At 57.8% G+C, this 115,010-nt stretch carries 98 protein-coding genes and 1 tRNA gene (1 of these 99 only partly in view); 47 read left to right on the forward strand and 52 right to left on the reverse strand.

Annotated features, from left to right (window positions below; translation table 11 throughout):
* Window positions 1-385: 385 nt before the first annotated feature.
* The 3 genes from VB780_RS16975 to VB780_RS16985 are packed head-to-tail and all read left to right on the forward strand — an operon-like array spanning window position 386 to window position 2,659.
* Window positions 386-1,441: an ABC transporter permease gene (locus VB780_RS16975; RefSeq protein ID WP_323352359.1), complete on the forward strand. Its 1,056-nt coding sequence runs from the start codon at window positions 386-388 to the stop codon at window positions 1,439-1,441.
* 14 nt (window positions 1,442-1,455) lie between these two features.
* A complete protein-coding gene (locus tag VB780_RS16980) occupies window positions 1,456-1,758 on the forward strand; it encodes a hypothetical protein (RefSeq protein WP_323352360.1) in 303 nt (100 codons plus the stop codon).
* A gap of 31 nt (window positions 1,759-1,789) precedes the next feature.
* Window positions 1,790-2,659: a hypothetical protein gene (locus tag VB780_RS16985; RefSeq protein WP_323352361.1), complete on the forward strand. Its 870-nt coding sequence runs from the start codon at window positions 1,790-1,792 to the stop codon at window positions 2,657-2,659.
* Window positions 2,660-2,679: 20 nt separating this feature from the next.
* Here the strand turns inward: VB780_RS16985 and VB780_RS16990 are convergent, their stop codons facing one another.
* The 3 genes from VB780_RS16990 to VB780_RS17000 form a co-directional block, all read right to left on the reverse strand.
* Window positions 2,680-3,867 (reverse strand): bifunctional sterol desaturase/short chain dehydrogenase, encoded by a 1,188-nt coding sequence (locus tag VB780_RS16990; RefSeq protein WP_323352362.1) that lies wholly within the window; start codon window positions 3,865-3,867, stop codon window positions 2,680-2,682.
* Between the two features lie 128 nt (window positions 3,868-3,995).
* Window positions 3,996-5,009, reverse strand: coding sequence for a hypothetical protein (locus VB780_RS16995; protein ID WP_323352363.1), 1,014 nt, complete (start codon window positions 5,007-5,009; stop codon window positions 3,996-3,998).
* A gap of 69 nt (window positions 5,010-5,078) precedes the next feature.
* Window positions 5,079-5,858 carry an RNA polymerase sigma factor SigF gene (locus VB780_RS17000; protein WP_323352364.1) on the reverse strand — a complete coding sequence of 260 codons (780 nt, stop codon included), beginning with the start codon at window positions 5,856-5,858 and terminating at the stop codon, window positions 5,079-5,081.
* Between the two features lie 641 nt (window positions 5,859-6,499).
* Here VB780_RS17000 and msrP point away from each other — a divergent pair.
* Complete coding sequence (gene msrP / locus VB780_RS17005; RefSeq protein WP_323352365.1) at window positions 6,500-7,537, forward strand: protein-methionine-sulfoxide reductase catalytic subunit MsrP; 1,038 nt, start codon at window positions 6,500-6,502, stop codon at window positions 7,535-7,537.
* Window positions 7,538-7,621: 84 nt separating this feature from the next.
* On the opposite strand, the gene cobW is transcribed toward msrP, so the two are convergent.
* The 5 genes from cobW to VB780_RS17030 form a co-directional block, all read right to left on the reverse strand.
* Entirely contained in the window at window positions 7,622-8,686 is a 1,065-nt protein-coding gene (gene cobW / locus VB780_RS17010; protein ID WP_416349243.1) for a cobalamin biosynthesis protein CobW, read from the reverse strand.
* Between the two features lie 94 nt (window positions 8,687-8,780).
* Entirely contained in the window at window positions 8,781-9,215 is a 435-nt protein-coding gene (locus tag VB780_RS17015) for a VOC family protein (protein WP_323352367.1), read from the reverse strand.
* 84 nt (window positions 9,216-9,299) lie between these two features.
* Window positions 9,300-9,923, reverse strand: a complete 624-nt coding sequence (locus VB780_RS17020) for a hypothetical protein (protein WP_323352368.1) — start codon at window positions 9,921-9,923, stop codon at window positions 9,300-9,302.
* Between the two features lie 226 nt (window positions 9,924-10,149).
* A complete protein-coding gene (gene lepB / locus VB780_RS17025) occupies window positions 10,150-10,773 on the reverse strand; it encodes a signal peptidase I (protein WP_323352369.1) in 624 nt (207 codons plus the stop codon).
* Between the two features lie 75 nt (window positions 10,774-10,848).
* Complete coding sequence (locus tag VB780_RS17030; RefSeq protein ID WP_323352370.1) at window positions 10,849-16,311, reverse strand: translocation/assembly module TamB domain-containing protein; 5,463 nt, start codon at window positions 16,309-16,311, stop codon at window positions 10,849-10,851.
* A 197-nt stretch (window positions 16,312-16,508) separates the two neighbouring features.
* Between VB780_RS17030 and VB780_RS17035 the strand changes: the two genes are divergently transcribed.
* From VB780_RS17035 to murQ, 3 genes are read left to right on the forward strand one after another with little or no spacing between them, the layout of a single operon-like run.
* A complete protein-coding gene (locus tag VB780_RS17035) occupies window positions 16,509-16,910 on the forward strand; it encodes a DUF3110 domain-containing protein (RefSeq protein ID WP_323352371.1) in 402 nt (133 codons plus the stop codon).
* Window positions 16,911-16,922: 12 nt separating this feature from the next.
* On the forward strand, window positions 16,923-17,831 hold the full coding sequence (locus VB780_RS17040) for a DUF4870 domain-containing protein (RefSeq protein WP_323352372.1): 909 nt from the start codon (window positions 16,923-16,925) through the stop codon (window positions 17,829-17,831).
* 52 nt (window positions 17,832-17,883) lie between these two features.
* On the forward strand, window positions 17,884-18,828 hold the full coding sequence (gene murQ, locus VB780_RS17045; protein WP_323352373.1) for an N-acetylmuramic acid 6-phosphate etherase: 945 nt from the start codon (window positions 17,884-17,886) through the stop codon (window positions 18,826-18,828).
* Between the two features lie 12 nt (window positions 18,829-18,840).
* Here the strand turns inward: murQ and VB780_RS17050 are convergent, their stop codons facing one another.
* The 3 genes from VB780_RS17050 to VB780_RS17060 form a co-directional block, all read right to left on the reverse strand.
* Window positions 18,841-19,407, reverse strand: a complete 567-nt coding sequence (locus VB780_RS17050; RefSeq protein ID WP_323352374.1) for a pentapeptide repeat-containing protein — start codon at window positions 19,405-19,407, stop codon at window positions 18,841-18,843.
* 276 nt (window positions 19,408-19,683) lie between these two features.
* The gene (locus VB780_RS17055; RefSeq protein ID WP_323352375.1) at window positions 19,684-20,418 is read right to left on the reverse strand and encodes a rhomboid family intramembrane serine protease; all 735 of its coding nucleotides are present in this window, start codon (window positions 20,416-20,418) and stop codon (window positions 19,684-19,686) included.
* Between the two features lie 191 nt (window positions 20,419-20,609).
* Complete coding sequence (locus VB780_RS17060) at window positions 20,610-21,452, reverse strand: PEP-CTERM sorting domain-containing protein (protein WP_323352376.1); 843 nt, start codon at window positions 21,450-21,452, stop codon at window positions 20,610-20,612.
* A 667-nt stretch (window positions 21,453-22,119) separates the two neighbouring features.
* On the opposite strand from VB780_RS17060, the gene VB780_RS17065 reads away from it, so the two are divergent.
* Complete coding sequence (locus VB780_RS17065) at window positions 22,120-23,577, forward strand: hypothetical protein (RefSeq protein WP_323352377.1); 1,458 nt, start codon at window positions 22,120-22,122, stop codon at window positions 23,575-23,577.
* A 16-nt stretch (window positions 23,578-23,593) separates the two neighbouring features.
* On the opposite strand, the gene VB780_RS17070 is transcribed toward VB780_RS17065, so the two are convergent.
* The 3 genes from VB780_RS17070 to mtnA all read right to left on the reverse strand — a co-directional run bounded on the left by VB780_RS17070 (window position 23,594) and on the right by mtnA (window position 26,272).
* Window positions 23,594-24,298: a molybdenum cofactor guanylyltransferase gene (locus VB780_RS17070; RefSeq protein ID WP_323352378.1), complete on the reverse strand. Its 705-nt coding sequence runs from the start codon at window positions 24,296-24,298 to the stop codon at window positions 23,594-23,596.
* Window positions 24,299-24,376: 78 nt separating this feature from the next.
* Entirely contained in the window at window positions 24,377-25,093 is a 717-nt protein-coding gene (locus VB780_RS17075) for a hypothetical protein (protein ID WP_323352379.1), read from the reverse strand.
* Between the two features lie 126 nt (window positions 25,094-25,219).
* A complete protein-coding gene (mtnA, locus tag VB780_RS17080; RefSeq protein WP_323352380.1) occupies window positions 25,220-26,272 on the reverse strand; it encodes an S-methyl-5-thioribose-1-phosphate isomerase in 1,053 nt (350 codons plus the stop codon).
* Between the two features lie 150 nt (window positions 26,273-26,422).
* On the opposite strand from mtnA, the gene VB780_RS17085 reads away from it, so the two are divergent.
* Complete coding sequence (locus VB780_RS17085; RefSeq protein ID WP_323352381.1) at window positions 26,423-27,088, forward strand: SDR family oxidoreductase; 666 nt, start codon at window positions 26,423-26,425, stop codon at window positions 27,086-27,088.
* 46 nt (window positions 27,089-27,134) lie between these two features.
* Here VB780_RS17085 and VB780_RS17090 read toward each other — a convergent pair whose 3' ends face one another.
* The 3 genes from VB780_RS17090 to VB780_RS17100 are packed head-to-tail and all read right to left on the reverse strand — an operon-like array spanning window position 27,135 to window position 29,444.
* Window positions 27,135-28,208, reverse strand: coding sequence for a tocopherol cyclase family protein (locus VB780_RS17090; protein ID WP_323352382.1), 1,074 nt, complete (start codon window positions 28,206-28,208; stop codon window positions 27,135-27,137).
* A gap of 3 nt (window positions 28,209-28,211) precedes the next feature.
* Window positions 28,212-28,970, reverse strand: coding sequence for a SprT family zinc-dependent metalloprotease (locus tag VB780_RS17095; protein ID WP_323352383.1), 759 nt, complete (start codon window positions 28,968-28,970; stop codon window positions 28,212-28,214).
* A 21-nt stretch (window positions 28,971-28,991) separates the two neighbouring features.
* Window positions 28,992-29,444 (reverse strand): NUDIX hydrolase, encoded by a 453-nt coding sequence (locus VB780_RS17100; protein WP_323352384.1) that lies wholly within the window; start codon window positions 29,442-29,444, stop codon window positions 28,992-28,994.
* A 622-nt stretch (window positions 29,445-30,066) separates the two neighbouring features.
* On the opposite strand from VB780_RS17100, the gene psaA reads away from it, so the two are divergent.
* The 4 genes from psaA to VB780_RS17120 all read left to right on the forward strand — a co-directional run bounded on the left by psaA (window position 30,067) and on the right by VB780_RS17120 (window position 35,339).
* Entirely contained in the window at window positions 30,067-32,331 is a 2,265-nt protein-coding gene (gene psaA, locus VB780_RS17105) for a photosystem I core protein PsaA (protein WP_323352385.1), read from the forward strand.
* Window positions 32,332-32,424: 93 nt separating this feature from the next.
* Window positions 32,425-34,626, forward strand: coding sequence for a photosystem I core protein PsaB (psaB, locus tag VB780_RS17110; RefSeq protein WP_323352386.1), 2,202 nt, complete (start codon window positions 32,425-32,427; stop codon window positions 34,624-34,626).
* A 112-nt stretch (window positions 34,627-34,738) separates the two neighbouring features.
* Complete coding sequence (locus VB780_RS17115) at window positions 34,739-34,981, forward strand: DUF4160 domain-containing protein (RefSeq protein WP_323352387.1); 243 nt, start codon at window positions 34,739-34,741, stop codon at window positions 34,979-34,981.
* Window positions 34,974-35,339, forward strand: coding sequence for a DUF2442 domain-containing protein (locus VB780_RS17120; protein ID WP_323352388.1), 366 nt, complete (start codon window positions 34,974-34,976; stop codon window positions 35,337-35,339). Before VB780_RS17115 ends, VB780_RS17120 begins: the two co-directional genes overlap by 8 nt.
* 216 nt (window positions 35,340-35,555) lie before the next feature.
* On the opposite strand, the gene VB780_RS17125 is transcribed toward VB780_RS17120, so the two are convergent.
* From VB780_RS17125 to VB780_RS17140, 4 genes are all read right to left on the reverse strand, one after another.
* Complete coding sequence (locus tag VB780_RS17125; RefSeq protein WP_323352389.1) at window positions 35,556-35,753, reverse strand: cyclic electron transport protein PGR5; 198 nt, start codon at window positions 35,751-35,753, stop codon at window positions 35,556-35,558.
* Window positions 35,754-35,804: 51 nt separating this feature from the next.
* Window positions 35,805-35,978 (reverse strand): photosystem II assembly protein Psb34, encoded by a 174-nt coding sequence (psb34, locus tag VB780_RS17130; protein WP_275331337.1) that lies wholly within the window; start codon window positions 35,976-35,978, stop codon window positions 35,805-35,807.
* A 384-nt stretch (window positions 35,979-36,362) separates the two neighbouring features.
* Window positions 36,363-37,502: a trans-sulfuration enzyme family protein gene (locus VB780_RS17135; RefSeq protein ID WP_323352390.1), complete on the reverse strand. Its 1,140-nt coding sequence runs from the start codon at window positions 37,500-37,502 to the stop codon at window positions 36,363-36,365.
* 565 nt (window positions 37,503-38,067) lie between these two features.
* Window positions 38,068-39,525 (reverse strand): DASH family cryptochrome, encoded by a 1,458-nt coding sequence (locus VB780_RS17140; RefSeq protein WP_323352391.1) that lies wholly within the window; start codon window positions 39,523-39,525, stop codon window positions 38,068-38,070.
* Window positions 39,526-39,839: 314 nt separating this feature from the next.
* Between VB780_RS17140 and VB780_RS17145 the strand changes: the two genes are divergently transcribed.
* Window positions 39,840-40,253 carry a nuclease A inhibitor family protein gene (locus VB780_RS17145; protein WP_323352392.1) on the forward strand — a complete coding sequence of 138 codons (414 nt, stop codon included), beginning with the start codon at window positions 39,840-39,842 and terminating at the stop codon, window positions 40,251-40,253.
* A 143-nt stretch (window positions 40,254-40,396) separates the two neighbouring features.
* Complete coding sequence (locus tag VB780_RS17150; RefSeq protein ID WP_323352393.1) at window positions 40,397-41,851, forward strand: glycoside hydrolase family 13 protein; 1,455 nt, start codon at window positions 40,397-40,399, stop codon at window positions 41,849-41,851.
* A gap of 71 nt (window positions 41,852-41,922) precedes the next feature.
* Here the strand turns inward: VB780_RS17150 and VB780_RS17155 are convergent, their stop codons facing one another.
* The gene (locus VB780_RS17155; RefSeq protein ID WP_323352394.1) at window positions 41,923-42,894 is read right to left on the reverse strand and encodes an ABC transporter ATP-binding protein; all 972 of its coding nucleotides are present in this window, start codon (window positions 42,892-42,894) and stop codon (window positions 41,923-41,925) included.
* Between the two features lie 176 nt (window positions 42,895-43,070).
* On the opposite strand from VB780_RS17155, the gene VB780_RS17160 reads away from it, so the two are divergent.
* From VB780_RS17160 to folE, 6 genes are all read left to right on the forward strand, one after another.
* Entirely contained in the window at window positions 43,071-43,253 is a 183-nt protein-coding gene (locus VB780_RS17160) for a hypothetical protein (protein WP_323352395.1), read from the forward strand.
* Between the two features lie 393 nt (window positions 43,254-43,646).
* Entirely contained in the window at window positions 43,647-44,348 is a 702-nt protein-coding gene (locus VB780_RS17165; protein ID WP_323352396.1) for an aldehyde oxygenase (deformylating), read from the forward strand.
* A gap of 171 nt (window positions 44,349-44,519) precedes the next feature.
* On the forward strand, window positions 44,520-45,572 hold the full coding sequence (locus VB780_RS17170; RefSeq protein ID WP_323352397.1) for a long-chain acyl-[acyl-carrier-protein] reductase: 1,053 nt from the start codon (window positions 44,520-44,522) through the stop codon (window positions 45,570-45,572).
* A 156-nt stretch (window positions 45,573-45,728) separates the two neighbouring features.
* Window positions 45,729-46,709 (forward strand): acetyl-CoA carboxylase carboxyl transferase subunit alpha, encoded by a 981-nt coding sequence (accA, locus tag VB780_RS17175; RefSeq protein WP_323352398.1) that lies wholly within the window; start codon window positions 45,729-45,731, stop codon window positions 46,707-46,709.
* A 303-nt stretch (window positions 46,710-47,012) separates the two neighbouring features.
* Window positions 47,013-47,750, forward strand: coding sequence for an SDR family oxidoreductase (locus VB780_RS17180; protein ID WP_323352399.1), 738 nt, complete (start codon window positions 47,013-47,015; stop codon window positions 47,748-47,750).
* A gap of 82 nt (window positions 47,751-47,832) precedes the next feature.
* Entirely contained in the window at window positions 47,833-48,540 is a 708-nt protein-coding gene (gene folE, locus VB780_RS17185; protein WP_323352400.1) for a GTP cyclohydrolase I FolE, read from the forward strand.
* 79 nt (window positions 48,541-48,619) lie between these two features.
* On the opposite strand, the gene VB780_RS17190 is transcribed toward folE, so the two are convergent.
* On the reverse strand, window positions 48,620-51,031 hold the full coding sequence (locus VB780_RS17190; RefSeq protein ID WP_323352401.1) for a glycoside hydrolase family 9 protein: 2,412 nt from the start codon (window positions 51,029-51,031) through the stop codon (window positions 48,620-48,622).
* 349 nt (window positions 51,032-51,380) lie between these two features.
* On the opposite strand from VB780_RS17190, the gene VB780_RS17195 reads away from it, so the two are divergent.
* Window positions 51,381-52,928 (forward strand): N-acetylmuramoyl-L-alanine amidase, encoded by a 1,548-nt coding sequence (locus VB780_RS17195; protein WP_323352402.1) that lies wholly within the window; start codon window positions 51,381-51,383, stop codon window positions 52,926-52,928.
* Between the two features lie 181 nt (window positions 52,929-53,109).
* Here the strand turns inward: VB780_RS17195 and VB780_RS17200 are convergent, their stop codons facing one another.
* Window positions 53,110-55,212, reverse strand: a complete 2,103-nt coding sequence (locus tag VB780_RS17200) for a cation:proton antiporter (protein WP_323352403.1) — start codon at window positions 55,210-55,212, stop codon at window positions 53,110-53,112.
* Window positions 55,213-55,438: 226 nt separating this feature from the next.
* Here VB780_RS17200 and VB780_RS17205 point away from each other — a divergent pair, with 226 nt between their 5' ends.
* The gene (locus tag VB780_RS17205) at window positions 55,439-56,626 is read left to right on the forward strand and encodes a DUF1517 domain-containing protein (protein ID WP_323352404.1); all 1,188 of its coding nucleotides are present in this window, start codon (window positions 55,439-55,441) and stop codon (window positions 56,624-56,626) included.
* Here the strand turns inward: VB780_RS17205 and VB780_RS17210 are convergent.
* The 7 genes from VB780_RS17210 to VB780_RS17240 all read right to left on the reverse strand — a co-directional run bounded on the left by VB780_RS17210 (window position 56,619) and on the right by VB780_RS17240 (window position 65,352).
* On the reverse strand, window positions 56,619-58,001 hold the full coding sequence (locus tag VB780_RS17210; protein ID WP_323352405.1) for a cytochrome c biogenesis protein: 1,383 nt from the start codon (window positions 57,999-58,001) through the stop codon (window positions 56,619-56,621). The two genes, VB780_RS17205 and VB780_RS17210, sit on opposite strands and share 8 nt — an antisense overlap.
* 40 nt (window positions 58,002-58,041) lie before the next feature.
* Window positions 58,042-58,785: a cytochrome c biogenesis protein CcdA gene (locus VB780_RS17215; RefSeq protein WP_323352406.1), complete on the reverse strand. Its 744-nt coding sequence runs from the start codon at window positions 58,783-58,785 to the stop codon at window positions 58,042-58,044.
* A gap of 70 nt (window positions 58,786-58,855) precedes the next feature.
* The gene (locus VB780_RS17220; protein ID WP_323352407.1) at window positions 58,856-60,076 is read right to left on the reverse strand and encodes an FtsW/RodA/SpoVE family cell cycle protein; all 1,221 of its coding nucleotides are present in this window, start codon (window positions 60,074-60,076) and stop codon (window positions 58,856-58,858) included.
* Between the two features lie 231 nt (window positions 60,077-60,307).
* On the reverse strand, window positions 60,308-60,511 hold the full coding sequence (locus VB780_RS17225; RefSeq protein ID WP_194021637.1) for a phycobilisome linker polypeptide: 204 nt from the start codon (window positions 60,509-60,511) through the stop codon (window positions 60,308-60,310).
* 181 nt (window positions 60,512-60,692) lie between these two features.
* Window positions 60,693-61,178, reverse strand: a complete 486-nt coding sequence (apcB, locus tag VB780_RS17230; RefSeq protein WP_323352408.1) for an allophycocyanin subunit beta — start codon at window positions 61,176-61,178, stop codon at window positions 60,693-60,695.
* Window positions 61,179-61,242: 64 nt separating this feature from the next.
* Window positions 61,243-61,728, reverse strand: a complete 486-nt coding sequence (apcA, locus tag VB780_RS17235) for an allophycocyanin subunit alpha (protein ID WP_190754630.1) — start codon at window positions 61,726-61,728, stop codon at window positions 61,243-61,245.
* A 405-nt stretch (window positions 61,729-62,133) separates the two neighbouring features.
* Window positions 62,134-65,352: a phycobilisome rod-core linker polypeptide gene (locus VB780_RS17240; RefSeq protein WP_323352409.1), complete on the reverse strand. Its 3,219-nt coding sequence runs from the start codon at window positions 65,350-65,352 to the stop codon at window positions 62,134-62,136.
* 555 nt (window positions 65,353-65,907) lie between these two features.
* Here VB780_RS17240 and VB780_RS17245 point away from each other — a divergent pair.
* The 8 genes from VB780_RS17245 to VB780_RS17280 all read left to right on the forward strand — a co-directional run bounded on the left by VB780_RS17245 (window position 65,908) and on the right by VB780_RS17280 (window position 73,337).
* Window positions 65,908-67,134, forward strand: coding sequence for a class I SAM-dependent methyltransferase (locus VB780_RS17245; protein ID WP_323352410.1), 1,227 nt, complete (start codon window positions 65,908-65,910; stop codon window positions 67,132-67,134).
* A gap of 684 nt (window positions 67,135-67,818) precedes the next feature.
* Complete coding sequence (atpB, locus tag VB780_RS17250; protein ID WP_323352411.1) at window positions 67,819-68,568, forward strand: F0F1 ATP synthase subunit A; 750 nt, start codon at window positions 67,819-67,821, stop codon at window positions 68,566-68,568.
* A 159-nt stretch (window positions 68,569-68,727) separates the two neighbouring features.
* Window positions 68,728-68,973: an ATP synthase F0 subunit C gene (atpE, locus tag VB780_RS17255; protein WP_073606645.1), complete on the forward strand. Its 246-nt coding sequence runs from the start codon at window positions 68,728-68,730 to the stop codon at window positions 68,971-68,973.
* Window positions 68,974-69,084: 111 nt separating this feature from the next.
* On the forward strand, window positions 69,085-69,576 hold the full coding sequence (locus VB780_RS17260) for a F0F1 ATP synthase subunit B' (RefSeq protein ID WP_323352412.1): 492 nt from the start codon (window positions 69,085-69,087) through the stop codon (window positions 69,574-69,576).
* A gap of 66 nt (window positions 69,577-69,642) precedes the next feature.
* A complete protein-coding gene (locus VB780_RS17265) occupies window positions 69,643-70,164 on the forward strand; it encodes a F0F1 ATP synthase subunit B (protein WP_323352413.1) in 522 nt (173 codons plus the stop codon).
* A gap of 2 nt (window positions 70,165-70,166) precedes the next feature.
* Window positions 70,167-70,724 (forward strand): ATP synthase F1 subunit delta, encoded by a 558-nt coding sequence (gene atpH, locus VB780_RS17270; protein WP_323352414.1) that lies wholly within the window; start codon window positions 70,167-70,169, stop codon window positions 70,722-70,724.
* Between the two features lie 75 nt (window positions 70,725-70,799).
* Complete coding sequence (gene atpA, locus VB780_RS17275) at window positions 70,800-72,317, forward strand: F0F1 ATP synthase subunit alpha (protein WP_323352415.1); 1,518 nt, start codon at window positions 70,800-70,802, stop codon at window positions 72,315-72,317.
* A 69-nt stretch (window positions 72,318-72,386) separates the two neighbouring features.
* The gene (locus VB780_RS17280; protein WP_323352416.1) at window positions 72,387-73,337 is read left to right on the forward strand and encodes a F0F1 ATP synthase subunit gamma; all 951 of its coding nucleotides are present in this window, start codon (window positions 72,387-72,389) and stop codon (window positions 73,335-73,337) included.
* Window positions 73,338-73,464: 127 nt separating this feature from the next.
* On the opposite strand, the gene galE is transcribed toward VB780_RS17280, so the two are convergent.
* On the reverse strand, window positions 73,465-74,463 hold the full coding sequence (gene galE / locus VB780_RS17285; protein WP_323352417.1) for a UDP-glucose 4-epimerase GalE: 999 nt from the start codon (window positions 74,461-74,463) through the stop codon (window positions 73,465-73,467).
* Window positions 74,464-74,761: 298 nt separating this feature from the next.
* Here galE and VB780_RS17290 point away from each other — a divergent pair, with 298 nt between their 5' ends.
* The 3 genes from VB780_RS17290 to VB780_RS17300 all read left to right on the forward strand — a co-directional run bounded on the left by VB780_RS17290 (window position 74,762) and on the right by VB780_RS17300 (window position 79,812).
* Window positions 74,762-78,808, forward strand: a complete 4,047-nt coding sequence (locus tag VB780_RS17290) for a choice-of-anchor I family protein (protein ID WP_323352418.1) — start codon at window positions 74,762-74,764, stop codon at window positions 78,806-78,808.
* A gap of 375 nt (window positions 78,809-79,183) precedes the next feature.
* Window positions 79,184-79,256 (forward strand) — tRNA-Glu (locus VB780_RS17295).
* 148 nt (window positions 79,257-79,404) lie between these two features.
* Entirely contained in the window at window positions 79,405-79,812 is a 408-nt protein-coding gene (locus VB780_RS17300; RefSeq protein WP_323352419.1) for a DUF4278 domain-containing protein, read from the forward strand.
* Window positions 79,813-79,847: 35 nt separating this feature from the next.
* On the opposite strand, the gene VB780_RS17305 is transcribed toward VB780_RS17300, so the two are convergent.
* A complete protein-coding gene (locus VB780_RS17305; protein ID WP_323352420.1) occupies window positions 79,848-80,273 on the reverse strand; it encodes a VOC family protein in 426 nt (141 codons plus the stop codon).
* A 4-nt stretch (window positions 80,274-80,277) separates the two neighbouring features.
* On the opposite strand from VB780_RS17305, the gene nagA reads away from it, so the two are divergent.
* On the forward strand, window positions 80,278-81,504 hold the full coding sequence (gene nagA, locus VB780_RS17310) for an N-acetylglucosamine-6-phosphate deacetylase (protein ID WP_323352421.1): 1,227 nt from the start codon (window positions 80,278-80,280) through the stop codon (window positions 81,502-81,504).
* Between the two features lie 16 nt (window positions 81,505-81,520).
* On the opposite strand, the gene VB780_RS17315 is transcribed toward nagA, so the two are convergent.
* Together VB780_RS17315 and VB780_RS17320 are read right to left on the reverse strand one after the other, a co-directional pair.
* Window positions 81,521-81,817, reverse strand: a complete 297-nt coding sequence (locus VB780_RS17315; protein WP_323352422.1) for a hypothetical protein — start codon at window positions 81,815-81,817, stop codon at window positions 81,521-81,523.
* Window positions 81,818-81,919: 102 nt separating this feature from the next.
* Window positions 81,920-82,309 carry a hypothetical protein gene (locus tag VB780_RS17320; protein WP_323352423.1) on the reverse strand — a complete coding sequence of 130 codons (390 nt, stop codon included), beginning with the start codon at window positions 82,307-82,309 and terminating at the stop codon, window positions 81,920-81,922.
* Between the two features lie 377 nt (window positions 82,310-82,686).
* Here VB780_RS17320 and VB780_RS17325 point away from each other — a divergent pair, with 377 nt between their 5' ends.
* Both VB780_RS17325 and nadA read left to right on the forward strand, forming a co-directional pair.
* Complete coding sequence (locus VB780_RS17325; RefSeq protein ID WP_323352424.1) at window positions 82,687-83,436, forward strand: response regulator transcription factor; 750 nt, start codon at window positions 82,687-82,689, stop codon at window positions 83,434-83,436.
* Window positions 83,437-83,852: 416 nt separating this feature from the next.
* Window positions 83,853-84,815: a quinolinate synthase NadA gene (gene nadA, locus VB780_RS17330; protein ID WP_323352425.1), complete on the forward strand. Its 963-nt coding sequence runs from the start codon at window positions 83,853-83,855 to the stop codon at window positions 84,813-84,815.
* Between the two features lie 11 nt (window positions 84,816-84,826).
* On the opposite strand, the gene VB780_RS17335 is transcribed toward nadA, so the two are convergent.
* From VB780_RS17335 to VB780_RS17360, 6 genes are all read right to left on the reverse strand, one after another.
* Window positions 84,827-85,315, reverse strand: coding sequence for a TerB family tellurite resistance protein (locus VB780_RS17335; RefSeq protein WP_323352426.1), 489 nt, complete (start codon window positions 85,313-85,315; stop codon window positions 84,827-84,829).
* 120 nt (window positions 85,316-85,435) lie between these two features.
* Window positions 85,436-86,128, reverse strand: a complete 693-nt coding sequence (locus VB780_RS17340; protein ID WP_323352427.1) for a Crp/Fnr family transcriptional regulator — start codon at window positions 86,126-86,128, stop codon at window positions 85,436-85,438.
* Window positions 86,129-86,228: 100 nt separating this feature from the next.
* Window positions 86,229-87,116, reverse strand: a complete 888-nt coding sequence (locus VB780_RS17345; RefSeq protein ID WP_323352428.1) for a 3'(2'),5'-bisphosphate nucleotidase CysQ family protein — start codon at window positions 87,114-87,116, stop codon at window positions 86,229-86,231.
* A gap of 168 nt (window positions 87,117-87,284) precedes the next feature.
* Entirely contained in the window at window positions 87,285-87,635 is a 351-nt protein-coding gene (locus tag VB780_RS17350; protein WP_073606628.1) for a DUF1257 domain-containing protein, read from the reverse strand.
* Between the two features lie 136 nt (window positions 87,636-87,771).
* Complete coding sequence (locus VB780_RS17355) at window positions 87,772-89,304, reverse strand: AAA family ATPase (protein ID WP_323352429.1); 1,533 nt, start codon at window positions 89,302-89,304, stop codon at window positions 87,772-87,774.
* Between the two features lie 79 nt (window positions 89,305-89,383).
* On the reverse strand, window positions 89,384-89,743 hold the full coding sequence (locus VB780_RS17360) for a hypothetical protein (RefSeq protein WP_323352430.1): 360 nt from the start codon (window positions 89,741-89,743) through the stop codon (window positions 89,384-89,386).
* 438 nt (window positions 89,744-90,181) lie between these two features.
* Here VB780_RS17360 and VB780_RS17365 point away from each other — a divergent pair, with 438 nt between their 5' ends.
* On the forward strand, window positions 90,182-90,559 hold the full coding sequence (locus VB780_RS17365) for a tetratricopeptide repeat protein (protein WP_323352431.1): 378 nt from the start codon (window positions 90,182-90,184) through the stop codon (window positions 90,557-90,559).
* 72 nt (window positions 90,560-90,631) lie between these two features.
* Complete coding sequence (gene recQ, locus VB780_RS17370; RefSeq protein WP_323352432.1) at window positions 90,632-92,848, forward strand: DNA helicase RecQ; 2,217 nt, start codon at window positions 90,632-90,634, stop codon at window positions 92,846-92,848.
* A 6-nt stretch (window positions 92,849-92,854) separates the two neighbouring features.
* Here the strand turns inward: recQ and VB780_RS17375 are convergent, their stop codons facing one another.
* The 3 genes from VB780_RS17375 to carA all read right to left on the reverse strand — a co-directional run bounded on the left by VB780_RS17375 (window position 92,855) and on the right by carA (window position 95,114).
* Complete coding sequence (locus VB780_RS17375; RefSeq protein ID WP_323352433.1) at window positions 92,855-93,313, reverse strand: Mini-ribonuclease 3; 459 nt, start codon at window positions 93,311-93,313, stop codon at window positions 92,855-92,857.
* A 28-nt stretch (window positions 93,314-93,341) separates the two neighbouring features.
* A complete protein-coding gene (locus VB780_RS17380; RefSeq protein ID WP_323352434.1) occupies window positions 93,342-93,821 on the reverse strand; it encodes an STAS domain-containing protein in 480 nt (159 codons plus the stop codon).
* Between the two features lie 129 nt (window positions 93,822-93,950).
* Entirely contained in the window at window positions 93,951-95,114 is a 1,164-nt protein-coding gene (carA, locus tag VB780_RS17385; RefSeq protein WP_323352435.1) for a glutamine-hydrolyzing carbamoyl-phosphate synthase small subunit, read from the reverse strand.
* Window positions 95,115-95,543: 429 nt separating this feature from the next.
* Between carA and VB780_RS17390 the strand changes: the two genes are divergently transcribed.
* From VB780_RS17390 to VB780_RS17405, 4 genes are all read left to right on the forward strand, one after another.
* A complete protein-coding gene (locus VB780_RS17390) occupies window positions 95,544-96,227 on the forward strand; it encodes a retropepsin-like aspartic protease (RefSeq protein WP_323352436.1) in 684 nt (227 codons plus the stop codon).
* Window positions 96,228-96,343: 116 nt separating this feature from the next.
* Window positions 96,344-97,246: an alpha/beta hydrolase gene (locus tag VB780_RS17395; RefSeq protein WP_323352437.1), complete on the forward strand. Its 903-nt coding sequence runs from the start codon at window positions 96,344-96,346 to the stop codon at window positions 97,244-97,246.
* Between the two features lie 131 nt (window positions 97,247-97,377).
* Window positions 97,378-100,329, forward strand: a complete 2,952-nt coding sequence (gcvP, locus tag VB780_RS17400; RefSeq protein ID WP_323352438.1) for an aminomethyl-transferring glycine dehydrogenase — start codon at window positions 97,378-97,380, stop codon at window positions 100,327-100,329.
* A gap of 92 nt (window positions 100,330-100,421) precedes the next feature.
* On the forward strand, window positions 100,422-101,084 hold the full coding sequence (locus VB780_RS17405) for an HAD family hydrolase (RefSeq protein ID WP_323352439.1): 663 nt from the start codon (window positions 100,422-100,424) through the stop codon (window positions 101,082-101,084).
* 40 nt (window positions 101,085-101,124) lie between these two features.
* Here the strand turns inward: VB780_RS17405 and dapF are convergent, their stop codons facing one another.
* Window positions 101,125-101,973, reverse strand: coding sequence for a diaminopimelate epimerase (gene dapF / locus VB780_RS17410; RefSeq protein WP_323352440.1), 849 nt, complete (start codon window positions 101,971-101,973; stop codon window positions 101,125-101,127).
* A gap of 263 nt (window positions 101,974-102,236) precedes the next feature.
* Between dapF and VB780_RS17415 the strand changes: the two genes are divergently transcribed.
* Both VB780_RS17415 and VB780_RS17420 read left to right on the forward strand, forming a co-directional pair.
* Window positions 102,237-102,449 carry an Hfq-related RNA-binding protein gene (locus VB780_RS17415; RefSeq protein ID WP_323352441.1) on the forward strand — a complete coding sequence of 71 codons (213 nt, stop codon included), beginning with the start codon at window positions 102,237-102,239 and terminating at the stop codon, window positions 102,447-102,449.
* Between the two features lie 160 nt (window positions 102,450-102,609).
* Entirely contained in the window at window positions 102,610-103,155 is a 546-nt protein-coding gene (locus tag VB780_RS17420) for a late competence development ComFB family protein (protein WP_323352442.1), read from the forward strand.
* Window positions 103,156-103,255: 100 nt separating this feature from the next.
* On the opposite strand, the gene VB780_RS17425 is transcribed toward VB780_RS17420, so the two are convergent.
* From VB780_RS17425 to VB780_RS17445, 5 genes are all read right to left on the reverse strand, one after another.
* On the reverse strand, window positions 103,256-105,094 hold the full coding sequence (locus tag VB780_RS17425; RefSeq protein ID WP_323352443.1) for an SLC13 family permease: 1,839 nt from the start codon (window positions 105,092-105,094) through the stop codon (window positions 103,256-103,258).
* A gap of 389 nt (window positions 105,095-105,483) precedes the next feature.
* Window positions 105,484-106,908, reverse strand: coding sequence for an amidase (locus VB780_RS17430; RefSeq protein ID WP_323352444.1), 1,425 nt, complete (start codon window positions 106,906-106,908; stop codon window positions 105,484-105,486).
* A gap of 2 nt (window positions 106,909-106,910) precedes the next feature.
* Window positions 106,911-108,221, reverse strand: coding sequence for a dihydrolipoamide acetyltransferase family protein (locus tag VB780_RS17435; protein WP_323352445.1), 1,311 nt, complete (start codon window positions 108,219-108,221; stop codon window positions 106,911-106,913).
* Between the two features lie 120 nt (window positions 108,222-108,341).
* Window positions 108,342-108,791, reverse strand: a complete 450-nt coding sequence (locus tag VB780_RS17440) for a YlqD family protein (protein ID WP_323352446.1) — start codon at window positions 108,789-108,791, stop codon at window positions 108,342-108,344.
* Between the two features lie 113 nt (window positions 108,792-108,904).
* A complete protein-coding gene (locus VB780_RS17445; RefSeq protein ID WP_323352447.1) occupies window positions 108,905-110,875 on the reverse strand; it encodes a long-chain fatty acid--CoA ligase in 1,971 nt (656 codons plus the stop codon).
* A gap of 295 nt (window positions 110,876-111,170) precedes the next feature.
* Between VB780_RS17445 and VB780_RS17450 the strand changes: the two genes are divergently transcribed.
* Window positions 111,171-111,371 carry a hypothetical protein gene (locus VB780_RS17450; protein ID WP_323352448.1) on the forward strand — a complete coding sequence of 67 codons (201 nt, stop codon included), beginning with the start codon at window positions 111,171-111,173 and terminating at the stop codon, window positions 111,369-111,371.
* Here VB780_RS17450 and VB780_RS17455 read toward each other — a convergent pair whose 3' ends face one another.
* Complete coding sequence (locus VB780_RS17455) at window positions 111,372-111,743, reverse strand: cupin domain-containing protein (protein WP_323352449.1); 372 nt, start codon at window positions 111,741-111,743, stop codon at window positions 111,372-111,374.
* Window positions 111,744-111,785: 42 nt separating this feature from the next.
* Entirely contained in the window at window positions 111,786-113,525 is a 1,740-nt protein-coding gene (locus tag VB780_RS17460) for a putative bifunctional diguanylate cyclase/phosphodiesterase (RefSeq protein WP_323352450.1), read from the reverse strand.
* Window positions 113,526-114,066: 541 nt separating this feature from the next.
* Here VB780_RS17460 and VB780_RS17465 point away from each other — a divergent pair.
* A protein-coding gene (locus VB780_RS17465) for a serine/threonine-protein kinase (RefSeq protein ID WP_323352451.1) crosses the window boundary here: on the forward strand, window positions 114,067-115,010 show its 5' portion. Its footprint extends 874 nt past the window's final position; 944 of the gene's 1,818 nt are visible here — the first part of the coding sequence; its start codon is at window positions 114,067-114,069; its stop codon lies off the right edge, out of view.

Genomic DNA, 115,010 nt, shown 5'->3' on the forward strand with positions numbered 1-115,010 from the left:
ATAGCAGAGCTAATGTCGGTGGCACTTGGGGGTAGGCCGAGGCCGCCAATGGTCTCAGGCCAACAACGCTAGCCCCCAGAACAAGGGCCGTTTTGAGTAGCTTACAGTTCATGGAGAATCCTTCGCTCTACCATAGGCTGAAGGGCGCTTACGGGGATATCAATATCAAAGATGATGAGGAACTCAATCAGCTCAATTCAGCAATCTAATGTCGCAAAACTAAAGACTTTGAACTTTCTCCCCTCGCCTGGGGTTCACCATCCCCTGCTCTGAGTTAGGAATGGCCAGACGGATTGAATGGGGCCGGTCTCGGCGGCCAAACCCTATCGCCTGGGCGCGATTGGTTTAGAATCACCACAGATAGCCCTTTATCTTCGATTTGGGAATGGCCCAGTCTTCTACACCTCGCCGCCCGCAGATCAGCCCCTGGGATCGTCTGACGACCTTCGCCACCAGCGAAACCGTTCTCTACGTGCTGAAACGCATTTTGCAGGCGGCCCTGACCCTGCTATTGGCCTCAGCCCTCAGCTTCTTTGTCATTCAGCTAGCTCCGGGTAACTTTCTGGATCAGTATCGCCAGAGCCCGCAGTTTTCGCCTGAGACTCTGGCACAGTTAGAGGCCCAGTTTGGCCTCGACCAACCGGTGTGGCGACAGTACCTCAACTGGCTCTACCAGATGATCTTTCACGGCAACTTTGGTTTGAGCTTTGCCTACCAGCGTCCGGTGGTCGATCTGCTGTGGGAGCGGGTGCCGAATACCCTGCTGCTCGCCTTGGCGGCTTTTTTGGTCACTTGGCTAGTCGCGCTTCCCATGGGCATTGTGAGCGCGGTCAACCAAAATCGCCCGGTCGATAAAGTGTTGCGGGTGCTGAGCTACCTGGGCCAGGGCATGCCCAGTATTGTGACCGGCCTGCTGCTGCTGTTCTTTGCCCAGAGCGTAGCGCCGCTGTTCCCCATTGGCGGGCGCACTAGCATCATCCACGATGACCTCAACTGGTTTGGCAAGATTGTCGATGTGGGCTGGCACCTAATTTTGCCGACCCTGGCCCTCAGCATCACCAGCTTTGCCGGGCTCCAGCGCATTACCCGAGGGCAACTGCTCGATGTGCTGCGCCAAAACTATATTCAAACCGCCCGGGCCAAGGGACTGTCAGAAAATCGGGTGGTCTATGTCCACGCCCTGCGCAACGCGGTGAACCCGCTGATTACTCTCCTGGGCTTTGAGTTTGCTGGCCTGCTGGGCGGCGCATTCATCACCGAAACCTATTTCAACTGGCCTGGTCTGGGAAAACTGACCCTCGAAGCGGTACAGGCCCAGGATTTGTATTTGGTGATGGCGAGCCTGATTATGGGGGCGGTGCTGCTGATTATTGGCAACCTGCTGGCCGATCTGGCGCTGAGCTTTGTCGATCCTCGCATTCGCCTGTCGGATATTAACTGAGGCAGCTAGAACGTATGGTTTCTCAGCTCTACTACTTGCTGCGATCGCGCGCCGACGGCAGCTATCTGGTAGCTCGCCCCCACGGGCTGGGCAGCCCTGACCAGCCGCCGCCTACGGGGTTTCTGCTGGTGTTTACCGCCGACTACGATGCCCTCAGCTATCTCAACGCCCATGCCCCCGAACTGAGCGACAAATTTGCGATCGAAACCATCACTGCCTCAAGCCTCAAACCCTTGATCAACCGCTGGGATTTTCAGGGTTTAGGCATGGTCAATGACCCTCGACTGCCCCAGGTCGAGTTTTTCAACCGCAGCTAAACCCCATTCAACGCCAGCAAGGTAACAAGCCATGGCTGATAGAACCCAGTACCTGCTGGCACTCGTACAACGCAGCGTTAGGCCTTATATCGCCAATCCCAAAACAAAAGCGGTTATGGTCTCAGGCTCAGTGGCCGAGGGGCGATGCGATGAGTATTCAGACTGCGACGTGATGTTGTACTACGATGAGTTGCCCACTGAAGCCGAATTGGAGCAGGCGCGGCAGCAAAATCAGGGTGCAGAACTGATTGAGTTGTTGGGCGATCGCCAGTCGGGTGCGGTTGGCGAAACGTTTAGGCTAAACGGGGTGGAATGCCAGTTTGCCCACACTGCGATCGCCCAGTGGGAAGCAGAAATAGCCTCCGTACTGGAAAAATTCGAGATTCAACCCGGCATCATGAAAATGCTGCACGGCACCTTGATCGGCATACCGCTTTACGGAGAAGCCCTCATTCATCAGTGGAAAGCCAATATTGCCAAGTACCCCGATCCACTCGCCCAAGCCGTGGTGGAGCACCATCTCATTTTTTTTGCCCTGTGGGGCATGCAGCCAAAGCTGGCTCGGCGCGATGCTACCCTCTGGTATCACCAAATTCTGATTGAGTCTGCTCAAAATATTCTCGGTGTACTGGCGGGGTTGAACCGCCTGTATTTCTCAACGTTTCAATTCAAGCGCATGGGCACCTTGATCGAGCAAATGGAGATTGCCCCTCAAAATCTTGCGCTACGGCTGGAAGGTTTATTTCACCAAGAGGCATCTACCGCAGCCCTTCACCTGAAAGCCTTAGTGCAAGAGACTATAGCAGTGGTCGAGACCCACATGCCCCAGGTAAATACCGCGTTCGCCAAACGGCAGCTAGGCTGGAGACAGCAGCCGTGGCAAATTCCTTCAGCAGATTAAAGGCCAGACAGATCCTAGACTCATGACCCCGGATTCTGGCGAGTAAAGAGCCTGAAATAAAGTCCCTGAGCCAGTTCTTTAATCGGAAACAACAGATAGGTCAGCGGGTTAATGGTAACAATGATGTTGCGCACGTTGCGCTTGGCTAGAGCCACCACTGCCCAGGCCACCCAGTCGGCAGACATCACCCCAATCGGGTTGAGGCTGCTCTTAAACGGCCCCAGAACCACCTTGCGCACTACGCAGGGGGCATCGAGCCGTCGCAGACTGACCAGGTCGCCCATCAATCGCTTAGACAGTTCGTACAGGGGGCTAAAGGCCGGGTTGACCTCGGCTTCGGAGGTGTTAACCCAGACTTCCTTGGTAGCCCGTTGGGGTGACGTTTCCACCGTGCCAAAAAAGACTTCCATCAAACGATGGCCTGAAAGGGCGTTAGCCTCCAGCGATGTGTGAATGGCCTCTGGGGTGCGATCGCCGTGCACATTCAGCCCGTGGTTCAGAATGAGAATGTCTACTTTCTTGAAGGCGTCGCGCAGGTCGGCCTCGGCTCCGGGCTGCCACTGCCAACAGGTGACCCCCTCCTCAAAGGTAGCCTCAATGGAGGTCGTGAGGGCAATGGGTCGGGCCTTTTGGCGGATCAATTCTTGCAGCAGCGCCCGGCCCAGGGTGCCCGACGCGCCGGTAACCGCCACGGTCTTGCCCTTAAGGGAAACAGCAGTGCCCATTAGCTTATCTAGAAAAGTAAAGTATCCGGCAAAGTAGGCGTTGGTGTCGTCGAAGTGGTGCCGCCAGTGATAGGTGCGGTTGACCCGCCAGTTGCCAGGGATAGTGGTCAATTCGCCGGGTTCGTGGGTGAGGTCGGTGGTGAGCAACCAGCCCTGGGACCGCGCGATCGCCGCCATCAAAAATCCCAGCCCGTATATTGACCCCAGCCACAGCCCAGAGATGTCGGTAGAAATCGCTAGCCCCGCCAGTACCCCAGTCATGACGATGGCTTCGGGGGTGTCATTGTAGAGCTGAGCCTGGCGATAGAGGTCGGGGCTAACGGGGGTGAAATCTTTTTTGTAGGCCCGGTGGTGCCAGTTGTGGAGGCGCATGAGGGGCGGCCAGTAGTGGCTGACCATATGATAAATATCGCGCACCGCCTCTGCAATTAGGATCGCGATCGCGCCCCACAATCCCTGCAAAACAACCGTTTCAAGCGGCATACAAATTTCCACACCATGTCGAGCAATTCACATTCTGACACGACTTGCTGCGGGGTGCAGACCTCTAAACAGCAGCAGAGCCCCGAGGCTAGCCCCGGAGCTCTGCTGCCTATTACAGATGAACAAGGCTATACCGAAGGTTCAGCCGCTGCAGATGGAGAACCCACCGGGCGAGAAACCTCAATGCCATTTTCTTCGAGCACCACTATTGGGTCGCTGCCTCGCATGTCAATGCGCTTCACTAGCACCTGCCCATTAGACACTCGCTGACCGGCCCTGACGTACTGGCTACCAGCAGAGGTCTCTACCACGGCAAAATTTTCACTGCCAATGGTCATCACCCCGGTGACGAGGACGGCCTCAGCCAGAGTGGGCTGGGGCAGCTGGGGCAAAGGAGCCAAGGGCGGTCGAGTAGCTGGTTGTTGTCCCCCTGCCCCTGAGCTACCGGGGGAGGCACCACCCCCACCGGGGGTGCCAGAGGTGCCAGGGGCCGTGGCTACAGGCGATCCGGTACCACCACCACCGCCGCCCCCGGTCGTAGCGCCAGCTCCTCTGGTCGGTGCCGCAGCAGTAGCCGTACCAGGGGTTGCGCCCCCCGTTGGCGGGGTAGGCGGGGCAACAACCGGCGGCGGCGGGGGCGGAATGGGCACTACAGCGAAGGGATCGATACGGCTGTTATTGATCTGCTGAAGGCGTTCGTTGGGGTCTGTAGACTGAATTAGGTCGGCCCGGGCGATGGGCGACAGCTGAGGCGCAACGGGCACCAATGGCTCCGCAAATTCCTCTTCGGCAACCACCTGCTCGTCAGGTATAGGGATCGACTCTATGGGAACTTCTTCAGCGGGAATGCTCTCTTCGAGGGGGGCACCGGCCTGCTGCGCTCGCTGGGCAATAAACCCACCCAAGAAGGGAATCGATGCCAGCATGGACAACAGCCCCCCTAGGAATATCAGGAAGCTGTTTCGAGCCCACTTGCGGCCTCGAAACTTAATCCAATAGACAAAGAGAGCAAAGGGGATAAACAGCGACAGCAAACCCCAGACAGGGCTGACCTGAAACGCGTCTATAGCGCCAATAAGGCTGCCCACAGTAGCCAGCAAAGCGCCGAGAATAATTAAGACTAAAAACGCGATCGCCCCCATGGCTGAGCCTCCTTGCTTCCTGAGCCGATGTTCCTAAACGATAGCTCAATTCTGACGATGCAGAGCGTTTTAGGCGGTTTCGTCTTCGTTAGACACCATTAGCACCTGAAGATGCTTTAGCCCCTGCTTCACGCGGCGCGATACGGTAACGGCGCTAATCCCCATGCGTTCGGCCGTTTCTTTTTGGGTGAGGTCGTAGAGAAAGACAAATTCCAGCACTTCGCGGGTGCGCTGCTCAAGCTGGTGCAGAGCCTGCTGGAGGCGAAGTTGATCTTCCTGGGCCAGCTGAAAACTTTTGTATTTGAGGTCGGGCAGCAGGTCGCCCAGACAGCCTGACTCTTCATCTTGCACTGGGGCGTCGAGGCTCAGCAGAGAGCGGTTGCGGTTGGCCAGCTTGACTTCTTGCCATTCGGCGGCAGAAATATCGAGGGCAGCGGCCACCTCAGCATCGCTGGGCAAACGACCCATATCGGCTTGCAGCTGGCGAATGACGCGGGCCGACTGGCTTTGCAGCGCCTGCCACCGACGCGGAATGCGCATAGAGGTGCTTTTATCGCGCAGGTAGTGCTGAATTTCGCCGCGAATGTAGGGAATCGCAAAGGAGCTAAAGGCATAGCCCTTGCCCATGTCGAAGCGCTCGATGGCACGAATCAGCCCCAGGCTGCCCACCTGCATGAGGTCGTCGAAGGTCTCGTTAGATTGCTGTAGCCAGCGGTAGGCCTCGCGCCGCACTAGCCCAATGTTGAGCTGCACTAGCTGATTGCGCAGATTGAGGTCAGGATTGCTCTGATAGAGCCGCAGCAGCTCTAGGGTGCTGCCTTTAGCTTGAAATCGAGAAGTGGCGACCATGGCGATCTCAGGAAGTGTTGAATCCAGTCGGGTAAACCGAGAACTATGCTGCCTGACGGAAAAGCCCCGAACAGTAACAGAGGTAGTCATGGGATGCAGCGGCAAATTGTCTCTTGCCGCTGCATCCCTAGGGCTCTCTGTTAACGACAAGGCTGTGCATAACAGGATCGTGTGCTCGTGATATAAGCCTAAGGGCCGACGGAAGGGGCCACAATGGCGTAACTACGGATACCTATGGACTCGCCTCACTAGTATAGAAGCTGGCGATTCTGTTCTAAAGTCTTCTGGCCCTGGCCAGAAGCGCCAGGGTCTCAAGGGGCCGAGCTGGGGTGCCTATCCTCAGATTTCGTTGGGTGCTAAGCCTTGTGCTGCAATGGCTGTAGCCTTGTTTACGTAATTTCTATGGCCCTGTAAATTTTTGACGAAGTCTGCCAATTCCTACGGAGCCGACGGAGTGAATCTTATTCTTTTTGTAATTGCTCCTTTGACTTAGGCTTGGCTAGCTAGATCAAAGACCCGTATTTTCCCTGGAGACGAGTCAGAACCGTTACATAAGTTTGGAGTTGGTGCTCACGTTAGGCACAACAGCGTGTGACCTTTCTCACCCGAAACTCATTTACAGGAAGCAAGGCGGTGACAAAATGGCGTCAGGCTGGCGATCGCCAGCTCGTAATCTAGAGCTTAATCGCATGGTTTTCTTTCAGTCTCGCCCCGGCTGGCAGCTGCCGGAGTCTCGGGTGACAGCCGAGGGGGTATTTTGGCAGCGGCGACGGTTTATGAAGTCGCTGATTGGGGCAGGGGTGGGCTTTGCCGCTGCTTCAGCCGGGGCCTGTCAGCGATCGACGACCATGGATGCAGACCTGGCGAAGACCCTGGGAGAACCGCTGAGTGGGGTGAGGCTCAACAGCGCCTTTGCCGATGCTGGCCGAGAGCCGACGCCGCAAATGTATGCCAGCAGCTACAACAATTTCTACGAGTTTGGCGGGAGTAAAAACATCTGGGCCAGCGCCCAAGCCCTGCCGACCGATCCCTGGCCTCTAGAGGTGACGGGGCTGGTAAAAAATCCTCAAACCTTTAGCTTGGATGACTTAACTCAGCGCTTTGCCCTAGAGGAGCGCATCTACCGGTTTCGCTGTGTAGAAGCCTGGGCGATGGTCGTGCCTTGGATTGGTTTCCCGATGCGCGATCTGATGGCGGCGGTGGAGCCGACTTCAGCAGCTAAGTACGTTCGGTTTACCTCCTTCTATGACTCGGCGGTGTGCCCTGGCCCCAGTCTGGGCTTTGCCCGCGACCTGCCCTGGCCCTACACCGAGGGGCTAACGGTGGAAGAAATGGCCAATGACTTAGCCTTTTTCGCGGTGGGCGTGTACGGGCGTACTCTGCCCAAACAGCACGGTGCCCCAATCCGGATGGTAATGCCCTGGAAGTACGGGTTTAAGGGAGCTAAGTCGATCGTCAAAATTGAGTTTGTGGCTGAGCAGCCCGCCACCTACTGGAATACGCTGGCCCCCAATGAGTACAAGTTTGAGGCCAATGTAGAGCCCGATGTGCCTCATCCTCGCTGGTCGCAGGCTAAGGAGCGGTTGGTGGGGGAAAGCACGGCGCTGTTTACCTGGGAGGAGCAGCCGACGTTGATCTACAACGGCTATGGGGAGTATGTGGCGGCGTTGTATGGGTAGGTGGGTGAGTGAGTAGGTGAGTAAGTGAGCGGGTAGGTGAGTGAGGCAATCCAAAATCGCCTATCCAAAATCCAAAATTGGGACTTAGGCGGCGATCGCAGCCCGAATCACTTCTTTATCCAGATCTTTACCAATGACGACCAGTCGGGTTTGGCGAGGTTCGGCGGCTTGCCAAGGGCGGTCAAAAAAGGAGTCAAACCGCTGGCCAACGCCGTGGACTACCAGGCGCATAGCTTTGTTGGGCACATCCACAAAGCCCTTGATGCGGTAGATTTCGTGGGTGGCGGCCAGGGTTTCTAACCGCTTGACTAGAGCCTTGGGGTCAAAACTTTGATCAAGCACGATGGGAATGGCCACAATGTCGTCGTCGTGGTCATGCTCATGCTCATGGTCATGGTGGCTGGGGCGGCTGTCGAGGTTGTCTTCGACGGCGGCGTTAAAGCCCAGCAGCAAATCAGGGCTGATGGGGCTGCTGCCCTCGCCTCCAGCTAGACCTAGCACTTTGACGGGGCGGGGCAGCTGCTGGGTGAGCCAGGTTTCGATGCGGGTGCGATCGCCCTCACTCACCTTATCTACCTTGGTCAGCAGCACCAGGTCGGCGCAGTTGAGCTGATCCTCAAACAGTTCTTCGAGGGGTGTTTCGTGGTCGAGGCTGTCGTCGGCCTGGCGCTGGGCTTCTAAAGCGGGCAAGTCGCCCACTAGGTCGCCAGCGGCAAGGGCTTCACAATCAACCAGGGTAATGACGCTGTCAACGGTGGCGGCGGTGCGAATTTCGGGCCAGCGAAAGGCTTGCACCAGGGGCTTGGGCAGGGCGAGGCCAGAGGTTTCGATCACAATGCAGTCGATCTGGTCGCGGCGGGTCATGAGCTGCTGCATGGTGGGCAAAAACTCTTCCTGCACAGTGCAGCAGAGACAGCCGTTAGTGAGTTCGAGAATGTTGGTTGCAGCGGGTTCGGTGATCTCATCTTCATCACACACCTGACAGCTGCGCAGCAGGTCGCCGTCGATACCCACTTCGCCAAACTCATTGACCAGCACAGCAATGCGCCGCCCCTCGGGGTTTTGCAGCAGCTGGCGAATCAGGGTAGTTTTGCCCGCCCCCAAAAAGCCGGTAATGATGGTGACTGGAATTTTATGCATAGCCTTCACAATTCGCCGACCCTCAACCTATCACAGCGGCTGCCAGAGAGAGGGGATAACCCCCATCGCGGCGCAGCGGCGCAGTCGTCAGCGCTGGAGTAAATTATTCGGCATCCCCCACCCACGCCTGGTTTACCTCACCAAAGATGGCGCTGGGGTGGCAGTAGTACTTGAACTCCAGCAGGTTAAAAAACGGGTCCTGCAAAAAGAAGGTGCGGTGTTCTAAGGTGCTGCCTGCAAAGCGCCGCTTTTCGCCTTGATAAAAGGTGAGCTGCTGATCTTTGGCCCGGTGCAGCAGCGTTTCCCAATCGGTTTCGGCCAAAAAAACCAGGCCAAAATGGCGGGGGTAAATGCCCTTTTGCGGGGCCAGCTCGTCGGTGGCGTGGGCCACGAGCTGATGGCCGTAGAGATTGAGAATGAGAGAGTTGGCCGTTTCTCGCCCTGGCTCGCAGCCCAGCCCGGCTACGTAAAACTCCTTTGCCGTAGAAACGTCGGCAACAGGAAAAGCCAGGTGAAATAGAACGGTAGAGGATTCCATAAGGATTTGTAGGCAGGATCGGCGAGGGCAAAGGTTCCCCTCACAATAATCTAAGGTTTAGGGGTGGGCGGCGATCGCATGTGTCTAAGCGACGGCTTCGCGATTCGCTCCGGAATCGACGGCGCTGAGCAGAGCTTTGAGGGCGGTGTCTTCAGCCTGACTAATCTGCTGGTCGAGCAGGGCGATGTGAATCGCTTTAGAGAGCACAAAGGCGGCCACTTCGGGCTCCAGTTGCTCAACTAACAGATCCATGGGCATCGGCACCTTCAGGGCTGAGTGAATACCCGTCAGCATCGATTCTTCCATGCCCAGGGCCATTAGTCTGGGACGCAGGGCGGGCCAGTCTGCGAGGGGGTCTTGCCCACTGGCGTGGAGAATGGAGGCCAGCAGCCGCTGCACCTTGCTCTGCTGGGCCGGGGGCATGGCGGTGTAGGTGAGAGCATCCACGGCGGGGGTAGTGTCTACATCCCGATTGAGGTTGTCGAGAATTTTCTGCCATTCGGCTTCGGTGCACTGCTCGGGCTTGCCCACGCAGAGCGATACCTGAATGCGGTCGCCGGTGGTTTGCAGCTGCGTCACCTCGGCGTGAATGCCCAGATAGCCGAGCCACTGCGACACCATACCCACCAGCTTGCCGCTGGCCGACTGGGCCTGGGCCAGCATTTGCACTTGGGTGCGTACCAGGGGGCGAACGAGCTGTACCAGCATAGGGCTTTCCTCAGAACCGTTTTGATCTTACACAACCCCTTAGCCTTCGACAGTAGTGCAGTACCCCATTGGACGGTTAGCCAGAGAGCCGCAGCGTTGTGGTTCAGACCATCGCGCCCTGGGCTTGGGAATAGAGATTTGGTTCAATCCGCGTTTTGCCGATTAGGCATCCTGTGTGACTGTGGACGGCCAAGACGGCTAGCTCACGCGGTTGAATCCTTGATGCTTAGTTGACTGGCCCGAGGCGATCGAGGGGCCAAAACCGAAACCGGGCGCGGCCAATGATGTTTTGCTGGGGCAGCCCACCCCATACGTGGGAGTCGTTGCTGTCGTTGCGGTTGTCGCCCATGACAAACACCTGTCCTGGGGGTACGGTGACGGGTTCTAGGGTGTAAGCGGGGGCTTCGAGGGTGTAGCTCTCTTGCAGCGGTGCGCCGTCCACGATGACCTGCCCTTGGCGCACCGCGATCGTTTGGCCAGGTTCGCCAATCACCCGTTTGATAAAGGCTTGACGCGCTTCATACCCCAGCCGAGCCAGCTGCGGGGGCGGCGCAAATACCACAATGTCGCCTCGGTGGGGCGGCTGCCAGCGGTAGCTAATTTTTTCGACCAGCAGGCGATCGCCGATGTGCAGCGTCGGATCCATAGAGTTGGAGGGAATGTAGCGGGGTTCAGCGATTAGCACCCGTACGGTGAGGGCTACCGCTAGGGCGATCGCCAGCACCCGAATGTTGCTCCACTGCCCTGCCCACAGCGATCGCCAGCGTGCCCAGGCCGAGGCCTCTGCGGGCGGCGCTTTCTCCTCGACGGGGGGATTGGGTGGGGTAGATTTCGGTAGCTTAGGATCCATCGGCTTGTCGTTGTCAAGATATGGGGGCGATTTTCGTCCCTTCCACCTTACAGTCCTGGGGACATGGCCCTGAGCTCAGGGCTGAAATCGGAATTCTACAACGGCCCCGGTGTTTTCATTGAACTGCTCGTAGCTGGTGATACCCCGTACGGTGATTTGGTCGTTGATGCGATAGCGCACGCTAAACAAGGCGGGGGAGACATTCGTAAATACTTTTTGAACAGACACCGAGATACTGGGCGAGAAGTTGAAGCCCACCTCGCCGCCAATGTCGAGGGCACCCCCCTGCTGCCCTCCCGGTGGCGAGGCCGAGAACAGGCGCAGCTCGGTGCGGTCTAGCCCCGATCCGAGAAGACTTTGAAGGTTGTTGAGCAGGGCAGACCCGGCAAAAGCCAGCAGCCCTTGGAACCCATCGCCACCACCTGACACACTGCCCAACGTGGATTCAAGCGCCGCCAGCAGCCCGCCGCTGAGCAGGGCCACAATTTCACCCTCGGAACGGGGTGGGGTGCTGGATAGTTCTACGCCCTGCAAATTCACCACGCGGCTAACGCGGCCGTTGACGCTGGCGCGAATGCGCACGGTCTGTACCCCAGCCTGGGTGAGCCCCAACTGATCGATGCGAGACACGCTGATTTCGTTGCGGGGGAAGGGGGTGGCGACAGCCAGGGCATTGCCCGCCGCTGCGCTGTCGGGGACTGCTGCTGACAGATTGGCGACCAGATAGGGGTCGATGGTTTCATCGAGATCGCTAAACTCCGCATAATTTTCATCCCCTGTGAGGCGAAACTCGGTGGTGAGTAAGTTAATGCGGCCCGAGGGCAGGTTGATGCGGCCATCGGGCTTGACGTTGGGGAGGGTGCCCAACAGATTGAGCGTGCCTTCGGCCCGTACATCCACAATGCCAGGGATGGCCAGGCGCACGTTCTCGGCTAGCACCAGCCTAAAGTCTTCTAACACCGGAGGAATGGGGTCAAAGATGCGGGGTTCTGAGGTTGAGGCAAAGGATGTTGCGGTGCCGCCCCCTACACTCGTGTCAGGCAGGGTAAGCAGCCCGTCTGACAGCTTCACTTCGCCGTAGACCAAGGGCGGCAGTAAAAAGACGCTGCCGTCAACAACGACATTGCCATCGACCCGGCCCCGGTAGGTGCCGGCGGGGTTGCGCAGGTCAAGGGCAATGTTGTCGAGGGTAACGCGGAAGGGGTTGTCGCCCCCAGCCACTGGAGTGCCGTCCTCTTCTAAGGCTGTGCGGTCATTAAATAGGCCTGGCGCTAAATCTTGCACCGAGGGCAGCAGCTTGAGGTTGCCCTCAGCGACTACCTTGCCGTTGCTAAAGTCGCCCTCTAGATTTTGGAAGGCGAGTACTAGGCCGTTGGTGTAAACAGAGCTGCGGCGGATGGTGTCAGAGCCTTCGACCACGTCAATGCGGCCCTGAATGTTGGTGAGGGGCTCGGGCAGGCTACGGGAGCTGATGGTGACGCCTTCAAAGTTGGCATTACCGGTGACGTTGAGGGTGGTAAGGGCCTCCTGAATGGACTGATTGACGGGCCAGCGACCCTGCACCGCCAGGTCGAGGCTGGCCGGGCCTGATTCCCAGGTGATGGCACGGGTGAGCAGGTTGACCAGGGCAAAGCCCTCATCACGCACTCTGAGGCTGATGTCGACAGTGTCGGTGGCGGGCTGCTGACTGAGGCCGGGGAGAGTCAGGGGCACGCTGGCCACCAGGCGCAGCGGGTCGACCTGTTCATCAATGGCAACCCGGCTGATCAGGTTGAGGCGGGCGTCTTCGTACCGGAAGTTGGCGGTGGCTAAATCGATGGCGTTGCGGTTGATAGTAGCCTCGTTTACCGCCAGCTGGCCGCGCACCTGGGGAGCCGCCAGGGTGCCCGTGAGGGTGGCCCCGAGGTTGACTAGACCGTCAAGATTGTCGGGCAGGCGCAGGGGCTGGCGCAGCGCGTTGATGGGGACGTCGCTAACCTCCAGGCGCAGGGTGCGAGCCACGGGGTCGTCGGGACGCAAGCTGAAGTCGCCGTTCAGGGTGGCCAGGGCCACGCCCTGCTGGGTGGTGTCGGAAAAATCTGCGAAGTTGGAGCGCAGGCTGATCGGCTCAAGGCGAATGACGCTGTCTTGGTAGCTGCCTTTGGCAATCACTTCGTCGATGCGGTAGGTGGCACCGTTGCTGCCGTTGGCGTTGCCCCACACCCAATCGGCTCCGGCCAGGTCAAAGGTGATGTTGAGGGTATCGGGCACGGTGCCGCTGGCGGTAACTTTGCCCGAGAAGCGGCCGACAAATTCATCGAGGGGGGGCAGGGTGGCGGCCTCGCCCTGGGCCGCCAGCATATCCTTGAGTTCTTGAACTTCGGCCAGGCGACGGAGCTGATCGAGCAGGCTGGCGTCGCGATCGCCCGCCGGCTGCACTTCCCCTAGCGAAGCTAAATCGGCCTCAGTGGCCGGACGAAACCACTCGGGGGGGCTGAGCAGGTTAAAGCGAAAATCGGCCTGCTCAAAGATCAGAAAGGTTTGGAGAAGGTCTTGAATTTGGCCGTTGTCGACCACCAGCTCGCCGTTGATCTGGGGCTGGTCGCCCAGGGTATAGGTGCCGCTGGCCAGGTAGCGGCTGCTCCCAGAGGCCGACTCCAGCACCACACCGACCAGACCGATGACATTGTTGGCGTAGGTGACGCTGCCCTGTAGGCGACCATAGCGGTTGACCTCGGCTGGGCGCTCGGGGGCGGCGGGGTCAATGGCGACGGTGGTGCTTTCTCGGGGCAAGCGGAGATAGCCAACGCTGGGGTCTTGGATATCGAAGGTGGCCCGCAGGGTGGGCTGGCGCAGGTTGGCGACAATCTCGGCGGAAGTCACCAGGCCGCTGACGGTGCCAATGCCGTTAACGCCCCCCTGGGGCAGTCGAAGGTCGTCTAGGGGCAGGTTTGCGACCGTGGCGTAGAGATTATCCCCTTGGGTATAGCCCTCGGCTAGAGCCTGGCCGCTGCGCACCTCAAAGGCCAGATCGCGATCGCCCCCGGCGGTGGCTACGTAAACGCGATCGCCCCCGCCCGTCAGATCTACGGCCAGCGCGCCGCCCTGGTTGAAGGTGACGGGGCCGCTGAGGGGAGAGGCAAAGGCCAGATCGCCCGCCTGTAGCCCTACCAGCGAGGCGTTGCCGCTGAGGGCCAGCGCCCCAGGCCGCCCGCGCAGCCGCCCGTTAAAGAAGGCGTTCCCCGCCAGGGGAATCACCTGGGGCACGGGCAGGGCCGCCAGGCTAAAGTTATCCACGTTGAGATTGAGATCGAGGTTGGCGATCGCTGGAGCACCGGGGCCGCTGAGCTGCGGCGTAATCAAGCCACTGGCCTGTATCCCAGCGGTGCTAGCCTGCCGCACTAGTACCGACTGCCCATTCCAGGCCAGGTCGGCGGTGAGCGGGCCGCGCACCTGGGCCAGCTGGGGCGATCGGGCCGCCGCCGTTGCCAACCCATCCGAGAGGGATACCTGGCCTTGCCCCCTCACCCCCGCCAGGGTGAGGTTGTCGGTGCTGCCCGTAAGGCGAAAGCTGCCGCCAGCGGTGCCCTGGAGGTCGGGGGCAAAGGCCGCCATTTGCAGATCGCTGCCCCGCACGTTGGCGTTCCACTGGCCACCCGCCAGACTGGCATCGGTGAGTACGGTACCGCCCGCCAGGGCGATCGCGCCATTGCCCTGCCCCCGAATGCCCGCCAGACCGGGATTGTCGAGGGTGCCCGACAGCTGAGCGGTGCCGCTGGCAACCCCATCCACCCCGGATCCCAGACGACTGAGCTGGACTCCCTGGGCTCGCAGGTCGGCGTTCCACTGACCGTTGGCCAGCAGGCCTTCACCGGCTACGGTGCCCCCTGCCACCTGCACAAAGGTATCGGTAAAGCGCACCTGGTTGCCCGCCAGGCTAAGGTTGCCCTGGGCCGGGTAGTCGCCCATCGGGGCGCGCCAGCGGGCGGTGCCCACTAGCTGGTTGACAGGGCCATTGATTTCGGCCTCAAAAAACACCGGCCCCAGGGCCACCTCGTCTGACAGCCCATAGGCCTGGCCAATGCTGTCGGCGGGAATGCGATCGCCCGTCAGCGCCAGGGTCAGCCGCCCCGGCTCACCAAAGGTAAACACACCGCTGCCGGTCAGCGCACCGCCCCCCTCGGGCACCGCCAAGATCTGATCAATTTCCAGGTTGGGCGCTTTGAGAATGCCCGTGGCCCTGACTTCGCTAAAGGCCACCCGGTCGATAGTGATCTGATCCTGGGAGATCAGCTCGGTGGTAATTACCGGTTTGCCCAATGGCCCGGTCATGGTGACATCGGCCCCAAAGGTGCCGCTGGCCGCGATCGGCAGCTCTCTGCCGAACAGATCAGCGGCCTGGGCTACGGTAAACGGGTTGACCTGGCCGCTGAGGTCATAGCCCTCATCTAAATCAATAGTGCCTCCGGCCCGGGCCGTCAGGTCGCCCATACCGGCTGTGACATCCTCAAATTCAAGGGTGCGGCCCCGAAACCGAACATCGCCCTCAAGTTCTTGCAGCGGCTCCGGCATGTTGGGGTGAACAACGGTACCCTCGTCTACCTGCGCCGTGCCCACAAAGCTGGTGCGAACCCCTCTGCCGCTTTCAATATCCACCTGGCCGCTGACCACGCCGGAGGGAAACTGCACCGGCAGAGGATTCTCCAAGAAAGAATCAACCAGGGGCATGATGTCAGTGGCCCTGGCTTTCTGGGTACGCAGATTGAGGTTGGCCTGCAGGCCGGGCCCAGGCACTTCAGTCGGATCGATGGGGGAATCGGCGCTTTCGCTGGGCTCATCTGAGGGCGGAGGCAGTAGCACCGACCCCGTGAGATTGAGGCTGCCCCCCTGGATAGAATCACCGCTGAGGGTTAAATCGAGCTGCTGGGTTTCGAGGGGAGAATCGGGATCTGCCGGCGCCTCAATCAGGGTTTGGCTGAAGTCGACCTGGCCTTGGAGGTTTTCGATCGCCACCTGCACCGGCTCCACTTCCCCCTCTACGTAGGGCACCATGGTCAGCTGGGAGTCTTTGACGTAGAGATTGCCGAGCCTTACCTCAACCAAGGGATCCCGGTCGGGATCGCGATCGGAGAAATCCAGATCCAGGTCCAACCATTGCCGGTCGGCGTTTTGCTCTAGGTACAGCTCCCCCTGCTCTAGGGTGACGCTGAGGGGGAGTTCTCGCCGCCACAAATCCCACAGCCTAAACTGCACCTCTACGGCTTCTAAAGACAGGCTGTCTGGGTCCGTAGGTGTCGCTGGAATAGCAGATGGCCCCAGCCGCACTCCGGATAGACCGACGCGCTCAATCGGCCCTAGCTCCACCGGGCGATCGAGGGACTCCGATAGCTCTCTGGCGAGTAAGGGCACGAGATTATCCCGGCTCCATAGCCAGCCCCCCAAGGCAGCGGCTCCTCCCAACGCCAGCAGCGCACCGAGCAGCAGCCCCGCTGTGAGCCAGCGGCCGCTGCCCCCTGACTCTGGTTCTTGAGAAGGCTCTGGTTCTTGAGAAGGGGTCATACCCGTTTACGCCACCGCAGAACACCCAACAATAGTAATGAACTCCCCGACTTCTGCCTACCACCTCCGGTGAACTTAATGGTTGGCGTTCTACCGAATCAGACCTCAGGGAACGTAGACGACTATGGAGCTGGCTTTGTTCGCGCGGCAGCGGCCCGGTACAGTAAATAAAGTAATGCTGTTAGCGAGATAGGGCCATGGTGGTGTACGTGCTGTTGTTCAATGCCCGCACCGAGAATGAGGGCATTCATGCCGAAACCATGAACGGGCAAAATCTGATTTTGATGTTTGAACATGAGGACGACGCCATCCGCTACGCCCTGATGTTAGAGGCCCAAGATTTTCCGGAGGCCACTGTAGAGGGCTTTGACCAGGCCGAAATCGTAGAATTTTGCGAATCGGCTGGGTATGGCTACCGTCTGGTCCCCGAAGGCACGCTGGCGGTTCCCCCCGATCAAACCCTGGAGCAAATCACCTGGAACCCCGACGACCCCAACCCCATTGCCCCCCCCGCGAACAGCGCTTCGGCCACCGACGAGCATGGCATCTCCCAGGCTGAGCTTGACCGCATGCGCCAGCAGCTTGAGAAATTGCTCTAGGGTTACGGTGCGATGACGACGCCGATCTCAAACCTAGTTGCCCATGCCCGCCAGGGCGATGCCCGCGCGATCGCCCAGTTACTCACCCCAACGCTGGCACCAGGGGTTGTCGCCCGGGGGCAGTGGCGGGGCACAATGCTCTATCTCGATTTAGAGGCCGATACGGCGATCGCCCCAAGCCTGGTCGTGCCTCACATTCGCCGGGGGCTGCTGCGGCTGGAGTTAACTTGCCCCATCGATGGGGTGTGGGTAGCCGGGCGACGCATCGGCAGCGATACGGATGACTGGCAAGAGCGCTTTAGCCTCCAGGGCCGGTCTACCTCAACCGATACCCCGGCTGAAGGGGCGGCAGGAGATGCTGCGATTGGCGCGACACCCACTGCCCTGGCCGACGAGCCCGCTGACCCCGCGGCGCAGCCTCCAGTCGAATCGGCGGCAGCATCGATTCCCTCGCCGGCCGATGGTGCTTCACCGTCAATGCACGCCGCTACAGCAGGCGATCGGGCCGCTCGACCCAATACAACCCTAGTGGTGCTGACTCATCTAGTGCCGCTGATGAGCTATCTGGCCTTGGGGAGCCAGTGGTTAGGGGGCTGGCCGCTATTTTGGGGCAGTTCGTTTTTGCTGCCCTGGCGGATGGTGGCTCCCCTGGCGCTGCTTTTAATTAAAGGATCGGGAGCGGAATCGGAATCTGACCCCGAGGCTGCCTTTGTACAACGTCAGGCCAAGGCAGCGCTGAATTTTCAGCTGACGATGTTCATTGCCTGGCTAGTAACCATTGCGCTGATGTTTATTTTGGTGGGTTTTTTGCTGGTGGTGCCCCTGGCCCTGATTGAAATCGTCAGCTGTATTGTGGCGACAACCCAAGCCGCAGAGGGCAAGCCGGTTCGCTATGCGATCGCGATTCGGTTTGTGCGCTAGACGCGCCATCCCTTACATTAGCGGCAGTGTTTATGCCTTCTGGATGCCGCCCGTGACCGCCAATTCTCCCCTCGCCAACCCTGCTGACCCCGCCGATCGCGGCCACCTGCTGACCGAGCAAGCCAACCCCCGCAGCGCCCAGCTCGATCGCCTCAGCGCCCTAGAACTGGTCGATCTGTTTAATCAAGAAGATCAGCTCACCCTGGCTGCCATTGCTGGGGCACGGCAGGGGCTGGCGGCGGCGATCGACACAGCTACCGAGGCACTGCGGCAGGGGGGGCGGCTGTTCTATGTGGGCGCGGGCACCAGCGGTCGCCTCGGCGTGCTCGACGCGGCGGAGTGCCCGCCCACGTTTTGTACCCCGCCCGATCTAGTTCAGGGCATCATTGCCGGGGGGGCAGGGGCGCTGGTGAAAAGCTCTGAGGGGCTGGAGGATGTTGCTGAAGACGGGGCGGCGGCGATCGCCGATCGCAACGTGCAGGCCCACGATGTGGTGGTGGGCATCACCGCTGGGGGCACGACGCCTTACGTCCAGGGGGCGATCGCTGCTGCGAACCGGCGCGGGGCCACCACAGTGTTTATGGCCTGTGTGCCCGCCGACCAGGTGCCCACCGAGGCCGCCATCGATATTCGCCTGTTAGTCGGGCCAGAGCTGCTGGCGGGCTCGACCCGGCTGAAGGCGGGCACGGCCACCAAAATGGCTCTCAACATTCTCTCGACCGGGACGATGGTGCAACTGGGCAAGGTCTACGGCAACCGCATGGTCGATGTGGCGGTGACCAACACCAAACTGCGCGATCGCGCTCTGCGCATTCTCTGCGACCTCACTGACCTCGATCGCCAGGCCGCCAGTGACCTGCTCGATCGCAGCAACCAACAGGTAAAACTAGCCTTAATAATGCACCTGGGCCACCTGAATGCTGAGGCGGCAAGAGATCGTCTGGCCCAGCACCAGGGAAAGTTGCGCCAGGCTTTGGAGGCTAGGGTAAGCGGATAGGTGGAGAGCGGCCTAGACCTTAGAGAATAGTTCGGGGTGAGGGGGTTCAGCTTCATCCATCCAAACGCGATCGAGGCGGGTGCCTTCGAGACAGGCGAGAGAGAGGGTAGTGCCCCGCAGGTTAGCGCCCGTCAGGTCTGCCCCGCGCAGGTCAGCGCCAGTCAAGTCGCTGCCCCGCAAGTCGGTATAGCTGAGGTTTGCGTTGCGCAGGTCGGCTTTGATGAGCAATCCGTGGTGCAGGGTCGCCAGACGCAAATCACTACAGCGTAGATTGGCCCCTGTCAGGTTGGCGCGGCTGAGCTCAGCCCGAATCATCACCGTGCGAGCTAGGTCAGCTCCTTCCAAATTGGCATCTTCTAAATTGGCGCGCCACAGATTGCAGCCGCTCAGCTTGGCCCCAGCCAGCATGGCCTCATGCAGGTTGATCGATGCCAGATTGGCCTGGCTGAGGTTGATGCCGGGCAACTCCAGCCCAGGCATCCACGCTTCGTGGAAGTCGAGGTGACTAAAGTCTCGGCGGCCAGAGGCATACAGGTCTAACACCTGGGCCATGGTGATAGTGATGGCTTGGGAATCCATAGGACTGTTGTCACCCATCAGACACTACTTGAACCGGTTCCGTTGGTCAGAACAAGGTGGCTTTGAACCCGCCTAGGGACTAAAGACCGCAGAACGTTTCTCATTGTTACATCTTTGTAAACTAATGTAACAAGCCCTCATCCGCACTGCAAGGCCTAGGAACTGGCGATGCCACCCCTAAGCTACTGCCCTATTTGGTAGGTAGTGAAAATGCAGAGAGGCTCTGGGTTCCTGGTCTGGCGCTGGCTTTGAATACGCCGCCTGCATTCTAAACGCCTAATCTGCGCTCGGTGCCTCAGTGCTGGCCTCTAGGGCGTCAGGCTGGCTAAACAGGCCAAACAGCGGCCCCAGCAAGGCTCCAATGGCAAAGCCGCCAGCGTGGGCCCAGTAGGCGATGCCGCCGCTTTCCATGCCGATCATAGTGGGGGCTTCGAGGCTGGCAAAGCCGTAAAAAGCTTGCTGCACAAACCAAATGCCCAGGTAAAACAGCGCCGGAATTCTCAGCGGTAGCGGGAACGGGCCTAGGGGTACCAGGGTCAGAATCCGCACCTCCGGGAAGCGAAAGATATAGGCTCCCATAACGCCTGCGATCGCACCGCTGGCCCCCAGCGAAGGAATCTCTGAACCCATAGCAAAGAACCACTGCGCCAGGTTAGCCAGCACCCCGCACAGCAGATAAAACAGCAGAAACCGCCCGTGCCCCATCTGGTCTTCGACGTTGTTGCCAAAGATCCACAGGTAGAGCATGTTGCCCGCCAGGTGCAAAAAACCGCCGTGGAGAAACTGACCGGTAACCAAGGTCAACCATTCCTCGGCATTGACGGCTGATACGCCCGTGGTCAGGCTGGTCGAAAATTCTTCGGGCACCACCGCCCAGGCGTGGAAAAAGCTGGTTAGCCCGGAGGAGGGAAGGCTGAGTTCGTAGATGAAGAGGGCTATATTCAGCACAATCAGCCCGTAGGTGATGTAGGGGGTGCGCAGACCCGGGTTGTAGTCTTTTAGGGGTACCACTAGTTACCTCGTTGACGCTGAGTTCAAACCCACTATCGCAGAGTGCTTAAAAAATGAAAATCGTCTGGAGGGTTGATAACTAAAAAGCAGGTGACCTAGGCCACCTGCTTGCGGAAAGTAAGATTCAACGCGTCTAGAAGTCTGCCACCTAGGGCACTGTCTTAAGCCCTAGCAACCCCTAAACAAACCATTTAGCCAACTTGAGCGCTGCTAGAGCGGCGCTTAGCGACCATGGCCCCGCCCACCACTAACAGACTGAGGGCCATAGCGGGTTCTGGCACAGACTCGGTAGATTCCGTAAAGCCTTTAGTACCGGCTCTAAAGGTGTGATTATCGGTTTCAAACCCACCGCCACCGAGCTGAGAGATCACAATTTTATTGAAAATGTCATCGCTGGAGTCGGCGAAGAAATTGAAGTAGGCGTTGTACTCGCCGCCATTGCCTTTGGTGCCATATTCCTTGAGGGCAGACGCTACGTTAGTCGTTTTTTCATCGGCGGCGAAGGTGCGACCGTCGTTGTAATACACGAATTTTTGAACCAGGGAGTCGCCGTTGTAAAACGAAAATACGTTGCCGTCGTGGGCAGAACCCCAGTTAATACCGAAGTAGTTATGGGTCGTGTCTAGATCAATTTGAACATTGGTGCCCGAGAAAGCGGTTAGGTAGTTAGATTTATTATCTTGAGTAGTTTCATAGGTGGGAGCCCACTGATCCTGAAGGACTCTAGCGTTATTAGTGGTACTGCCCGTATAAGAGTAGTTAATGCCTGCGTCGCCAACGGTCTGGTTCTGAGAATCCACCACGGCAAAGTTGCCGCTATTGAAATTGACGGTATTGAAGCCTTCGCTCCAGGCATAGGTTGAATAGGCTCCTTGGTTGGTTTCACCGTTAAACCCGGTGATGCCTTTCATCGAAGATTGGGTGGCAGCAGCGTCGCCTAGGGTAAAGGAAATGGCTTGCGCTGGCTGAGCAAAACCGGCCAGCGCCACAGTGGCGGCTAACGCGCCAAGGGTGCAGAGTCGATTGAGGTGCATAGGGGTGTCTCCGAGTAGACTGAGGTGCTCCTTTATTCTGCTCATTCAAGCGTTAGAAACCCTCTGCGGTTCCACGGAAGTAGCTGTGAAACTGTTGTGAAGGCAAGCTACTTCGCCAGAGATTTCTCGTGACTCTCCAGGTAAATACTCTGAACAGTAATCTCCAAGTAAATACTCTGAACAGTCCGCTAAAGCCCTAGGTAATCGACCTGAAAAGCAGCTCATTAGCGTCCTTCGGGCAGCAGAACAAACTTGGTTTCTTTACCGCGGGTTCACTCGGGTGAAGTACGTTGCGAAGATTCCCCCTGCCCCCTTCGAAAGAGGGGTACAGAGTGAAACTTAGACAGCCGAGAACTGGGGGATCTAGAACTTAGCAATTGTGTACCTTACTCAATCGAGAACCGCTATGGGCACTGCTGAGATAGCGACCAAGATGAGGGTGCTCGTGGGGCTTTCAGGCGCGATCGCTGGAGGCTGGCATAGGTGGTTAGACTGAGGAAGGGCGGAAAATTTACTCCCGCTACGGGCTCTGGGGCAAAAAATAGAGCTGAAATCCCTAAGGGGGATAGTCCCTGCTCGGCGACGCAATTTTCTACACTGGAGTTGGGGACTAGGGCGCAGCACGATGTCCTTGACCTACAACCCGCCACTGTGCCCTCGAATAGCCATGACTAAATTCTTCACTTCTCGCGCTGGGCTGGTGGTGCCGCTGTCGTTGGGTGCGCTGCTCTCCTGCTGTATCAACTCCCCTGGCCCTCACGGCATGCCGACCGGCAACGGCGAAGCGGCAGCAGCGGTGCCTGCTGACCCTTGGTATGAGGCTATTGGTGAGGCCAACCGGGCTAGCCAGCTAGCGGCGACAGCGGCGACAGCAGCCCAGTGGCAGCAGGTAGCCGGGGCCTGGGGGCGATCGCTGACCCTGCTGCAAGCCATCCCCACCGATGACCCCCGCTATGTCTTTAGCCAGCGCAAGACCCGCGAATATCGGCAAAATTTGGCTGTCGCTTTCCAAAAAGCCGACCAGCAGGGGCTGCCCCGCGCTTTTCCGGCGCTGGGCAGCGATGTGCTAGATGAGCAGGTCAGCCTCTACCGCGCCTACGTTGCGGCTCAAGGCCCGCCCGATGTGCTGATTGTGGGCAGTTCGCGATCGCTGCAAGGCATTGACCCCCAGGTGCTTCAGCAGGCGCTGGCAGTGGCGGGCTACCCCGGCCTGCGGGTGTACAACTTCAGCGTTAACGGCGCCACAGCCCAGGTGGTGAGCTTTCTCACTCGGCAGCTGCTGGCCCCCGACCTGCACCCCCGCCTGATTGTCTGGGCAGAGGGCTCCCGCGCTTTTAACAGCGGTAGGTTTGACCGCACCTTTGCCGAAATTTTGGCCTCTCCGGGCTACGCCGCCGTGCAGTCAGGCGCAAGACTAACGTTACAAGAGCAGTCGGCCCCCGATTTTGCGGCAACTTCCCCCGCAGATGCCGCCGAGCCGGAGGGGCCGTCTACAGCAGCCAGTGAAACCACCACTGCGGGAGAGGAGTCCTCTGAGGAGGCTACTAAAGATCCCCAGGACTCTGTTTTGGCGGCTCCAGTGGCGGCGGCAGAATACGGGAGAGTACCGTTGACCGCCATCAACTCCCAGGGTTTTTTAGCAGTCAACGACCAGTTCAACCCGACGGTGTACTACCGCAGCTTTCCAAGGGTGCGGGGCCAGTACGACGATGCCTACCGCGCCTTTCGCCTGGAGGGGGTACAGACCTTGTCATTGGCGGCAATGACCCAGTTTTTAGACAGCCAAGGTATTCCCCTGGTATTTGTGAATTTGCCCCTCAGCAACGACTACCTGGACGGGGCGCGGACGGGCTACGAGCTGCAGTTTCAGCGGTTTTTGCAGACCTGGGCCAACCAAGGTGCCTTTACCCTGGTGGATTGGCTGGAAACCTGGCGATGGCAGTCGCACCTATTTGCTGACCCCAGCCACATCAATCGCTACGGGGCGCGGGAAGTAGCCCGCCTGCTAGCCGCTGACAGCCGGATTCCCTGGCCCCAGGTGGAGCCGCCTGGCGAGAACGACGGTCGGGCTGAGGGTGAGGGTGAGGCAGAACCCTCTGACGCTTCGTCCCCTGTGGGAGAGTAGGGTCAAGCGGGCAATATTAGGAACCTCTCGTGTTCTGCCACTCCGCTAGATCCTCAGGGGTGTTGACGTTGGTGAGCATGGCTTCATTGACCTGGGGGATGGGGGCAATTCGCGAAGCGTAAAGACTGCGGCATCCCAGAAATGGGAACCGACTCGAAACGGATATCTGTCCCGGAATCGCCTGCTGATTTAGCCAGCCCTGAAGCGATGGCCCTCTCCGCTCGCCGGTATTCGCGTACTGCTCCAGGGACGCTAGCGCGGCGATCCGGTAAAACCCGCACAGGGGTTCCCATCGCTGCTGACGTGTGGGTAGGTAGGCCAGATAGTGGGGGGCCAGGGAGGGCAATTCATCCCGCCAGGTGCCCAGCACCGCCGCCGAAAGATTGGGCATATCGCAGGCCAGCGCCAGTACCCAGTCGGGTGCCTTTTCCGACCTGGCCAGCAAAATGCTCAGGGCCGTGATCAGCGCGAGCATTGGCCCCTGAAACGTTCCCGACTGTCCGGGAAGGCAAGGCTCTGCGATAAACATGACCTCATCAGGTACATGGGGACGATAGCGATCGGGCCAGGGGGTAATGACGTACACGATATCAGTGCAGGCCAGGGCGACCCGGCAAGTGCGCTGAATCAGCATTTCTGCCCCGACAGAAAGCAGGGCTTTGTCGTGACCCATGCGCGAACTGCGCCCCCCGGCCAGAATTACCGCAGCAAGGGCTGTCATCTCAGTGCCCAGCGCCTATTCATCAATTTCGACCCGTTTGGGGCGGGCGGTGTGCCCCGATTCGCACTGTCAGCACCGTCATGCCTTGCTCTGGGCCACGGTGCCCTGGGCTACCTGGCGCAGCCGGGCGGCATCGGCCCATGCCAGCCCCTTAAAGAAATAGATGACGCCAGTGAGAAAAGCTAACACCATATAGAACAGCCGAATGCCCCACCCGGCCCCGTCAAAAATCATCGAAAAAACGCCCGGTTCAATGCCGCTGAAGCGGGTGAGCTCAGAGCGAAACCACTTTTGATCTTCGACCATGCGCTGCAACTCAGACACGGTGGCAGGCAGAATGGGCATGCGGGTCGTGGTGGTGTAATAGCCCCAAAAGCCCTGGCTGCCGCCTTCGCTGGAGAGAGCCTGGTTGGCTAGAGCAGTAATTTCTTGGCGAGATAGGTCTGACTCGGCGGTGAGCTGGCTCAGCCACAGGTGATGCCGCAGCCAATAGCTGCTAAAAAACACCAGCGGCAGCGCTACGATCAGGGCAATTGACTTAATCGCTATGGAGGTTTTGGTGGCCAAGTGACGAGAGGCTGCGCCTAGCCCAAACCCCAAAAAAGCAAACAATACAATGACGCTTAGCTCAACAATTTCAAGGCTTTTGAGCCAGCCGCCCAGAATGGGAATGGGGTGCAAAAACGCCTCTGCCGCCCAGGTGATGAGAAACCGTGTCGCCAGTACGGTAGCGGTAATGGCAACAACCGTCAGCAAGTACCGAGACACATTGGCTGAGGGGCGCAGGGTGGGCATGGCTAGGGATGACGAAAACAGGGCAGGGGGCAACGATGCCCTTAATCATAATGATGATTCAATGTTTGGCTTTTAATCCAGAAAAGTTCTTGAAAAGTCAACTGTCGAGGCTACTGCTAGCCCAGGCTAGATCTGGCTGACTCTCTCCAGTTGATGGGGGGCAAAGGCTCCTGTTTCGGTGACGATCGCGGTGATTAAACTAGCCGGGGTAATGTCTGAGGCGGGGTTGTAAAATTCTGCGCCGTTGGGTGAAGTGACGCGATCGCCCAGGCGATAGATCTCTTCGGGGGGATGTTCTGCGATCGCCATTCCTTCTCCACTGGCGACCTTGAAGTCGATAGTCGAGACCGGGGCGGCCACCACAAAGGGAATGCTGTGGGCTTTGGCCACCAGGGCCAGGCTATAGGTGCCAATTTTGCTGATGGTATCGCCGTTGGCGGCAATGCGATCGGCCCCGGCCAGCACCCCGTGGATTAGCCCCCGTTGCATACAGTGGGCGGCCATGCTGTCGGTCACCACCGTCACGGGGATGCCCTCCTGCACACACTCCCAGGCGGTGAGGCGCGAGCCCTGGAAGGTGGGGCGGGTTTCGGCAGTGTAGACGCGCTCTAGGCGACCCGCTTTCCAGAGCGATCGCATAATGCCCAGCGAGGTACCGTAGCCCGAAGTCGCCAGCGCCCCGTGGTTGCAATGGGTCAGCAGGGTCAGCTTTGCGGGAGAGTCGGGCAGTACTTTAATGCCGTGGTCGCCAATGGCGTGGCACAGGCTAAAATCCTCGACCTGCATTGCCTGGGCCTGGGCCAAGAGCTGACCCCTGACCACCTCAATGGCATCGCTGGAGTGGTGGGCCACCGCCAGCATTCTATCCACCGCCCACTGGAGGTGAGCCTTGTCGGGCCGGGTCTGCTTAAACTGGTCGCCGATCGCCTCCAGCCGTTCCCAAAACGCCGTGGGGTCATCGGTGTGAATTTCGGTGGCCCCCAAGTACAAGCCGTAGGCAGCCGCGAGCCCCATGGCCGAACCGCCCTGGACAATGCCGGAACGGAGCGATCGCACCACATCGTCGCAGCGGCGAATGCTGACAACGTTATAGCGCTCCGGCAGTTGCCGCTGGTCAATCAATACCAGGTGGTCGTCTTGCCAGACTACCGGGTAAACGTGGGTATCGCTAGGGGCCATGATCACGGTTTCGCAGAAATAATAGGGGGCAGCCGCTCATCCAATGACATTTAGTATGGAGGTTTCTCAGCCTCTGTCAATGCGGCCCAGCCCAACCCTCGCTTGCATCCACGGACATTGGCCCCAATTTCCTACTTCGGACTTAACTCCATGGCTACGTATTTAATCACTGGCGCAAATCGCGGCATCGGCTACGAATATTGTCGGCAGCTTCAGCAGCGGGGCGATCGCGTCCTTGCCGTCTGCCGCCAGCCCTCAGATGAGTTAACAGCCCTGGGGGTGCCACTCGAAACGGGCATTGACCTCACCGATGAGGCTGCCGTCGCCGAGTTGGCCCAGCGGCTCAACGGCACCGCGATCGATGTGCTGATCAACAACGCTGGCATTGCAGAGCGCGTCACGCTGAATGAGCTAGATTTCGACAGCATTCGGCGGCAGTTTGAGGTGAATGCGATCGCCCCCCTGCGGCTGACAGCGGCGCTGCTGCCCAATCTAAGCGCCGGTTCAAAGGTGGCCATTATGACCAGCCGCATGGGGTCGATCGCCGACAATACTTCTGGCGGCTCCTACGGCTATCGCCTGTCGAAGGTGGCGCTGTCGATGGCCGGTAAATCGCTGGCCCACGACCTCAAGCCCGGGGGCGTTGCCGTGGCAATTTTGCACCCAGGACTGGTGCAGACCCGCATGACGGGGTTTACCAAGAGCGGCATCACCCCAGAAGCATCGGTCACAGGGCTGCTGGCTCGCATCGACGCGCTGACGCTGGAGAACTCCGGCACCTTCTGGCACTCGAATGGAGAAGTATTGCCCTGGTAGCTAGAAATCTTTCTCGCTCTAGGTCGAGATCTATATTTCAGCGCCATCACTCTTTGACCCAGGGCTCATCCCAAGGGCCGCCGCCGACTTCTAGCCCGGCTTGGGTGCTGGTGGCGGCGACGACTAGATCTAACGCGCTGCCCCGCCGCTGCCAGAGTTTGAGGCTGAGGTCGCCTAGGGCGGTGTCGCGACAGCAGAAGGCCATACCGTTATGGGTTGGTGCCCGCAGTGGGATGCCGGGGAGATTGGTGGTTCCAGTCACTTCGACCACGTAATCAAGGCGATCGCATCGCATGTGCCAATAGCCCCAGGGGGTGATGTGCCAGGTAACGCGGGCATTCCAGGGCACAAACTCGTAAAATTTGCCGCCGTGGTGAACCCCCACCATTGCTACTGACTCCATCCAGGCGAGCACTTGGCGGCGACCGCCCCCGGCGGTGAGGGCGAGGTCGGGCACCCCCTCAAAGGCGTTGCAGTTGAGCCAAAACCATTTCTGTGGAAACGATCGCCCCCAGTTTTTCTCACTGTAGGCCGGGGCATTAGCGAACTCATACCGCTCACCCTGCCACTCAATCCATCCAGTTGAATGACCGTGGGCCATAAGAATCTGCCAACCCGGCTCAAAGATTTGCAGGCTAGAAAGCAGCCCGGCGGTAGATTGTTGAGGTTGGCCAGTACTGGCCCAGCCGTAGATCGGTTCGGTGTGGTACTCCCAGGCCACGGGGCCGAGGACAGGATCGTTTAAATAGCCCTGGTGCCAGGTGGCGGTGACCTGGTAACCCTCGGTGATGTGCTCTTTAAATTCTGTACCGGATAGCAAGCGCGGCTTGGCAGGCGAGTCTCCCCGCCAGTGGCCTAACCCTAGCCCCTCGGGCCAGGCCCAAAATTTTTGTGGGTCGGGAAAGGTGCGGCAAAAATAGCCATCCTTTGGCCCTAAGATTTGCGCTGTGCCGCCGCTGTGGGGCTGTCCGCCCACCGGATCTTCGATGGAGTACATAAAGGCAAAGGTTTGCCGAGTCTCCGGCAGCGTGAGGCGAAAGTACCAGCCTTCGAAAAACCGATGGTCTTTGCCATCCCAGTGGTAGCCGCTGTGGGGAGTTTGGAGGGGGTGGAGGGGCATGGGTTAGTCCTCGACCCAGCGAGGAACGTACTGCCAGCCATCGCGGATCTCGTCCCGAAACCGCTGGTGCCCTGGCTGCTTTTCTTCCACCAGCTGCCAAAAGGCGGCGGAATGATTCATGTGCACGGTGTGGCACAGCTCGTGGACAAAGACGTAGTGCACTAGCTCTGGGGGCAAAAACAGCAGCTTGTAATTGAGGCTGATGTCTTTGTTGCTAGAGCAGCTGGCCCAGCGGGTCTTTTGGCCCCGGATAGAAATGCGGCGAAAGGGCAGGTTGACGACGAAACTTAGCTCGCGCAGCCAGGGGGCAAACTCGGCGCGGGCCTTGCGGCTGAGCCACTGACGTAACAGATCGGCGCAGGCGGCACTATTGTCCACAGCGCCGCGCAGCAAGAGGGTTTGGGGGGCGTTCTGGGTCATGGCCAGGGTGCGGGTAGTGGCGGGTTGATAGTTAACCTGCCAGGTTTGATGGCGCGATCGCACCTCAATCTGCCCCGGTTTCTCGTCAAAGTGGTCGTCCGTTAACCCAGCGGTTTGGTGGGCCAGACGCTGACGCGATCGCCACAGCCAGTCGCGCCGCCGATGCAGCAGCTCCGGCACCTGGCGCTGGTCGAACCCAACGGGCACCACGACTTCTACCTGACCGTTGAGGTGCACTTTGATCGAGACGTGGCGGGCGCGATCGCTCTCCCGAATGCAGTAGTCGGGCAGCGCCGCCGTCTCGGGCGAAAAAAGCTCCAGCTGTTCAGACGAGTCAGCCATGGGCGAAAGAGACACACTATGTTAAATAGCCTGTTCTATCCTACGGTGCCCCAGAAAAGACAGCAAAATTTGCTGGTGCGGTGGCCCCAGGGGCCGCTCCCCATTGGCGCGAGGTGAAAATCGCTTGCCCCGGCGAATGTCGTCTACGCTCCACAGCCCCAGGTCTAACCCTTCGGTTAGCACCAGCTGCTTCACCGGCACCGTCAGCGGCCCGTGGTAGACGTGGCGCACTACGGTTTCATCTTCTACTCGCTCAAACAGCACTAGCTGGGGCGCGGTGTAGCCAATTTCTTCTTCCAGCTCTCGGTAGACCGCTGTGTCGGGGTCTTCGCCGGGTTCGAGGTGGCCACCAAAGAAGGCCCAGTGGCCAGGCCAGGCAATGGTGGGGATGTCGTCGCGAAGCTGGAGCAGGAAGCGATTGTTTTGGTAGAGGATGGCGATCGCCACCTCAGGCTTGGCAGACATACTGAGCATTACTCACCCTGTTGATTACTCCGAATAGATTCCGAATAGATATAGAGGGTATAGAGGGCACCCTCGCCTACTCCCGCTTTATCTTTATTCTTTACCGACCGGATCCTCGCCCTTCGTAGCAGGCTGAGGCGTCAGATGTAACGCCGTACTTAATATTATTGTTGCCAAAATAAATATTGCTGGTCATCGGGATGCCTCCTGGTTGGTCATATCACCAGCTACATCGCCAGTACTGAGGATTTCGGAAACCCCAAAGCCCCTACAACTCGCTAAAGATCAAGCATTGGACAGCAATAATTTACATTAGTTAACAAAGAGAGGGCGCGATCGCTAATTTGAAGAGATTTTCTCGGTTGTTTATTTAGTTTTGTTAATAGAACCCCGCTTATGCGATTAATTTTGTGATCAGAGCAATTCCAGAAGCCTCATGGATCAAGGGCTTCCGCAGATTGAATTATTGTAAACCTCGGTCAAAAAGCGTCAAATCACGAGACTATAATGCTCAAGAGCAATCACCGCCTAAGTATCGGTTGTGCCTGTGGGCCATGGCTCACTTGAGTACAGTTCTACCCAAGGCGATTGATAACTCCATTTGCTTTTGTCTAGAGAGAGGAGAGTCTCCATGACAACTACCCCGCGCGAGCGGGAGGCGAAAGCCAAGGTCATCGTCGACAGAGATCCAGTACCTACTTCCTTCGAGAAGTGGGGTAAGCCGGGTCACTTCGATCGCACCTTAGCTAAGGGCCCCAAAACCACCACTTGGATTTGGAACCTTCACGCCGACGCTCACGATTTCGATAGTCATACCAGTGATTTAGAAGACATTTCGCGCAAAATCTTTAGCGCGCACTTCGGTCACCTAGCCGTCGTCTTTATCTGGCTCAGCGGCATGTACTTCCATGGCGCTAAGTTTTCCAACTTCGAAGCCTGGATGACCAACCCCACGGGCATCAAGCCCAGCGCCCAGGTCGTTTGGCCGATCTTCGGTCAAGAGATCCTCAACGCCGATGTGGGTGGCGGTTTCCAGGGTATTCAAATCACCTCTGGCCTGTTCCAGTACTGGCGGGCCGCTGGCATCACCAATGGCTTCCAGCTCTACGTCACCGCCATTGGGGCGCTGGTCATGGCAGCCCTGATGCTGTTTGCCGGCTGGTTCCACTACCACAAGGCCGCTCCCAAGCTGGAGTGGTTCCAAAATGTGGAATCGATGATGAACCACCACCTGGCGGGTCTGCTCGGTCTGGGCTGCCTCAGCTGGGCCGGTCACCAAATCCACGTGGCGCTTCCCATTAACAAAATGCTGGATGCCGGTGTGGCCCCGCAGGATATTCCCCTGCCCCACCAGTTCATCCTCAATAAGAGTCTGATGGCTGACCTGTACCCCAGCTTTGCTGAGGGTCTAAAGCCTTTCTTCACCCTGAACTGGGGTGTGTACGCCGACTTCCTCACCTTTAAGGGCGGTCTGAATCCCGTGACCGGTGGCCTTTGGCTGTCTGACACGGCCCACCACCACCTGGCGCTAGCCGTGCTCTTTATTGTTGCGGGCCACATGTACCGCACCAACTGGGGCATTGGCCACAGCATGAAGGAGATTCTGGAAGGCCACAAGGGCGACCCTCTGCTCTTTGGTGGCAAGGGCCACGATGGCCTGTACGAGAACCTGACCTCCTCCTGGCATGCCCAGCTGGCGGTTAACCTGGCCATCCTCGGTTCCCTCACCATCATCGTGGCGCAGCACATGTACGCCATGCCTCCCTATCCGTACATCGCGACGGATTACCCCACCCAGCTGTCGCTGTTTACCCACCACATGTGGATTGGCGGCTTCTTGATTGTGGGGGCCGGTGCCCACGCCGCCATCTTTATGGTGCGTGACTACGATCCGGCGGTGAATATGGACAACGCCCTCGACCGCATGCTGCGCTCCCGCGATGCCATTATTTCCCACCTCAACTGGGTCTGTATTTTCCTCGGCTTCCATAGCTTTGGTCTGTACATCCACAACGACACCATGCGTGCCCTGGGCCGTCCCCAGGACATGTTCTCTGACACCGCCATTAAGCTGCAACCGGTCTTTGCCCAGTGGGTGCAAGGCTTCCACAGCGCCGCAGCCGGAGCTACCGCTCCGAACGCCATGGCCAGCGTCAGCCCCGTGTTTGGCGGCGATGTCGTTGCCGTGGCTGGCAAGGTAGCGATGATGCCCATGACCCTCGGCACCGCCGACTTCATGGTGCACCACATCCACGCCTTCACCATCCACGTGACCGCGCTGATTCTGCTCAAAGGCGTGCTGTACGCCCGTAGCTCTCGACTCGTACCCGATAAAGGTGACCTGGGCTTCCGGTTCCCCTGCGACGGTCCCGGTCGGGGCGGCACCTGTCAGGTCTCCGCTTGGGATCACGTGTTCCTGGGCCTGTTCTGGATGTACAACTCGATCTCGATTGTGATTTTCCACTTCAGCTGGAAGATGCAGTCCGACATTTGGGGTACGGTGAGCCCCGATGGCACGGTGAGTCACATCACCGGCGGCAACTTTGCCCAAAGTGCGATCACCATCAACGGCTGGCTGCGCGACTTCCTGTGGGCGCAAGCCTCTCAGGTAATCGGCTCCTACGGTTCGGCCCTATCGGCCTACGGTTTGCTGTTCTTGGGTGCTCACTTTGTTTGGGCCTTTAGCCTGATGTTCCTGTTCAGTGGCCGTGGCTACTGGCAAGAGCTGATTGAGTCCATCGTCTGGGCTCACAGCAAGCTGAAGTTGTCTCCTGCTATTCAGCCTCGCGCTCTGAGCATCACTCAGGGTCGGGCGGTGGGTGTGGCCCACTACCTCCTTGGGGGTATTGCCACTACCTGGGCCTTCTTCCTGGCTCGAATTATCGCGGTGAGCTAGGTTTCTCGTCATGGAATCTCCTGGGGGCGCAGCCCTGCGCCCCTACACACCGCACTCATGACTCAAATGTCGTACTAGAATCCTTTTTGATTCATGGCAACTAAATTCCCCAAATTTAGCCAGGACTTGGCCCAAGATCCGACCACAAGGCGGATCTGGTACGGGATTGCCACCGCCCACGACTTTGAAAGCCACGACGGCATGACGGAGGAGAATCTTTACCAGAAGATTTTCGCCTCCCACTTTGGCCATCTGGCAATCATCTTTCTGTGGACTTCGGGCAACCTGTTCCACGTCGCCTGGCAAGGCAACTTTGAACAGTGGATCAAAGATCCGCTCAACGTCAAACCCATCGCCCACGCGATTTGGGACCCTCACTTTGGCCAGCCTGCGGTAGATGCCTTCTCCCAGGCCGGGTCTTCGACCCCGGTTAACGTGGCGTTCTCTGGGGTGTACCACTGGTGGTACACCATCGGCATGCGCACCAACACCGACCTGTACACTGGCGCTGTCTTTCTGCTGATTCTGTCGGCGGTCTTCCTGTTTGCAGGCTGGCTGCACCTTCAGCCCAAGTTTCGCCCCAGCCTGTCCTGGTTCAAAAACGCTGAATCTCGCCTCAACCACCACCTGGCTGGTCTGTTTGGCGTTAGCTCGCTGGCCTGGACGGGTCACCTGGTGCACGTGGCGATCCCCGAATCTCGCGGTGTTCACGTGGGTTGGGACAACTTCCTTTCGATGAAGCCCCACCCCGAAGGCTTGATGCCGTTCTTCACCGGTAACTGGGGGGTCTACGCCCAGAACCCCGACACCTCTAGCCATATCTTTGGTACGGCGACCGGGTCTGGTTCTGCGATTCTGACCTTCCTGGGCGGCTTCCATCCTCAGACCGAGTCTCTCTGGCTGACGGATATGGCCCACCACCACCTGGCAATCGCGGTGATCTTCATCATCGCCGGCCACATGTACCGCACCAACTTCGGTATCGGCCACAGCATCAAGGAAATCTTGAATGCCCACAAGCCCCCTGCAGGCGGCCTGGGTGAAGGTCACAAGGGTCTCTACGACACCTTAAACAACTCCCTTCACTTCCAGCTGGCTCTGGCTCTGGCTTCCCTCGGTGTGGTCACTTCCCTGGTGGCGCAGCACATGTATGCGCTGCCTCCCTACGCCTTTATGGCTCGGGATTACACCACCATGGCGGCTCTATACACCCACCACCAGTACATCGCTGGCTTCATCATGGTGGGGGCCTTTGCCCACGGCGCGATCTTCCTGATTCGCGACTACGATCCGGCGGCTAACCAAAACAACGTGCTTTACCGCGTGCTGGAGCACAAGGAAGCAATCATCTCTCACTTGAGCTGGGTGTCGCTGTTCCTGGGCTTCCACACCCTGGGTCTGTACGTCCACAACGACGTGGTGGTGGCCTTTGGCACCCCCGAAAAGCAGATTCTGGTCGAGCCTGTGTTTGCCCAGTGGGTGCAAGCCTGCTCGGGTAAGCTGCTCTACGGTTTTGACACACTGCTGTCGAACCCCGATAGCGTGACCCAAACCGCCAACGCCGTTTGGCTGCCCGGCTGGTTTGAGGCCATTAACAGCAACGCCAACTCGCTGTTTCTGACCATTGGCCCTGGCGATTTCTTGGTTCACCATGCGATCGCCCTGGGTCTGCACACCACCACCCTGATCTTGGTCAAGGGTGCGCTGGATGCCCGTGGTTCGAAGCTGATGCCCGACAAAAAAGACTTCGGCTACAGCTTCCCCTGCGACGGCCCCGGCCGTGGCGGCACCTGCGACATCTCTGCCTGGGATTCGTTCTACCTCGCCATGTTCTGGATGCTCAACACCATTGGTTGGGTGACCTTCTACTGGCACTGGAAGCATCTCGCCATCTGGTCGGGTAACGTGGCCCAGTTTAACGAGTCGTCTAACTATCTGATGGGCTGGCTGCGCGACTACCTGTGGCTCAACAGCTCTCAGCTGATCAACGGTTACAACCCCTACGGCATGAATAACCTAGCCGTCTGGGCTTGGATGTTCCTCTTTGGACACCTGGTTTGGGCCACCGGCTTCATGTTCTTGATCTCTTGGCGCGGTTACTGGCAAGAGCTGATTGAAACTCTTGTCTGGGCCCACGAGCGCACTCCCCTGGCGAACCTGGTTCGCTGGAAGGATAAGCCCGTTGCCATGTCGATCATTCAGGGTCGAGTTGTGGGTCTAGCTCACTTCACTGTGGGTTACATCCTCACCTACGCAGCCTTCCTGATAGCTTCGACTTCCAGCCGTTTCGGCTAGGTTGAGCTAGTTAGGTAAACCCCTCAAAACTCCTCGGCGCACTGCTCCGGGGAGTTTTGCTGTTTGGGGGTTTAGCATTACCATCGTGGAGTCTGCTAGGGCATAAGGCTGTATGCCAACGGTATTGAGAAAAGATGGCTTTGACTTTCGGATATATTTTGATGACCACGTCCCTGCCCATGTTCACGCATTCAAGGGCAGTGGAGAGGTCAAAATTAGCCTTGGCGATCTGCTGACCAAGCCTACAGTGTTAGTGGCCTACAATATGAGCAACAAAGAAGCTAAGCTGGCGCTGGCGATCGTACTTAAACATCAGACCGAACTCCTGAAGCGTTGGGTAGAGATGCATGGTTGATTTAATCGATGACGCTCAGTTTCTAGAGCAGTACCAGCGGGCCATAGCGGCAGCAAAGCAAGCTAGTGTCACAGAACCTAGAGCAGTAGTAGCCTACTACGATGCCGCAAGCCACTTGATGGTGATTCGCCTCAACAGTGGTGCAGTGTTTACCTTTTCGCCTGACATTGCTCAAGGGTTAGCTGGAGCATCGGCTGAAGATTTAGCGGCAGTCGAAATAACCCCTTCCGGAGCAGGGCTACATTGGGAAAAGCTTGATGCTGATTTCTCTGTCACAGGTCTGTTGAGTGGTTATTTTGGAACTAGGGCTTGGATGACTAAACTGCAAGAGCAATGGGCTGGTCAGCAAGCTTCATAAAATTGTTGCCCACCTTCCCCTTTCTGATTTGCTGGGGAAAAAGACCTAATTTTTATGAGCAGTAATGCTCGATTTACTGATTCCTAAGCGCGCTTGTCGGTCACACCCAAAGCGAAGTCCATCTTTAAACCCGTCCAATTCACGGGCAACAAAAACCCCCTAGCTGTGGCTAGGGGTTTTGCATATCAGCGACTTTATAAAGTAAATCAATGTCACCTAGACTAGAAAACCGAGCCGTCGGCCGTTGGCTTTGGCCTTACGAATGAGTGCCTGGCGCTCTTTGCTATCGATGCCAAAGCGATTGCAGAAGTTGGTAATTGTCTTGGAGTGAAGGGCGATCGCCTGACCCCGCAGCTTGTTGAATTTTGGGGTGCCCATGATGTTGCGAACTAGCAGAACCATTGGTGCAAACATAGCGCTTCTTCTCCAAAGACTCTTAGAAACTTCTTGCGAAACTGAACGAAATTAGCTGACTGCCAGGGTGACTAGCACTAGGCCCGTCACAAAGAGAGTGGCGATCGCAGCTTGTAGCGCGTAGCCCTTTTGCTGCTCAGGCGAGGGGTAGGCGGCAAAATACACTTCAGGCTCTACGGCGTAGTTGTTGAGAATACCGTTGTCGAGTTGGGTGGTGGTCAACATTGCGAGGCCCTCCTAGGGTGCTGAATGTTTCTTTATGTAAACTAATGTAACAGCTATGTAACGATATTGCAACAATTTCTTGCATTAATTTTGCTCCTGCGCTAATCAGTTGCTCTTAGGAGTTGCGAGACTTGGCCTGGTGGAGTGCCAAGTCGTTGCGGTCGTGGATGGGGGTGGGAGGGTGAATTGCGATCGCAGCTTTACGCCGCAGCATAAAAACTCCGCCTCTCCAGTCCTCACGAAGCAGGCCACCGCTATAGACAGCGGTGGCCTAGCCTAAGGAACTTGTAGCCAGACGGGCGATGGTTAAAGCAGGGATTGAATAGGATCCACGCTTTATCGGTCGGGTGTGCTGCCCTAGCTGTGGCTAGCGGCTCTAGCTTCTCAATCCTTTAGCCCTTGGTCTAAGTCGGCAATGAGGTCATCCACGTGCTCTAGGCCAACGGAAAGGCGAAGCAGGTTAGGGGCGGTTGTCGTACCCTGCTCAATGGAGGCACGGTGTTCGATCGCGCTGTGGGGGCTGCCAAAGCTGGTGGCGCGGGCAATCAGCCTGGTTTTGGCGGCTACTGCCATCGCTGTGTCCTGATCGCCTTTCACTAAGAACGAGAGCAAGCCGCCGTAGCCCTGCATTTGCTTCTGGGCAATGTCGTGGCCGGGGTGATTGGGCGAGCCGGGGTAGAGCACCTGCTCAATAGCAGGATGTTGGGATAGCCAAGTGGCAATGCGTTGGGCCGATTGGGACTGGGCTCGTACCCGCAGGGGCAGGGTTTGCAGGCCGCGCAACGTTAGCCAACAGTCGAAGGGAGACGGCACCACGCCGCCAATGGTTTGCACCAGCCGAAGCTGATCGAATAGTGAGTTGGTTTCGCGGGTTACGACTGCGCCGCCAATTACATCCCCATGGCCCGCAAGATACTTCGTCGTGGCGTGAATCACAAAGTCGGCCCCCAGAGTAAGCGGAGTTTGCAGCACAGGGGAGGCAATGGTGTTGTCGCAGGCCAGGTAGGCATCGGCCTGGTGGGCCAGGTCGGCTACCGCTTGAATATCGGTGACGGCCAGCTGAGGATTTGAGGGGGTTTCGATCAGCACCAGGCGGGTGTTGGGGCGCAGAGCATTAGCTACTGCCGCCAAGTCGGTCGTATTCACCAGGGTATAGCTCAAACCCCAGGGGGCAAAAATCTGGCTCAGCATTTGCTGCACGCCGTAGTAGACGCTCTGGGGGGCAATTACATGGTCGGCGGGGCCGAGTGCTTGCAGCAGGCTAAAGGTGGCGGCAGACCCAGAGGCAAAGGTGGCGGTTTCTGATCCTTTCTCTAGCGTAGTCAGAGCTGCTTCGAGGGCGTCGCGGTTGGGGTTGCCGCTGCGGCCATAGATATAGCCTTTGGGATAACTGCCATCGCCATCCCGCTCAAAGGTGGTGGAGAGGTGAATGGGTGCTGTTAGGGCTCCCGTGGCAGGGTCAATGCTGCTGCCGCTGTGGATGGCCTGGGTTTCTAAGGAAAAGGGCGTGGCGTCGGGGGACATAAAATTAGGAAAGATGGATTGCCCTTGATTTTATGGGCGTGGCCGGAGAGCGTTCAGATTTTTGTGTAAGCCTGTGGCAGCTGTGCCCGTTCCACTACACCGCTGTAATCTCGCCAGCACCCACAGCTAACCACAAAAAACCCCAGCCGTCCAAAGCTGAGGTTAGTAGGTTAAATGGCTGATTCAACGATTTGATTTAAGGTTTTGATTTAACGGTTTGATTTATGAAAATGCGTCAGTGGCGCTTTTGCCCAGGTTGCAAACTTTCTTCTTGGGCTTGGCCCGCGAAGATTAGCTGGCCAACTGCGGCATTGTCAACACTACTTAAAGAGTATGTTAGCTCAACATCGCCTGCCGTTACAAAGACTACGGTTAAGTAATCTGCCAGCAGCGCTGTGCCGCCCTGTCTACCCTCAACAAGGGCTCACATCAGGCAAAACCTAAAGCTAGGCCTGGATGTGAGCAGCCATCTGGTGCAACAGCGGCAGATAAATGTTACAGCCTAGAGGCAGCAACAATCCTTCTTACGCTTGATAGGCGCTCCAGCCCCAGTGATGACAAATTTCTAACGAATTTCGCGGGCAGAATTATAGATTTTTTCGTTAGTCTGCACCGACTTCTGCAAGTCCACCACAGGGCGAGGATAATCGACGCCAAGGGTGACTCCAAAACGCTTTTGCTCTACGGGCTGAAGCTTCCAGGGTTCGTGCACTTTAGCCGCAGGAATATGCGTTAGTTCTGGTAGCCAGTGTTTGACATAGAGACCGTCGGGGTCGTAGTCCTTGGCCTGTTTGGGAATGTTGAAATAGCGAAAGCCCCGCGCATCGTTGCCCACCCCGGCGGTGTAGTTCCAGTTACCGTAGTTGCTACAGGGGTCGTAGTCCACCAGCAGCGATTCAAACCACTCGGCCCCCATACGCCAGTCAATACCCAGGTTTTTGGTCAAAAAGCTGGCCACGTTCTGCCGCCCCCGGTTCGACATAAACCCAGAGTGAGCCAGTTCGCGCATATTTGCATCCACTAAGGGAAAGCCCGTTTCGCCCTGGCGCCAGGCATCAAAACGCGCCCAGTCTTGCTTCCAATCGATCAGCAGCCGTCGCAAACCCGAGGGATAAAACACCCGATCGCCGTGCTTTGCACAGATAAAGCGAAAGTAGTCGCGCCACAGCAGCTCAAAAATCAGCCAGTAGGTAGAGTCGTTGCGAATGCGATCGCGCTCGTAATTTTGCACGGTTTCGTATACCCGCCGGGGCGACAGACAGCCCAGCGCCAGCCAGGCCGACAGCTTTGAGGAATAGTCGGCCCCCACCATGTCGTTGCGGGTCTGCTTATAGGTCTTGAGGCAGTCGGCCTCCCACACGTAGTGGTTAAGACGGGCCAGGCCAGCGGTTTCGCCTCCCTCAAAGGTAAGCACGGCGCGGCTGTCGAGGGTCGGAGCTTCCAGGCCAAAATCTACTAGGGCCGGCAAGGTTCCAGGCTCAACCGCTGGTAAAGAGGGGAGCTTTGCCGGGGTGGCTAGAGCCAGGTCTACCGTACTGTGCTGTTCCACCTTTTTGCGAAACTGAGTGAATACTTCCGGCAGGCGGTTGATGGCAAAAGGCAGGTTGTCGGGATGGTAGAGGGTGGCCCCCCAGTACACCTCGGTTTTGCAGCCCACCGCCGCCAGTTTGGCCTCCACCGCCCGCTCCACCCGCAGTTCTTCAGCGGTCACTTCCTCGTGCCAGTAGACGGCCTCAACGCTGTGGGCTGTGACCAGCTCTAGAATAATGTCTTCGGGTTGGCCCATCCGCACAACGAGGTCGCTGCCTAAAGACTGGAGCGATCGCCGCAAATCGGCCACGCTTTCTAGCAAAAACTGCGCCCGATAGGCCCCCGTTTTTGGGAAGCCAAAGGCCGTCTGGCCAAACTGGCGCGGGTCAAAACAGTAGAGCGGCATTACTGGCTGCCCGGCCCGCAATGCCTCATCGAGGGGCTGGTGGTCATGGAGGCGGAGGTCATTGCGAAACCAGACGAGGGTGGGCATGGGAGTGGGGGGTAGGGGATAGAGTTCTGGCTTTGCCAGCAACCCTTAGAGAATGCTGGGAGACAGGCGTTGATCTTTTGGGCGCAGGATTCCTTTTTAAGTATTCTAAAGAACTCGCGATCGCCTTGTCGGGAGGTTACTCTGGGGCGATCGACGTTGGTTCTGTACCGCTGGTTGTGCGCGGCGACCTGGCCAAGTCACCCGAGTTATCGACAAAGGCAGCATCGTGAGGCATAGTTTTAACGCTTAGCTCAAGCCCAAGGGTCACCGAGACGCGGCTGTGGGCATTTTCAAAACCCTGTAACCCGCCTGCTATGGAACTTCAGCCTGAACATTACGAATTGGGGATCACCCTGTCGGCCATGGAGGGGGCGATGGGCGGTCTCTGGTACCCCAGCGAAAGCGATGCGCTAGTTTCCCTGGTCATCTACGCCGACCCCCTACCTGACACCACAGCCCTGGGCCAAAAGCTGGGGGCGGGGGAAGCGAACCTGCAAATTCAGCCCGCTGAAGCGTTCTTTCGGCCTGTGCTCAACAATCCCTACTGGGCCAGCGAACAGGGCGGGCACCTGGCGCAAAAATACGCCAACCTCCGCGATGTGCTAGAGACCCACCTAGAAGATCTCAAAACGATTCGGATTGGCGAGGTAAACGTCACGGTATATCTGCTGGGGCGGCATTCTAGCGGTTGCTACTTGGGGGCTTGTACCCACGTAGTAGAGACCTAGGCGACGGGAAAGTAGAGAGTCAGGGGGAAAGGGTGAAGGAAGTCGAAAACTCCACTATCCACCATCTCCAACCTAAAATTTCTTGTATGGCCAGTCAGCCCAGATGACGGTAGCCTAACGGTAGCAATCGAGGCAACTTATTCATGGCTTTTCAAACCCCTGATTGGGTGAAACATGCGGTCTTCTACCAGATCTTTCCTGACCGGTTTGCCCGCACCCAGCGGCACCTAGATGACCCAGCCATGGCCGTGCCCCTCGAACCCTGGGAATCGTTGCCTACCCCCTTTGGCTATAAGGGGGGCGATCTCTGGGGCATAGCCGAAAAGCTCGATTACCTGGCAGATCTGGGGGTTACGGCCATCTACATGACGCCGATTTTTCAGTCGGCCTGCAACCATCGCTACCACACCCACGACTACTACCAAGTTGATCCGCTGCTGGGGGGCAATCCGGCATTTTTTGATCTGCTAGAAGCAGCCCACGCCAAAGACATCAAGGTGGTGCTGGATGGGGTCTTCAACCACTCTAGCCGGGGCTTTTTCTTCTTTAACGACATTCTTGAAAACGGCCCCAATTCCCCCTGGCTGGAGTGGTTTGAGGTCGAGGGTTGGCCCCTAGCCGCCTACGATGGGTCGCTGCCCGCTAACTACCGCAGCTGGGTCGATAACCGCGCCCTACCGACTTTTAAGCACGGTCACCCGGCGGTGCGCGAATATCTGATGCGCGTGGGCGAGTATTGGGTGCGCCAGGGCATTGATGGCTGGCGGCTGGATGTGCCCTACGAGATCAAGACTGAGGGGTTTTGGCAGGAGTTTCGCGATCGCATCAAAGCCATCAACCCCGAGGCCTACATTGTGGGCGAAGTTTGGGACGACGCCACCCAGTGGCTCGACGGCACCCAGTTTGACGGGGTAATGAACTACCTGTTTACTGCACCAACCATGGCTTTTGTGGCGGGCGATCGCATCCGTATGGATCTAGTTGAGCAACCCCACTACTACCCCTACCCAGCGCTAGATGCCGCAAGCTACGGCGACAAGATCCAGCACCTGCTGGCGCTCTATCCCTGGGAGATTCAGCTCACTCAGCTCAATCTGCTCTCTAGCCACGACGTCGCCCGCATCTATTCGGTGGTGGGCGAAGATGACGCCAGCATGGTGCTGTGCACGCTGCTGCTGTTCACCTTTCCGGGAGCACCAAGCGTCTACTACGGCGATGAAGTAGGCCTACCGGGCGAGCTTGACCCCGACTGCCGCCGCACCTTTCCCCCCGAAAACGACTGGCACCTAGATTTACTAACCATTCACCGCGAGCTGATTGCCCTACGCCACCGCTTTGCGGCCCTGCGCACGGGCACCTACGAAGTACTGCACACCGAGGGCAATGTCTATGTGTTTAGTCGCACCTGGGGGCGCGATCGCCTGATCATCGCCCTCAATGCTGGCGAAAGCGACGACCGTAAGGTCTCGACCGAGACGCTGATTGACAAGGGGCGAACGGCCCACGCCGTGTTTACCTATCACGGCGCTACCTGGGCTAGCCCAGACCTAACGCTGCCCCCGCGATCGGCGGTGGTCGTAGCGGTGGAGCAAGGGTAATCGAGCGATCGGGGCCAGGACTGGCTTTTTCCCCGGCTCAACCAGTTGAACCGGCCCTGTCCTCGCGCCACCTAATCGCTGCGCCGCTGGCGAATTTGAGCGATAAAAAACTCTTCTAAGGTTGGCCGGGTCTGTTGCAGGGTAAGCAGGTGACCGCCAGCTAACGGAATTTGTTTGGCAAACTCGTAGGGGTCGCCCTTGACCTGGCCCTGCCAGAGGTCGCCCTGCACCGTCAGCCGCTCGAGCCAGGGCTCGAGCTTGGCGATGTGGCCACCGCGCCCCTTAACCAGGTACTGATCGGCGGTGCCCAGGAGTTGGTCTAGGCTGCCGCTGGCAATCAGCTCGCCTTGGTCGAGAATGGCGATGCGATCGCAGATCACCTCCACATCCGACAAAATGTGGCTGTTAAAAAAAATCGTCTTGCCCTCTCGTTTTAAGGCCAAAATAATCTCCCGTACCTGAAAGCGCCCCGTCGGGTCAAGCCCCGACATTGGCTCATCGAGAAACACCACGTCAGGGTCGTTGATCAGCGCCTGGGCCATACCCACCCGCTGCAGCATGCCCTTCGAGTACTGACGCAGCTGCTTCTTCTTCGCCGCCGCCTGGGATAGCCCCACCAGATCGAGCAGTTCCACAATGCGGCGCTGCTGGGCTGCCCGCGACAGGCCAAATAGACCGGCGGTGTACTGCAAAAACTCCCAGCCGGTCAAAAAGTCGTAAAAGTAAGCATTCTCAGGCAGATAGCCAATGCGCTGTTTCACCGCACTGTCGCCCAAGCCATGACCCAGCAGGGTCGCCGTGCCCGCCGTCGGGCGAATAATGCCCAGCAAGATCTTCAGCAGCGTCGTTTTGCCCGCCCCGTTGGGGCCCAGCAGGCCAAAGGTTTCGCCCTGATACACCGTCAGAGAACACTGCGTTAGGGAGTTGACCCGCTGATTGAGCCAGAATCCGGTGCGATAGGCCTTGCCCAAACCTTCGGTTTGCACCACCGGCACCCGATCTAGCGGTATGGCTAGCCCATTCTGTGACAATACAGCGCCCATAACCCCTGCTCGCAAAACCGTGATAGAACCCTATAAGACGCCTAGGCAGCGCATCTCTGTCTAGGGTACCCGCCCCGTGGCACTATGGTACTGACCTAGCGCTGAGCCTAGGTAGAGGTAGCCCTAAGCTTAAGCCTCTCTGTTTCGTTGTGACATTCCCCTCCTACCCTGCTGCTATGGATCGCTCTAAGCTCGTGGCCATCGTTACCGGCGTTTTTTCTCTACTGCTCGCCATCGGCTATTTGGTGCTGGTGCAACTCCTCGATTTTCGCGGCGACATGGTGCCAGCCCCGCTATCGCCCCTGCTTAATTTGCCGTTTTGGGCTGCGACTTTAAATGTGAATTCTATGGCTTGCTAAAGCTTTTTGTAGGTCACAGGTCTATTCCCCAAAAGCCCGAGACTTGAGCCTTCACCAAAACTCAATCTCAGGCCTTCAGCACCGGTGTTCTCTAGGCCTCAAAGCCGCTCAGATTTGGCATGAACCCCACAAGAACACCCTCTCTACCCCAGAACCGTTGCCTATCTAACGGCTTGCACGCCGATCAAGCCATCCATTAGCAATACTTATAAAAATCTTCGGGCACCCCTATTTTATCTATAGGGCATATGGTTTTATAACAAGTCCGAACAGGGGTTTGGGGCAGCATAGTCCTAGATCTGTCCACTAAGCGCCCCCATAAGGCCGTTGACTTTGGCATAGTATTATTGCGATTAATCCTTAAAATATTTATCCGCTATCCAGCAGGTACCCATGGCCATGCAACAGCTTGAGACAACTTCGACCCTTAACTACCAGTCAGAGCAATACAAAGATGCCTACAGCCGCATCAATGCCATCGTGATTGAGGGCGAGCAAGAAGCCTACGACAACTATTGCAAGCTAGCGGAGTCGATTCCCGACTCCAAGGATGACCTGCTGCGTCTGGCGAAAATGGAAAGCCGTCACATGAAAGGCTTTCAGGCCTGCGGCAAGAATTTGGCCGTCATCCCCGACATGGAGTTTGCCGCCAAGTTTTTCTCCCAGCTGCACGAAAATTTTCAGCAGGCTTGGGCGGAGGGCAAAATAGTCACCTGTCTGCTGATTCAATCGCTGATTATTGAGACCTTTGCGATCGCGGCCTACAACATCTACATTCCCGTAGCCGATGACTTTGCCCGCAAAGTCACCGAGGGTGTGGTCAAAGATGAGTACAGCCACCTCAATTTTGGCGAAGAATGGCTCAAGGCCAATTTTGAGTCAGCTAAGGCCGAGCTTGAGACCGCCAACCGCCAAAACTTGCCCATCATTTGGGCCATGCTCAACGAGGTGGCCGCCGATGCCCACGTGCTCGGCATGGAAAAAGATGCCCTGGTCGAAGATTTCATGATTACCTACGGTGAGGCGCTGGCCAACATCGGCTTCTCCAGCCGCGAGGTGATGAAACTCTCCGCCCAGGGTCTAGCGGCTGTCTAGATCGCCGTCCGGGAGCTACCCAAACCTGAATGCTACAGATAGTCCCGGCTGTTTCAAGCCTACTTGAGCTGCCCAGTGTGCTTTCAATCCAGCACTGGGCAGTTTATCGTTAGGTAAATTGTTAACCTGCACCATACTCTCTGGCGCATTACCCCAGTACCTAGATACGCAATGTTTGGCCTAATTGGACATTTGACCAGCCTTGACCACGCCCAGCTTGTCGCCCGAGATCTGGGGTATCCAGAATATGCCGACCAGGGACTCGATTTTTGGTGCAGTGCCCCGCCACAAATTGTCGATACCATCAAAGTCACCAGCGCCACCGGCCAGCAAATTGAAGGCCGCTATGTCGAGTCATGCTTTTTACCCGAAATGCTAGCCGCCAAGCGCATCAAGGCGGCCACGCGTAAAATCATCAACGCCATGGCCCACGCCCAGAAGCACGGCATCGACATCACCGCTCTGGGAGGATTTTCGTCAATTATTTTTGAGAATTTCAACCTCAACCAAATTCAGCAGGTGCGCAACGTCACCCTGGAGTTTGAGCGGTTTACTACAGGCAATACCCACACGGCTTACATCATTTGCCAGCAGGTGGTGGCCGCTGCCGAAAAGCTCGGCATCAATCTCTCCGATGCCACTGTGGCAGTGTGTGGGGCCACTGGAGACATTGGCAGCGCCGTTTGCCGCTGGCTCACCGCCCGCACCGACATCAAAGAGCTGCTGCTGATTGCCCGCAACCAAGAGCGGATTCAGCGCCTGCAAGAAGAGTTGGGCTGCGGCGTCGCCATGGATCTAGACACCGCCCTGCCGAAGGCCGACATTGTGGTGTGGGTGGCCAGCATGGCTAAGGGCGTTGAGGTTGACCCCAACAGCCTGAAGCACCCCTGCCTAATGATTGACGGCGGCTACCCTAAAAACCTCGACCAGCACTTTAACTTCGAGGGGGTGCACGTGCTCAAGGGCGGCATCGTCGAGCATTCCCTCGACATCGACTGGAAAATCATGCAGATCGTGAATATGGATGTGCCCGGACGCCAGCTATTTGCCTGCTTTGCCGAAGCCATGCTGCTGGAGTTTGAGAAGTGGTACACCAACTTTTCCTGGGGGCGCAACCAGATTACCCTCGAAAAGATGGACATGATTGGCCAGTCCTCACGACGCCACGGGTTTCGTCCCCTGCTCGACCTCAACAGTGCCCCCCTGGCCGCTGAGCTGTCCTAGAGGGGACATCGCCCCTGTTTGGGTTGGGTTCTTAACCTAAGTCGGGGGGGCGACAGCTTGGTATTCTAGAATGCAGACGGGTAAGGAGTTTCTGGGTAACTGGGATATTCTTAGCTCGCGATCGGCCTGTTTAGATAGTTTGTTTCTCCCTTGGCTATGGCCCCACCTGAGCGCAAGTCCATTCTGCTGTCCTTTGAAAAGCCCCTGGTTGAACTAGAGGCCCGCATTACCCAAATTCGCGAACTGGCGGAAGAAAACGATGTAGATGTGTCGGCCCAGCTACGGCAGCTAGAGGCCCGAGCCACCCACCTGCGCCAGGAAATTTTTTCTAACCTCACCCCGGCCCAGCGGCTTCAGGTGGCCCGTCACCCCCGCCGCCCCAGCACCCTCGACTACATTCAGGCGATTACCGACGACTGGCTGGAGCTACACGGCGATCGCGGCTCGGGCAAAGATGACCCTGCCCTGGTGGGGGGCGTAGCCCGGCTCGACGGTCGCCCCGTGGTGATTTTGGGCCATCAGAAGGGGCGCGACACCAAAGACAATGTCGTTCGCAACTTTGGGATGGCCTCGCCCGGCGGCTATCGCAAGGCCATGCGGCTGATGCGCCACGCCGATCGCTTCTCAATGCCAATCATTACCTTTATTGATACCCCTGGAGCCTATCCCGGCTATGAGGCCGAAGAGATGGGCCAGGGCGAGGCGATCGCCTACAACCTGCGAGAAATGTTCGGCCTCACGGTGCCAATTGTCTGCACGATCATTGGCGAGGGCGGCTCAGGCGGTGCCCTGGGGATTGGCGTGGGCGATCGCCTGATGATGTTTGAGCACTCTGTCTACACCGTGGCCAGCCCCGAAGCCTGCGCCGCCATTCTATGGAAGGACGCGGGCCGCGCTGGCGAGGCAGCCGAAGCCCTCAAAATTACCTCTTGGGATCTCAAACAGCTGGGCATCTTAGATGAGCTGCTGCCAGAACCCGTAGGCGGTGCCCATGCCAACCCCATTCAGGCCGCAGAGATGCTTAAGCAGGCCCTGGTAGAGCAGATCACCGAGCTGTCTCAGCTGGCACCTGCGGCGCTACAGCAGCTGCGCTATCAGAAGTATCGCCGGATTGGGGTCTTTGCCGAGGCGGCTTAGGGCACTTAGGCCAAGGCACCCAACAGTTGCCGATCTGCTCCACCAAATCGCTGCTCCATTTCTCAAGCCCTGTTTCCCCAGGAAGGAGTTAATGCCCTGTTCATATTCGCAGCCAAGGTCAGCGCTAGGGTAGATAAAGACTGAGCCACTTGCTGACGATGTCTGCGCTCATAAACTGTTTACATTTGTTAACATAGGGAAAGTGCCTAACCCACGGGCGCTTCCCCGGGGGCAGTATGCCTTGGTTCTCTGGCGATCCTGGGTGTTAGCTGTCCTGAGTTCTTTGTCGATTGGTACTTTCCCTTGCAGAATCCTGTCTCTTCTGACCTGCCGCGCCGCGCCCTGGTCACTGGCGCTAGCCGTGGCCTTGGTAGCGCGATCGCCCATGCCCTAGCCCAGGCTGGGTACGATGTCGCCTTGGTAGCTCGATCCTTAGACACCCTCAAGCCTATACAGGAAAAGTTGACCGCCTACGGCATTGAGGCCAAAGCCTATGCCGTCGACTTAGCCGAAATGGAGGGCTTGCAGCATCGACTAGCGGCGGTGCTGGCCGACTTTGGCCCCCTCAGCGTGGTGGTTAACAACGCTGGCATGGGCTACACCGGCCCGCTAGCGACCATGCCCCTCGGCGACTGGCAGCGGGTGATGGACTTAAACGTCACTAGTGTTTTCCAGTGTACTCAGGCGGTGGTGCCTGTGCTGCGGCAGGGTGGCGGCGGCACCATTGTCAATATCGCCTCCATTGCGGCTAAGTCAGCTTTTCCCGACTGGGGGGCTTATACCGTTAGCAAAGCCGCCATCGTGGCTCTGTCGCGGGTGCTAGCCGCCGAAGAGCGGGCCCACGGCATTCGCGTGGTGACGGTGTCTCCCGGCTCAGTCAACACTCCCCTTTGGGATACCGACACGGTGCAGGCCAATTTCGATCGCTCCGCCATGCTGACCCCGGAGATTGTGGCGCAGACCGTTCTGCACACCATCCTCCTGCCCCCCGAGGCCGTGATTGAAGACCTCACCCTGATGCCTGCGGGCGGTGCCCTGTAGCTAGTTTTTTACCCAGTTGCGCCCTGGCCAACTCAGCGAGTGGCCCTAATTTTGTTGAACCTCTAGAGTGTTTAGAAACCCTATGACTATCGCACCCTCAAACAGCCTTAACGACAAAGTCAACAACGGCGCTAGCCTCAAGGGCAAGCCCCCTGAAATTCGGCCCGATCGCACCCACAGCTACCGAGAAGAGGCCGATCAGTATCCCATTCCTGAAACCAGCCAAGAAGACATGAGCGACGCCGTGCGCACCATGCTGCTGTCGGTGGGCGAAGACCCCGAGCGGGAGGGGCTACTCAAGACCCCTAAGCGCGTGGCCGAGGCCATGAGGTTTCTCACCAGCGGCTACCAGCAGTCGTTAGAAGAGTTGGTCAACGGGGCCATCTTTGACGAAGGCCACAATGAAATGGTGCTGGTGCGCGACATTAACCTGTTTAGCCTCTGCGAACACCACATGCTGCCGTTTATGGGCCGCGCCCACGTGGCCTACATTCCCAACCAGCGGGTGGTGGGGCTGAGCAAGCTGGCCCGGATTGTGGAAATGTATTCTCGCCGCCTTCAGGTACAAGAGCGCCTCAACCGCCAGATTGCCGAAGCGGTGCAGGAAATTCTGGATCCTAAGGGCGTAGCAGTGGTAGTGGAAGCCAGCCACATGTGCATGGTCATGCGCGGCGTGCAAAAGCCTGGCTCCTGGACGGTGACCAGCGCCATGCTGGGTGTCTTTCAGGAAGATTCGAAGACCCGCGAAGAGTTTCTCAGCCTGATTCGCCACCAGCCGTCGTTCTTCTAGACTGACCCCTATAGTTATAGGCTGAGACATTTCTCAAAAAAACGCTCAAACGTTTGCACGTTTGAGCGTTTTTTGATGGCTAATTTTGTTTAGAGCGCCCTGCCAGGTAGCCCCAGGCGTAGGCGGCATCGCCCATGCTCTGCATGACCGTGAACTCATTGATGTTGGGCACGTAAAAAATGTCAAAGTAGGTCTCCACCGAAGGCCACTGGCGAGCCGGAGGAACCGCCACCGAGTCGAGCACATCAAAGAACCATTCGGAACCGTAAAATTCGTTGTCAATGGGGCCATAGAGGGTCAGACCCGGCAGCACATCGCCGGTAATGCGCTGGTCGATCACCAGGGGGTTTTGGGGCGATTTATGGCCCAGGCCGGTGGTGTAGGTCATGTTGTCGGGGTTGGCTCCGGCGGAGAATTGGCAGGCCAGCAGGGCGGCGTCAAGATAGCGATCGCCACCAGTCAGCGCGTGAGCCCGCAGCAGCGTCCGGGCCTTGGGTGCCCCAAGCCCATCACCCCAGCCCACGGGGGTTGAGGGGTGTACCTTAGTCCAGCCAAAGGCGGTGGTCTGCCCAGTTTCCACGGCGGCGTCGGCCTCGGCAAGCAGCGTGGCCCGCAGCTCGGCCTGGAGCGCCCCATCGACCTGGTCAGCGGGTAGGCGGCTGTAGAGAAAGGCGATTTCTCGCTGGGGGCCAGCAATCCGATAGTCATCGCGGGCCTCGGCGGGAATGGCCGATCGCGCCTCTACAAAGCGCTCGTGCCAGGGGCGATCGCCCGTCAGGTGATAAAGCTCTAGGGCCGCCAGGGCGCGATCGGCCTCAATGCGATGGCGAGGCCACTCCTGGGCCTCAATGCCATCCTGATAGCGGGCTTCGGCCCAGGCCATGGCGGCTAGGGCACTGTCGCGGTAGCCCTGGGCCTGGTCAGCGGCATAGGTACCCATCAGCCGGGCCGTGCGAGCCGCCACCCCGGCGTAGACGTAGCTGCTCCAGGGGTCGGGGGCGTAGGCCATAATCGGCAGGGTTTCTTGCCAGCTGGTTTCGCCCCGCTTGGGGTGCTCTGCCGACTCAATGCCGCCGCGCACACCGCCCTCAGAGGTTTGCAGACGGCGAAAGAAATCGACGCCCCACAGGGCTTCGTCTAGCAGATCGGGGCGATCGTTGGCCGATTCGGGAATATTGAGCGCCAGATTTTCCATTGGTTCGGGAAACAGCTCGATCAGTTCGAGCAGCCAGCGAGCCACATCCAGATGTTGAATGCGGCGATCCCAGTCGCCGGCATCAAAGTAGCCGCCCCAGGCGTTGGCCACCACCGCATCGGTCTTGCCCGCGACCAGGTTGGCAAAGTTGCCCTCGTCAGTCCCCTGGGCGTCAAGGCCATTGCCCGTATCCATCAGGCCGGTGGTGGAGTGGTACACCGTGATCCCGTCGTCAGGGTGGAAGGGCCGGGGGCGGACAATATCGGTATAGGGCGGTTTTAGGGCGATGCCGCTGCGCTGGTGATAGAACCCCCGCGCTGCCAAAGAAAAAGCCTGCTGCCAGGCGTCCTCAGCCACCGCAAAGGAGGTCGAGCAGCCGACGGTGTCTACACAGAGGCGGTACTGCCCCGGCTGGGTAAGTGCGCTAAAGTCGAGCTGGTCAACGTCGGTGAGGGTGTAGGTGCGATCGCGAGCATCTTCAGCCGTCCCATCTCGGTAGCGACGGCTGGCCCGCCCGGTGAACACGCTCCGCCCTGTAGCCTCGTCAATTACCTGGAACGACAACCCCTCGGGATAGCTCAGCCCACCGCCGGTTCCCATCCAGGTGGATAAAAACCCTACCTTGACCGGGTCATCGGGGCGAAATCCCACCGCCGAGACGTGAACGGCTTCACTCATTTCACGGTCAGGCTGGTAGGCCAGCGTGAGCGGCGGCAGATCTTGCCCCGTCAATTGAATTTGGTAGGTTTGCCCCGGCGTTAGGGGCTTGGGCAACCGCAGATAGAACCGATGCTCCATGGCCCAGCGGCGATCGCCCCGACTGACCTGGGCCGTATCCACCGGCTTGCTTTTGCGATGCACCTCCGTCGGCGTCACGGACTGCCGGTAGCTGGAGTCGCCCGACGACTGAATGCGATAGCTGCGAGGCTGGCTGGCGCGATTGGCATCAAACGGCTCCTCACTGTAGCGATCGAACCCGTAGAGCACCGACTGCTCAGAACCCACCAAGGTGCCGAGAACCTGCCCTCGACGCGACACCCAGGTGTCGTTACCCGAAGTTTCTAGCTGGTCTTGCGGTTGGGAACGGTAGGGTTCTTGGCGAGCGTGGGTGACGGTGCCCTGGCGCAGAAAGACCACTATGACCTCGGGGCTGACCACAGCTACCGTCATAGCGGGCTGTGCCGAATTAGCGTTAGACAGCCGCACGGTACCCGCCGTGCAGGCCATCAAAAATGCCAGCAGCCCAAGCAAAAACGCAGTCCGGCGGGGCCAGCGACGTACAGTGGCAAACAACATTCTCAGCAACTCTCCTGGGCAATTGACCTGAGGTTACGGGGCCGACAATTCTCACTACGCCCTGCCCAAACCCTAGGGCCATAGTACAAACTGCACCAGTGGGTGTGGGGTATCCTGCCCAAGCTGTGCCAAAGTTTTACTCCAGCTAAACAATTGGGCCGTTGCTTCATTAAAAGTGAGCTAATATCTAAGCCGATTCAGCCTTTTCTTCTGAACGGTCGCGGCTCGCGGGCTAGGGCATAGCGCTTAGCCGATGGGCGGCGATCGCCAGGCCCCGGCTGAGTTATGCAGAATCCTGTGGTGTGTGGGGAGATCGGCCCGATTGCGGCTAAGGCAGCTTTTTACTGGGGTGGTTGGAGTGGCTGGGGTGTGCCTATTTGGCAGCCTACCGGCCAAAGCCAGCGCACGGCTGCAAGCCTGGGAATTTGATACCGGCCAAAATCGCCTGGTGTTTACCACCGAAAGCGGGGTAGAGCCCCAGGTCAGCTGGCTCAGCGATCCGCAGCGATTGGTTATCGACCTGCCCGGCATTTTGACGGAAGAAGCCCTGGGCGATCGGTTTGCCGGCGGTGCGGTCGCGGCGGTGCGCATTACCCAGGCCGACGCCCAAACCACCCGTATGGTGCTAGAGATCAACCCCAGCTACAGCCTCGACCCCAAGCAGGTCAAGGTGTGGGGTCTCACGAACCAGCAGTGGGTGGTTCAGCTGCCCGGCTCAACGCCTACGGTCGCCCCTGGTGACGGTCTATCTATTCCAGATTTTTCTAAAGCAGCTCGGCCACGCCCTTTGACAGCGGCTGGGGCCGATCCGCTGCCGCCGTTGATCAGCCGTAACCAGGTCAACACCGTCGCCGTTAGGGCAACGGCCACCGTATTGCGCGGTGTTCAAACCACCGCAGAGGGGTTTTTTATTCCCACCGTAGGGGCAGCGCCTCAAGTGCATGTGTATCGCACCCGCGACGCTAACCAGGCGCGGCAGATCGTCATTGACCTGCTAGACGCCGCCATTGCCCCAGGGCTGACCCCCGAGGCGCTGCCCCAGGGCCGCTACGGTATTCACCGCTGGAGTGTCAATCAGTTTGCCACGGCCCCCCCGGCCATTCGACTCACCCTCACCCTCGATGGATTTAGCCCCGACTGGCAAATTACACCCCTGGCCAGCGGTGGTATTTGGGTCACCCCCATTGGTGTTGCCCCCAGCCAAATTGCGGCCCCACCCACCACAGTGGTGCTGCCTGTCTTGAATCCAGCCGCCGCCGCACCGCCCCCTGTCGCCCAGGCCCGCCCGCCCGCAGCGGCTGTGCCAGCGCCCGCCGCCGTGGCGACACCCACCCCCAGCCCCGCCATTCGCGGGCAGGTGTTGGTCATGCTCGACCCTGGCCATGGTGGCGTTGACCCTGGGGCCGTGGGCATTGGCGGCCTGCAAGAAAAAGGAGTGGTGCTGGCGGTGGCTCAGCACACGGCAGCAGCCCTACAGGCCCAGGGCATTGCGGTACAAATGACCCGCCAGAGCGATCAAACCGTCGATTTGCAGCCCCGGGCCGATATGGCCACAGCGGCTCGGGCCACGGTATTTGTCAGCATCCACGCCAACGCGGTGAACATGCAGCGCCCGGAGGTCAACGGGCTAGAGACCTACTACTATTCTGAGACTGGGCAGGTGCTGGCAGCCGCCCTCCAGCGTCAGGTGCTGAGCACGATGGCGATGAACGATCGCGGCGTGCGCCAGGCCCGATTTTTGGTGCTGCGCCGCACCGCCATGCCCGCCGCCCTGATCGAAATTGGCTTTGTGACCGGAGCGATCGATTCCCCCAAACTGAGCGATCCACGCTGGCAGGCGCAGATGGGGCAGTCCATTGCCCAGGGAATCATCAATTATCTAAGCGGGCGACCCTAAGGTTGGGGCCGGTGCAATTTTGGATTTTGGATTGGCGATTTTGGTAGGTATACCTTTGCTGAGCATCAGTAGGTTTAGCGCTGTTTTTAGCCCGTCCTAGCCAAAGTGCCGATGGCGATGGCTGTAGCTAGATTTAGCCATGAATCAATGCCCGTCCAAAATCCAAAATCCAAAATTGACATCAGGCTCGTTTGGCGATCGCTGCCGGGAAATTGACGATGATCACGTTGGTATCCCAGTTGGCACGGGTGATGGCTTCGGGCTCGCGGCCCAGGGCAGGCTGGCCCACGGAGTAGGTGCTGGCAATGAGAATTAGCAGCGTGTTGGGCTGAATGACCTCGGATACCCGCCTGACGGTCTTGCCCTGCATTGGCTCCACAGCGACCTCGGCCTCCTGTAGCAGGGTGGTGAGCTGGCGATCGCGCACCGAACCAATGGTCATCTGAATCACCTGGAGGGGGGATTTAAGTTCCTCCGCCAGGCATTGGGCGATGGCCAGAGTGCTTTTGACGTGGCCCAGTGCCTGCCCGCCGGTAATGGCAAACAGCACCTTTTCAGTGTTTTTAATGGGCTGCGGAAAGCGGCTGATCAGCACGGGGATGGTGGCCGATCGCACAATGGTATCGATCACGCTGCCAAAGAAATTTTCCTGATAGGTCGAAAACCCCTTCCAGCCGCAGATCAGCAGATCGGCCTGGCGTTCCTGCATGGTGCGCAACACCCCCCAGGCAATGGAGTCATCAATGCGGCCAATGGTCTCTACCGGAATACTGGCCGAGTGGGCAATGGTCTCAGCGGTTTCCAGCAGGCGGTTCTGGCGAACTTTTTCGGCCTCGGCAATGGGCTGGTTGCGATCGGGCAGCACGTGCAGGGGCAGCAGGGTACCGCCGCTGCGCTGGGTCAAAATGATGGCGAGCTGTAGCAGGTTGTCTTCGGTGTTGGGGTTGGCCACCGGAATTAGCACCCGCTTACCCAGAGCCGGGAGCGCGGCCTGCGGATCATCCTCAGCGATCGCAGTCACCTCTGTAGCCACTTCGCTTTGCAGCTGTGCCCCCCCGCGGGCGACTACCCAGGGCGACAGCACGCAGCTGACCAAAATCATGGCGATAATGGCATTTACCACCAGTTCATCTACCAGGCCAATATCAAAGGCAATGGTAATGGCCGCCAGGGTAGAAGCCGCCTGGGCCATCGACAGGCCAAACATCACCATGGTGCTAGGCATTTTCCACTTAAACCAGCGGGCCGACGCCCAGGCCGCCAGAAATTTGCTGGCCAGTTCAACCAGCACAATGATCACGGCGATCAGTAATCCCTGGGGTTCTCGCACCAGAATCAGTGGATCGACCAGCATACCCACCGAAATCAAGAAGATCGGCACGAATAGCGTGTTGCCAATGAACTGCACCCGGTTCATCAGCGGGCTGAGGCGAGGAATGATTTGGGTAATGGCCACCCCGGCCAAAAACGCCCCCACAATCGGCTCAATCTCAATCAGACTGGCCAGATACGACGCCACAAACAGCGTCGCTAGCACGAAGGTAAACTCAGCCCCTTCGTCATGGCCAAACTTCTTAAAAAACCAGCGGCCCAGCTTGGGCACCCCCCATAGCACCGCAAAGGTGTAGATCGTCAGGGCCGGAATCAAAAATAGCCAGAAGCCTAGGGTCAGATCGCCCTGATCGGCCTTGACCACCACCGCCAGCACTAGCAGGGCCAGCACGTTGGTAATCAGCGTGCCCCCCAGGGTGGCAATCGACGCAGGATGGCGCATAATGCCCAGCTTGGTCAGCACCGGCAGCGCCACCAAGGTATGGGAGGCCAGGCAAGAGGCCACCAGCACCGATGCCCAAAAGCCATAGCCCAGCGCCAGCATAGCCCCAGTGCCCATCAGCATTGGCACCACAAAGGTAGCCAGGCCAAAGATAATCGGCTTATCGGCGTCTTTTTTAAGGTCATCGAGGCTGGTTTCTAGCCCGCCCAAAAACATCAGAAACAGAAGCCCTACGGTGCCCAGCAGCACGATGGTAGGGTCGCGACCTAAAATGCCGAGGCCGTAAGGGCCTACCACCACCCCCGCCAAAATCAGACCAATGATGCCCGGTAGGCGCAGCCGCTCAACCAGCAGCGGTGCCACCAGCATGATGGCCAAAATGGTGAGAAAGATGGCCACCGGGTCAGTAATTGGCTCTTGCAGGAGCTGCCCCAGCGGTAGGGGCATGACCCCAGCCAGGGTCTCTGAACCGGCGATCGCCGCCGCATATTTTGGCCCGAGGTAGGTCATGGTCTATCGGTAATGGGGCAGCAGAGCAACGAGTTAACCTACAGCATCAGCCCTCAGCTATATCCCTCAATCTGCCCGGGGGCATAGATAGGGCCAGAGCCAAGACCAGTGATAAAATCCTTATCTTTGAACGCTAGGATTCGACCATTAGGATAACCCCTGCGTCAGCTTATCCCACGGATTGTTGCCTATTATCCCTTCCCCTAGCCTGTCCAGGAAAAAGCCCATGGCCACCGCCCCGCGCTTCCGGAACGGATACTCATTCCGAGTCGGTTCCCGAACGCTCTGCGAATCGCTTGATCACCACAGCCGCAATGTCTATTGCCTGATTGTGCTGATGCTAACCCTGAGCTGCCTGGGGTTTTTCGTTGAGCGACGCAACGAGGCGGCCCGCCTGGCCCAGGCCCAGGGGCTGCTGTCTACCAGCACCGCCCCGCTTGGGTTGTCTGGAGGGCGGGCTCGCGGCGGTGACTTTGGCAGCCCCTCGGGCAGCGGCTCTGCCGGGGGCGGTTTTTCTGGCGGCAGTGGATCGCTGCCTCCTATGGGTGGCCCGAGCTATGGTGGCCCGAGCTATGGTGGCCCGAGCTATGGCGGTGGCTACCCCTCCTACCCCCGCACCGGCCCGGTGATTGTGCCGGTGCCTGGCGGCTACGTAGGCGGCTATCCGGGGGGGTATGTGGGCGGCTACCCCGGCGGCGGCACCATGATTGGGGGCGATGTTGGCCTATTATTTTTGCTGGTGGTGCTGGGCTTCACGGTGCTGCCGCTGATCACAAATTTGATGCGGTTGGGGGGCGATCGCCCTGACAGAAGCGTCCGAGGGGTGGGCGGCAATGAGCTAACCAACGATGTTGTCACCGTGACCCAGCTTCAGGTGGCGCTGCTCTCCCAGGCTCGCGATCTTCAGAGCGATCTAGAGACCATCGCCGCCCGCAGCGATATTGATACCAAGCCAGGGCTAAACCGGTTGCTGCAAGAGACGGTGCTGGCGCTGCTGCGATCGCCCGAATACTGGTCCCACGCTAAAGCTAGCTCCCAAACTGTGCACTCCCGCGCCCAGGCCTCCCAGATCTTTGAGCAGATCTCCGTCACCGAGCGCAGCAAGTTCAGCCGCGAAACCCTGGTAAACGTGGACGGTCAGGTCAGCCGCCAAACCTATGCGCCCAAGGCCGATGCCGACCCCTCCGCCTACATTGTGGTGACGCTGATTGTAGGTACCGCCGATGATCAACCCATTGTTACTCAGCCGATCAATTCTGCCAGCGACCTCCAGGCGGCGCTGCGGCGACTCGGCGGCGTCACTCCCGACTATTTGCTGGTCTACGAACTGCTCTGGGCACCGCAAGCGGCCAGCGACAGCCTCAGCTACGACCAATTGCTCGCCGCCTACCCCGACCTCACCCAAATCAGCTAACCGGAGCTTCAGCTAATTCGGCCCTGGTTGAATCAGCCGACACAGATTCCAGCAGCCCTAGCAGCTCACGCTCAAAGGCCACCTGAGCGCGATTCGTTCTGCCGCCCACGTACACCGTGCCCTCCTGCGCCAGTGCCCACACCTGGGAGTGCGACACATAGCTCATGATCACCCCCAGCATCAGCAAGCCAAACCCTCCGTACACCAAAGGAATACCCGGATCAGCCTTAATTTGCAGGCCCGTGCTGCCCACCACATCCACCAGCGAGAGCCTAACGCCATTCACCTCCGCTGCCATGCCCTTACGAACCGTAGAAATGAGCTGGCCAGCATTGTCATAGATCAGCACAGACCCCTGAAGGTCACTGGCCAGCAGGGTCACACCTTCGCTCATGTCGGGTTTGGTCGGTAGCCAGGTGCCCCAAAAGCGCGGGCCATCGTTCTCAAGCTGCTGCATCGGCAGCTGTAGCACAGGGCTGTTGTTGAGCTTCACCTGCACCGCCGCTACGCCCCAGTCGGCCTGATACAGGGTCACGCCCCGGTGGCGCAGGGGCTGGTTGACAAAGATGGTCTTGCGATCGATTTCATCCCCTGCCCGATCTAGCACCGATAGATCGGAGTAGAACTGATCGATATTGCCCTCGGGGGTGTAGTCAATCCAAAAGCGGTTTACCCGCACCGACCAGTCTTTAGGAATTTGAGCCTCAGCCCAGGGGCCAGCATCAAAAATATTGCGAATTTGAAAGGTCTCGCCGCTGGGCACAATCTCCTGGGCAAAAAAGCCGGTCATGGCCCCCAGAATAGCCCCTGCCAAAATCAGCAGCATGCTGGCGTGCACCACAATTGGGCCAATGCGGCCCACAATGCCCTTGCGTCCGTAGAGCTGATTGCCCTCCTGAAACACCCGATAACGCTTTTGGCTCAATCCATTTGCGAGGGAAGCTAGATCGGTTTCAGACAGCTCAGCACTCAGAGCCAGCTTTTGAAACTGGCGGGGCTGGGTATAGTACTTCCACTTTTGAGCCGCCCCCAGCGCGGGGAACTGGCGGGTAAAGGTGCAGGCGGTCAGGCTAGCCCCAAACACGATCAGCAGCGCTAAGAACCACCAGGTGCGGTAGACGTGATCTAGCCCAATGATCAGAATCACCTTCCAACTCAGAAACCCGAACAGCGCCGGATCGGCAGGATAGTTGGTCTGGTAAAACTCTAGGGTCTGGCCCTGCTCAATGACCGTACCGCTGATGCTAAAGGCCGCGATCGCCAGGAGCAGCACAATCGCCAGTCGCAAATCTGCCAGCAGCGGCAGCAGATCTTGCCGAAAATAGTCGCGCATCCCGTCCCAGGGAGTCGGCTGGGGAGCTTCAGACGGAGCCATAATATCCTTCGAAACGGGTAGGACACAGTTTTTAGAACCATTACACCAGACTGACTGGCAGCAGCCGAGACAGCAGCGAAAACACCCCGAACCCCAGCAGCAGAGCGCCGCTGGCTGGAGTCACCCAACTCGACCACTGACGCAAATCTAGCAGTCGCTTTAGAGAAGCGGTAAAGGTACCGGCCAGCACCAGCGGCGTTACGTAGCCCACGGCATAGGCCAGCAGCAGCGCACCACCCAGCACCGGATCCTTTGTAGTTGAGATCCAGGCTAGCAGGGTGGCCAGCACTGGCGTGCTACAGGGCGACGCCACGATGCCAAAGGTCAACCCCAGAGCATAGGCCCGTAGCCAGGGCGGTAGGTTCAAATTTTCAAAGGTGGGACCAACCCCAACGGGCAGGCTCAAGGGAACAATTCCCAATAAATTCAGCCCCATGACGATCGCCACCAGGCTCACCGCGATCGGTAAGCCCCAGGCTACCTGGCCGTAGACGTAGCCAAAGAGACCGGCGATCAGGCCCAGCAGGGCCAGGGTAGTGGCTAAACCGAGGGCAAAGGAGAGCGATCGCACCACCGCACCACCCCGAGGCCCCTCTTCATAGCCACCCATGTAGCCCACCATAATTGGCAGCATCGACAGCAGACAGGGCGACAGACTGGTCAACAGCCCCGCCAGCCCCACCACCGAAAGACTTACCCAAGACACCTGAGTGAGCTGATCATTGACCAACTGGTTAGCCCACTGGGCAACTTCGTACAAATAAAGCTGAAGGCTCTCGAACATGGGCGCAGGGATGAGATGCAAAGACCCTTCCCATTGTAACAATCCTGCAACCCGCTCTCAGATTTCTGCCTCAAGAAAGGGCATTGCCGCCATCCAACACTCGCAACGTCAATGGCTCCTGATGGCCAGCTCGAGACCGTCGCCGCCGCAAAGGTACAGGCTCATCCAGATTGATTTCTCGAGCGGCCCGCACCAAAAGTGCTGCCGTCGCCAAACTAGCCACCATTGAGCTACCCCCATAGCTCAACAGCGGAAAGGGCAGCCCTGTCGTCGGTAGAAGTCCTGTGGCCACCCCCATATTCAGCAACGCCTGGCCAACAAGTAGCACCATCGCCCCCACCGCCACCAGGCGGTATAGAGGCTGCTTCAGGCGCAATGCCACTAGCAGGGCTAAAGAAGCATAGATCCCCAAAACCGTCAGCAATACTAGGCAACCCGCGAAACCAAACTCCTCAGCAAACACCGCAAAGATAAAGTCGGTGTACTGAATGGGTAGCGAGTAAAGCTTTTGCTCAGACAGCCCAAAACCCTGGCCCCAAAACCCTCCCGAACCAATGGCCAGCAAACTCTGCACCAGCTGATATCCCTGATCGCCGGGGTCAGCCCAGGGATCCAAGAACGAGACAATGCGTTGGCGTTGATAGGTCTTAAGGCTGACGCTAACTGTCGCAGCCAACAGGCCTCCCCCAGCGGTTAGCAATAGATATAGATAGGGCAACCCCGCCGCTAAAGCGATCAGCCAAAGCGTTAGGCCACACACGGCCGCCGTACTCAAGTTGGGCTGCAGCAAAATCAGCCCCAAAATAGCGACAAAAATGCCTAGCCAGGTAAACCGCGTTTGCCAGGTAAGCTGCGGCCATCGCCCAAATAGCCGCGCTCCCTGTAACACCAGGCAAGGCTTGATCAGCTCCGAAGGCTGAATCATAAACGGCCCCAACGGCAACCAGCGGGTGGCCCCATTTACCGTCACCCCCAAAGACGGCACCAGCGTTAGACTGACCAGCCCAACCAGCACTAGCAGCACAATGCCCGATCCCTGAATGAGCCGATCCAAAGAGGTGTGAACAATGCGATTAAAAACCACCAGACCAATGACAACCCACAGCAGCTGCACCACAACGTAATGCAATCCATAACCGTGCTCAGCCACCGCCACCGAATAGGAAGCCGAAAACAACACCAGCAGACCGGCCCCCAGCCAAACAAAGGTCAGCCACCGCAGCCACCGCGCTTCCGCTGACCACTGGCTCACCGTGGGGTCAATCCATGGAACCAATCGAGCAATATTCACCTAGTTACCCCACGCGCCCGAGGGCTAATCTTTCAAGGGCCAAGTATAGCGGAGGGGGTCAAAAGTCGCTCACGATTCTGAGCATATTTTCGCAGATTGAGAGCCTAACCCGAAGCTGCGAAAATACGCCTAAAGACACAACGGCAGGGCCAGCCCGTAGGCTAACCCTGCACGTCTCGCGGCATTAAAGCAGTAAAAATTCTTATCGAATCATCCTGTAAAACAGGTGGATTAAAGCAGGCCAGTGTTGGAACCCTGCCGACCCGTAGCCAGCTCAACCTTGACGATTTTGCCGCCCATTTTTTGAATGCGCTGCTGCTCTTTGAACCAGTTATCGTAGGGCACCAGCTTGGTGAAAAAAGTATTTTGCAGCTCCCGCTGGGTGCGAATCCTGGTTTGACTAGGAACACAAGCGGTGATCTTAAACATGCGCATGGCCGAAAACTCTCCTGCTATCTCACGGGACAGACATAAACGCTGAAAAGCCAGAGTCGAAAGCCAATGCTATGGACAGCAGGAAGACAGTACAGCACAACCCAGTGTCCTCAACACTCGCCCCTGACTCTGGCCTAGGTTCGCTCTGGCCTGTGGCCAAAGCGCAATGGCTGAGCCTGGACTAGCTCAAGCCAGAGGAGATGTAGTCAAAGTAAACGCCCATTTCCTTACCAGCATCAGCACCCACCAGGCTAGCGGTCACTTCTTTCATGGCTTGGATGGCGTTAACAGTAGCGCCGATGGGTACACCCAGGGAGTTGTAGGTTTCCTTGAGGCCATTCAGCACGCGCTCATCCAGGATGGAGGGATCCCCAGCCAGCATGGCGTAGGTGGCATAGCGCAGGTAGTAGTCGAGGTCGCGAATGCAGGCGGCATAGCGACGGGTGGTGTACATGTTGCCACCGGGACGGGTGATATCGGAGTACAGCAGGGACTTGGCCACAGCCTCTTTCACGATTTCAGCAGCGTTGGCGCTGATGGTGCTAGCGGCACGAACGCGCAGCTCACCAGTTTGAAAGTAAGCTTTGAGCTTATCGAGAGCGGAACCGTCCAGGTACTTGCCCTGCACATCGGAGGAGTTGATAACGGAGGTAATTGCGTCTTGCATTGGTGAAGCTTCCTTAGAACTGACGTAATCTCAACAACGAATCGACGGAGTAGCGCAGCTGCGACTACTGCATAGCGCCGACAACATAGTCGAAGTAGGATGCGGCTTCAGCAGCATCTTCACTGGACAGCAGCCCGGTTGCGACAGCCTTCATGGAGCGCACAGACTCAGCCACAGCGGGGATGGGGGTGCCCAGGGAGTTGTACATTTCGCGCACGCCCACCAGACCGATTTCTTCGATGGGGGTGACATCACCAGCGACCACACCATAGGTGATGAGACGCAGGTAGTAGTCCATGTCGCGCAGGCAGGTAGCGGTCATTTCTTCACCGTAGGCATTGCCACCGGGAGAAACAACGTCAGGGCGCTTCTGGAACAGCTGGTTGCCAGCTTCCTTGACGATGCGCTCGCGGGATTCGGTTAGCACCTGAGCAATCCGCAGACGGCGCTCACCAGAGGTAACAAAGCCCTTGATGCGATCCAACTCACCGGGGCTGAGGTAACGAGCCTCAGCATCGGCATTCACGATTGACTTCGTGACAATACTCATTGATGGATTCCTCCGAAAAATATGACCAGATAGTATGAAACTGGCATTTAATGGTGCAGGGCCAGAACTAAATCTATAAAGAGTCTCAGATCTGGCGGCCTTCCCGATTAATTGTCCGGTATTGCGTAAGCCTTCTTCAAAGCAGCGAAATATTTTGTAACAGTTTTCCTCAGTTTCTCTAAGGGCCGATGGCAACAACAGTTTAGAGGCTCAGAAAAACTCCTAAAGCCTCTAAAAGCTACAAACCGAGTGCAGTTTAGAACTCGGTTTTAATATTACGCAACAAAGTCAGATCACAATACAGCTAAGACAATGTCTTGCCCTAAGAACTAGCTAGACAGCATATTTCTATGTTCATTGATGGGGATGGACTGAACCCTATCCCCATCAATGAACAAAACCAGTCTAGACGCGACGGTAGGGTACGCCCTGCTCGCCGAAGTAACGCAGGTACTCGGCAGAGTTGAGCATTGCTGCGGCGACGGCCATAGTGCCTTGATTAGAGGCGATCGCCTCGTACTCGGCACAGTCTTCCAGGCTTCGCCCTAACAGCTGACGACCCATGATGGCAATTAGCTTGGGTACCGGGTAAGCCATGACAAACCGCGCCTGGTAAGCAGGGGATTGCACTAGCTGGCGAATAAATTCGCGCAGGGTCATGCGATCGCCCTTCACCAAAACCTCAGCCTCAGTCAGCCGCCATTCCGACGGAATATCTCCCTCGGGTAACACCATTACCTGGCGATAGACGGCAGTAAGCACCTGATCTACCTGTTCCAGGCTGGCACCGGGCTGACGCCGATAGAACCGGGTCATAGGAGCAACGACAACTGCTTCAGCATCTACCGAGGAGCGACCTACGGTCGCGGCCAGCTCAGCGGCGGTCGCCGCCTGGGCGGCGACCGCATCGGCCATCAGGGGCATATCCGACACGTTAACGGTGGTCGTGGCGCTCACAAAACTAGGCACGATGAGCTCGCGATTTTGCTTAGTGAGCCGGTTGTAGAGCTTCTCAGTATTCGGGAAGTTAGCCGCAGGCAAAGTGGGATAGCGGCGATAGGGCACCGTATCTTCCCCAAAGCTTTCGGCATACTCAGGGGTATTGAGCATCGCTTGAATGAATCCGCGAATGCCCTCACTCGCCAAAACCTGGTTGTACTTACGAATCTCCGCCTGATCCAGCGGGGCCCGGCCCAAGAAGTGCTTGGTGCCAAACTCAATCACCTGAGTGTTGGGGTAAGGCGCGTAGAACTCCTTGATGTATAAAGTCGAGGTGCCTAGACCCGCAATAAACTCCTTCAGGTTGATTTCACCGTTGCCCAGCTTACTTTCCAGAGCGGTGAACTCGCTCTTAACGATGTAAGGCGCGATATCTCGCTCGAAGATTTGCCGATAGGCGGCAGCAGTAACAAGCTTGAGGTTGGGCTTGTCGGCCAGAGACGTCAGCTTAAACACCTTGGTCTGCTGCCGCTGGCGATTAACGCCCTGGGTCACCCGGCGCTGCACCTCGGGGATGGCACGATCTTCAGTGACTGTGCCCAGTTCCACAAAGCGGGGAATGCTGGTATCGGCCACAGGCACCATACCTTTCTCAGCCAGAGAACCGGCCCGCATGCTGCGTAGAGCCAAACCCTTGGGAGTCAGGTAGCGTTCGTAGGGTACGGTATCTTCCCCAAAGGCTTCGGCATACTCTTGGCTGTCGATAATCGAGTCAACCAGAGCATAGAAGCCTTTCTTGGCACAGATGTCGAAGTAGGCGTTGGTTTCCTTACGGCCATAGGTGGGCCGCCCCAGCAGGCGACGGTGAATATACTCCACCGCCTTCATCACGTACAGCGATGACCAATAGGTCTTACGGAAGGATTCAGATTTGGCGATCGCCCGAATAAACTCCTTCATCGTAATCTCGCCGTTTTCCAGCTTGATTTCGGCTACGTTAGAGCGCTGCCCCGAGTACACTTCACGGCCAAACACCTGACGGTAGGCGGCGCTAATCACCGTTTGGGTCGAGCTCTCGGAATAGCGAACGCTAGCCTTGGTGTTGCCGGTTCTGGGAATTTGATCCAGCTTGAACACCTTGGCCCCGAGAGAACCAGGGTTTTCGGGTCGGGCCGCAGGATTGCTCAACTGGTTGTTGATACCCGGGCCACGGTGGATCAAAATGCGGCGAGTATCTTTGTTAAAGAAGGCCGGAGTCGCACTGACATTGCGGGTCTCTTTCGGAAAGATGGCCCCAAACTGAATTTCCAGCGGATCGTTGCCAGAACCGTAGGGGTGCTGATCGGGCAGAGGCTGCTCGTAAGCCGCAAACAGCGTAATAAACTGCGGCTTCTTGCGGAAGGGGGCACTGTAGTTAAACAGCTCAAACTGAGGCCCCCAGTTGCGGCATTCCTGGGCTTCCTGGCCCAGGCCGCGCAGGTAAGGAACGGTTTCCTCGCCAAAGTAGTCGGAGTACTCTTTGGAGTCCACCAGGGCGTCAATTAGAGCTGACAGACCACCGCTAGACACAATGGAGAAGTAGTCACGTACCTCTTCACGGGAGCTGGGTGCCCGACCTAGAACGTGGCGGAAAGCCAGTTCCAGAGCACGGCTGTTGATGTAAGGAGTAAAGAAGTTCTTGCGGTACAGCGGCGACTTGGCCAGGCGACGCACAAACTCCTTCATGGAGATTTCGCCGTTCTTTACCTTTGACTCTAGGTCAGAGACTGACAGCGAGTAGGCGCGGGTGATATCGCGCTCAAAGACCTGACGGTAGGCGGCCTTCACTACATCATTTTTTTCTACCGCCGACAAGCCCGGCTTCATGGCGTATTTGGGTCGACGCTCAGCGGCGTTGAAATAGATCTGGGGCAGCTGTAGCCCCTGCAGATCGCTGGAAGGACGCTGGCGCACCTTATTTGACGGGGTTGGCGCTTTAAACTCGCTCAGCAGTACACCAAAATACTGCTCCACAATGGCTTGGGCTTCGGCGTCACCGTTGAGGTAGCGCAGAGACCCTGCCTTCATAGTCTGAATGGCGACGATCGTTGCCGCCGAAGAGCAGGCGGTCTCAATGATTTCGCGCAGACCGCGCACGTTGACCGAAATGATGTTGGGGTCGCCCGCCACAATGGCGTAGGTCACGTAGCGCAGGAACCAGCTCATGTCACGCAGAGATTTCTGCATGTTGCCGGGGCCGTAGCGAGACACGCTAATGGGGCGAAACCCAGCAGGCACAGGCCCAGTGGGGGTAGAGCTGAACAGGTTTTGAAATAACCCACCGCTGCTGCTCTCGATGAAGGTGGAGGTGCCCAGCCGGGAAGCCTCTGTTTCATCTAAGACGGTGCCAGCGCGAGTTTTTTCAACGGGCGATTCACTATCAACCCGCTCCAGGTAGGCCAGAGGAGACCCTCCAGTAAAGATGCGGTTGGCCGCCTGGGAGACAATCAACTCGGAGTAACGGGTCAGGGTTTCGGCAATCTGAACCCGCTTAAGACCAGAACCAAAAAAGCCCGATAGCTCTTCTAGCTCTCCCCGGCCCATGTAGCGGTCTTGCTGCTCGGCCTGGGAAATCGTGGCCACCGGCAGAGTTTGGTAGAGCTGGGGCCGCGCCGGTGCACTTCCACCACTTGCTTTAACACTCATGCGTTTTCAAAGGCTCCCTATGCGGACAATGACGGCATCAAAAAAGAATCTATCAATCGGTTTTAGTAGGGTGTAGGACTCCGCAACGCTCAGAAACTCTCCCTGAACTAGCGCAAAATCACTGAACCCATTTGAAGGTAAAGCGTTGTTAACCTCACCTGCCACGCACTCAAGCAGGGCACCGAATGCGGTATCTATGGATGGCGGGCTGTTCGCTGACCTGGAATCAGATTAAACCGTTTCAGGACAGCAACACAGATTATTAAAAACTGTGTAACATCCAACCTGGCAAATGCCTGTGGTCATCATAGAGGATGACCACTACACCCCTGAGAAGGCGGATAAGTTTTGTAACGTTTCGTGATAAAGCTGAGTGCTCTGAAGCCCTAAAGTCTCTCCTAGAGCGGGCTAGCTCAGTAGGTCGACGGTAACGAACACTCGCAGCCTCACCTATTGAGAAACGAGGAAAGGCAAGTTTCCCCTCAATCACTGTTACCAAAGCGCTGATTCTCTAAATATCCAAATTGATCACGTGAGTGAATTGACAGATTAGCTATGGACGATTCGACAAAAACCCAGGTGGTTAGCGATGCCGTCGCCAGCCTGTACAACACCTATCCTTTTCCTCCAGAGCCTATTTTGGATGAAGCCCCACCGGGGTACAACTGGCGCTGGTACTGGCCCACGGTGCATAGCTTCTGCACGGGGGCAGCCCCATCCCGCAGCCAGGTGCGGGTACTAGATGCGGGGTGCGGCACTGGGGTGAGTACTGAATACATTAGCCACCTCAATCCGGAAGCTGAGGTGCTAGGGATTGATCTGAGCGAGCGGGCGATCGCTACGGCCACCCAGCGTTGCCAATCTTCTGGGGCTACCAACGTTCGATTTCGCCAGCTCAGCATCTACGACGTCGAGCAAATCGAAGGTGAGTTCGACTGGATCAACTGCGTCGGCGTCATCCACCACATGCCCGATCCATTGCGGGGACTCCAAGCCTTAGCCACCAAGCTCGCTCCCGGCGGCTTTATTCATCTATTTGTCTACGCCGCCATCGGTCGGGCAGAAATTTCGCTGATGCAGCGGGCGATCGCCCTCGTCCAGGGCAGCCAGCGCGGCGACTACCGCGACGGCGTGCAGGTGGGGCGGCAGATCTTCGCCAGCCTGCCCGAGGGAAATCGGCTGAAGCAGCGAGAGCGCGATCGCTGGGCCATGGAAAACCACCGGGACGAATGCTTTGCCGATATGTATGTCCACCCCCAGGAAGTGGATTACACCTTAGATAGTCTATTTGAGCTGATCGACGCCTCGGGTTTAGAGTTCATCGGCTTCTCCAACCCCCAGGTGTGGCGGCTCGATCGCCTGCTGGCCTCAGACCCAGCGCTGCTCGATCGCGCTAAGCAACTACCCGAGAAAGACCAGTACCGCCTAGTAGAACTACTGGATCCCGAGATCACTCACTTCGAGTGGTTCCTAGCCCGCCCCCCCTATCCAAAATTCAGCTGGGAGCAGGATGCCGAGCTGCTGTCCGCCATTCCCACGCGCAACCCTTGTATGGAGGGCTGGCCTAGCCAGAGCATCTTCGACCATAACTATCAGATCATTTCTCTAGACAAGACAGAGTTTGAGTTTTTACAGGCCTGCGATGCTCACAACGGACCAAACTCCGAACAGTCCCAGGCCAGTGTGGCTGACCTACTGGCCCAAGGCGGGGCAAGCCTTGAGTTAGTGCGGCAAATGCAGCAGCGGCAGCTCATTTTGCTGGAACTACCCCAGCAGGTTTGACCAAGATAGGCTGAGGAAAGTGGATTTACTTTTGAGAAGCGTCTATTAAGTATTATTGCCGTGATATGATCGTCTACGGCCTGTTCAAACAGGCGAAACCCTTTAACGGCTAAGGATTAGGCGCTTTCGTGGCCCCATTGCCCTCCGAACCCACTAACCCTGTCGATCAAGTTGAGGCAGAAGTAGACCTCGGTCAAACCGAAGGTCAAAATCTCCCTCCGGCTTCGACGACAGCGATGGAAGAGTACTATCAGCTTCAGCAAAATCTGTTGCTGACCACCCTGGCATTCACTGGAGTGATCTTTTTTAGCGTCTGGTTAGCCTACTCTCTACCAATTGCTCTGAATTATTTAATAGGAGCGTGCGGCGGTGTGGTTTACTTGAGGATGTTGGCAAAAAGCGTGGCCAACATTGGGCGTGGAAGCTCAAGGCTAGGCAGCGGCCGACTGGCCCTAGTGGTCGGGTTAGTTCTAGTGGCTACTGAGTGGCAGCAGCTTGAAGTCGTACCCGTTTTTCTCGGGTTCTTGACCTATAAGGGGGCGTTAATTGCTTACACCCTCTGGACTGCGGTGCTGCCAAAATCGCCATCAGGGTCTTCCCAGGCACCTGGCTGACCTAGATCGGTGGTTCCCAAGCATAGCATGCTTTTTCCTGGCAGGTCTTAAGGAGAAGTCGATTTAAGAGATGGCGCTCAATATGCTAATGATTCATCCCTTAGTCCTGGCAAAACTAGAGGTTGGCCAGCATTTGTACTGGCAGCTCGGTGGCCTTAAACTCCACGGCCAGGTCTTTTTGACCTCCTGGTTTGTCATCGGCGTTCTGCTGCTGGTCTCGTTCTTGGCCACCCGCAATATTCAGCGGGTACCCTCTGGCCTCCAGAACTTTATGGAATACGCCCTAGAGTTTATCCGCGACCTAGCCAAAAACCAGATTGGTGAAAAAGAGTACCGGCCCTGGGTTCCCTTTGTGGGTACGCTGTTCCTGTTTATCTTTGTCTCTAACTGGTCTGGGGCACTGATTCCTTGGAAGTTAATTCATCTGCCGTCGGGTGAGTTGGCCGCTCCAACTAATGACATCAACACCACCGTCGCCCTGGCGCTGTTGACGTCTTTAGCTTATTTTTATGCTGGGTTTAGCAATCGCGGGCTGGGGTACTTTGCCAAGTACATCGAACCCACTCCCATTCTGCTGCCCATCAACATTTTGGAAGATTTCACCAAGCCTCTCTCCCTAAGTTTCCGTCTGTTTGGAAACATCCTGGCCGATGAGCTGGTGGTCGCTGTGCTGGTATTGCTGGTGCCTCTCTTCGTGCCGCTGCCGGTTATGGTCTTGGGTTTGTTTACCAGCGCCATTCAGGCGCTGATCTTTGCAACCTTAGCAGCGGCCTACATCGGCGAGGCGATCGAGGGGCATGGTGGTGAAGAGCATGGATGACTCCCAGGGATTTCCTCTCGGGGCCATTCAGTTTGATATTGGCTGGTGGGGCAGGTGCTGCCAGCCGACGTGGCCTTAGGGCCGCACCCAGAAACGCCAGTCGCGCGTTGTCTACGACCTGATTAACGAGTTGTTGATTGTCCAAATCGAGGTAAAGACATGGATCCTATTATCGCTGCCGCTTCCGTAATTGCAGCTGCTCTGGCCGTTGGTCTGGCAGCTATCGGCCCTGGTATTGGTCAAGGTAATGCAGCTGGTCAAGCGGTAGAAGGTATTGCTCGCCAACCCGAGGCTGAAGGCAAGATCCGCGGCACTCTGCTGCTGAGCTTGGCTTTCATGGAAGCACTGACCATCTACGGTCTGGTGGTGGCTCTGGTGCTGCTGTTCGCTAACCCCTTCGCGTAGATTCAAAGTTGCTGGTTTAGGGGGAGGGCTGGTACCTTTCCCTAACCAGCAAGCATTAGCGATGTCACCTTGTAGTGCTGGCCCTGGGCCGAGTTAAAGGGCATACCCACGATGATGAATTTTGTTTGGTTACTGGCAGTTGAAACCGCTGAGGCGGTAGAAGAGGGCGGTGGTCTTTTTGACCTAGATGCCACCCTGCCGCTGATGGCCGTGCAGTTTGTACTGCTGGCAGTGGCTCTCAATGCGCTGTTCTATAAACCTCTGGGCAAAGTTTTAGACGAGCGCGACGGCTACATCAGTTCTAATCAGGTTGATGCAGCGGAACGATTGGCTAAGGCCGAGCAAATTGCTAATCAGTATCAGCAAGAGCTCGCTGAAACCCGTCGCCAGGCTCAAACGGTGATTGCCGAGGCCCAGGAAGAAGCCCAAAAGATTGCGTCTCAAACCGTTGCCGCTGCTCAGCAGGAGGCCCAGGCCCAGCGAGAGCAGGTGCAGCGAGAGCTAGACGATCAAAAGAATCAGGCCATGGCCACCCTGGAGCAACAGGTGGATGGTTTGAGTCGACAAATTTTAGACAAGCTGCTGGGGTCTTTGGCGGCCTAGGCTATTGGTGATGACGGGGTGATTTAGCCCCTGGAGTTGCCCGCGTCGTTGACGGAAAGTAGGGATATGACTATTGGTTGGTTACTAGCGGCGGAAGAAGGCGGGTTTGGTGTGGATTTCAACATCCTAGAAACCAACCTGATTAATCTGGTCATTATTATTGGCGTGCTGTACTACTTTGGCGGCAAGTTTTTAGGAAAAACCCTATCGACTCGCCAATCGGCCATTCAGACCGCGATCGCTGAGGCCGAGCAGCGCAAGAAAGAGGCCGCCGCCGCTCTGGCAGAGCAGCAGCAAAAGTTGGCCCAGGCTCAGGCGGAGGCCAAGAAAATTTTGGCCGAGGCTCAAACCACGGCAGAGCGCTCTCGCGAGGCCATTTTGGCCCAGTCTAAGACCGATGTAGAACGCATGCGGGCCACCGCCGCCCAGGATCTAACCTCCCAAGAGGCGCGGGTGATGCGAGAGCTACAGCAGCGAATTGCAGCCTTGGCCATTGAGCGCAGTGAAGCCGCTCTACCGGGTCAGCTCAATGACGACTTGCAGCGGCGTCTGGTCGATTCCAGCATTGCCCTGCTCCAAGGAGAATAGCTATGAACGACACAACGCTAAATTCTGAAATTGCGGCCCCCTATGCCAAGGCGTTAATGTCGGTTGCCGCCGACAACAACGCCGTTGACCAGGTGGGCGTCGAGGTGGCTGACCTGCTGGAGGTGCTAGATAGCTCCAAAGAGCTAACCGGCTTTTTAATGAGTCCATTGATGTCTGCCGACGCTAAAAAAGGCGTGCTGCGTCAGATTGCGGAAGGCAAAGTGAGCGATTTTCTGCTGAGGTTTTTGCTGCTGCTGGTTGACCGCAGCCGCGTGGCGTTCTTGAAGCCAATTCTTCAGCAGTACCAGACCCTGCTGCGAGAGCGGAACAACACGGTTTTGGCCGATGTTACGGCGGCGGTCGAGCTATCTGACGATCAGCAAAATGCCATCCGCGATCGCGTCAAGGCCATGACCGGTGCCAGCAGCGTCGAGCTATCCGTCACCGTTGATCCTGCCCTGATTGGCGGCTTGATCATCAAGGTTGGCTCCCAGGTGATCGACGCTAGCCTGCGGGGTCAGCTCCGCCGCATCGGTATGCAGCTAGCGGCAACCGCCTAGCCTCTAAGCTTGCCCCCTGGTTGGGCAGTTTCTCTGACGTCTCGTGTTTATGTAGGTTTATCCAGAGCAAGTCCTATGGTTAGTATCAGACCTGACGAAATTAGCAGCATTATTAAGCAGCAGATCGAGCAGTACAACCAGGAGGTCAAGGTCTCCAATGTGGGTACCGTGCTGCAGGTGGGTGACGGGATTGCCCGCATCTACGGCCTCGAGAACGCCATGTCTGGCGAGCTGCTGGAGTTTGAAGATGGCACCGTAGGTATCGCCCTCAACCTGGAAGAAGACAACGTGGGCGCGGTGCTGATGGGTGACGGCATCAATATCCGCGAGGGTAGTGCGGTTACCGCCACCGGCAAAATTGCGTCGGTTCCCGTGGGTGAGGCCATGCTGGGCCGCGTGGTAGACGCGCTGGGCCGCCCCATCGACGGCAAGGGCGATGTGCAGACCACCGAAACCCGACTGATTGAGTCTCCGGCCCCCGGCATCATTGCCCGGAAATCGGTGTACGAGCCGATGCAAACCGGCATTACCGCCATCGACGCCATGATTCCCATTGGCCGAGGCCAGCGCGAGCTGATCATTGGTGACCGTCAGACCGGTAAGACCGCGATCGCCATTGACACCATCCTCAACCAAAAGTCTGAGGACGTGGTCTGCGTATATGTGGCGATTGGTCAGAAGGCCTCTTCTGTGGCTCAGATTGTGGACGTGCTGCGCGATCGCGGTGCCCTCGACTACACCATTGTGGTCACCGCCAGCGCCAACGACCCGGCTCCGCTCCAATATCTGGCTCCCTACACGGGCGCTAGCCTGGCCGAGTACTTCATGTACAAGGGCAAAGCTACTCTGATCATCTACGATGACCTCACCAAGCAGGCCCAGGCCTACCGCCAGATGTCGCTGCTGCTGCGTCGTCCGCCCGGGCGTGAGGCCTATCCCGGCGACGTGTTCTACCTGCACTCTCGTCTGCTAGAGCGGGCCGCTAAGCTCAGCCCCGAACTGGGCGAGGGCAGCATGACCGCTCTACCGATTATTGAAACCCAAGCGGGTGACGTGTCGGCCTACATTCCCACCAACGTGATTTCCATCACTGACGGTCAGATCTTCCTGTCCTCTGACCTGTTCAACTCGGGTCTGCGCCCCGCGATCAACGCCGGTATTTCGGTGTCTCGGGTAGGGTCTGCGGCTCAGATCAAGGCGATGAAGCAGGTGGCCGGTAAGGTGAAGCTGGAGCTGGCTCAGTTTGACGAACTCCAGGCTTTCTCCCAGTTTGCCTCTGACCTGGATGCCGCTACCCAGAAGCAGCTGGCTCGCGGTCAGCGCCTGCGGGAACTGCTGAAGCAGCCCCAGTACTCTCCCATACCGGTGGAAGAGCAGGTGGCGATCATCTATGCCGGTATCAACGGCTATATGGACGAAGTACCTGTGGATCAGGTGACGGCTTTCTCGAAGTCTCTGCGCGACTACATCCGCAACAACAAGCCCAAGTTTGCGGAGCTGATTCGCAGCGAGAAGAAGCTTGGCGACGAAAGCGAAACCCTGCTCAAAGAAGCGATCGCTGAGACCAAGCAAGCCTTCATGGCGGCAGTCTAACCTCCTGTTCTAGCCGGGGTGTGGCCTGAGTCAACGCCCCGGTTCTTGACGACCCCTTAGGGATCCACTATGCCTAACTTAAAAGCGATTCGAGACCGCATTAAGTCTGTAAAAAATACCCGCAAGATTACCGAGGCCATGCGTTTGGTCGCCGCTGCTAAGGTGCGCCGTGCTCAGGAGCAGGTGATTGCCACTCGCCCCTTCGCCGATCGCCTTGCCCAGGTGCTCTACGGTCTGCAAAGCCGCCTCAAGTTTGAAGAAACTGACCTGCCGCTGCTCAAGCAGCGTGAAGTGAAGACTGTGGCGCTGCTTGTGATCTCCGGCGATCGCGGCCTCTGTGGCGGCTACAACACCAACGTCATTCGCAAGGCCGAGATTCGCTCTCAGGAGCTGGCCGCTGAGGGCTTGAACTATCGCTTTGTATTGGTGGGGCGCAAAGCCAGCCAGTACTTTAAGCGTCGCGACCAGCCCATCGAAGCCAGCTTCACTGGGCTAGAGCAAATTCCCATCGCGTCCGAAGCCTCAACCATTGCTGACGAGCTGCTATCGCTATTTCTATCCGATGAGGTCGATCGCGTCGAGTTGGTCTACACCCGCTTTGTGTCGCTGGTCAGCTCTCGCCCGGTGATTCAAACCCTGCTGCCCCTCGACCCCCAGGGGCTAGAGGTACCCGACGATGAAATCTTCCGCCTCACCACCAAAGGCGGCGTCTTCCAGGTAGAGCGGGAGAAGATGGCAGGCCCAGCCCCAGCCGAGTTTCCCCAGGATATGATCTTCGAGCAAGATCCGGTGCAAATTCTGGATGCGCTGCTGCCGCTGTACTTGAACAACCAGATTCTGCGGGCGCTGCAAGAGTCTGCGGCCAGCGAGCTAGCCGCTCGAATGACCGCCATGAACAACGCCAGCGACAACGCCAAGGAACTGGCTAAGACCCTAAACCTGACCTACAACAAAGCTCGCCAGGCCGCCATTACCCAGGAAATTCTGGAAGTAGTTGCTGGAGCCAATTCCCTCAACTAAGTCAGTAAAACCTACATTCACGATTCTAGGCCCCTCATAATTGTGAGGGGCTTTTTTGTGCATCCGGGTAGCCTTCGCCTCTGCCCCTGCGTGAACAACTTCACCCAGCCATCAGAGCAGAGATCCCCTAGCCGTGGCGCTTTTGGTGCCAGGCCCAGGCGTGGGTCAAGATGGTGTCAATGTCGGCGTACTGAGGGTTCCAGCCGAGGGTGGTGCGGGCGCGATCGCTACTGCCCACCAGCGCTGGCGGATCGCCAGGACGACGTTCCACCTCAACCACCGGGATAGACTTGCCAGTGATCCGCACTGCCGCGTCGATCACCTCTCGCACCGAGAAACCACTACCGTTCCCCAGGTTAAAGACGGCGCTCTCACCGCCCTTCAGCAGGTACTCTAGCCCCAAAATATGAGCATCGGCCAGGTCACAGACGTGGATGTAGTCGCGGACGCAGGTGCCATCGAGGGTGGGGTAGTCGGTGCCAAAAACGCTGATTGACTCCCGCTTGCCCAGGGCCGTTTGCAGCACCAGCGGAATCAGGTGGGTTTCGGGATTGTGGTCTTCGCCCAGCAGCCCGTTGGGATGAGCACCAGCGGCATTGAAGTAGCGGAAACGCACTGACTTGAAATCGTAGGCCTTGTCGTAGTCGGTCAGAATCCGCTCCACCATCAGCTTAGTCATGCCGTAGGGGTTGATCGGGTTTTGGGGATGGGTCTCGGTAATTGGCATCTCTTGAGGTACACCGTAGGTAGCACAAGTAGACGAAAACACGAATGTTTTAACGCCTGCTTCCATCATGGCGTCGAGCAGCGATAGGGTACCCACCACGTTGTTTTCGTAGTATTTGCTGGGATCGCTCACCGACTCACCCACGTAGGCATAGGCCGAGAAGTGCATAACGGCACTGATGTCATAGCGGCTAAACACATCTTTGAGCAGCGCCTTGTCCAGGGTGCTGCCAACAATTAGCTCAGCCTTTAAAGCTGTCTCAACCAGGTCACGATGGCCGTAGACCAGGTTGTCTAAAATCAGCACTCGGTAGCCAGCCTGCTGAAGCGCCATGACGGCATGGCTGCCAATGTAGCCAGCGCCCCCTGTCACCAGAATTGTTTTTAGGTCAGTTGTCATAGGAAGTATCTCTAAAGTGTTCGGTGCCGCTAGGCCATGAGTCTTGCCGAGGGCTAGTCTCCCGGTTACGCCATTTTAAGCCGTGACCCATGGCCTGACCTCCGCGCTGGGTTTAGGTCATTAACATTTCATCTCCAGGCTTTGAAACCCTCACGAAATTCAGCGCAGGGCGGCCCGTTAAGCAATTTTTAATCAAAGCTTACCGGCTACTTAGCCCCGCCATTAAGTGCTGCTGTGAGTAATGGCCGAAGATGACTCCGTAGCATTGGCTACCAGACGTAACCCCCAAGTGTTATCCATGGCTGACTTCACGCTCCAACTCTTTCACGCTGCTGACCAAGAGGGCAACATTACGGCCCTGGAGGATGCTCCACGGTTTTCGGCCGTTTTAAACGCGTTAACCGATCAAGATATCGATGGTGACGGCGTAGAAGGCTTTGCCAATACGCTAATTTTGTCCTCCGGGGATGCGTACATTCCCGGCGTGTTTTTCAATGCCAGCGGTGATGCGTTTGGCGGTGCCGGACGCGGCGATATTTTAATTCAAAATGCCCTGGGCTTTCAGGCGATCGCCTTTGGCAACCACGAGTTTGATCAGGGCACTGCTCTGGTGGCCGACCTGATTGGCGGTAGCCAAGACGATCCAACGACAGAAGTCGACGAATCATTTGCTGGAACAGCGTTTCCTTACCTGAGCAGCAACCTCGATTTCAGCACCGACGCCAACCTGGCCGATCTAGTCGTGCCCGATGCCGCTGCTCCGCAGCCCAAGGGCATCGCAGCCTCCACTGTGATTGAGGTCAACGGCGAGAGAATCGGCGTGGTGGGGGCCACGACCCCCACCATCAGCAACGTCAACGTGCGCATCTCTAGCCCTGGGGATGTCACGGTGCTGCCCCAGCCCTTTGACAGCAGCCCCACTCCAGACCAGCTCGATGCCCTGGCCGCTGAAATTCAGGCCGATGTCGATGCGCTGCTGACCGCTAACCCCGACATCGACAAAGTTGTGCTGCTGGCCCACATGCAGCAGATCGCCATTGAGCAAGAGCTGGCCCAGCGGCTGTCAAACGTCGATATTATCGTTGCGGGCGGATCTAACACTCGCCTCTTCGACGCGGACGATCGCCCTCGCGCTGGCGACACCAACCAGGGCATTTATCCCATTATTCAAACCGGGGCTGACGGTAACCCCGTCGCCGTGGTCAACACCGATGGCAACTACAAGTATGTCGGTCGCCTGGTGATCGACTTTGACGAAAACGGTGTGCTTTTGCCCGAGAGCTACGACCCGACGATCAGCGGTGCCTACGCCACCGACGATGAGGGTGTTGCTGCCGTCGGTGGTACAGGGCTGGCAGATCCGGCGATCGCAGCCATTGCCGACGCTCTGCGCGAGGTGATTATTGCCACCGAGAGCAATGTGCTTGGCGTGAGCGATGTCTTTTTAGACGGTCGCCGTGGCGCAGTGCGTACCGAGGAAACTAACCTGGGCAACCTGACCGCCGACGCTAATCTGGCCGCGGCTAGAGAGATTGACCCAACCACAGTGATTTCTCTTAAGAATGGCGGCGGCATTCGCAACCCCATTGGGCAAATTATCGTGCCCGCTGGGGGCACTGGCGATGCTGAATTGCTGCCCAATGAGGAGATTGCCGGGGTGAAACCCGCAGGCGGCATCTCTCAAACCGACATTGAAAACACCCTGCAATTTAACAATGACCTCTCGCTGATCACTGTAACCGCCGAAGAACTGCTGGCGCTGGTGGAGACTGGGATTGCAGGCATTGCTGCCGACGACAGCGCCAGTCCAGGTGCTTTTCCTCAGATTAGCGGGTTTGCCTTTAGCTTTGATGCCACCGCCGAGCCGGGTAGCCGAGTTCAATCCCTGGCGATTGAAGACGCCGAGGGCAACGACATTGACGTGGTGGTACAAAACGGTGAGATTGTCGGCGACGCTAGCCGTACCTTCCGCATGGTGACTCTGAGTTTCTTGGCCGACGGTGGCGACGGCTATCCCTTTTCCACGGGCGAAGCCGCTAATCGGGTAGACCTCGTGGATGAAGCCTCTATGCCCACGGGCAGCGCCACCTTTGCAACTGACTTCTCTGAACAAGATGCGCTGGCAGAATTTTTGCTGGCCAACTTTGGCAGCGCAGCAACTCCCTTTGGCGCTGAGGAGGTCGGACGCGAGCTGGATAGCCGCATTCAAAACCTGGCCTTCCGCGGTGACGGCGTGATCGACATGGCTGGCCCGGTTGACCCCACTCCTGTTGATCCAACCCCTGTGGCTTCATCGCTGCTGTTTCCCCTGGGCACCTACGAGACTGGGGTCTTTGACGAAAGCGGTGCTGAAATCGTGGTCTACGACCCGGACTCTCAGCGTCTGTTTGTAGTCAACGCCAACGTTCCCACTGTAGAAGTTCTGGATATTAGCGATCCCGCCAACCCCACCAAACTGTTTGACATTGATCCCTCAGCCTACGGGGCTGGGGCCAATAGTGTGGCGATCGCAAATGGCATTGTCGCAGTGGCCATTGAAGCGACAGAGAAAACTGACCCCGGTAGCGTGGTGTTCTTCGACATCGACGGCAACTTCTTGAACGCCGTTACCGTGGGCGCTCTGCCCGACATGCTGACCTTTACCCCCGATGGTACTAAGGTGCTGGTGGCCAACGAAGGCGAGCCCAATGACGATTACACCATTGACCCCGAGGGGTCGATCAGCATCATCAACCTGTCTGGAGGCGTCGCCAACCTCAGCCAGGCCAATGTCACCACCGCTGACTTCACCGCCTTTAACGACCAGCGCGACGCGCTGATCGACTCCGGAGTGCGGATCTTTGGTCTCAACGCCACCGTCGCTCAGGATGTTGAGCCTGAGTACATCGCTGTTACGGGTGACTCCAGCACGGCCTACGTGGCGCTGCAAGAAAACAACGCCCTAGCCGTCGTGGATATCGCCTCTGGTGCTGTCACCGATATTCTGCCCCTAGGGTTTAAGGATTACTCAGTTGTGCCACTGGACGCCAGCGATCGCGACGACGCCATCAACATCACCACCTACCCCAACCTGTTTGGCATGTACATGCCCGACGCCATCTCCCTTTACGAAGCTGGTGGCGAAACCTACATCGTCACCGCCAATGAGGGCGATGCTCGCATCCGCCCCGATGGTGACCTAGAAGATGAAGCGGGCAACATCATTGCGGAAGAGGGTGTCTTCTTTAACGAAGAAGCCCGGGTGAGCGACCTGGCATTGGATCCAGTAGCTTTCCCCAACGCCGCTGAGCTTCAGTCCGACGAGGCTCTGGGCCGGTTGACGGTGACCACCACCCTGGGCGATGCCAATGGCGACGGTCTTTACGAGGAACTCTATGCCTTTGGGGGCCGATCCTTCTCGATTTGGGATACCCAGGGCAACCTGGTCTACGACAGCGGTGCGGAGTTTGAGCAGACTATCGCCGAGCTATTCCCCACCGAATTCAACTCTGACAACAGCGAGAACGGCTCCTTCGACAGCCGCAGCGACGCTAAAGGGCCTGAGCCGGAAGGTGTAACGGTTGGCGAAGTCAATGGGCGCACCTATGCCTTCATCGGCCTAGAGCGGTTTGGCGGTGTGATGACCTACGACATCACCAACCCCACCGAAGCGTTCTTTGTGGACTACGTCAACAACCGCGATTTTGCAGGCGATGCCGAGACCAGTAGCGCGGGCGACCTGGGCGCTGAAGGACTCACATTCATTTCTGCTGCCGATAGCCCTAGCGGCAGTCCTCTAGTAGTGGTGGCTAACGAAGTCAGCGGCACCACCACGGTATTTGACGCCAGCGCCCTAGAAGCCCTATCCCCCAGTGTCCCTGGGGATGAGGTTTCCAACCTACTGCTTGACCTCCGCGACATTGTGGGGGACGTAGCTACGACCTTCTCCGTCAACCGGGAAGCCGCTTTCGATAACTTCGTCGGCTTCTACCAGATCGCCGATCTCAACGGCGGCGTTGACCTCAACGGCGACGGGCTGGCGGACATAACGCCGGGCCAATCGGGGTATACCGAGGCCGCCCTGGCCAATCGAGCTGAGACGGTGGCCCTGACCACCGCCAACCTGACAACCTCAGTGTTTGAGTCAGCGGTGGCTGGCGGCAGCCTCTATGCCCCCTTCCTAATTGCCAACGGCAACCTAGACAGCTTCAACGCCAACGAGGTGTACTTTGCCTTTGGGGCGGCCAACGCTGACGGGGTTGAGCACATTCGCGTTACCAATGGCGCGATCGGGTTTGAAGACCTGTTTGGCGGCGGCGACAATGACTTCAACGACATTGTTGTAGAAGTTGCCGCATCGGTCTAAACACCAGGGTTAACCCACGGCAGCTAAGCCTTGGTTGCCTCCTGGTTTAGCCTTCGGGTAAGCAGGCTCAAAATTTGAGCCTGCTTTTTTATCGCTGGCCTGACGCTGTTTCGAGTAGCTTGCCTCAGCCTGGTCAGAAAGGCTTGATTTGGGGTGTATTGATTTCTAAGGACTTGTGGGCCTGGGCCAATGCGATCGCGCCCTGTATAGCCCCAAGCAGGCTAGCCAACAAAAACCTCGTTGACCTTGCGCTTAAAAGGGGCCACAGACAGGTATAGTAATACTCAGTTGGTTACCACCACGGGCCACGACAACACAAACCGGTTTGACAAGGGTATACCTGTTATCTATACTGGGGAGTGTTGGAAAAAATAGGCCCCCATCGTCTAGAGGCCTAGGACACCTCCCTTTCACGGAGGCGACGGGGATTCGAATTCCCCTGGGGGTATAGGTCTCAATAACGTTGAAGCCTCGTAACAAAAGTTGCGGGGCTTTAGTTTTTGGCTCAGACCAACCTCAGGTCAGGTGACAAGCTCAATCACTTCCAGTACTGTAAAGATCACCTAACGGGTTCAACCTCTAACTAAGGGGAATCTATGACCTTTATTAAGCTACTGGCAACCGCAGTCGGTATTGTCTCGGCGATCGCGCTAGTGGTCGTAGGGTTAGTAGAGGCTCCCTGGCAGCTGCTGCTGATCGGTCTCTTGGTGGCCCTCTACGGGTTACAGCGTCAGATCTGGGCCTGTGAGTCAGCCAGTCAGGTTGACAGTGCCCTATTGCCCACCGACCTCAATGCCCGGAATAGTTCGGTTTCGACCGGCTCGGCTCAGATAGAAGCGAGTTCTTCAAACAACTCCGCGATCGCAGCCTCCGACCCGCAAGAGGCTGAGGGCGAAGAGCTGATCTACCGAGGCATTCGATACCGCCCTAGCCAGTCAGACACCCCCCCGCCGCCAGACGAAAAGGTAGAGGGCATCTATCGAGGCCAACCCTGGGAGCGTTAGACCACACGCACCAGCCAGCTGACAGGGTGACAATTCTATGCCGACTCCCCCGGGGCAAAAATGCTTTCATCATGGGCAAAAGCCTTAAACTCTAGGGCATTGCCGCTGGGGTCAGTAATAAACAGCGTAAACTGCTCCCCGACCTCACCCGCAAATCGCTGGTAGGGCTCGATTAGAAACTCTACTTGGGCTTGGCGCAGGCGATCGGCTAAGGTATGCCATTCAGCCGGGGTGAGAATCACGCCCCAGTGGCTAACAGGCACCTTGTGACCATCTACGCCATTGGTAGGCACCGTGGTCTGGGGTTCAGCCTGATGGGCCGTAATCTGATGGCCAAAAAAATTAAAGTCAATCCAGGTTAAGGCGGTGCGCCCCACCGAGCAGCCCAGCACGGTCTCATAAAAGTGACGTGTACTTTTCAGGTCGTACACTGGAAACGCCACATGAAAGGGACGAAGCATCGCCATGACCTCTAGGTTTACGTTTGGGCCTAGCACCGATAGGCTGGGGTCAGCCATAGAAGCCAGCCCCCCCCGCTATGCCCTCACCCACTGTACCTTCTACACCGGCTGGAGCGTGCTGCAAAACCACGCGCTGGTCATAGAGGGCAGTCGAATTTTAGATCTCGTGCCTGAAGCCCAGCTCCCCTCAGATTTGCTTCAGCTCAATGGCCAAGGCTGGACGGCGGCCCCTGGCTTTATCGATCTACAGCTCAATGGCTGCGGCGGCGTCATGTTCAACGACGCCATTACCGCCGACACCCTCGACACTATGCACCGCACCAATCTCCAGAGCGGCACTACGAGTTTTTTGCCCACCCTGATTACCACTACAGACCAGGCTATGGACGACGCCATGGCCCTAATGACCGAGTATCGCCGTCAACAGCCCTATCAGGTGCTAGGGCTCCATTTAGAAGGCCCCTATCTCAACCCTGGGCGGGGCGGAATTCACGATCGCGCTTCAATTCGCTCGGCCGACAGGACTATGATTACCCGCATTGCCCAAGCCGGGCCAGAAGTGGTTAGGCTGGTCACCCTAGCCCCCGAGGTTGTCAAGCCAGAGTACATTCGGCAGTTAGCTAAAGCAGGCATTGTGGTGTCTGCCGGGCACTCTGAGTCTAGCTTTGAAGAGGCCTTGGCCGGATTTGGGGCTGGGGTCAGCATGGTTACTCATCTGTTTAACGCCATGTCTGCCTGGCAAGGGCGCAGCCCAGGGCTGGTCGGGGCCGCGTTTAGCCAAGCCCATGTCTACGCAGGGGTAATTGCCGATGGGCACCACGTGCACTACGGATCTGTCAGCCTGGCGCACCACATTAAGCAAGACCATCTGGTGCTTGTCACCGATGCTACCCCTCCGGTAGGCACAGCGCTAGAGTCCTTCGTGATTGGCGGCCAGGAGGTATTTTATCGAGACGGTAAATGCGTCTCGGCTGATGGCACCCTTGGGGGGGCGGCGCTCACGTTAATGGCAGCCGTAGAAAACTGCGTGCGGCACGCGGGCATTCCCCTGGCAGAGGCTCTGCGCATGGCCACCCTATACCCAGCCCGAGCCCTGAGAATTGACCACTCCTTAGGGATGCTATCGGCGGGTCACCAGGCCAACATAACCCTGTTTGATACGGACACGTTCACCGTGAACGGGGTGATCGATCAAGGGGTACTGGCCTGGTCTAGGACGGGGCTGCAATAGATGAGCGAGACTTTCACTAAAGCCGGGGACGCGGTAAGCCAACTACTCGCTGCTGGAGCAGTTGAGCGGCCATCATCTGGCTACGCAGGCTAATCCACAGGCTGCACTGATCTTCGGCGATGGACACCAGTGCCCCAGCTTGCTGCTCAGAAAATTTGCAGGCTAGATGATACAGCCGGGTACGCTTGTCGGCTTCAACGGTTAAGGCGCGATAGTAGAGTTCGTTGTAAAAATGGGTACCGTCCTGCAGGGCACCGTTAAACCAAAATTTAAAGACCTGAACTCGACTTTCGGGCAAAACCTTTGGCAGCATTGAGGCTCTCGATTGACCTAATTTCAGCATACCCAGCTAACCCCAAAAATGCTGATATACCGGCAGATGTAGGGGTATTGTCGAGGATTGAGGGCGATCGCTTTATTGACAGATCGTGCGGGCGAAGGCCGACTCCACCAGCGATCGCAAAATGTCCATGCTGAGAGGCTGCACCAGTAGCCCATCTAGCCCCGGTGTGTCTTCGCTGTAGTTCCACTGGGGGCTAGTCGAATCCGTTAGCGCCACAATCGTCATATCAGGAGCCTGCTGGTGCTGCCGCAGTTGATTGACGAGCGGCTGTGACCAATCTTGAAAATTATTGCCGACCAAAATCACCAGGCAAGGTGCCCCCTGACTAACACGGGTAACCGCTTGCTCAGTAGAGTTGGCCACAAATACGGGGTATTGCAGGTCAGCTTCCAGGGGATGAGCGTCGTCATGGCGAGCACGGTCTGGGTCGAGCACAAGAATATAGTCACGAATTAAGGTCATGGCTGAAAACGACGCAATTGCCTTCCATATTACCTAGGGGGGAAACAGCGTCTACCGTCTGTTAAACGCCTTTTTGAGCCATAGACTGGGGTTTTCATGCCATTTCAGGAACTTGAATCGATTTCAATCTTCCGTTTTTTTTAGGCTCTCTAAAGGCATGCCAAAGCCGCGATCTTACAAAAGCAAAACTATAATCAAGTTATGTAAATTATCGATCCAGAAACTGCTAATTATTTAGCTATTGATAACGTTTTGTGCAAGCAGCCCTCAATCTCACCGCCAACCCTAGGCCAGGGTTGGGTAACCCTAGCTACAAAAACCCCTGGGGCCCTTTGCTATGTTTAGCAGATAAAATTTGCCGTTTATAACGAAACCCAGTGGGCGCTGTATCGGTACAGATTATTGAGGGCAACCCCCATTTGCGATCGCTCCTGGGTTGGCATCTTCAGCAAGCTGGCTACAGAGTTTTTCAGTCGGCAGATGTTGTTCGCACCCGCGACATTTTTCAGAGCCGACAGCCAGACTTAGTCATTCTAGACTCACAACTTCCCGACGGAGACGGCGTAGAACTCTGCAAATGGCTACACAGTCAGGGGCAGCCCCTGATCATGATTCTCTCCGCCTGCAACACAGAAACCGACATTGTGACTGGACTCCGGGCCGGAGCCGACGACTACATGACCAAGCCCTTCGGCATGCAGGAATTCTTAGCCCGGGTTGAGGCCCTAACCCGGCGCGTGCGCCTCATGAGTGCGCCAGCATCGCTCACCTACGGCGACTTAAACATCGACCTAGTGCAGCGGCGCGTCAACTTTCGCGGCGACTATATCGATCTAACGCCCCAAGAATTTAGCCTGCTGTACGTGCTCACCCAAGCGGCGGGGTCTCCCTTGAGCCGCACTGATCTGCTGCGCCGTGCCTGGCCCGATGCGATCGACAATCCCAGAACCGTTGACACTCATATTCTCTCTTTACGCAAAAAAATTGAAGTTGACCCCAGGCAGCCAAACATTATTCAAACGGTACGCAATGTAGGCTACCGCTTCAATGTTGAGCGCGTTTCCGCCGAATCTAACGGCCACAGCCTTCGGGCTAGCGCCCCTTTAGCGTCTTCATCGCTGATTTAAGATAATTTAGATCGGCTAACCAGTTTCGAGACAACGCTCTAACGGTTGCCATACCTTGCCATAGCCCCGCTGGGGTAAGTTTTGAGAATATTGCAAGTTAGCAAAGACGGGGGTCGTTGCCTTCTTTGCTTCTGGGAACAAGCTAGACCAAGAATTCGCACCCGATCCAGGCCCAATATCCCGCAGGCAACAACCGGCAATTGGGTAGGAACAAACGACTTTTGCCCTGAGGAATGGAGGGTATCAGCAGATTTTGGCATCCGGATGAGCAGAGGCCCTACGCAAGTAGTCATTTGCAGTAGTTGTACAGCCAATCGCAGCACTTTAACCTAAATTAGGAGTCTGCACCAGTCGTGGCGAGTTTTGGTGAATTAGACTATAATTCAGAAACCCTTTATGCTGGCCTAGCTAACCCTGTGTTTACGACCCTTTCACCTGTTACCACAGTCCCGACCCACGATCTCGTAGACGCCATTAACGCTCTCAAGCAAGAGCTAAATGCCGTTGTTTTGGCCCACTATTACCAAGAGTCTGAGATTCAAGACGTAGCCGACTACATTGGCGATTCGTTGGGGTTATCTCGCCAGGCGGCAGATACCAGTGCCGATGTGATCGTGTTTGCGGGGGTGCACTTCATGGCCGAAACTGCCAAAATTCTCAACCCCGAAAAGCAAGTTCTGCTGCCCGATCTCGATGCTGGCTGTTCGCTGGCAGACAGCTGCCCCCCCGCCGCCTTTGAAGCCTTTAAGGCCGCCCACCCAGACCACCTGGTAATTTCGTATATCAACTGCACGGCGGCTATTAAGGCCATGAGCGATATTATTTGCACCAGTTCCAATGCGGTCAGCATTGTGAAACAGCTACCTGCTGACCAAAAAATTATTTTTGCCCCCGACCAAAATCTAGGCCGCTACGTGATGCAGCAAACTGGTCGCGATATGCTGCTTTGGCAGGGCAGCTGCATGGTGCACGAAACGTTTTCCGAAAAAAAGTTGGTACAGCTTCAGATGAATCACCCCCACGCTGAGGTAATTGCCCACCCCGAGTGCGAAGCGGCGGTGCTGCGCCATGCCCATTTTGTCGGGTCAACGACGGCCTTGCTGAAGCACGCCCAGCAGAGCCCTAAGGCTGAGTTCATAGTGGTGACAGAACCAGGCATCATTCACCAGATGGAAAAACAGGCTCCGGGCAAGGTGTTTATCCCGGCACCGCCCACAGCATCCTGCGCCTGCAACGAATGCCCCCATATGCGCCTTAACACCTTGGAAAAGCTTTACCTGGCAATGAAGCATCGCCAGCCCGAGATTGTTTTAGCCCCCGAACTACAGCGCCAAGCTCTCAAGCCTATCCAACGAATGCTAGACCTTAGTACACCTTAGTTCAGCTAGCCTTAGGCTCCCTGAACAAAGCTCTTGAGCTCGGCAGCCAGTTGCTCAATCAGGCTGTCGTGATCTGTATCTAATGAACTGCTGTCTTGCTCGATGCGTTGTACGACATCATCGGGCAGATTGAGCAACGATACCAAACGATTGTAAGCATCTGCTTCCTCTTGGTTGATCAACTCTTCACCCGGAGTACGGGCGCTAGCGCTAATCACCTGACGGCCTAGTTTAAGCACCAGCTCGCGCTCAGCAGGACGGGTGAGCTTAGGCACCAGTTCTTCGAGGGGCAGGTTTTGCATCAAATAGTCGCGTAACTCGTCACGCAGTGCGGCCTGTTGACTAGCATCGCTGGCAAACAGACGACTGAACTGATCGAGCATGACACCTACTTCTTCGTCGGCCAAATGGCCGTCGCTCCAGGCCATAGTCGACGCAATGCGTAGCAGAGTCATCTGGCTGGGGGTAATCGATGGAGGCAGGGGAGGTTGAATAGGCATAGCAATCTCCGGGGTAGTGAACTACGTCGGGCAGCTGATGATGACAACCTACCACGGAGATTTAGCGACGCTGGCTAACTTTAGCAATCTCTACAAAATTGGCCAGGTAAGGGGCGATCGCTAAAGCCGGCCAGCCAAGTGGGCGAGCTGGCGAGTATTTTTGAGGCGGAGCACCGATCGAGTGTTGTCTTCGACAATCCAGCCCTTTTCGGCCAGCTTAGCCATAATTTTATCCGCTTCGTCGGGGGTGATGTCGGCCAAGTCGGCCAAGTCTTTGCGGGGAATGTTAAACAGATCGACGCCGTCTTCTACCGGCTCACCATAGGCCTCTTGAATAGCCGTTAGGGTGTTGGCCAGCTTGACGGCGGGGGGCTGATGACGCAGCTGGAATCGCAGATTGGTTTGGCGCAGCCGCTGCACCATAATTTGCAGCAGTCGATGATGGAGTTGGGGATCTTTAAACAGGGTTTGCAGAAACCGCTGGGCTGAGATACTCATCAGCTTAACGGCGGTCATGGCCACGACATCGGTGGAGCGAGGCGACTCGTCAAGGATAGCCATTTCGCCAAAGAAATCGCCTTGGCCCAGCACCGCCAGCGTGATAGAACTATCTTCGGCATGGCGGCGGACTTTAACCCAACCCGCCTGAATGAAGTAGACGGCGTTCCCCCAAGCATCTTCCATCACCACCGCCCGATCGGCAGGGTAGTCGTGGTGAGTAGCTACAGACAACAGCCACTCCACAGTCTCGGGGCTCGCCGCTTGAAAAAGAGAATATTGTTCGCTCAGCGTATCGGCTTGCATAAAAGGCATGGTTAAGGGGGTGACGTTCAGGGTTGGTGGGGCAAGACCAACGACCAGACTGTACCTGTTCATGGTACCCAGAATTTTGAGCAGACCGAAGCAGTTGGAGCTATCTGGGCAGCCCGATCGCCTGGGCAATGGCATTTAGGGGCGATCGCAGCGCTTCCACATAGCTGGGCCAGCCCACCACAATAGGCTGGTGGTGAGCCAGCGTCTGGGGAGCAACATCGGGCTCCGTAAACCGAATGGGCTGCCCGGCCAGGTCGCAGCAGATCAAACCCGCCGCCTTAGCCAGGGCCAGGGGGCCAGTGGTATCCCACAGCTTGACGCGACCGTTAAGGTAAATATATAGGCCAGCCTGGCCGGTAATTACGGCCAGCACCTTGAGCCCAAAGCTGCCCAGGGAGACGAACTGAACCTTGGGAAAGCGTTGGGCGATCGCATCGCCAAACCGACGCTCATCCTTATCACCAATCACCATAGACCAAGCCTGAGTCGGGTCAAAAATCGGCTCCTTAGGCATCAAAACTTGGGGTTCGCCACCGTCCCTTTGCTCGAACAGGCCCCAGCCAGGGCCGCCCCACACCAGATGCCTCGCTACCGGCGCATAGATCCACCCCGCCTGGGGTACACCACCTACCACCCGGCCCACCATCACCGAGTAATGGTCTCGCCCTTGAATAAAGTCATCAGTGCCATCAATAGGGTCAACAAACCAAAGAACGCGATGCTCCTCGACGGCTCCGGGACCGTCATCCTGCCGAAACTGCTGTACCGTAGCCCGATTTTCCTCAGTAATAATGCCGTCCTCAGGAAAGATCGCCTGCATCCCCGTCAACAATTTTTGATCTAGCAGCTGATCTACCGTAGTGACATAGTCATCCACGCCTTTTTCAAACACCTGAAAAGAATCCTTGGGCTGCTGACTGGCATAGTCACCACAAGCTATCAATAGTTTATGCAAGGCCGACAGGTCAGAGGGGCGGATGGGCGGCATACCAGGCTAGACCACTGAACCCCGATGCTGGGGAGATAGGGATGGATCACGGGCAATCTCACTCCGCTAGTGTAGTCTGGCCCGGCGGCAGAACACTACCGACTCTAGAGACAAAAAATGGGCTGGTCAGCATGTGCTGACCAGCCCATTCGGGAACGCGAAGCAGACTTACTGAAGAACCAGCTTAACGTTGGCGTTTTGCAGACCAGGACGCTTAACCTCAGCCAGGGTCTTATTGACCGCGTACTTTTGGTTAATGGAGTTGATCAGCTCAGTCTGGTTGTGCTTTTTGGCCACACCCCAGAGGTCAGCGATTAGATCGAAGGAGCCATCAGCATTACGAGACCAACCCAGGTCATACTCACCATCCAGAACGGCGACAAGGTCGGCGCGCACACGCTGGCCGTTGTAACCGCGAACATCGGCTTCGGTCTTAGTGGCAATACCCAAGTCAGAGAGAGACTGCTTGAGGATCTCAGCATCGGTCACTTTGGTGCGAAGGGTGCTGAAGTGAGACATGGTGTTTCCTCCTGTAGGGAAAATGAGAGAGACAACGAGGTTTGAGAGAGACAAAACCAGTTAGCCACAGGCTATCTGGATACCAACTGCTAGCAAATGCTAGCCCTTCCCCCGGATACCGCCGGGAGGAAAGCCTTTAGAACTCCATTCGCTGATACTCAGCGACGGAGGCTGCCGCCGGACGCGCCCGCTGGCGGGCCCAATCCCGCAGAGCAGTCACCTGTTCACTCATCGTCTTCGACAGCGGCAGCGTAGCGCGAATGGCCGCAATAATGTCGAGCTGAGTGAACTCACGTCCTTGGGCAAATGCTTCATACATGGCCGAAATCAGACCTTGCTCAATTTCGGCTCCAGAAAACCCATCGCAGACCTTAGTCAGCTGGTCTAAGTCAAAGCGCTCAATGTCGCGACGGCGCTTTTGCAGATGGATTTGAAAAATGTCCTTGCGCTCTTCGGCATTGGGCAAGTCAACAAAGAAGATCTCATCGAACCTGCCCTTGCGCAAAAACTCGCTGGGCAGCTTCTCCACCCGGTTGGCCGTAGCCATAACGAATACGGGAGAGGTCTTCTCCTGCATCCAGGTCAAAAAGGTACCAAAGATGCGACTAGATGTACCGCCGTCAGAGTCCGATGACCCGACCCCACCCGCAAAGGCTTTGTCGATCTCGTCAATAAACAAGACGCAGGGAGAAATCGACTCGGCCGTGCGCAATGCATTCCGCAGATTTGCCTCAGACCGACCCACTGTAGAGCCGTCGTACACTCGGCCTAGGTCGAGGCGCAACAGAGGCAGACCCCACAGACGAGAGGTAGTTTTAGCTATCAACGACTTACCACAGCCCGGCACTCCTAAAATGAGCATACCTTTAGGCTGGGGCAGGCCATACTCTCTCGCCCGCTCAGTAAAGGCATCGGAGCGTTGCTGCAGCCAGTGCTTAAGCTCTTCTAAGCCCCCCACCGAATCCAGGGTTTCGTCCACATCCATGAACTCAAGGATGCCGTTACGGCGAATGAGCTGCTTTTTCTCAGAGAGAACAATATCAACTTCTTCAGCGGTGAGGCGCTTAGCCATCACTCGTGCCTTGCGGTAGACTTTCTCAGCCTCATCACGGGTAAGGCCTAAGGCTGCCTTTAGCAGCTTCTCGCGCTCTTCGGTAGAAATGCTGTTGCCTCGGGCGCGGTTCATTTCGGTAGAAAGCACTTCATCAAGCTCCGCCATATCGGGCAGCGGAAAGTCAAGCAGCACCACCTCTTTCTCAAGCTCGATGGGAATCTCTTGAACCGGAGACATCAAGACGATGGTCTTGCGAGTGCCCTTGAGCGCCACGATGGAGTCGCGCAGGCAGCGAGTGACCGCTGGAGAATCTTTGAAAGGGTGCAAATCTTTGAAGATAAAAATACCGGGCTCTCGCTGGCGAATTACCCACTCCACCGCCGCCTCAGGAGAAACCGTATTGTTATGCTGAGTACCGGCACCTTGGGAACCAACTTCGACCATCCCCCGGGTCATTGTCCAGGTAAAGACCCGCATGGGAGCCTTAATCTCAGGATCCTTCGAAAGATGACGAGCTACGGTGGCGATAGTTTGCTCAGCCCGCTCTTCCTCGAAAGTGACCAGGTAGATCAGAGGATATTGGGCTTGTACCAGTACATTCAAATCCTCTCGCATGATCAAATCCTTTCTCAGGCGTGTGGGGCATCGAAACCGCTGTCTAAACTAACTACAGCCAGAGCAGCTAAATCTGTACCTAGCAAACAACTAACTCTCCTTCCCCACGGGCACCAGGGGCAGCAACGACCTCGGGCACAATGGCATCATCCAGAGCGCTTCCTTGATCTGCGCCGATAACCTCAGCGATCTCAACCAGTTCACCCTCACGCAGCACCACCGAGGATGCGCAGCTCGGACAGCTGTGGATGCGATGAGTTTGGCCAAAGGAAGACTCTAGACTCTCGGCCACCACATCACTGTGGGCTAGGTAAAAATCGATAGCACGCTTAGCGATGGAAGACATGGCCTCACCCTCGACTGCAGAGCGAATCTTCAACTGACGGTGCAGGTCGGGAGGTAAATACAGCGTGACCTTAGTAGCTTTCTGCTCTTCCATAGCGCTTTTCTAAATAGGGGTGACCCGGGTATGTAGTCACCTTAAGCGGGGCACTCTGGGCTGTCAAGCCAGCATGCCGTCATGACGGCACTTCTGTAACATTGCTTTACATGGCGCAATGTCCGTTAACCTCAGTCTCTGCTGCTGAACCGGTTCTTTCACAGGTTTAATGCTTAAAGAGCAAGGGTTCAGACCGGTTTATCTCTCTCTACTCTAGTGAGATAATCACCCTTTGGACTGAGACGTAAACTTATACGACAGGCAGAGAATTCTCCTTGGACAGGCCGATATGCTTTGGAAAGCAGTTTAGACAGTCGCAATTTGCAGGCTAAAAGTTCCTGCATTTGTCGCTGTGGTACGGCTAAGGCAATTCCTAGCGATTGGGCTATCTCGCCGATGGTAGGGAATGCTGTGGTTGTTGTATTTTGCCCCCTCGCTATGAAGTCCACTTTCCCTCAGGGCATGCCCTCTGCTCTCTACCCCCAGGCGGCAACCTCGTCATCTCCTCAGGACGATTCTTTTCAGCGGTGGTACAGCGAGGGAGAAGCATTGGCCAATGCTGGAGCTTACGAACGCGCCCTGCGATGCTTTCAAGAGGCGGCAATTATTGCCCCCGGGCAGGTGGCGGGGCTGGTGTACCAGGTGGTGTGCTTGATTCATCTAGAGCAACCTCAGCAGGCACTAGAGGTAGCCGAGCAAATCTTGGCGATCGCCCCCAATCATCCCCAGGGGTGGCTCTATCGGGGGGTAGCTCACCAGCGGCTGGGCAACTACAAAGAGGCCTACGCCAGCTATGCTCGGGTTAAGCCATCCTAAGTAGTCACGGGCGACATCCATCCTTAAAAGAGTACACTTGAACGCACGAAGATCATTCTCTGAGCGTTGGCTATGGTTGGGGTTGCATCACCCACAGCGGCGTTTCCTTCGTTGGAGACAGCCCTAAAACATTATTTTGGCTACGACCAGTTTCGGCCTGGGCAGCGCCCGGTAATCGAGGCGGTGCTGAAAAACCAGGATGCCCTGGTGATTATGCCCACGGGGGGCGGCAAGTCGCTGTGCTACCAGCTACCCGCCCTGCTCAAGCTGGGAGTCATGGTGGTGATATCGCCGCTGATTGCCCTAATGCAGGATCAGGTGGATAGCCTGACCGACAACGGTGTAGCCGCCACCTGCCTGAACAGTTCTCTCGACTTTGCCACCCTTCGTCAGCGAGAAGCCGATCTATTGGCGGGGAAAATCAAGTTGCTCTATGTGTCACCCGAGCGGCTAATGAGTCCAGGCTTTTTTGGGCTGCTGGGCCAGCTGATTCAAACGGTGGGGGTGAGCGGCTTTGCCATCGATGAAGCCCACTGCGTCTCGGAGTGGGGGCACGACTTTCGCCCCGAGTACCGGCAGATGTCGGTGCTGCGGGAAAAATTTCCGCAGATTGGGGTGATGGGGCTGACGGCCACCGCCACCGAGCGCGTGCGAGTGGATATTGCCCAACAGCTGCGGCTGCGTGACCCCCTAATCCAGGTATCTAGCTTTAACCGGCCCAACCTGTTCTACGAGGTGCGCCCCAAAAACCGCGACGGCTATCTGGAGCTGCGGCAGCAGGTCAAGCAGCACGAGGGGTCTGGGATTATTTACTGCCTCAGCCGCAAGCGGGTCAATGAGCTGGCTCAGCGCCTAACGGAGGATGGTGAGTCGGTGCTGCCGTACCACGCGGGGCTGGCGGACGATGTGCGGCGGGAAAACCAGACGAGGTTTATTCGCGACGATGTGCGGTTGATGGTGGCCACGGTGGCCTTTGGCATGGGCATCAACAAGCCGGATGTGCGGTTTGTGATCCATTACGACATTCCTCGCAACATTGAGGGCTACTACCAGGAGAGCGGGCGGGCGGGGCGCGACGGCGAACCGGCCCACTGCACCCTATACCTGGCCTACGGCGATGTGGCGACGGCGGAGTATTTGATTGGCCAAAAGCCCGACGAAGCCGAGCAGCGCATTGCTCGTCAGCAGCTGCGCCAAATGGTGGACTACGCCGAAACCACGGTATGCCGCCGCCGGGTGCAGCTCAGCTACTTTGGCGAAACCCTGGGCGAACACGTAGAGGGGCGCTGTCACCAGTGCGACAATTGCACCAACCCGCCGCCAGTGGAGGACTGGACGATTGAGGCCCAGAAGTTTCTCTCCTGCGTGGCCCGCTGTCAGGAGCGCTTTGGCATGGCCCACATCATCGACGTGCTGCGGGGTTCAAAAAAGCAGAAGATTCTGGATCTGCGCCACGACCAGCTCTCGACCCACGGCATTGGTAAAGAACGCTCAGTGGATGAGTGGCGGCTTTTGGGGCGATCGCTCCTCCACCAGCGATTGGTCGATGAGACTACCGATGGCTACCCGGTGCTCAAACTCAATGCCGCCAGTTGGCAGGTGCTGCGCAAGCAAATTTCCGTAGAAGTAGCCGTACCCAAGGACTTTACCCCTGGCCCTGCCGAAGCGTCCACGATTGAGGACACCCCTGAGGTAGCTCAGCTCTTAACCGTGCTTAAAGCCCTGCGCAAAAAACTGGCGGATCAGCAGAGTGTTCCCCCCTACGTGGTCTTTCCAGAGTCGGCCCTGCGGCAGATGGCCCAAACTCGGCCCCAAACCATGGCAGCCTTTGGTCAGGTGTCGGGGGTGGGCAGCCGCAAGCTGGCCCAGTATGGCGAGGTGTTTACCGATGCCATTCGGCAGTTTTGCGCCGACTACGGGTTAGAGTCTGACCCCGGAGCCGCGCGGGGCCGCTCACGCCCGGCGAAGGAACGCCGCCAGACCGTGGGCGATACCCACCGACAAACGCTGGAACTTCACCGCCAGGGGCTGTCTATCGAGGAGATTGCCGCCCAGCGCGGGCTTAAAGCTACCACCGTCGCCAGTCATCTAGAACAGTTGATTCGCCAGGGTGAGACAGTGGATATCGATCAGTTGGTCAGCACCGATCGCCAGCGGGCCATTGTTGATGTGTTAACAGAAATGAAGAATGGGTCGCTGACGGAAATGCGCGATCGCCTCGGCCCCACCTTTAGCTACGAAGATATTCGCCTAGTGCGTGCCGCCTGGCAAATGGAACAGCAGCCCTAGCGAATTCTAAGGGGATGTAGCTGACAGATCTAAGGTACTCAGGAGCTCTACTAGACGGCTCGAATCGGTCAGATACAGATAACCGATCAGGGCTTCAAAGGCGGTGGACTGCTGGTAAATCTGGCTGTCAACCCGTCGAGGCCCACGGGACGAGGCATTGCGGCCCCGACGCAATAGGTCTTGTTCGGCTGCGGTAAGCAGCGGCAAGATCTGCTGTACTTGGTGAGCCTGCTGCTCAGCCCGCACCTGGTTGACCACCTGCTGGTGAAACGACTGAATCCGCTTGGGCGGCAGCAAAAAAATGCCCCGCACAAAGAGTTCGTAAACCGCATCGCCGATATAGGCAAGGGCTACGGGGGATAGGGCATTGACCTGCTCTGGGGTGAGGCCCATGGCAGAGCTATGGGCGCTGAACTGGAGCAGCCCTTGCAGGCTGGCAGACATCTCGGAGGGCAGTTCAGCCACCTCCAGCTAGACTAACGGAGGGCTGAGTTTATTCACTGGGCGGGTTTTCGAGATTGGCGATCGCATCTTCCACCGAGGGCTGTAGCGACAGAAACTTCTCAAGGCGCACCAGCTTAACGGTTTGGGTCACGCGGGGGTTGGTCACTAGCTGCACCGTACCGCCTTCAGTGGTTGCTTTTTTGACAAGCTGCACCAGGGCACCAAGGCCAGAGCTATCGACGAAGTCGATAGTTGCCAAATCCAAAATGATATTGTTCGGTCCCGCTTCGACATACTTAGTCATCACCTTGCGAAAAGCAGGTTCTGAGAAGGCGTCTAACAGGCCCGTGAGGCGAAAAAGTTGATAGGTTCCCCTGACATCGCGGGTGCCTCGTAAGCTTACGGTCAGGGTTAGAGATTCAGCGATGGGAAACCTCCTTGTGCTCCGATTCGACGTTAAATATAGGTCAGGATACTGTTGACCGCAAGGGGTGAAACCGTACCCCGACCGGTTGACCCCAGAGCCCATAACCCAAGCAAGACCTGAACCAGAGCCCGGGCCATTGCCCTACCGTAGACAGATAGCATATAGCGGTTTGGCTAAATTTTGCCAACCTGATGCAAAAACCCGTCAATTGGCGCTTTTAAAGTCGTCTGATTAAACCGATAACTGCTGCTGGCGGTGGGTTCGCATGGTATCTACAAATTTTGCGAACAGGTAGTCGGCATCGTGGGGACCAGGACTGGCCTCTGGGTGGTACTGCACCGAGAACAGGGGCAGGGTCTTGTGGGCTAGCCCGGCTACGGTCTGGTCATTGAGATTCAGATGGGTCACAGCCACCGTATCGTCAGGAATCGAGGCAGCGTCTAGGGCAAAGCCGTGATTTTGGCTGGTGATTTCGACCTGACGATTCAGGCCGCAGGGCTGATTTAGCCCCCGATGGCCAAACCGCAGCTTGAAGGTAGAGGCTCCTAGGGACAGCCCGAGAATTTGGTGGCCCATGCAAATACCAAAGGTGGGTAGCGAATGATTCAACAGCGCCTGCACCAGCTCCGGAGCTTTAGTCACTGCTGCCGGGTCACCCGGGCCGTTGGACAAGAAAATACCGTCGGGCTGATAGCTCATGATTTGCTCTGGGGTGGTGCTGGCGGGCACCACAATTACCCGACAGCCGTAGCTGGCTAGACGGCGTAGAATATTGCGCTTCACCCCAAAGTCAACGGCGACCACGGTGAGCGGAGCACCATCGCCTGGCCCTGGCGCGGTAGGGCCAAAAGCCCAGGCATCTTCAGTAACCTCGCTCCATTCATAGACTTGCTCAGTAGTCACCTGATCGACCAGATTGAGCCCAGCCATCGAAGGCGCGTCTTGCAGCTGGCGCAGCAGCTCTTCGGGGTCGAGCACGGTGGTAGAAATGGCCCCATTCATGGCCCCTGCCGTGCGCAGCTTGCGGGTGAGGGCGCGGGTGTCGATGCCAAAGATGCCGGGAATTTTGTGGGTCTTGAGGTAGTTGGGCAGCGACTGGGTCGAGCGCCAGTTGCTGGGAATTTCGCAGATGTTGCGGGCGATCGCCCCCTTGATATGAGGCCGACTTGACTCCTCATCGTCGGGGTTAACGCCGGTATTGCCCAGCTCGGGGTAGGTAAAGGTGACTATCTGGCCACAGTAGCTGGGGTCGGTCATGACTTCTTGATATCCCGTCATGCCGGTATTGAAGACCACCTCGCCCATCACGGTGCCCGGTGCCCCAAACGACCAGCCCCGAAACACCGAGCCATCGGCCAATACAAGCACTGCGGGGGGGGCATCAGGAAAAACCATGGCGATTTGCTCAGCGCTAAGAATCGCTATTATCCTAAGACCAAAGGTCAACTTTCAGCTATTACATTGAGATTAAATCTCGCTGGGCCAAAGTCTTGGGGGTGAACAAGATTTTTCAGGTCAAGTCCAGAGTTTAGAACCATGGCCTAACCCTTAAACCCCAAACCCTCAACCCTCTTCGTATCGGATAGGTGAACTACGATGGGTCTAGCCCATGACTACAACCGTAGTCGGGCAGGGAATTCTGAGTCTCAGTACCGCGTTTGGGGCAGTGGAGTAATGACTATGGGCAGACTCCCAACGAGCAGATGGTTAACTCTCGGCCTAGCCGTTTGGGGGTTGGCAGGCTGTGGTCTTGCTCAAGACTCAGGGCCATCGGTATCCTCTGCATCGCCGATCGATCAGGCAAGTGAGCCGGTTTTATCGGCCATGCCGAGCCAGACTGAAGCACCTGCTCCGCCAGCAGAGGCCGTCGACACCTTTCGCGAAGCCGTCAACCGAGCGACTAGCGCTGTAGCCATTGGCCAGTCAGCTCAGTCCTCAGCCGATTGGCAACTGGCGGCAAGCCGCTGGCAGCAGGCGATCGCCCTGATGGAGCAAGTGCCGAGCAACAGCCCTAATCAGGCCCAGGCTAAGACCAAGGCCCAAGAGTATAAGCAGCACCTGGCTAGCGCCCAGCGTCGGGCCACGGGCAGCATAGTGCCCGCCCCGGCCCCGATCGCAGCTGCCCCAGCCCTGCCCGCTGGCCTGGCCGCCCAAATTCCCATTCAGCGGCGGCAGGGGGGCACGCCGGTCGTCGCCGTGACCCTGAAGGCATCCACCGGCAGCCAGACGTTTCCGATGCTGTTTGACACGGGCGCGACCGGCACTCTAATTACTGCTGAAATGGCCCAGGCAGTGGGCGTCACCATAGTCGGCGAAACCCAGGCCAGAATTGCCGACGGCAGCGTAGTCACCCTGCCCATTGGCCTTGTCAATGCGGTAGAACTGGGCGGCCTGCGGCGGGAGCAGGTCAAGGTGGCGATCGGCGGCAATTATGGCCTGCTGGGCCAAGACATCTACGGCCAGTACGGCATTGCCATCGGCTCTCACATGATTCATCTGCATCAGTGAAAAGGGTTCGAGGCTGAAACGTTAAGGCCGAACCCCCAAATCCTCGAAATCCTGGACTGCCCAGGGCGCAGATATTCGTGCGATCATGCAGCAGGTTCCCCATTCCTTTGAGTGTTATGACCGTGTCTGTGCTACCGATCGCCGCTGCCGCCCTGAGCGAATTGACCTCCACTGATTTGGCCACGAGGGTGCAGCTAGCGGCAGTCAAGACATCGCTGACTGAAACCCCTATTCCCACCGCCTATGTGGCCGCTGGGGATGCCGCCAGCACCCCGCCTCTGCTGCTGATCCACGGTTTTGACAGCTCGCTGTTTGAGTTTCGCCGTCTGCTGCCGCTGCTGGATCCCAGTGCCTGGGCCGTGGATTTGCTGGGGTTTGGGTTTAGCGATCGCGCGCTCATCCCCAACCTCTCGCCAGGGGCGATCAAGCTGCACCTGCACAGCTTTTGGCAGCAGCAGATCAACCGTCCGGTGGTGTTAGTCGGAGCCTCTATGGGCGGTGCCGCCGCCATCGACTTTGCCTTGACCTATCCTGAGGCCGTAGCTGGCCTGGTGCTGATCGATGCCGCTGGTTTTGCCGCTGGCCCCGCCATGGGCAATCTGATGGTGCCGCCGCTGGATAGCTGGGCCACGGCCTTTTTGCGCAACCCCAGGGTGCGGCGCAGCATTAGCCGTCAGGCCTACTTCGACAAAACCTTCGTCACCGCCGATGCCGAACTGTGCGCCGCCCTGCACCTCCAGTGCCCCGGCTGGAAGGAGGCGCTGATTGCCTTCACCAAGAGCGGCGGCTACAACTTTTTGACGGCTAAAATTTCTGAAATCGCCTGCCCGACCCTGGTGATTTGGGGCGAGCAGGACAAAATTTTGGGCACGAAGGACGCGCAGCGGTTCGAGCGCGCGATCCCCAACAGTAAGCTAGTCTGGATTCCCCAGTGCGGCCACGTGCCCCACCTAGAAAAGCCCCGAGAGACGGCGGCGGCGATCGCCCCCTTTGTCGCCCAACTAGCCCCCACTGACTGATCATTCCGCCGGATCGTGCCAATGGGGCAGCAAATTTATCGCCAATGTTTCAAGATATGAATAAAGAGGCGCTTAGATCCTGGGCGCGATCGAGGCAACCCTAACCACTTTGGAGCCATCCGCAAACGGGTATGACGCAACTTTTTCCCCAGACCAGCACCGTGACTGCCGAAACCGCCATTTCAGAAATCAACGGCACCGCCCCTACCGCCCCTCTCAGCCCCTTTGCAGCCCGCCATTTAGGGCCAACCACTGACAACGCCGAGGCAATGCTCGCAGCCCTGGGCTACGCCACTCTGGATGAGTTGATTGACGCCACTGTGCCTGCGGAGATTCGGCTACCCCACGCCCTCGATCTCCCCCAGGGGCTAGACGAGGCGGCGGCGCTGACCCAATTAAAGGCGCTGGCCAACCAAAATCAAGTGTGGCGATCGTACCTGGGCCTAGGCTACGCCAATACCCTCACTCCAGCGGTGATTCAGCGCAATGTGCTCGAAAATCCCGGCTGGTACACCCAGTACACCCCCTACCAGCCAGAAATTTCCCAGGGGCGGCTTGAAGCCTTGCTCAACTTCCAAACCCTGGTGACTGATCTCACGGGCATGGAAATTGCCAATGCCTCCCTGCTCGACGAGGGCACCGCCGCCGCCGAGGCCATGACCCTGGCCTTTAATGCCCGCAAGCAAAAAGCCACCAAAACCTTTTGGGTCTCTGCCGCCTGCCATCCCCAAACCATCGACGTGGTCAAAACCCGTGCCCTGCCTTTGGGCATTGAGGTCATTGTGGGCGACCACCAAACCTTTAGTTTTGATATGCCGGTGTTTGGGGTGCTGCTGCAATACCCCGCCACCGATGGGGTGATCTACGACTACGCAGACTTTGTGGCCCAGGCCCAGGCCAACCACGCCCTAGTCACGGTCGCCGCCGACCTGCTCAGCTTGACCCTGCTGCGTCCCCCCGGTGAGTTTGGAGCCGACATTGTGGTCGGCAACACCCAGCGCTTTGGGGTGCCGCTGGGCTTTGGCGGCCCCCACGCTGCCTTTTTTGCCACCCGCAACAGCTTTGCCCGCAAGCTGCCCGGTCGCCTGGTGGGCGTCTCTAAAGACACCTACGGCAGCCCCGCCCTGCGCCTCACCCTGCAAACCCGCGAACAGCACATTCGCCGCGACGCCGCCACCAGCAATATTTGCACTGCCCAGGTGCTGCTGGCGATCATGGCCAGCATGTACGCGGTGTATCACGGGCCAGAGGGGTTGAGGGCGATCGCATCCCGCATTCACCACCAAACCCAAACCCTCGCTGCCACTCTCACCGAAGCTGGCTTTGAACTGGGCAAAGAACCCGTGTTCGATACGCTACGGGTTACGGTAGGCGATGCCCAGGCCGCCATCCTCGCCCGCGCCGCCGACCACCGCATCAACCTGCGCGTGCTTGATGCCCAAACCCTCGTCGTCGCCCTCGATGAAACAGTCACCGACTCCGATCTCCAAGACCTGATCACCGTTTTCATTGGCGATTCCAATTCAAAATTCGAAATTCAAAATTCAAACCTACCCCAACCCCCTCACTCCCTTACCTCCTCACTCCCCCACGCCCTGTCCCGCACCACCCCCTACCTCACCCACCCCACCTTCAACCGCTACCACTCCGAAACGGAGATGCTGCGCTACCTCTATCGCCTACAAAACAAGGATCTCTCCCTGGCGACGGCAATGATTCCCCTGGGCTCCTGCACCATGAAGCTCAACGCCACCGCCGAAATGGTGCCCGTCACCTGGCCGGAGTTTGGCCAGATTCACCCCTTTGCACCCGCTGAGCAAACCACGGGCTACCGGCAGTTGTTTGCCGATCTAGAAACCTGGCTGGCCGAAATCACTGGGTTTGACGGCATTTCGCTCCAGCCGAACGCTGGGGCTCAGGGCGAATACGCCGGCCTGCTGGTAATCCGTGAGTATCACCAGCAGCGGGGCGACCATCACCGCAACGTCTGCCTGATTCCTCAGTCAGCCCACGGCACCAATCCCGCCAGCGCCGTGATGGCGGGTATGAAAGTGGTGCCTGTCGCCTGCGATGACGACGGCAACATTGATGTGGCCGACCTCCAGGCCAAGGCCGAAAAGCACGGCGAGAATTTGTCGGCCCTAATGGTCACCTACCCCTCCACCCACGGGGTGTTTGAGGCGGGCATTGCCGAAATCTGCGCCATCATCCACACCCATGGCGGTCAGGTCTATATGGATGGGGCCAACATGAATGCCCAGGTAGGACTCTGCCGCCCCGCCGACTTTGGGGCCGATGTCTGCCACCTCAACCTGCACAAAACCTTTTGCATTCCCCACGGCGGCGGCGGGCCAGGGGTCGGCCCGATTGGGGTGAAGAGTCACTTGGTGCCCTACCTGCCGGGGCACAGTCTGGTGAATGAAGTCGGCGGCGACCAGAGCATTGGCGCGGTGACATCGGCCCCCTGGGGCAGCGCCAGTATTCTGCCGATCTCGTGGATGTATATTGCCATGATGGGCGGCGCGGGGCTGACAAAAGCCACAGAAATCGCCATTCTCAACGCTAACTACATTGCCCAGCGTTTGACCGGACACTACGACATTCTCTATACCGGGCAGAACGGGCGGGTGGCCCACGAGTGCATTCTCGACCTGCGCCCCTTCAAAAAGTCGGCGGATATTGGGGTAGAAGATGTGGCCAAACGGCTGATCGACTATGGCTTTCACCCGCCGACTATGTCGTGGCCGGTGGCGGGCACGCTGATGGTGGAACCCACCGAGAGCGAGTCTAAGGCGGAGCTCGATCGCTTCTGCGACGCGATGATCGCCATTCGCGCAGAAATTCGCGCCATTGAGATTGGGGAGAGCGATCGCGACCATAACCTGCTCAAAAACGCGCCCCATACGGCGATCGATCTAGTATCTGACTGGAATCGCCCCTACAGCCGAGAGCAGGCGGTGTTTCCGACCCCGTTTACCCGCAGCGCCAAGTTTTGGCCAGCGGTGAACCGGATTGATCAGGCTTATGGCGATCGCAACCTGATTTGCTCCTGCATCGGCATGGATGCCTACAGCGAAGCCTAAGGGGTTTCTCATTCTGGAAATTCTTCAAATTCGCTGCAAGCCACGGCTTTGCCTTTAAGCTAAAGCTGTTCAGTTGCTAGACGTTCAACATAATGGCTAATTCTCCGCAGCCTCGGGTGATTTTTTTAGATGCGGTTGGCACGCTGTTTGGGGTGGCGGGCAGCGTGGGCACAGTCTATGCCGACCTAGCCCAGCACCACGGCATTGGGGTCGACCCTGCGATCTTAAATCAGGCGTTTTTCCGGGCCTTTAGAGCGGCTCCAGAAATGGCTTTCCCCGATAGCGACCCCGCTACGGTGCCCGAGCAAGAGTATCGCTGGTGGCGGGTGATTGCCCAGCAGACCTTTAGCAGTGCCGGGGTGCTCGATCGCTTCGTTGATTTCGACAGCTTTTTTGCCGATCTCTACGCCCACTTTGCCACCGCCGCCCCCTGGGAACTCTATCCCGACGTGCCCCCGGCCCTCGATCGCTGGCGGCGACGCGGCATCACTCTGGGGGTGATTTCAAACTTCGACACTCGCCTGTATCAGGTGCTCGAAGAACTCAACCTAGCCAACTATTTCAGCTCAGTCACACTGTCGTCTGAGGCCGGGGCAGCCAAGCCCGACCCGCTAATTTTTGCCACCGCCCTGCAAAAGCATCGCTGCGACGCTAGCCAAGCCTGGCACGTCGGCGACAGCAAAACCGACGATTTTGAAGGAGCCAAAGCCGCTGGGCTGCACGGCATCTTAGTCAAGCGACCCGTGATTGGGTAGTTTCTCTACGTCACCACCCGCTCAACTGCCTGCCAGCTCCCTAGGCTCTGGTGCCCCTAAAGGCCAACTCCGCCGGGCCAGTCATATAGACCCGATTGTCGGCGGCTGACCACTCGATGTAGAGGGGTCCACCAGGAAGCTCGACCGTGGCGGCCCGATCGCACCGCCAATTCAGCACCCCGGCCACCAGTGAGGCACAGGCCCCGGTACCGCAGGCCAGGGTAATGCCTGCCCCCCGCTCCCACACTCGCATTTTGAGATAGTCGGGCCGCATGACTTGAATAAACTCAGTATTGATCCGCTGGGGAAACGCGCTGTGGTGCTCGAACTGAGGGCCCAGGGTCTCTAGGGCGATCGCCGCCACATCCTCCACAAATGTAATGCAGTGGGGGTTCCCCATACTGACGCAGGTCACTTCCCAAGTTTGCTCGGCTACCGTCAGCGGCACAGCCACTACCTTGTCCTCAGCTGCCCCCAGGGTAGTGGGAATTTCCTGCGCCAGCAGATAGGGCGGCCCCATATCGACCGTCACCTGACCATCGGGTTGCAGAGTGGGCGAAATCAGCCCCGCCAGCGTGTGAACTCGGTAGGTATGGGGTGCCTGGGGCGCTTTGCCATCAGCGGCTTCCAGCGTCTCTAAAAATTTGGCCATACAGCGAATGCCGTTGCCGCACATCTCCGGCTCTGAACCATCGGAATTGTAGATGCGCATGGTGTAGTCAGTGCCCCCCTGCCCAGGCAGCGCAAAGATCACCCCGTCAGCGCCAATGCCAAAATGGCGATCGCACCACTGCACCGCCATCTCAGGACTCATCACCGGCTCCACCTGGTGACGGTTATCCACCAAAATAAAGTCGTTGCCCAAGCCGTGGTACTTGCTAAATTCCATAGTCGCCGTTGCTGAATGAGTGAGCCTTAATTATCGGCCAAATTGGGAAGATGGGGGGTAGGGGAGATGGGGAGGGTAAGGGGGATAAGAGGAACTAGGAAAATGGGAGGGCCAGAAAAATTTGGACATCGCTTTTCCCCACCTGCCTCACCTGCCTCACCTCCCCCGTCCCCTCACCTTCCTTAACAAATTCCCTCCCCTTGTAACCTAGCCGGGCCAAACGGGGTACCGTAAGACCAGCATAAGTTCAGTGGCCTAGCACCATGTCTCAAGAATTTGCCACCGGGTTGCCGAGCGTGCGCCAGGTTCAAAATCTAATTCGCGATAACGCCCCTATTGAGGTCAAACTCATCACCGGCGACGTTATTACTGGTCGTGTCGTTTGGCAAGATCCTCAATGCATCTGCGTACAAACCGACGACCAAAGCAAGCACCAAATTTGGAAGCAGGCCATTGGCTTCCTGAAATATTCTTAGTTCGGCCTTGCGCCCCTAAGCAGTCTTCACACCTGCCTGTCGTCTGCCGAATTGATTGGGGCACAATAACCCTGGGTGGAGGCCTACCCCTGTTGATATCCCCGTCCCCTGATTTCAGTAAAAGCCGTTAATCCACCAGTTTTATGGAGCTTTTGGCCAAATGACTATCGAAAAAATTGTTGAACAAGCCCTACAAGACGGCTACCTCACTCCCGCCATGGAGGCCGAAGTGGGTCGCATTTGCGACACCGCTGCCGAGCTTTCCATTGAAGAATACATGGCCCTCGATCGCCTAATGGGTGCCCTGCTAACCGGCGAAGTGGTGGCTGTGCCCCGTAAGCAGTTCATCAATGTAATGGAAGAACTGGTGCTGACCGAGGCGATTTCGCGGGTGGCCGAGATTGAGTCTACCTCCGATAAAACCCTTGATTTAGGCGATATCGCGGCCTACGCCCTCAACCGGCTGCCGCCCCTCTATGCCACCACCGAAGAAGGAGCCAATTTCCAGCGAGAAAGCGCCCGAGGCGAGCTGTCTGCGCTAATCGCCGACCAGGTACAGCAGGCGATTTCTCGCAACCTCGACAAGCCCGACTTCTACCCCGAACGCCAGACCATTCAAAAGAAAACTGGCGACAACGTGCTCAACCAAGTCAGCTCGCTGCTGCAAGACCACGCCCACAAGTTTGAGCCAGCGCCCAAGGCATAACGGCCATCCCAGGCAAATGGCCCTTCTCCCTCCACAATTCCTTGACCAGGGCCTAGATCGCGCCAAACAGTAGATCTAGGCCCTGGTTTATTTTTGCAGGTCAGAACGGGTATACCCGTGGGGTAATGAGCACCGTCAGCACCCAAAAAGCCAGGTTAAAGGGAATGCCCACCCGCATGAAATCGGTAAATTTATAGCCGCCGGGGCCATAGACCATGAGGTTGGTCTGATAGCCAATCGGGGTGCTAAAGCTGGCCGAAGCGGCAATCATCAGCGCTACCACAAAGGGAATAAAACTCACCCCCAAACTCTGGGACAGCGATAGGGCGATCGGGAATACAACCGCCGCCGCCGCGTTGTTGGTGATGATCTCTGTGAGAAGGGTGGTCACACCGTAGACAATGGCCAGGGCCACCCAGGGATTGTCGCCAGCCATGCCCAGCACCCCACCCGCCAGCACGGCGGCGGCCCCGGTGACCTCCAGCGCCTTGCCTAGCCCCAGAGCCGCCGCTACCACCAGCAGCACCGACCAGTCGATGGTGCGCACCCCCTGCTGAAATGAGCAGCAGCCGGTGATCACAATCAGCAGCGCCGCTAGGGTGGCGGCATTGAGCATATCCATCCAGCCAGAGGTCGCCAGGGCCACCATCAGCACCAAAATGGCCAGGGCCATAGGGGCGCGATCGTGGCGCAAAGGGTCAGAGTTGGGCACCTCACTGACCAGATAAAAATCGCGGGAGGCCCGTCGCTCTTCTAAAAATGAGGGGTTGGCCTCCAGTAACAATGTGTCTCCGGTTTGCAATCGAATATCGCCAATTTTCCCCGATAGGCGCTCGCCATTGCGGCCCACCGCCAGTACGACTGCCCCATAGCGGCTGCGAAACTTGCCTTGACGAATGGTAATGCCTACGAGAGGACAGGTGTTCGACACGACGGCTTCCACCAGGGTACGCCCGGTGCGGGGTGTATCGAGCTTAAACACCTGGTCGGTAGCGGGCTGCAATCCTCGAATTTGGTTGAGATCCACAATCGAGTCAACCATGCCCACAAACACAAGCTGGTCTTGCTCTTGCAGTATCTCCTGGGGGCCAATAGCGGTCAACAGCCGCCCCCCTCGCTGAATTTCGGTTAGGTATAGCCCCGGCAGATGGCGCAGCCCGGCCTGTTCAACGGTTTTACCTGCCAGGGGGCTGTGGTCTTCGACCACCATTTCGACGGTGTACTCTCGGGGGTCGTCGGTATCGGCAATGGCGGGCTTGCGCTGGGGCAGCAGCCAGCGCTGGGCTAAAACCAGCATTAGGGTACCGGCGATCGCACAGGGCACCCCCACTGGCACTAGGTCAAACAGCTTGAGGCCGGGGTAGTCGGTTTCAGACACCAGCAGCCCGTTGACTACCAGGTTGGTGCTGGTGCCAATCAGCGTACACATGCCCCCCATAATCGCCGCATAGCTGAGCGGAATCATGAGTTTAGAGGGGCTGATGCGCAGCTTGCGGCACCAGTCGCTCACCACTGGTATAAACATGGCCACAATCGGCGTGTTGTTGAGAAAGGCACTCATGCCCAGCACCGGCAGCATTAGCCGCAGCAGTGCCGTGGTTTGCCCCTTGGGCAGCCCCAGCACCGCGCGCGAAATCATATCTAGCCCCCCGGTCTGTTGCAGCCCGGCGACCACAATGTACAGCACGCCCACGGTCATCATGCCGGGGTTGCTAAATCCGGCCAGGGCGGTAGCCGTATCGAGCACCCCCGTCAGCAACAAAATGGCCAGGGCCGCCAAAAAAATGGCATCGGCGGGCAGGGGGGTCAGCGCGTTGAGCAAAAAAGCGCCCAGCGTCACGCCAATCGTTAACCAGCCCCCCCAGGTCAGCTGGTCCGGCAGCGTCACCAGCCCTAGGCCCAGGGCACCCCCCCCAGCGATGGCCAATCCAATGGCCAAAGCAGCGATCAGGAGACTTTTATGACCCGTTTTTTTGACCAAAAATGTATTGTGCCGCTGCCTATCCTGGAGGGGATCGTATTCCATAAAAAGCTAACCGGGGATACTACCCTAAACAGGGGGAAATGAAGCGATCGCGCCAGTTTGATCGCTGAAGCTGCCCGTTTTTCTATCGATCAATCAGATCTATAACCACTGCAAAGGGGCTACAGAGCGACGATCAAAGCGGAGGGCAATTGCCGTGAAATTCATTTTGAAGCGAAGTAGACTCTCAACTCCGCCCATTTTAACAGCGAGAGCAGTACGAATTGACTCGACTTAGCATCAGCCCAAGTCAACGACTGAAACAGCAACAGCGATATCTAACCTGCCAAACACTCTGATCTGGATTAGATACCATCCGCCTCGGTGGCAAACGCAGGGCGGTGATGGCTCCAGGGGCTAACCCGCTCAAGCTGCGCTGCCAGGGCCAGCAGAGTCGCTTCATCGGCGGGGCGACCCACTAGCTGCACCCCAATGGGCACGCCACTGGGGGCAAAGCCCCGAGGAATGGCCAGAGCGGGCTGGCCACTGGCATTGAAGGGTGGGCAGGGGGCCACCCAGTTGATGACGTTGGCGAGGATTTTGGGCGATCGCAGCCCCTTCCACTCGCCCACTTTGATCGTTGGGTGCATGTACACCGGCAAGATCAGCGCGTCGTAGGGGTGACAAAACTGGACGATCTGGCGGGCCATGATCTGTAGCTTGGCCACCGCTTGCAGATAAGCTCCGCTGTTGATCCGCCAGGCCCGCCAGTAGAGCCAGCGGTTCATCTTTTCCATCACGATCCAGGGCACGCCTACCTCCGTCAGCACGCATTCCCACAACACCACAAAGGGCTCAATTAAGGCTTCCAGGTCAGGAAAGGTGACTTCTTCGGCGCTGTGGCCCAGGTCTTCGACCTGCTGCACCGTTTCATAGATAGCCTGACGACAGATAGGGTCAACCTCACCGATAGGATCCAGCCGAGTAGCATAGCCAATTCGCAACGGCCTAGGCGGCGTCGCCAACCCAGCGAGGAAGGATGGCTCTGGATCGGGCAGCCAGTAGGGATCGCCTAATTCATATCCACTTAGCACATCCAACAGAGCTGCTGTATCAGCCACGGTGCGCCCCAGGGGGCCATTTACGGCCAGCCCGTTGAGCCGCTCCCCCACGGGTGAAAAGCTGATCCGCCCTCGGGAGGACTTCATCCCCACTAGCCCGCAGCAAAAGGCCGGGCCGCGCAGGGATCCGCCCCCGTCAGACCCCTGGGAAATGGCGCACAGCCCCGCGGCCAGAGCCGCTGCCCCGCCACCGCTGGATCCGCCTGGGGTGTAATCTAAGTTCCACGGATTGCGGGCGGGGGGAAACCCCGGCGGCTCAGTGTAGGGCAGCGACCCGAGCTGCGAGGTAGCGGTTTTGCCCAGAATAATCATCCCCGCCTGGCGCAGCTTGCTGACGATGTAGTCGTCTTGGGGGGCAATGCGATCGCAGGCCACCCTCAGCCCATAGGCACAGGGCACGCCCTCCACCGGGTTGAGGTCTTTGACCGATACCGTAACCCCAAACAGCGGCGGCAAATCCTCAGGATTGCTAACCAAATGCTCGGTTTTAGCCCTGGCATCGGCCAGAGCCTGCTCGGCCATCACCGTCACGTAGGCTCCCAGGGAAGGGTTGAGCCGCTCAATGCGCTCCAGATAGTTCTCGGTGAGATCTAGAGGAGAGATTTCTTTGTTGCGAATCAGCCGAGCTTGTTCGAGGGCGGGCAAGAAGGCAAGATCGACTGAATTCATGGCTACAGGGTTAAGGACTGGGGATTGTTTTCAATCACGTTGGCCAAATCCTTGAGGAAAGCGGCGGCATCGGCTCCATAGATGACGCGGTGATCGCAGGTGATATTGACCTGCATCTGGCGCTTGACGCCCATCAGGCCGTCAGCGGTGGCGACCACCGTGGGGCGCGAGGCCCCGATCGCCAAAATTGACCCCTGCCCCGGTGGCAAAATCGCGTCAAAGCGATCGACCCCAAACATGCCTAAGTTCGACAGGGTAAAGGTGCCCGAGGTGTACTCATCGGGCTGGAGCTGCTTAGAGCGCGATCGCGCTACCAGATCGGCCCAGGTGCGCGAGAGCGAGTAGATATCGGACTGATCGGCATTCTTCAGCACCGGGGTAATCAGGCCGCCGCCTTCCATCGCCACCGCCACGGCGATGTTGATGCCTGAGTGGTATTGAATCCCCTGGTCGGTAAAGCCCGCGTTGAGCAGCGGGTGCTTTTGCAGGGTGACGGCTACGGCCTTGGCCAACAGCCCGGTCATGGTCACGCCCTTAGATTTGATCTGCTTGTAGAGAGCATCGAGATTGTCGGTGGTGATGGTGTAGCCCACATGGAAGGTGGGCACCGCCAGACTGGCCACCATATTGCGAATGACAGCCTGCTGAAGGGTATTGAAGGGCACGACCTGGCCCAGGGGTGCCGCGCTGGGAGCCGGGGCCGGTGATGGGGCAGCGGGAGTCGGGGCTGCCGCCACCGGAGGCGCTACCGCCGCCAGGGGCGTAGCCACGGGGCCCGGGGAGGTCGGGGTTTTGCCTGCAGCCAACTCCACATCCTGGGCCACAATGCGACCGTGGGGGCCACTGCCCTGAATTGTAGTGAGGTCAATCTTGAGATCTTTAGCCAGCTTGCGAGCGCGGGGCGAAATCACCACCCGCCCGCTGCGGCTGCCGGAGGAGGCCCCGTTTTGAGCGGCAGGGGCCGGAGCTTCGACCACGGCCACCGGGGCAGCGGCTTCGGCATTGGGGGCAGAGTCACCTCCGGCGGCACCGGCTTTGGCGGCGGCCTGCTGTTTGGCCGATTCGACTTCGGCTTCGGTTTCGGCCAGCAGGGCGATCGCCTCACCCACCGGGGCCGTACCGCCCGCCTCCACCACGATGGCGGCCAAAATGCCCTCGTGGAACGACTCCACATCCATGTCGGCCTTGTCGGACTCGACAATCACCACCGTTTCGCCTTTTTCTACCCGATCGCCGGGGGCTTTGACCCAAGACACAATCTTGCCTTCGGTCATAGTTGAGCTGAGGGCGGGCATGAAAACTTCGCGAATCATGGAGGTGACTTCCGAAACAGGGTTAAAACGACAGAGCAGCAGAGATGCCAAGGATTTATTCTATCCCCAAGGCTGAACCCTCAGAACGTGCGAACGCTAAAACATGCGAACATCCTGGCATTAGAGTTCGCCGCGAATCTCTTGAATGACGCCGTCCTTGATCAAAATTTCGACCTGGAGCTTGCGCACCAGATTATCGCCCACCGAGACATTGAAAAAACTCTCGACCTTGCCCTGCTCCACCTCGGCATCGACCGCGATGGTCTGCACTTCCTGGAGCTGCTGTAGGCTCTGGTTCTTTTGCTGGAGCAGCTTGCTTTTGTCCTGGTTGAGCTGATTTTGAATATTGCCCATCTGCTGCTGAAGGGTGCCGCTGGTGGGCTGCCCCTCGGCCTGTTTTTGCAGTTCGGCTACCATGCGCTGGCCCTGCATTTCGAGCTGTTGCAGACGACCATCGACCTGGTTGATTTGGGCCTGGAGCTGCTTCTGCGCCTCTTCTTTCCACAGGGGGGTCACGATGGCTTTGATGTTGACCACTCGCTTGAGCAGCAGCGTTTGATTCTCATCCATAATCTTTGACGCAATAAAGAAATCACAATACCGACTACGACCAGCGAGCACCGTGGCCGGACTATATCCACCGGATGTGGCTGAGGTTAGTGAAGTCTTTACACCACCTACAGCTACACAAACATCGCGTCAATCATATCGCGATACCGGGCCGTAACCACGGGACGGCGGACTTTTAGGGTTTGGGTAAGCAGGCCGTTGTCGATGGAGAAAGGTTCGAGAACCAGGCGGAAGGGGCCGACGCGATCGTCGGGGCGATAGCCAGGGCGATCTTTCACCTCGCGGCCTAGCTCATCGCGAAACAGCTTCTGCACTCGCTCGTCGTCGAGGGTAATAGCGGTGCAGTCAGCGGGGGCCGGCGTGGTGTCGCCAGGAATGGCCACAAATAGCGACTGACTGGCGGCCCAGCCCTGGAGCGCATCTAGGTTGGGAACCAGAAGCGCACCGAGCGATCGCTGATCTTGGCCCACCAGCATAATCTGGTCGATGTACTTGCTGCGAATGCAGGCGTCTTCGATGGGCTGGGGTTCAATGTTTTCGCCGTTGGTCAGCACGATGGTGTCTTTGGCTCGCCCGGTGAGCACCACGTTGCCGTCGCGGCTGATCCACCCCAGGTCGCCCGTGTCGAACCAGCCCTCGGGGTCGATCGCCTTTCGGGTGGCCTCGGGGTTGCGGTAGTAGCCCTCCATAATCTGCGGCCCCCGCGCCAGCACTAGGCCCTGGCCACCCTGGGGCAGCTCCTGGCGAGTTTCCAGATCCACCACCTTGATTTCGGTAAAGGGAATGGGCTGCCCCGCTGCCCCGCGCAGGTTGCGCCAGGGTCGGCGAGCCGAGAGCACTGGGGCCGTTTCGGTGAGACCATAGCCCACGATCAGCTGTACGCCGATGATTTCAAAGAAAATATCGATGTGTCGGGCCAACGAGCCGCCGCCGCTGATCAGCTGCTTGACCTGTCCCCCCGTGGCTTCGCTGACTTTGTCATAGACCAGCTTTTTGCCCAGCTGGTGCAGGGGCCACAGAGCCAGAGCCGCCAGCCCCGAACTTAAGCGTTTCAGCGACGGCAGGTCGGGCTCGTCGATTTTCATATCCTGGTAGCGCCAGAGGTTTTCGACGTAGCGCTGGCTCAGGCCAAAAAAGGTGAAGATCAGTTTTTGCTTGCCGGGGCTTTGGTCGCGAAACTGCTTTTGCGCTCCCTCGTAGATCGACTCCCACAGGCGAGGCACCCCCACCATGTACTGGGGTTTGGTGGCCTTGAGGTCGGCCTTGAGGTGGCGAATGCTGCTGTAGGTCTGGGTGCAGCCCCGCGACAGCAAAAAGTATTCGGCGGTGCGCTCAAAGCTGTGCCAGGAGGGCAAAATGCCCACCACGCGATCGCCCGATTCAGGCTGCACCACCGACCCCAGGGTATTGATCTGGTGTAGCAGATTGCGGTGGCTGAGCATCACCCCCTTGGGCTGGCCCGTAGTGCCGGAGGTATAGATCAATGTGGCAGTGTCTTCGGGTTTGATCGCCACCGGGGTATAGCTGTGCTCAGCTCCCAAAGCCATCAGCTGACCAAAGTTGAGCATCTTGAGGCGATCGCCCTCGGGCGGTTCTTCATCCGACAGCAAGATCACCAGGGGAATGGGCAGGGTTTCGATGCGATCGCGCAGCCGATTCAACAGCGCCAGGGTTTCCACCACTAGCACCGTGCTCTCGCTGTGCTCAGCAATATAGACCAGCTCTTCGGTTTCGGCGGTGGCGCTGCGCACAGCGTTCATGCCGCCAGCGGTCATAATGCCCTGGTCGGCAATGAACCAGCGGTGGCTGTTGTCGGCAAACAGGGCTACGTGGGCGCGGTTTTCGACCCCTAGAGCCTGCAACCCGCTGGCAAAGGTGCGAATCGCCTCCCACAGCTGGCGATAGGTGAGGGTGGCCGCGGGCTTGTAGTGGGGGTCGTTGAGGGCCACCGTATCGCCGTATTTCTCGGCCACAATCGGCCAGATTTCGTGCAGTGCCTGGAGCCGTTCGTAGGGGTTGTGGGCTTCTAGGCAGGCGCGATCGCGCTGTCGCACCTCTTGCAATGCAGTTGTGGATACGGGCATGGCGGCCACCAAAAGTTTAGAAAAGCTTGCGGTAATCCTACCGCAGCCTGGTCTAAGGCTAGCCCTAAAGCTTATGGGCCTTAACATTGGCCCTTCCACAAATTGAGCTGGCCAGAAATTGCATTCGTGGAAGGTGGGGGGCGATCGCCAACCTTCAGACTATATTCAGCTCATCACGAACAGCTTTTATCGTTTGGCAACGCAAAATATAGATAGTCAGGGTTTAGACGGCCCAGCCACCGCTGACACCGTCCCGCCAAGTTCTGTATTCGAGTCCAGCGAGACTCAACGCTTCATGTTGTGCACCTCTTGCCAAAACAAGCCCCACTGCCTGGCCGCCCAGCTAGCCGAGGGAGACGCCGCCTTGGCCCAACTGCTAGGGCAGCTCAGACGCTGTAGCCTCAAATCATCTCGCCGCAGCCTGGGGCAGCGGGTCAAAGACTTCTGGACATCCCACACGGTCTGGAACGCTCTACGTCTGAGACCAAAGCGCTAGCTACTCAGCCGCCTCAAACACCGTCTCGTCTTCCTTGCGCCAGGCAGGATCCACCAGGCAAATAAATACCAGCGGGATATCCCCTGTATTGCGGATGTACTGACGGGCCTGAGGCGGAATGTACACGGCATCCCCTGGCTCGACCGGGCTCGTTTCGCCGTCGATCGACATGTCTCCCCGCCCCGCCAGAATGTAGTACACCTCAGAGGTGGTCAGGGCGTGGGGGGTAGACACCTGCCCCACCGGCACGGTGGCATGGGCCAAACTGTAGCGTAGATCGAGATCTTGCTTGTCGGGGTGCAGCAGCTCTCGCAGCTGAGTGCCGTCACCGGCCACAAATTCGGGGCAGTCGAGCAGTTTACGAATCAGCATGGCAGCGGCAGTAGCAACGCCCTTTCACCGCCGGGGCCTTCGCTACGTGGGTTGAGTAACCGCAGGAAGATCGGACAGCGGGGTAGTTTTCTTCGTCATCATAGCCTCGACGGCGGCGGGCGATAGGGGGCGCGAGAACAAATAGCCCTGGCCCAGCTCACAGCGCAGCGCCTTGAGCTGGGCGTGGTGGCGCGGCGTTTCCACCCCCTCAGCCACCACATCGAGGCCTAGATTCCAGGCAAGACGCACCACCGACTGCAAAATCTCCAGCTTTTCAAAGTCCTGGTCGGCGTTCTCAATAAAGGAGCGATCGATCTTGAGGCAGTCGAAGGGAAAGCGATGCAGGTAGCTGAGGGACGAATAGCCGGTGCCAAAGTCATCCACCAGCAGCTTGATGCCCAGAGCCTTGATCTGTTCTAGGGTGGCGATAATGCTGTCTGAGTGGTCGATTAGCACCCCTTCGGTCAGCTCAATTTTGAGCCGATTGGCCCCAAAGCCCGTGTCGTCTAAGATCTGCTGAATTCTTTCGACGATGTGCTGCTGCGAAAACTGTTTGCTCGACATATTGACGCTGACCGTAAACTCGGCCATGGCGGGGTATTGCTCAGTCCACACCTGCATCTGCCGACAGGCTTCGGCCAGCACCCACCACCCCAAAGGAATAATCAGTCCGCTGGCCTCGGCAATGTGAATAAACTCGCTCGGTGGCAGCAGCCCTCGGGTGGGATGCTGCCATCGCACCAGGGCTTCAAATCCACAAATTTCTTCGTTGCTGATGGTGACAATGGGCTGGTAGTGCAGCCGGAGCTCACCGCGATCGATGGCCTGGCGCAGGTCGATTTCGGTTTGCACCCGCAGGTCTTGCTGCACCCGCAGCGAGCTGTCAAACACGTGCCAGCCTTGGTCAGGCCCGGCTTTCACCTGATACATGGCAATATCGGCATCTCGCAACCAGTCGGCCGCACTTTGGTAAGCCGCCGGCCCCAGCGCTACGCCAATGTTGGCGCTGACATAGACCTGCTGCTGCTGAAGCAAAAAGGGCTGCTGAACGATCGCATATATCTTTTCCGCCAAGTCAATGGCGCTAGCGCGGCTGTTCAGATCTTCAACCAAAATGGCAAACTCGTCGCCGCCCAGGCGCGCCACGGTGTACTCAGGGCGAGACTGGGACAGAAGACGCACGCCCAGCTCGATCAGCATTTCATCCCCTACCTGGTGCCCCAGATTGTCGTTAATAATCTTAAACCGCTCTAGATCGATGACCAGCAGCGCCATGGTGGGCTGGGAATCAGCGTGGGCGCGGGCCAGAGCCTGACCAAGACGATCCATAAACAGATGGCGGTTGGGCAGCCCGGTGAGAGGGTCATAGAAGGCTTGCTGCAGCAGACTGGCCTCCTGCTGTTTGGCGGCGGAGATATCTCGCAGGGTCAGTAGCGCACCGCCTGCACCCGCCCAAGGCCCGCCGCTACAGACCACCCAGCGGGTCTTGGGCGGCGACCCCACGGCCAAGATCAGTTCTTCATCGTGCAGACTCTGGCCTGCAAGCACTCGGCCCAGGGGCAGGTTAGGGGGAGCGAGGGGTCGATACTGCTGATCGAGCACCTGATAATCTGAAGGGTCGCCGCTACCGCCCAACCCGGCAATCCCCCCTGGTAGCAGTGCCTCAGCTGCCGCATTACGAAACAGCAGTACCCCCGCTGGGTCAACCACAACGACTGCGTCCGGCAGGGCGCTCAGCACGGCCCGGTACATTGCGGCATCTGGGCAAGAGGGCTGTGACATAGGGTCAGGGATAACAAAAGGGAGGTATCAAAAGCATAGAGCCAACCCCTCAGCGGGGGCGATCGCGGCCGGTAGATCTAGCTTGCCCAAAATCCTGACTTGGTTTCGCCCTCGGGGATCGCTATCGAGCCCACAGACCCCAACCACAGCTTTAGAAACTTAAGATAAAGTGCTGTAAAGGATGTGTAAGACCGCTGGGGGTTGGCTATCGGCGTCAGTTCAGGGAAGACCTCCAGGCTCTACACTAAAACTTGTGCATCGGTGGTGCGATTTGACTCAACAGTTCGACTTTCCCCATTGACCTAGGGGCCAAGAGCCAACGTTTATTTAGAGTGTTCCAACTCAATACTTGTCCGGAATCTCACCGCGACCGGCCCAACAGGCCGAGTTCGCGTCCTTGGAAAGATGTTTTTTAGTTGGGATACGCTTAGGTCGGTGGCAGCTCTATAATCGCCCGTCGGCATGGATATCCCCTCAGGCACTGGGGGCCGGTGTAGAGCTGTGGTTAAATGGCCAGGCTGACAAAGCTATTCTGGGCAGCATGGAGCAAACATTACTGGGAGGACGGTACCAAGTTGTCCGGCGGCTGGGGTCAGGGGGGTTCAGCCGCACCTTTTTGGTGACCGACATCCACCTGCCGAACCACCCGCGATGTGTGATCAAGCAGCTCAAGGTACAGGACAAGGATACAGGCACCCTCGATATGGCTCGGCGACTGTTCGACACCGAGGCGCGGGTGCTGTATCAGTTGGGCAATCACCCCCAAATTCCATCGCTCATGGCCCACTTTGAAGAGGGGCAAGAGTTTTATTTAGCTCAAGAATATATTGAGGGCAGTCGCCTCAACCGTCAGGTTGAAGAGGGGAAGCCCTGGTCAGAAACGCGGGTAGTACTGCTGCTGCAAGAGGTGCTGGAGATTCTTTCTTTCGTGCATCGCCAGCAGGTGATTCACCGCGACATTAAGCCCTCCAATTTGATTCGCCGCCACCGCGACGGCAAGCTGGTGCTAATTGACTTCGGGGCGGTTAAGCAGGTGACTTCATCTCCCCTACTCGATGCCGAAACCGGGGCCACCAACATCACCGTGGCCATTGGCACCCACGGCTACATGCCCAATGAACAGTACGCGGGCAAGCCGCGGTTTAGCAGTGATGTCTATGCGGTGGGCATTCTCGGTATTCGGGCGTTGACCGGCATCCATCCTCAAAAAATTCAGGAAGACCCCATCACTAGCGAGCTGGCCTGGCGGCAACACGCCCCGACGGTGTCTTCGTCGCTAGCGGCCGTGCTCGACAAAATGGTGCGCTACGACTTTCGCGATCGCTATCCCACCGCCCAAGAGGCGCTTGAAGCCCTGCAAAACCTGCCGAACCCCCTGCACGGGCTGGTGGGTAGCCAGATCTACCAAACCTGGATGAAAGGAGCCAACGGGCGCGGGCCAACCTTCCCTGGGGATGACAGCGACACCGCCATCGGCCCGACTGA

Source organism: Leptolyngbya sp. CCNP1308 (assembly GCF_034932455.1).
In the GTDB taxonomy this organism is placed as follows: Bacteria; Cyanobacteriota; Cyanobacteriia; order Phormidesmidales; family Phormidesmidaceae; genus Nodosilinea.

What these genes read in the sequence shown, in the direction of transcription:
- VB780_RS16975 (WP_323352359.1), top strand. Translation starts at nt 386, where the DNA reads ATGGCCCAGTCTTCTACACCTCGCCGCCCGCAGATCAGCCCCTGGGAT.
- VB780_RS16980 (WP_323352360.1), top strand. Translation starts at nt 1,456, where the DNA reads ATGGTTTCTCAGCTCTACTACTTGCTGCGATCGCGCGCCGACGGCAGC.
- VB780_RS16985 (WP_323352361.1), top strand. Translation starts at nt 1,790, where the DNA reads ATGGCTGATAGAACCCAGTACCTGCTGGCACTCGTACAACGCAGCGTT.
- VB780_RS16990 (WP_323352362.1), bottom strand. Translation starts at nt 3,867, where the DNA reads ATGCCGCTTGAAACGGTTGTTTTGCAGGGATTGTGGGGCGCGATCGCG.
- VB780_RS16995 (WP_323352363.1), bottom strand. Translation starts at nt 5,009, where the DNA reads ATGGGGGCGATCGCGTTTTTAGTCTTAATTATTCTCGGCGCTTTGCTG.
- VB780_RS17000 (WP_323352364.1), bottom strand. Translation starts at nt 5,858, where the DNA reads ATGGTCGCCACTTCTCGATTTCAAGCTAAAGGCAGCACCCTAGAGCTG.
- msrP (WP_323352365.1), top strand. Translation starts at nt 6,500, where the DNA reads ATGGCGTCAGGCTGGCGATCGCCAGCTCGTAATCTAGAGCTTAATCGC.
- VB780_RS17015 (WP_323352367.1), bottom strand. Translation starts at nt 9,215, where the DNA reads ATGGAATCCTCTACCGTTCTATTTCACCTGGCTTTTCCTGTTGCCGAC.
- VB780_RS17020 (WP_323352368.1), bottom strand. Translation starts at nt 9,923, where the DNA reads ATGCTGGTACAGCTCGTTCGCCCCCTGGTACGCACCCAAGTGCAAATG.
- lepB (WP_323352369.1), bottom strand. Translation starts at nt 10,773, where the DNA reads ATGGATCCTAAGCTACCGAAATCTACCCCACCCAATCCCCCCGTCGAG.
- VB780_RS17030 (WP_323352370.1), bottom strand. Translation starts at nt 16,311, where the DNA reads ATGACCCCTTCTCAAGAACCAGAGCCTTCTCAAGAACCAGAGTCAGGG.
- VB780_RS17035 (WP_323352371.1), top strand. Translation starts at nt 16,509, where the DNA reads ATGGTGGTGTACGTGCTGTTGTTCAATGCCCGCACCGAGAATGAGGGC.
- VB780_RS17040 (WP_323352372.1), top strand. Translation starts at nt 16,923, where the DNA reads ATGACGACGCCGATCTCAAACCTAGTTGCCCATGCCCGCCAGGGCGAT.
- VB780_RS17050 (WP_323352374.1), bottom strand. Translation starts at nt 19,407, where the DNA reads ATGGATTCCCAAGCCATCACTATCACCATGGCCCAGGTGTTAGACCTG.
- VB780_RS17060 (WP_323352376.1), bottom strand. Translation starts at nt 21,452, where the DNA reads ATGCACCTCAATCGACTCTGCACCCTTGGCGCGTTAGCCGCCACTGTG.
- VB780_RS17065 (WP_323352377.1), top strand. Translation starts at nt 22,120, where the DNA reads ATGACTAAATTCTTCACTTCTCGCGCTGGGCTGGTGGTGCCGCTGTCG.
- VB780_RS17070 (WP_323352378.1), bottom strand. Translation starts at nt 24,298, where the DNA reads ATGACAGCCCTTGCTGCGGTAATTCTGGCCGGGGGGCGCAGTTCGCGC.
- VB780_RS17075 (WP_323352379.1), bottom strand. Translation starts at nt 25,093, where the DNA reads ATGCCCACCCTGCGCCCCTCAGCCAATGTGTCTCGGTACTTGCTGACG.
- mtnA (WP_323352380.1), bottom strand. Translation starts at nt 26,272, where the DNA reads ATGGCCCCTAGCGATACCCACGTTTACCCGGTAGTCTGGCAAGACGAC.
- VB780_RS17085 (WP_323352381.1), top strand. Translation starts at nt 26,423, where the DNA reads ATGGCTACGTATTTAATCACTGGCGCAAATCGCGGCATCGGCTACGAA.
- VB780_RS17090 (WP_323352382.1), bottom strand. Translation starts at nt 28,208, where the DNA reads ATGCCCCTCCACCCCCTCCAAACTCCCCACAGCGGCTACCACTGGGAT.
- VB780_RS17095 (WP_323352383.1), bottom strand. Translation starts at nt 28,970, where the DNA reads ATGGCTGACTCGTCTGAACAGCTGGAGCTTTTTTCGCCCGAGACGGCG.
- VB780_RS17100 (WP_323352384.1), bottom strand. Translation starts at nt 29,444, where the DNA reads ATGCTCAGTATGTCTGCCAAGCCTGAGGTGGCGATCGCCATCCTCTAC.
- psaA (WP_323352385.1), top strand. Translation starts at nt 30,067, where the DNA reads ATGACAACTACCCCGCGCGAGCGGGAGGCGAAAGCCAAGGTCATCGTC.
- psaB (WP_323352386.1), top strand. Translation starts at nt 32,425, where the DNA reads ATGGCAACTAAATTCCCCAAATTTAGCCAGGACTTGGCCCAAGATCCG.
- VB780_RS17115 (WP_323352387.1), top strand. Translation starts at nt 34,739, where the DNA reads ATGCCAACGGTATTGAGAAAAGATGGCTTTGACTTTCGGATATATTTT.
- VB780_RS17120 (WP_323352388.1), top strand. Translation starts at nt 34,974, where the DNA reads ATGGTTGATTTAATCGATGACGCTCAGTTTCTAGAGCAGTACCAGCGG.
- VB780_RS17125 (WP_323352389.1), bottom strand. Translation starts at nt 35,753, where the DNA reads ATGTTTGCACCAATGGTTCTGCTAGTTCGCAACATCATGGGCACCCCA.
- psb34 (WP_275331337.1), bottom strand. Translation starts at nt 35,978, where the DNA reads ATGTTGACCACCACCCAACTCGACAACGGTATTCTCAACAACTACGCC.
- VB780_RS17135 (WP_323352390.1), bottom strand. Translation starts at nt 37,502, where the DNA reads ATGTCCCCCGACGCCACGCCCTTTTCCTTAGAAACCCAGGCCATCCAC.
- VB780_RS17140 (WP_323352391.1), bottom strand. Translation starts at nt 39,525, where the DNA reads ATGCCCACCCTCGTCTGGTTTCGCAATGACCTCCGCCTCCATGACCAC.
- VB780_RS17145 (WP_323352392.1), top strand. Translation starts at nt 39,840, where the DNA reads ATGGAACTTCAGCCTGAACATTACGAATTGGGGATCACCCTGTCGGCC.
- VB780_RS17150 (WP_323352393.1), top strand. Translation starts at nt 40,397, where the DNA reads ATGGCTTTTCAAACCCCTGATTGGGTGAAACATGCGGTCTTCTACCAG.
- VB780_RS17155 (WP_323352394.1), bottom strand. Translation starts at nt 42,894, where the DNA reads ATGGGCGCTGTATTGTCACAGAATGGGCTAGCCATACCGCTAGATCGG.
- VB780_RS17160 (WP_323352395.1), top strand. Translation starts at nt 43,071, where the DNA reads ATGGATCGCTCTAAGCTCGTGGCCATCGTTACCGGCGTTTTTTCTCTA.
- VB780_RS17165 (WP_323352396.1), top strand. Translation starts at nt 43,647, where the DNA reads ATGGCCATGCAACAGCTTGAGACAACTTCGACCCTTAACTACCAGTCA.
- VB780_RS17170 (WP_323352397.1), top strand. Translation starts at nt 44,520, where the DNA reads ATGTTTGGCCTAATTGGACATTTGACCAGCCTTGACCACGCCCAGCTT.
- accA (WP_323352398.1), top strand. Translation starts at nt 45,729, where the DNA reads ATGGCCCCACCTGAGCGCAAGTCCATTCTGCTGTCCTTTGAAAAGCCC.
- folE (WP_323352400.1), top strand. Translation starts at nt 47,833, where the DNA reads ATGACTATCGCACCCTCAAACAGCCTTAACGACAAAGTCAACAACGGC.
- VB780_RS17190 (WP_323352401.1), bottom strand. Translation starts at nt 51,031, where the DNA reads ATGTTGTTTGCCACTGTACGTCGCTGGCCCCGCCGGACTGCGTTTTTG.
- VB780_RS17200 (WP_323352403.1), bottom strand. Translation starts at nt 55,212, where the DNA reads ATGACCTACCTCGGGCCAAAATATGCGGCGGCGATCGCCGGTTCAGAG.
- VB780_RS17205 (WP_323352404.1), top strand. Translation starts at nt 55,439, where the DNA reads ATGGCCACCGCCCCGCGCTTCCGGAACGGATACTCATTCCGAGTCGGT.
- VB780_RS17210 (WP_323352405.1), bottom strand. Translation starts at nt 58,001, where the DNA reads ATGGCTCCGTCTGAAGCTCCCCAGCCGACTCCCTGGGACGGGATGCGC.
- VB780_RS17215 (WP_323352406.1), bottom strand. Translation starts at nt 58,785, where the DNA reads ATGTTCGAGAGCCTTCAGCTTTATTTGTACGAAGTTGCCCAGTGGGCT.
- VB780_RS17225 (WP_194021637.1), bottom strand. Translation starts at nt 60,511, where the DNA reads ATGCGCATGTTTAAGATCACCGCTTGTGTTCCTAGTCAAACCAGGATT.
- apcB (WP_323352408.1), bottom strand. Translation starts at nt 61,178, where the DNA reads ATGCAAGACGCAATTACCTCCGTTATCAACTCCTCCGATGTGCAGGGC.
- apcA (WP_190754630.1), bottom strand. Translation starts at nt 61,728, where the DNA reads ATGAGTATTGTCACGAAGTCAATCGTGAATGCCGATGCTGAGGCTCGT.
- VB780_RS17240 (WP_323352409.1), bottom strand. Translation starts at nt 65,352, where the DNA reads ATGAGTGTTAAAGCAAGTGGTGGAAGTGCACCGGCGCGGCCCCAGCTC.
- VB780_RS17245 (WP_323352410.1), top strand. Translation starts at nt 65,908, where the DNA reads ATGGACGATTCGACAAAAACCCAGGTGGTTAGCGATGCCGTCGCCAGC.
- atpB (WP_323352411.1), top strand. Translation starts at nt 67,819, where the DNA reads ATGGCGCTCAATATGCTAATGATTCATCCCTTAGTCCTGGCAAAACTA.
- atpE (WP_073606645.1), top strand. Translation starts at nt 68,728, where the DNA reads ATGGATCCTATTATCGCTGCCGCTTCCGTAATTGCAGCTGCTCTGGCC.
- VB780_RS17260 (WP_323352412.1), top strand. Translation starts at nt 69,085, where the DNA reads ATGATGAATTTTGTTTGGTTACTGGCAGTTGAAACCGCTGAGGCGGTA.
- VB780_RS17265 (WP_323352413.1), top strand. Translation starts at nt 69,643, where the DNA reads ATGACTATTGGTTGGTTACTAGCGGCGGAAGAAGGCGGGTTTGGTGTG.
- atpH (WP_323352414.1), top strand. Translation starts at nt 70,167, where the DNA reads ATGAACGACACAACGCTAAATTCTGAAATTGCGGCCCCCTATGCCAAG.
- atpA (WP_323352415.1), top strand. Translation starts at nt 70,800, where the DNA reads ATGGTTAGTATCAGACCTGACGAAATTAGCAGCATTATTAAGCAGCAG.
- VB780_RS17280 (WP_323352416.1), top strand. Translation starts at nt 72,387, where the DNA reads ATGCCTAACTTAAAAGCGATTCGAGACCGCATTAAGTCTGTAAAAAAT.
- galE (WP_323352417.1), bottom strand. Translation starts at nt 74,463, where the DNA reads ATGACAACTGACCTAAAAACAATTCTGGTGACAGGGGGCGCTGGCTAC.
- VB780_RS17290 (WP_323352418.1), top strand. Translation starts at nt 74,762, where the DNA reads ATGGCTGACTTCACGCTCCAACTCTTTCACGCTGCTGACCAAGAGGGC.
- VB780_RS17300 (WP_323352419.1), top strand. Translation starts at nt 79,405, where the DNA reads ATGACCTTTATTAAGCTACTGGCAACCGCAGTCGGTATTGTCTCGGCG.
- VB780_RS17305 (WP_323352420.1), bottom strand. Translation starts at nt 80,273, where the DNA reads ATGCTTCGTCCCTTTCATGTGGCGTTTCCAGTGTACGACCTGAAAAGT.
- nagA (WP_323352421.1), top strand. Translation starts at nt 80,278, where the DNA reads ATGACCTCTAGGTTTACGTTTGGGCCTAGCACCGATAGGCTGGGGTCA.
- VB780_RS17315 (WP_323352422.1), bottom strand. Translation starts at nt 81,817, where the DNA reads ATGCTGCCAAAGGTTTTGCCCGAAAGTCGAGTTCAGGTCTTTAAATTT.
- VB780_RS17320 (WP_323352423.1), bottom strand. Translation starts at nt 82,309, where the DNA reads ATGACCTTAATTCGTGACTATATTCTTGTGCTCGACCCAGACCGTGCT.
- VB780_RS17335 (WP_323352426.1), bottom strand. Translation starts at nt 85,315, where the DNA reads ATGCCTATTCAACCTCCCCTGCCTCCATCGATTACCCCCAGCCAGATG.
- VB780_RS17340 (WP_323352427.1), bottom strand. Translation starts at nt 86,128, where the DNA reads ATGCCTTTTATGCAAGCCGATACGCTGAGCGAACAATATTCTCTTTTT.
- VB780_RS17345 (WP_323352428.1), bottom strand. Translation starts at nt 87,116, where the DNA reads ATGCCGCCCATCCGCCCCTCTGACCTGTCGGCCTTGCATAAACTATTG.
- VB780_RS17350 (WP_073606628.1), bottom strand. Translation starts at nt 87,635, where the DNA reads ATGTCTCACTTCAGCACCCTTCGCACCAAAGTGACCGATGCTGAGATC.
- VB780_RS17355 (WP_323352429.1), bottom strand. Translation starts at nt 89,304, where the DNA reads ATGCGAGAGGATTTGAATGTACTGGTACAAGCCCAATATCCTCTGATC.
- VB780_RS17360 (WP_323352430.1), bottom strand. Translation starts at nt 89,743, where the DNA reads ATGGAAGAGCAGAAAGCTACTAAGGTCACGCTGTATTTACCTCCCGAC.
- VB780_RS17365 (WP_323352431.1), top strand. Translation starts at nt 90,182, where the DNA reads ATGAAGTCCACTTTCCCTCAGGGCATGCCCTCTGCTCTCTACCCCCAG.
- recQ (WP_323352432.1), top strand. Translation starts at nt 90,632, where the DNA reads ATGGTTGGGGTTGCATCACCCACAGCGGCGTTTCCTTCGTTGGAGACA.
- VB780_RS17380 (WP_323352434.1), bottom strand. Translation starts at nt 93,821, where the DNA reads ATGGGCTCTGGGGTCAACCGGTCGGGGTACGGTTTCACCCCTTGCGGT.
- carA (WP_323352435.1), bottom strand. Translation starts at nt 95,114, where the DNA reads ATGGTTTTTCCTGATGCCCCCCCCGCAGTGCTTGTATTGGCCGATGGC.
- VB780_RS17390 (WP_323352436.1), top strand. Translation starts at nt 95,544, where the DNA reads ATGCCGAGCCAGACTGAAGCACCTGCTCCGCCAGCAGAGGCCGTCGAC.
- VB780_RS17395 (WP_323352437.1), top strand. Translation starts at nt 96,344, where the DNA reads ATGACCGTGTCTGTGCTACCGATCGCCGCTGCCGCCCTGAGCGAATTG.
- gcvP (WP_323352438.1), top strand. Translation starts at nt 97,378, where the DNA reads ATGACGCAACTTTTTCCCCAGACCAGCACCGTGACTGCCGAAACCGCC.
- VB780_RS17405 (WP_323352439.1), top strand. Translation starts at nt 100,422, where the DNA reads ATGGCTAATTCTCCGCAGCCTCGGGTGATTTTTTTAGATGCGGTTGGC.
- dapF (WP_323352440.1), bottom strand. Translation starts at nt 101,973, where the DNA reads ATGGAATTTAGCAAGTACCACGGCTTGGGCAACGACTTTATTTTGGTG.
- VB780_RS17415 (WP_323352441.1), top strand. Translation starts at nt 102,237, where the DNA reads ATGTCTCAAGAATTTGCCACCGGGTTGCCGAGCGTGCGCCAGGTTCAA.
- VB780_RS17420 (WP_323352442.1), top strand. Translation starts at nt 102,610, where the DNA reads ATGACTATCGAAAAAATTGTTGAACAAGCCCTACAAGACGGCTACCTC.
- VB780_RS17430 (WP_323352444.1), bottom strand. Translation starts at nt 106,908, where the DNA reads ATGAATTCAGTCGATCTTGCCTTCTTGCCCGCCCTCGAACAAGCTCGG.
- VB780_RS17435 (WP_323352445.1), bottom strand. Translation starts at nt 108,221, where the DNA reads ATGATTCGCGAAGTTTTCATGCCCGCCCTCAGCTCAACTATGACCGAA.
- VB780_RS17440 (WP_323352446.1), bottom strand. Translation starts at nt 108,791, where the DNA reads ATGGATGAGAATCAAACGCTGCTGCTCAAGCGAGTGGTCAACATCAAA.
- VB780_RS17445 (WP_323352447.1), bottom strand. Translation starts at nt 110,875, where the DNA reads ATGCCCGTATCCACAACTGCATTGCAAGAGGTGCGACAGCGCGATCGC.
- VB780_RS17450 (WP_323352448.1), top strand. Translation starts at nt 111,171, where the DNA reads ATGTTGTGCACCTCTTGCCAAAACAAGCCCCACTGCCTGGCCGCCCAG.
- VB780_RS17455 (WP_323352449.1), bottom strand. Translation starts at nt 111,743, where the DNA reads ATGCTGATTCGTAAACTGCTCGACTGCCCCGAATTTGTGGCCGGTGAC.
- VB780_RS17460 (WP_323352450.1), bottom strand. Translation starts at nt 113,525, where the DNA reads ATGTCACAGCCCTCTTGCCCAGATGCCGCAATGTACCGGGCCGTGCTG.